Below are 115,343 nucleotides of genomic sequence, written 5' to 3'. Positions count from 1 at the left end.
CCATGCAGATGGCCATCACCGTCAGGGATCAGACTGATGTGTTCGGGGCGAATGCCAAGGTGGACCGTACCGGCAGGGACTTCTGTGCCACTGACCTGATCCGCAGGCATCACATTCATCCGGGGCGATCCGATGAATTGGGCCACGAACAGGTTTGCAGGCCGTTCATACAGCTCGCGCGGCGTGCCAACCTGCGCGATCTTGCCCGCATCCAGCACCACGATCCGGTCGGCCAATGTCATGGCCTCCACCTGATCATGGGTGACATAGATCATCGTCGATTTCAGCGCCTGATGCAGCTTGGCAATCTCATAGCGCATCTCGACCCGCAAGGCGGCGTCAAGGTTTGACAGGGGTTCATCAAACAGAAACGCCGTGGGGTCGCGCACAATAGACCGGCCAATGGCCACCCGCTGGCGTTGACCGCCAGACAGGTCCTTGGGGCGCCTGTCCATATAGGCATCAAGTTTCAGGACCCGTGCGGCCTCGTCCACTTTTTCCTTGATTTCGTCCGTAGGTAGCCCTGCCGATTTCAGCGGAAACCCGACATTGTCGCGTACCGACATATGCGGGTAAAGCGCGTAGGATTGAAACACCATGGCAAGCCCGCGCTTACTGGGTGGTTCGGCGGTAGCGTCCCGGTCCCCGATCATGATCTGGCCGCGCGATGTCTCCTCTAGCCCCGCGATCATCCGCAACAAAGTGGATTTCCCGCAGCCCGACGGGCCGACAAAGATGATGAATTCACCCTCATTGACCTCAAGGTCGACGCCCTTGATGACCTGAACAGCGCCAAACCACTTTTCAACAGCTTTCAATGCAATTGACGCCATCAAGCAGCTCCCTTCAAAGCGGTGTCAGGGTGATGCCGCGCCCACGTCAACCAGATGGCCGCGGTCCAACTGAAATCGGCCCCGCCACAGGGTGTCGCGTCGAGCGGATCAAAATATTCATAAAACCCATGCTGCCGGATCAGCGTTTCGGTCTCGCTCCGTAAGCGCTCGGCCAGATCGGTCCGGCCAGAGCCTTTGAAACCAAGGGCCAGCAGCGCGTTGACAACGGGCCATGTCGGACCGCGCCAGTACTTGCGCGGATTGAAACTGACCGATTCTGGATCAGCAGACGGAATCCCGTATGTCACGGCGTTCCAGACACGCATCAACTGGGTATCCAATGCCGGGTTTTCGGCATCTGCCAGATAGGCCAGAAACGCGCCCGACCCCAAAATACCGGCAAAGCGGTCCGTGCGCAGATCCTTAGCGTCATAGGCGCCCAGTTTGTCATTCCAAAGCGCCGGAAGTGCGGCGCGCAATGCGCCCGCCCAGCCCTCGATCTCGCTGACATCGTGGCCAAGGGCGCGGCCTATCGCGGCAAGATCGTCATGTGCGCGCAACAGGATGAACGTGATCCCCGGATCAGCCATCAGAAACGGCCCGTCGGCTACTATACGGTCCTGATCCCAATCAACGGATCGGCCATATTCCACCATAGTAATATAGCGGTCGTAATCCTCCTTGGTGGGTCGCATGTCGGGGTTCACATGGCCCGTGTCGCGGCGCGTATAGGGGCCAACACGGGTGCCATCGACGCCCGCCATTCCGATATCCCAGTCGGGGCAATTGTCGCGCCCACTTTCCCATGGGTGGATAATGGCGACTGGGCCATGGGTGCACCGCACCTCGTGCCACCACCGGTGCCATGCGACGAGTTTTGGATAAAGGACCGCGATCCGGTCCCGCCCGGCCTGCGGGTCCATGTCCCAGATCAGTCGGGCGAGCGTGGCCGCCACGGGCGGTTGCGAGATGCCGGAGGTCGCCGGCGACTGACCGGTCCCCCACACGTCGGGTCCGGGAAAATAGCCCGGGTCGGGTTGGTGAAAGATGATATGCGGAACCATCCCGGTATCCCACTGGCTGGCCATCAGTGTATCCAGTTCGTCCCAGGCGCGGGAATTGTCAAAGGTTGCAAAACCCCAAGCGGCAAAGGCGGAATCCCAGTTCCACTGATAAGGATAAAGCCCATGTGTGGGCAGCGTATAGCCACCCTTATCGTTTCCGCGCAGAATGGCGCGCGCCTGTGCGTCAAGATCAGTCATCAGCCCTTTACCGACCCGGCGGTCAGCCCTTTCGTCATAAAGCGTTCCAAGCCCAGAAACAGCGCCATGATCGGAACGGTCGCAATCACCGAACCGGCCATCAGATGCTGTCGCGGAATTTCAGATGAGTTGAGCGATGCAATGCCCCGCGTCAGCGTAAATTTGCTGGGGTCGTCCAGCAGCATGAACGCCAGCAGAAATTCGTTCCATGCGATCATGAAAACATAGAGTGATACCGACGCCATGGCAGGCAGCGACAGGGGCAAGGTGATCTTCCAGATCACCTGCAAGCGTGACAGACCATCCATCAACCCGGCTTCTTCGACCTCTGCGGGAAGACCGCGGAAGTAACCCTGCAACATATAAAGCGCGACTGGGATCGTGGTGACTGGATAGATCATGATGATCCCCGCTAGCGAATTGCGCAGGCCTGTCATGGAAAAAGCAATGTAGATCGGCAAAGCCAGCACGATCATCGGCACCATGTAAATCAACAGGATAGACCGCGAAAACGCAGCGCGCCCTTGGAATCGCAGCCGTGCGACGGCATAGGCACCGGGAACCGCAAAAAGCAGCGTGATGATCACTGTAAGCACAGAGATCAGGAAAGAGTTTGTTAGGTAAGTGCCGAAATTGAACTGCGTAAACAGCTCTTCATAGGATCGGAACAGGCCCCAGCCTTGGCCTAGATCAATCGAGAAATCGAGCGGGTTCTGTATCAACTCTGCCTGATTTTTCAGACTGGTCAGAACCATCACATAAAAGGGGATCAGCACAATCGCAGTGAAGAAGATATAGCCGACACCAGTCAGGAACTTGATCACCGCCGCCTCGAAAATGTGACGATTGATCGCGCCAATTTTCACATCATCCAGCATGATGCGCAGACCGAGTGCCGCAAATCCCGCGGTGGCAACAGCACCCAGCGCCACCGACAGGGCCGAGACGCCATCACCAATCAGGATTGGCCCGAAGCCCCAGTAGCTGGCAAGTGCAGCGAAAACCGCAGCAAGGGCCGGTCGCCAGATCGGACCAGGCAGAGAGGCAAATCCGATCACCACCCCCCAGACAAGCGATCCGAGGCCAAAGGGACGGAATGCTGATCCGGTGGCAAAGCTCATCGCGACAGCGACAGTTGTCGCGATCACAAACGTCCAGAAGATACCCAGCAATGGTGCGGTGACGTAACCGAAACGCAGCGCCTTCATAGCCCTTCCTCCCGGCTGATGAACCGAAAGAAAAAGGCAGAAAACAGCAGCAAGCAGCCAAAGATCACCACAGCGACGGCGGCACCGGCCCCGATATTCGATACCGCAAAGGCCTGTTCATAGACATTCACTGTCAGTGTGCGCGTGCCGGCGTTCCCGCCGGTAAGTAGGAAGATGTCGTCGAACTTGTTGAACGTCCAGATGAACCGCAGCAAAAACAGAACCGACAATATACCCAGCAGTTGCGGAACGCTCAGCGCCCAGAACTGCTGAAACGGTGACGCGCCATCCATATCGGCGGCCTCATACATGTCGCTGTCGATGGACTGCATGCGGGCCAGAATGAACAGAAACGACAGCGGGAAATAGCGCCATATCTCGAACACCGTGACCATGATCAGCGCCAGCGGGCGTTGACCGAAGAAATTGATGCTTTCTTCGGTTACCCCCATCTGGATCAGCAGCGCATTGGCCGAGCCCGAAAACGGATCGAACAGCAAGATCCACGCGAATGCGACGGCGATGATGGGCGAGACATAGGGAAACAGATACAATCCGCGCAGGATACCTTGACCCTTGAAAGATTTGTTCAGCAGCAGCGCCGCAAACAGACCGAACACTAGTGCGCCGATGGTGCCGAAAACGGTGTAGAACAGCGTGACCCACAGGACCGACCAGAACTCCTGCCCGTCAAAAACACGCCTGAAATTGTCCAGCGTGAAAGTATCGTTGGTTAGCACATTTGATGCCGTGCCGGTCACCGTCGCTTGGCTATCCTGCGGGCGCTGGGCGTTATCCAAATAGGCCTGACCGACGGTCACAGGAATCATCAGATTTTCACGAAATCCACCCTCCCAATCGCCCAGATCACAGCGCAATTGCCGGTCCGCCAACGTGCAGCGCGGGTCCAGGTCAGTTATTGTCAGACCCTCAGGGATCGTATCGGCGAACGTGACGCCAAGGATCGGCTGATCCTGCGATGAGTTACGCAGACGATAGCGGATATTGGCCTCATCCCCCGCGGCTTCGGCATCGCCTCGGATATCTTCGCGCAGCACTACCTCCGGCGGACGCAGATCGGCCAGCGACACGGGCTTCACACTGATCCAGAAGATCGCCAGCAGCGGCAGGATCACGACCAGTGCCACAGCAATGATCGTGGGGGCCAGCAAACCCCAGGCCAGCCGAGCCTCCAATCGGGCCAGTGGACCGGTTGTTTTCGGTGGGATAGCGTCCGACATCGGCCAATACTCCGCAGCGAAAGTTGAACGGGCGGGGCAGCGCTATGTCTGCCTCGCCGCAGCTTGCACTATTCGACGCTTGCGATGGCCGCGTTCAGCTCGGCTACCGTTGCGGATGCATCCCGCACCCCATCGATGTACTCGCGCACAAGGCGGTTGATCACCTGACTGTTGATGACCTTTGATGCGGTCGCCAACTGCCCGTCGGCTACACCCCAGCGCTGGGCCACATCCAGGCCGCCGACGATTTCATCGATCATCGCCTGGTCATACAGCTCACCAAGCGGCGCTTTGCGATCCACGCCCACATCAAGCGTGGCCCATAGTTCAGAAAATTGTGCAGGCGCGTCGGCTGTACCACGACGGACCGGGAATTTGCCTTCAGGCGCGATGGACAGGGTCTGGCCATAGCCTTCGTTCATCGAGTATTCGACAAATTCCATCGCAGCATCGGTGGACGCATCAGATGTGATTCCAAAGTAACGAATGTCGGCCCAGGCCGCACCATCCGGGTTGGACGGTCCCGAAAAGTTCGTCACGATCCCGGTCGCCGCCGCCAGATCGCGGGTTGTGGGGTCGTCGTTGATGGTGGGCGGCGCGCTGTCACGCAAGCCCGCCAATTCGTCCAGAATGAAGGGCGACCAGATGATCATTGCGGCATTGCCGGAAAAGTATAGCGACCGGGACTGATCCCAATACAGATCGCCAGGTGGCGATGCCTCTGCGATGGCCTTGTAGAATTCCAGCACCTCGACGGTTGCCGCCTCATCAAGCTCGATGATCCCGTCAGGGCCAACAGGCGACACACCATTTGCTAGGAATACATGCTCAAGCACCTGACTCATGAAGTTTTCGTCGATCTTGGTCGCCGCGACGAACCCATACATCTCAGGCGGATTGTGCAACGCCTCAACGGCGGCCAGCACATTGGCATAGGATGTGGGCGGCTCCAGCCCGGCCTCTTCGAACTTGTCGGCACGGTAGACAATCATCTGTGTCCAGCCGTCGACAGGAACCGACGCATAACCGTCCGCCGTTGCGGCCATGGCAAGTGCGCCGGACGCAAACGTGTCGGCGCCCAGGTTTTCAACAACATCCGTCGCCGCATCCGTATCCAGAATGCCGGCCTCTGCCCAAGGCAGGGCGTATTGCAGGCTGTGATAAATCACATCAGGCAGATCACCGGCGGCAAACGCCGCGGTTGCCCGCGTGCCCAGATCGTTTTCCGACACCGGAATCACCTCGACGGTATGTCCGGATGCAGCGGCGAAATCGGCCGCCATCTGTTCTTGGCGGGCCAGACGCTCTGGCTGTTCCTCTGTCGTCCAAAAGCGCAGGGTCTCCGCGCTGGCTGCCAGTGATGACAGAACCAGCACTGTGGCCGCCCCGATCATCAACGTGTATTTGCTTTGGATTTTCATGGTCTTCCTCCCTTTGAAGCACGTCACTTGGTGTGGCGGGCAATGGCCTGGGCCAATTGCCGTGAACTTTTCGCTGGCGGACCGGCAGACCCCCGGTTCAGGAACACGGGCCGAACCGTTTCGCGCAAATCTTCCGGGGCCTCGCCCCTAATCCGGCGGATCAGCAGCGTGCTCAGTCGCTTGCCGGATTCGGTGAAATCGACCGCGAACGTACTGAGCTGCGGTGTGGCATAGGCCCCTTCCGGAATGCCGTCATAGGATATCACGGACAGGTCGGTGCCGATGGCCACGCCCAGGTCGGCTGCCGCGCGATATACACCCAGCGCGGCCATATCGACCGCGCAAATGATCGCCGTGGGTGGGGTTTTGGCCATCAGAATGCGGTGCCCGGCATCTTTGCCTGCTTGAATTGTCACTGCCTCGTCGCACATATGCGAGGCATCAAAATACAAACCGGCACCTTCCATCGCCGCCAAAAACCCCTCGTGGCGCAGGCGGCTATAAGTGTACCGCGCGCCGCCGTTGATGAACCCGATGTGGCGGTGCCCCAGACCGGCCAGATGCTCGACCGCATCGCGCATCGCATCTTCACCCAGAACATCAAACCACGCGCACCCGGTCGGATCAGGACTGCGCCCAAACAGGACAAAGGGGACGCCTGCAGCGCGCAAGAACGCGACCCGTTCGTCATCGACCTGCGCCCGCGGCAATATGAAGCCGTCAACCTTGCGGTCGCCGATCATGGTCTGCATGGTTTCAATCGTATGCGCGGGGCTGTCAGAGGCGGCAATTGTCAGCGTCCAGCCTTGCGCGCTTGCACCTTGCGACAAACCGGCAAGAAACTCTGCCAGAAACGGGCGGTGTGAATCATGGTCGGCCAGTTGGATGACAAGGCCAAGCGACTTGGTCAGCCCTGTCTTAATGGCCTGCGCGTGGCTCAGCGGGCGATAACCCATGTTTTCGGCCATCCGGCGAACACGTAATCGGGTGCTGTCAGAGATGTCGGGGTAATCATTCAGGGCGCGCGACACGGTGGACTTGGTCAGGCCAAGCGCGTCCGAAACATCTGAAATTGTGATGCGTTTTCGCGTATGTGTGCCGATAGGCCGCTCGGGCTCGCCGCGCATGATGATGTCTCCCCCGGGAATCAGTCTCAGTTCCGAAACCGGTTTCGGCAAGATATAATTTCCACGGGGTCAAATGGATGACACGTGCGCAGCGGTTATCGCGCCCAAAACAGGAGATCTAAGTGATGATCGCACCGCTACGCAAAAGCGCCGTAGCAGTCGCGCTACCCGGCCCTCGGCGTCAGCGTTTGCACCGCGCCAACATCGGTCGCGGCCAGAAAGCCCAGCAGTTTTTCCTTGTCGATGGGCTTGGCCAGCAGGCGCAAGCCAAGCGCGCCGCAGTCTTGCTGCAACTCCATGCTCCGATCAGCCGAAATGATGGCCGTCGGAACTGGGCCATATGTCTCGCGGATATCATCATAAAGGGACAGCCCATGCGCCCCCGCCCCCAACTGATAATCAAGCAACAGGACGTCCGGGACCAACTGGATTTCACCCAGCAAATCCTTCGCTTCCCGCGCGCTGTGGGCCAGCAGAACCTCTGCACCGTGGTTCTCGATCATCAGCGACAGGGCATGGGCCACTTGCATGTCATTCTCGACCAGAAGAACGATCATACCGTCCAGCGCATTGCTCCAGTCACTTTGCAACTGCGGGCTGGCCTTGGTGGTTGGGCGCATTTCCGGTGCGATACGCGTATTGAGCGAAAAACAACTGCCCTGGCCCACGCTGGACCACAGGCTCAGATCGTGACCCAACCCCTTGGCCGCGCGTTCCACAATCGCAAGGCCCAGACCCAGCCCGTCACTATTCGTATGGCGATCCAGCCGGGCAAACTCCTGAAAAATCGTTTGCCGGTCGCCTTCGGCAATACCGGCGCCTGTATCCCACACCTCGATCCGGGCCGACCCGCCATTGCGGCGCGCCCCAACGATCACGCGGCCAGTGGTCGTGTACTTGACCGCATTGGCGATCAGATTTTGCAAGATGCGCCGCAGATAACCGGGATCACTGATCACGCTCAGGCTGGAATCGATGATCTGCAGGTCCAGCCCCTTGGCCAGTGCCATCGGTGTCAATTCATCGCGCAGCGGTTTCAGCACCGCGGACAGGGGGACCGACTGAATATCAAATACCGCCTTGCCCGCATCCAGGCGCGAGATATCAAGCAGCGCCTCGATAATATGTTCGACTCCCATCAGCGCGGTTTCAGCCTTGCCCAAAACACCCAAGGCCTCCGGGTCGTCCATCCGATCCGCCAAGGAGGACATGAACAGCTTGGCCGCTGACAGGGGCTGCAACAGGTCATGACTGGCGGCTGCGACGAACCGCGACTTGGAGGCATTGGCACGTTCGGCTTCTTCCAACGCCTCGCCCAATTCCTCGGTTCTCTCGATGACACGGCGTTCCAGCGTTTCATTCATCTCGAACAGGGCGCGTGCGGCCTCACGCTCTGCCGTGACATCGGTAAAGCTGATGACGAAACCTCGATCCGGCATTTCCTGCGCAAAAACGCTCAGGATCTGTACGTCCTTGCGCGTGATCTCGAACGCGATGGGCTGCCTGCGTGATCTGCGATGCGCCCATGTCTCAAGCCGGTCATGATCGAAATCGCCATGAAACTTCAGATCATTGCGCAACAGATGCAAAAGGGCGGAAAACTCCAGCCCGTGAATCGTGCTTTGCGGGGGCAGGGCAAGAATGCGATCAAATGTCTTGTTCCAGCCCACCAGCTTCTTGTCATGATCAAAGATACAGACGCCCTGATTCAGATGGTCAAGCGTCGCCTGCAATATCTTGGCCTGCTGATCCAGCATCTTGTCGCGCTGCTGGCGTTCCAGCCGCATGATGTCGGTCACATCCGTCTGCAGGATCACGGTGCCACCCCGGGGGGTGCGGTGTTCACTGATCTGCAGCCAGCGGTTCCAGGTCAGCCTGACATTAAAGACGACATGGTCGCGGTTATGGCGTGAAAGCCGCTTGGCCGCCCAATCCGCGGGTGTCTCATTGTCAGGAATGGCCAGATGTTCACTGCGCGAAACCAGATTGACATAGTCGTCAAAATGCAGCCCCTCGACCAGCCGGTCAGCGACATCCGCGATGTCACGACAAAAACGGCTGTTGAACAGGGCCAGCTTTTCATCAGGATCAAACAGGGCGAAACCTTCGTTGATGGTTTCCAGCGCCTCGGTAATGTTGGACCGGGCGGCCTCGGTCTCGACATTTGCATGCTCAAGCTGGGTGTTGGATTCCTGCAGCAGGTCTAGCGTGCGCTCCAGCTCCTTCGTGCGCTGCCTGACCTGCGTCTCCAAAAGTGCGGCACGCTCGAACTGCTGATAGGCCAGACCTGACTGATCATTCTTCTGTTCCACCCGCCGCATCAGCGACTGCGCGATCACCAGCAGCTTCTGGTTCTGCTTCTCAATCGGATCATTGGGGTTCACGATAGACATCAGTTGGCCGCGTCCTTGCGATAGAATGCAACGCCGGTCATGGTCTGGTTCACGTGAAGCGGGCCAATCTGTTCGCCATAGGTCGAAAAGCCGGTCACATTGTATTCCGACAGAACCTGCGACAACTCCCGCGTCATCTGCGTCTGTTCGGCTTCAATGCGGCGCAGAATGCAATCGCAGCCGATGATATCGGTGAACATCGTCTTTTCCGACAACATCGCCATCTTTGCGCGCAAATGGGCGGCCATGTTCTGCGGCTCTGCCACCGTCAGCACCATGCCTTCATCAATAGCGGAAAAGAACACAAGCTCGCCCGCCTCATTAACCTGTTGGATCGCGCGCACATGATGATCGCCGCCAATACGCACCACAACCGGGTGCGAGGCAAAGGTGAAACGATCCAGCTGATCGGGGTCCTTGCCGACAATGCGGGCATATTCGCGGGCCGCCGGCTCGGCATTGATCGACTTGACGATGCGGCGTTCCGGGTCCGCATCGGTCACAACCATCTGGGTCTCAGTCGGGATCAGATGGTTGAGGCTGAAAACCTCGGTTCGATGACGGCTGCGGATCATGTTCAGAACGGCACCGTTTGTCAGAATCTGACCGTTCAAAGCAACCAGCGTGTTCTGAAATGCGGCCCCGTCCCCGGCAGACGCACCAAAGAGCGGCATATCACGCAAGGCCGGGGATATGCTGGCGGTCACCGTATCCTCGCGCAAGGACAGCCCATCAATCATCAGAAAGGCAAAGCCGGCCTCCATATCGGCACTGCGTTCAAGAAGTGCGACCCGCTCCTGCGCAATTCGGTCCATCTCAAACGCGGCCTGAAACTGATCAAGGTCCCGAATAGCCAAAGAGGTTGAGGCGAAATCGGACTGCGGAAACCCGACCGCGACAATCAGCCCCTCATCATAGCCGTCCTGCCCGATCTCGCCGGCAGTGGTACATGCAACCACATCGGTGTCAGGATAAAGCCGCTCTGCCTCCTGCACGACGGCATCGAAACTGATCTGCGGTGTAACGAAAAGCGCCAGCAGCGACAGGGGTCTGTCACCCAGATCCTCGCGCAACGCCTCAACCGGGTGCGTTGTCGAACACCGCACCTGCGCCCTGCAAAGCAAACTTTCGCGACACGAAAGGTCTGCGGTCATTTGATATCTTCCCCCCGGAAGGAGAGGATAGGATGACTATTTCGAACTTGGCAAGACGTTAAAAAAGCGCGCCTCTTGCGCGACCAGAACCGCTTGGGTCCGTCTTTGCACGCCCAGCTTGCGCATAATGGCGGTCACATGGGCTTTCACAGTGCCCTCGGCGATGGACAGATCATAAGCGATCTGCTTGTTCAGCTTGCCCTCGCAGATCAGTTCCAGAATACGGCCCTGCTGATTGGTCAGCGACGACAGGCGCGACAAGGCCTGCGCCTGATCACTGGTCGCCGCAGGCTCGACAAAGCCCGCAGGCTTGTAGACACCCTTGTTGGCGATCTCGGCCAGCGCTTCCTTGAACACGGCGCGGCCCGAATGCTTGGGCACAAAGCCCGATGCGCCCGCGGCAATGGCGCCATTGATCGTGGCATTATCGGTCACAGATGAGACAATGACGACAGGACATTCCTCGGCACAACGCTTGATACGGATCAGGCCATCAAGGCCACTGACATCCGGTAGATTGAGGTCAAGCAGGATCAGCGCCGGAGCCTTCTTCTCCTCCAGAATACGCAGGCCGTCCTCCATGCAGGGGGCAGTCACGACTTCCTTGAAGTTGTCCAGCGCGCGCAGTGTCAACTCAAGCGCGTCACAAAACAGCGGATGATCATCAATAATCAGCGCCCAACCCTTGGGTGTATCGGGAGAAAGCGGCGTTTGGGTGGTCTGTTCCAGAGTGGCCATAACCCTGTATAACAAGCCTTGGCATTTCAGGCCAATCCGCCAAAGGTCTTAGGCCTTTTATGTCATAAACCAAGTTTTTGGCTACTCCTTCATTTAGGTTATTTCCTTAGTTTAATTGACATCAAATGCAAAATCCTATTACTTAGGGACATGTCTAAGTATGATTCAAACCTCGATCTGTGCTTCTCCGCCCTCGGTGATCCGACGCGTCGGATGATCCTCCAGCGGCTCGCACGGGGTGAGGCGTCAGTCAGTGAACTGGCCGAACCACACGACATGGCGCTGCCTTCGTTCATGGAACACCTGAAGAAGCTCGAAGCCGCCAACCTCATCACATCCAAGAAGGAAGGCCGCACGCGTATCTGCCAGCTCGCACCCGATGCATTTTCGCCCGCAAGGGACTGGCTGAGCGAGCAGAGCGCGATCTGGGAAGGGCGGCTCGACCGCTTTGACGATTACATCAAAAACCTCATGCAGGAGCGGAACAAATGAAACTCGACCCCAAAACCGACCTGACCTTCACCCGCACGATAAATGCACCCCGCGCCCTTCTTTGGGAGTGCTGGATCACGCCCGAGCATATCAAGCACTTCTTCGTGCCCAAACCCCACGGAATCGACGCCTGCGAGATCGACCTGCGGGTCGGCGGCAAGTTCAACACCACGATGAATGTCGAAGGCAACAAGATGGAAAACGAAGGTGTGTATCTCGAAATCGTGGACGGTGAACGCCTGGTCTTTACTGACACCTATAGCGAAGGCTGGAAACCCGCCACCGATCCCTTCATGACCGCAATCATCGAATTCGCTGACGATGGGAAGGGTGGGACAACCTACTCCGCAACAGCGCGTCATCGATCACCCGAAGCCCGCCAGACCCACGAAGATATGGGATTCTATGATGGGTGGGGCACGGTCGCCACGCAGCTTGAAGCCTACGCGAACAGCTTGCCTTAGATGCAACAAAAACGACAGGCTTGGACATGGCACAGCTGATCTCAGAATTGATAATTTCAATTGATGGATATGCTAGGGGAAGGCAATCGCCCGCATATATGGCTATGGCGGCCCCGCATTCCTGGGGTGGCTGGCAGAGAAATCTGCACAACCTCATAGACAGGCCCTGGGTCGAAAGACCTACGACATGTTGAATGCGCTGCCGGAACAACACCGCGACGACGCGTATCGGCGTATGGCGGCGACACCGGGTTGGATCTTTTCAGGCAGCATGTCGGATGTGGATTAGCCGGGTCTCACGGTCATCGCAGAGGATGCCGCGACATTTTGCGCCTGGCCAAGCAGACATCCGATGAAGAAATCAGGATCATCGGCAGTCTTTCCTTGGTGCGTGATCTCGTCAGGTCGGGGGACCTTCCCTGTTCTGATTGGCCGCCGTTTTCTCCACGGCCGCATATATGTTTGCCCAGCTATCACGACATTGGGGCAGATAATTCTCTTCGTACCATTCGGACGACCGCGCCTGCATATTTTGCAACGCGGCCGGGTCACGGCAAAGGTTGCGGGCGATTTTGGACAGCTGCCGTAGCCCAGAAGTCTTCACCAGATCACTCGGGATCAATGTGTGCAGCCCGTAACTCAATTCGGTTACGACCGGTGTTCCGGCAGCGACAGCGCCGATGATCCGCGGGATTTCAAGGTGGTTTGACCTGTAAGCGTGGATATTGATGCAGCATCGCGATTGTGCGGCGATATCCTCGTAAACGACGCCAGAATGCGGTGAGATGGTCAAACCTGAGCCCTCCAATTCCGCGATAACCTGTTGTCGGCGTGGGGTCATGGCACCGACAAAGCAGATATCATAAGGCCGGTCGGCAAGCGGAACGGCGCGGTCGATCAGTGCGGGATCGACACCAATGTCGAACCCCATAACCGGTATGTCCAATTGCCGCTGAAGCCGCCGGGTTTGCGGCGCAAAATAATCCAGCAACAGGTCGAAACCGGATTGTTTTTCGGCCAGCATGCGGCGCTTGCGGCGGATCGCGCTCCAGCCAACCTTGCTCAGTTGCAGCGGGTTTCCCATGACCGACACAATCGAAAAGTTCAGATAGACGTAAAAACATCCCGGTCGTCGCCGATGCGGTTGGAAACCTTCTCCGATCACAAAGATGACGGCGTTGTCGGGATGTGCCGCGTTGTCGATCTCATCGCAAATGATCAATCCGGTATCGGGACCAAAATGCCTGGATAACTCCGCGTGAATAAAGCGGGCCACATGGCTGATGTGATCAAAACTCACCTTCTGGATGATCAAGGCGGCGGATGTCATGAATTCTCCCAACCCTTATATATTGCAAGTCTGACAGGTGTGATCACGCCGGACTACGCAAAATCATGCCCTTTTCAACAATGCTTCAGGGGGTGGCTTGCCCCCCGCTTCTTGATTGAAAACCAAGCCCTTTTGTCAGGCATATTGCACACAAACTGCTGAAATAACCGGCTGCATCCGATGGGGTGTCCAAAACCTGCCGGTTCACCGGCAATGATTGGCCGACCGGGTGCGGACTACCGTGTGCTTGTGAAAACGCCCCCGTATTCTGAACCCACTCTGTTGATTGTGATTTTCCGTGTGCGACTTCTGTTCCCCTGAACATCCACTCTCGCTGTACGAAAGCCCCTGATGCCGCAAGAAACTGAAGCCGAAATGCCGGTCGTCTTTGATCCGCTGGTTGTCATCCCCTGCCTGAACGAGGCCGACCATATCGGTCGTATCCTGCGTCAACTGGCGCCAGCCATGCAGCGCCTTGGTGGGCGCATCGTGGTTGTCGATGGTGGCAGCACCGACGGCACCTTGGATATCGTGAACGACTTCGCGGTGAATGATGATCGCATTTCCCTGCTGCACAATTCCGACCGCATTCAAAGCGCGGGGATCAACCTTGCCGTGGCGCAGGATCATGGGCAGGCCACGAATCTGATCCGGATCGATGCCCATTGCGCTTATCCGGATGATTATTGTGACGTGCTGATGCAGCAGGCCGGATCGGTCTATGCCGACAGTATCGTCGTCAGCATGATTGCCGAAGGACAGGCATCGCTGCAGCGGATCAATGCCGCAACACAGAATGCGCATCTGGGCAATGGCGGGTCAGCCCATCGCACCCTGCCGAGCGGGAAATATGTGGATCATGGACATCACGCACTGATCAGGATGGCGGCCTTTCGGTCGGTCGGCGGATACGATCCCGGGTTTGCCCATAATGAGGATGCCGAATTTGACTATCGGTTGCGGCAGGCCGGGCATCGGATTTGGCTGACCCCTGCAACGGTTGTCACCTATTTTCCGCGCCCCACCTTGCCAGCACTGGCCCGCCAGTACTTCAACTATGGGGCGGGACGCGCGCGCAACCTGCTCAAGCACCGTGTTCTGCCCAAAATCAGACAGGCCAAGGTGATGATAGTACTGCCTGCCGTGGTGTTGGCGCTACTCGCTCCCCTGCATCTGCTTTTTGCACTGCCTGCCTTGCTTTGGTGCATCTATTGCCTGTGGACCGGCGTTCGCATGGCTATTCGTGACCGCGACCCGGCACTGGCGCTTTGCGGGGTCGCTGCCATGATCATGCATTTTTCGTGGTCACTGGGATTCTGGCAAAATGTCCTGCGCAGTGCGACGCGCTCCCTTGGAAAGGTGACGCCGTGAACCAACCGCTTGAGATATGCGTCTGCACCTATCGCCGCGCACAAGTCGTCCACACACTGGCATCCCTGCAGGCTTTGCGACAGCCGGACGGATACGCGGTATCGGTATTGGTCATCGACAATGACGACGTGCCCAGTGCACGCCGGGCGGTCGAACAGATGGCCGAAACTGTCGATCTGCCGATCCGCTATGTGCATTGCCCGCAGGGTAATATCTCCATTGCGCGCAACGGGGCGCTTGCCCATTCGGATGCGCGGTTTCTGGCGTTTATCGATGATGATGAGGTGGCATCGCCTGACTGGCTGATACATCTGGTCGGGCAGATGGAAGAGGACGGGGCGGATGTCGTTCTTGGCCCGGTCGAGGCATCTTATCCAGACGGGGCACCGGCATGGATGCGACGCACGCGGATTCATGCGACAATGCCGGTCTGGGTCGATGACAGGATCATCACTGGATACACCTGTAACGTACTGATCGACCGCAACAGCGCTGCCTTGCAGGGCCGCAGTTTTGATCTGTCGCTGGGGCAGACAGGCGGTGAAGACACCGCCTTTTTCGCCAAGATCGTGACTGATGGGGGCGTGATTTCCTTCGCGCCCGATGCGCTGGTCACCGAGGCGATCCCCAGCGACCGGGTCAGCTTTGGCTGGCTGTTGCGGCGTCGTTTTCGGATGGGGCAGACCCATGGTCAACTGGTCGCCAAGGATGGGCCCTCAGTCCGGCTTTGGGCGATTACCATGTGCAAGGTCGCCTATTGCGCGGGCGCGGCATTGCTTCAGGCGCCATTCACAGACCGCCGCAACATGGCGATTTTGCGGGGCACCTTGCATGTCGGTGCGCTCAACGGTCTTGCTGGTGGTCGGACATTGCGCCTCTACGGTCCCAATTTTCCACGCAAACAAAGGGAATGACCAAAATGGGTCCCAAGCGATGAAAAATATTGGCCTGCGCATTCACGACGCCGATTTTGAGGCGGGGCGACGCGCGACCGCTGAGGCGGCAACGCTTGGCGACCTGATCGCAGCTTTTCGGCGGCAATACATCCTGGTGCTGGTGTTTGCGGCGCTTGGTCTGCTGTTTGGCCTGGCGCATCACATAACGACGCCCAAGCAATACTATACTTCGGCCACGATCCTCGTGGATGAACGGCGCAGCGAACTGGACGAACAGATCATCGCCAGCATCCCTTTCGCCCGCAATGACACATCGCTGTTGAACGAGATGCAGGTTCTCAAATCGCTTCAGCTGGCATCCGACGTCGTGGATCGCATTGATCTGCATGAGAATGAGATTTTCCTTTACCCACCGTCCTCGCTGGCGCGTTCGGTACTGTCGGATGCCAAATCAATGGCTGCAGGTATGCTTGGCGCCGAAGAAGACGCAGCCGCGCCAACGGCGGCAGATCCTGACGCGCAACTGCAAAGACGCAAGCTGCAGACCGCGGCGCGATTGCAGCGCGACATCCGAGTGGAGCGTATCGGGCTGAGTTTTTCAATCGAGATCAGCTATATCGGCCATGATCCCGACCTCGCTGCAATGATCGTGAATAGCTATGCCGATGCCTATCTCGACGACCGGATGAACGCCAATGCAGACGCGACGGAACGAACAGCGGCCTGGATGCGTAGTAGGCTGGACGCACTTGAACAGGATGCAGCCAATGTGCTGGCAGAGGCGGCAGCCCTGCGCCAAAGCGATCCAACCCAGATCACCCGGCTGCGCGAGCTTGCGCAGCGGGCCGCCACGCTGGATGAATTGCATCAGACAATTTCGGCCCGCTATGAACAGATTTCGGTGCAGGGAAGCTTCCCCGTCAGCAACGGCCGCGTGCTGACCCGATCCATGGTGCCAAGGGAACCGGCACTGCCAAAGATGTGGCGAACGGTGTCGGTGACCATCATGCTGGGCATAATGTTTGGCTTTCTGCTCGCCGTATTGCGCGAAGCCCGGGAACGCTTCTTCAGGGTCAGCACGGACGTTCATGATCACACGGGCCTCCCGTTTCTGGGCCACTTGCCCAGGATCAACGACGCAGAGATGACAGGCCGGGCGGCACCCTCTGCGCAGGCAAAACCGGCTGAACCGGTTGCCAAGGGCAAACCACCATTCGCGTTGCCGCCACACATGGCGTTTTCCGTCGCGCGTCCGAACACCATGTTCAGCCAAACGATCCGCAATATCCATGCATCCATCGCCTTTGGCGCGCCGGAGGGTGGCAAGATCGTCGCCGTCACATCAATGCTGCCTGAAGAAGGCAAAACCACGCTTGCCGTCAACTATGCAAATCTGGTCGCGCAATCGGGGGCGCGGTGCCTGCTCATCGACATGGACTTGCAAGGTGCGGGTTTCGATTGGGCACCAGCCGGGCCCGGGATTATTGACGTCCTTTCTGGTGACATCCCCCTGTCAGAGTCCATCCACCGGCTGGACGATACCGGATTACACATCCTTCCGTCAGGTTCAGCGGCGGATCAGCCACGGTCAGGCGAAATCGGTATTCAGCGAAAGCTGAAGGCGCTGATGCCTGAGTTGCGCAAACATTATGATCATATTGTGCTGGATATGCCGCCACTCAGCAGTGGGCCGGACGCCAAGGCAATGATCGGCTTGCTGGACAAGATCGTTCTGGTTTGCGAATGGGGTGCGACGCCGCGGTCGCTTGTGACGCGATATCTCGCTCATGAGCCAGAGGTTTTCCAGAAGGTGGCGGGCATCGCGCTGAACAAGGTCGATGTCCGGAAACTCGGGAGATACGCTCGCCCGGGTTGGCCGGAAAGCTACCTAAAGCTGACCCCGCGCATGGTCTGAGCACCCGCAACAGTGGCGCCATGCCGCAAATTCCCGTATGCTCAGACCAGCATTGCGTACGGAGGACGTATTTTGCGGTTATTGGTATTTGTTGTGTTTGCTGCCGTGGCGGCCATCGCAATAGCAATCCATTCATATTTCGCGGGTGTGGGCGTCGCAGGCATCGCATTGCGTGTTTTCGCGGTTCTGGTTGTGCTGCAGATTGTCTATTTCCTGCTTTTGGTCGTAACGAGCCTGTTTTCACCGTCTAAACACCAATCCACCGGGAAAGGCGACTTGGCAGGTACGCTTCCCGAAAGGGCCAAACGTAAAACTAACCCATCCGCGCGCTAACAAACGACAAGACCGCAGGATCCCGTTTTCCCAATAGCCTGATCAGCGCACCCCTAAGGGCCAGCCTGACAACTTCTGATCTTGACAGGGATGAGCCGACACGCAGCTGTGTATGGGATTTCACCAAACCGGTTGCACGCTGCTGTGCAGAATAACGAAAATCCGGATGCGACAGGAAACGATTGCGATCGGCCCGTCCGGCCAAAGCCCACGCCTTGCGCTGAAGGATGCCAACGGACCGTTTCAGCGCCAGTTCCCGCCTGAAATACCCCGCCCTGTCGCCAAAATCGCGGGTCGTGCCCTCGCCATTTTCGGCCCAAACGGCGAGCGGTTCCATCGCGACATAGATCGGCTCATCAATGGCGAAGGTCCGCATATATTCCTGCAAGGTGGCACTGCAGTCGAAGTGGATTTCAAGATCAGTCACGGCATCGCGCGACCAGAACAATCCACCATTCGAAACGCCGATATCCGCCATCAGGCACAGGCGAAAAACATCCGGTTGGTAAAGCCCGCCCACCAGCTTGTCATTCAGAATGCCGGTCTCGGACAAAGACGCATCGTTGGTTCCGCTCGCAAATTCAACCAACTGATTTCGAAAGACAATGTTGACCTTGTGCCGCTCGCAGGCGGCGATGTTGCAACTGATGAAATCAGGCAAAACGTAATTGTCGTCCTCAAGCACGAAAAAGTAATCCGCATCGTGCGGATTGTCCCGACGAAAGCATTGGTCGATATTTTTTGATGCAAACCGCTGCGGCTGATTGTGATGATAACGGATGCGCGGGTCATCCATCGCGGCGATGACGGCCCGACCGGATGCTGCCGGGCAATCATCATATACATCGCAGACCCATCGGGCGGCCGTCTGCGCCTGCAGGCTTTCCAGACAACGCCGCAGCGCCGTGGGCCGTTGATAGGTCGGTGTCCTGACATGAACGAGAGGTCGGGCTTCGGCCATCATGATACCTTCTGCCCCAATAATCTGGCCCAGTCCTGCGGTGACCACCGGCTCGGATCACCGAAAATGGCACCGGGCTGGTCAGACGCATCGCTTTTGCGCCATGCACGCGAAAGGGCAACCCGCCCCAGCTTTTGCAGCAACCCGGGCCTGCGAATGACGTCGTGTACCGCACGGGAAAATCGTCGATTCTTGATGTGTTGCACAAGGGTTTCGAACGCCAGTAGCGCCTGAAGGGCCACCCGCCGCGCGGCGAACGCCGCCTTCAGATCATCCGGCAAATCAGGATAATGGGCCAGCAAGTCATCCTGCGCCGCAATCATCGCGCGCACATCGTCCGGATGCAGCCGGTGGGACAGCGAATGCGCATGCCTGCGATAAAGGTAGTAGGACTGTGGCAGCAAATGCATGCGCCCTCCGTTCAACAAAAAGCGCATATAGAAGTCGTGATCTTCACCAATACGAATATCGTCGCGATAGCGTAGCCCCTTGAGCGCGTCCCGCCGGATCATCGGTTTGAGATATCCCAGTTGCGGTGCGTCTGGTGCCGCTGAAACAAAGCTTGTCGCCGTCAGCCGTTGCGGCGTTTTGGGGCGGTCTGTCCCAAGCAATGTGCCCTTCGGACAAACGCCACCCTCGGTCAGATAAGTCAGATCATCGCAGACGGCATCAGTTTGTAGGTTTTCGGCTTCGTCCAGCATCAGCGCGAACCGCTCCGGGTGGATAATGTCGTCGCTGTCCACAATCGCGACCCATTCACCGGTTGCCATTTCCAACGCGCGATTGCGGGCAGCGGCGGGACCGGCATTGGTGAAAGCTTCGATAATTCTCAACCGCGGATCGCCTGATGCGGCCTGGCGGGCCACCGACAGGCTCGCATCGCGCGAGGCATCGTCGGCCAGCAGGATTTCGATCTCCGAAACGCTCTGCCCCCTCACGGAATTCAGCGCCGCGCCGATGTAATCGGCGGCATTGTAGTTTGCCATAATGACCGAAACGCGCGGACGTGCCAAAGTAGCCCCTTTTTCGAGTATTTTTGCAACTGCAGCATAGCATTTTCAGGGCGAAATCTCATGCTATCGATGGCAGTCAAACGTGTTTCGGCGGCGATGCGCCGACACGGCCGCGGCTACTTTGTGTTTAGGGCTAAATATATGATAAGAAATATATAAAACAGGCCAGAGGGTGATGACCCAATGACGTTTTCGAGCCCGAATATCCACCAACTGAAAAAGACGCTGCGCGACATCATCGTTGGCGTCGCTTGTCTGACGCCAATGCCTCTTGTCGCGCAGGATCTGCCCGCCGGATCCAGCTTTTTCGACGATTTTGATACACTGAATGAAGAGATCTGGGGTGTCTCGAGTGGCTGGGTCAATGGGGATTGGCAGAACTGTATGTGGTCTGCCGGTAATGTCGCGATCCGCCGCGGCGTTCTGACCCTGGGTTTCACGAAACAAGCTAATGCAAAGCGTGATTATACCTGTGGGGAAATCCAATCGCGGCATGTCTACGGGCACGGCACCTATGAGGCACGATTTCGCACCAGCACCGGCTCTGGTCTGAATGCAGCCTTCTTTACCTATATTGGTCCGCATCACGGCCAACCGCATGATGAGATTGATTTTGAGGTCCTGACCCGCGACACCACAGCGGTCAGCCTGAACACCTATGTGAATGGCGAACCCAAAAACGGCAAACGGGTGCCGCTGCCGCAACCCGCTGATGACGGTTTTATCACCTACTCCTTTGTCTGGGATGCGGCCGGCATTCGTTGGTATGTGAACGGAAAGATGCTGCATCAGACCCCGGCAGGTGCAGAACTGCCGGTCAACGATCAGAAAATATATGCGAGCTTCTGGGGCAGCGACAGTTTTCCCAACTGGATGGGCCGGTTTGTTGAGCCGGACGACGATCTGCTGATGGAAGTTGACTGGATAGCCTATACCGCCCTGGGTGAACCATGCCAGTTCCCGGCATCGGTCGTCTGCCAGAATGAGTAGTGTCAGCCTCCATCCACCCCGACCCCAGCTTGATGTGATCACCATCAAACCCGACGTGATCCTCGCCGTTGTAGCACTCGGTGGGTTGCTGTTCGTCCCGGTCCTACGCTCGGCCGGGGCGCTGATCTTTCTGGCCTGCGGATCTGCGCTGGTGGCGCGGCGTCTGCAATTTCATATCCAGTTGAGCCTGAAATACTGCTACATCCTCGCCCTGCCGATCTTTTGCCTGTTATCGTCGGTCTGGTCGGAATATCCCGCATTGACGTTCCGGTTCAGCCTTCAATTGATGGCAACGGTTGGAATAGCGATATCAATCGCATCGGCGGTCTCGGCACGGGTGTTCTGCCAGACACTATTTGGCCTTTACTCACTGGCGATGCTGGCCAGCCTATTATTTGGGGATGTCCGCAATGATACCGGCGCGTGGCTGGGTATTTACGGCAGCAAAAATGCACTTGCGGGGGCTGCGGCAACCTATGTCATCATCTGTGCCGCGCAGGTTCTGGATGGATCGGCATCCTCGCGATATCGGCTGCTGGCAGGCGTGGGGTTGATGGGTGGTTTAGTCCTTTTGCTTTTGGCCCAGTCGTTAAGCGCGCTGCTGATCGTGCCGCCATCCTTGCTGATCCTTTTCCTTCTTCTGGTGCTCTATCGTTTGTCGCCTCTCCAGCAGGTCACGGTGATGATCTTCGCGGCTTTGGCATCTATCTTCGTGATGTTGCTTGTCGTGATTTTTTCCGACGCCCTGTTTGCGATGATGCTGGAAACAACCGGCAAGGATGTCACCTTGACGGGTCGGACCGAACTCTGGCGGATTGCCGTTGATCTGATCGCCGAACGACCGTTTTTCGGCAGGGGCTATCAAGCCTTTTGGGTCAAGGGGCACGGCGCTGCTGAGGTGCTATGGCACACGTTCGGCATTGAAAGCCGCAGCGGGTTCAACTTTCACAATACATATTTGTCGAATGCCGTGGAAATCGGCCTGGCCGGTGTGGCACTGCAGATCATCATCCTTTACGGCGCCGCGATTGCCGCTTTCATATGGGCGTTGCGGACAAGATCGGCAGAGGCATCATTGCTCTTCGTTCTGGTCATGATGGTCGTCATGGTCAGCTTCGTCGAAGTACCGATTTTCTTTCAGTTTTCTCTCCGCAGCGTGATCGTCATCTGCGTCTTTGTCTTTGCTTTGCGCGGGCTCTCGAACGCACGCTAGGCTTAGGCAAACGCCTGCCTGCGTCCATATTTTGCAATCAATCCATCAATTGCCGTCATCGCCCGATCCGTGGCCCTTTCCATAGCGGCATCAGATGACAGGTTTGGCGTAGCGCGCGCGAGTTTTTGCAGGCTGCGGGCGGCCATATGCTGGCAGGCTGTGTTGAACGGTTGCGCCGGTCGGCTTGCGCATACGGCCATCGCACGAGGTCCCGAACCGGCGCGCCCGGTGCCCAAAGCCCAGGCTTCGCGCAGGTTCGATGGAAACAGGAAGGCCGGGTTATAGTCGATCTCAAGCGCCTTGGCCCAATCATGCCATTTGAAACGATGCACATGGTGCATGGTCCGCACCCCGATCCATGGGGTGCGCAACGCGTCGGACACGATGGCGCCATGCATGGCTTCGGCAATGATAAGGTCCGCACCACGAATCTGCGCGATAACCTCAGCCGGTGGATGTGACGGATCAATGAACGTGATCCCGGCCAGATCGCACACGACCTTCCAATTGCCCCGCTCGATGCTTTCGTAATGCGGGATGAACCCAACTTTGATATGCGGTGCCGGGTCCGGCAGCGGCGTTTCACGCAGCAAGATGGCAGCATCGGCCACCGCAAGATCGGGGTGCAACCCCAGCGCTTCGGTCGTTTGCGGACCGCGGACGAAATGAAATTCCCATGTGCCATCATGCACGTCCGGCTTACGCGTGTAGCCGCCATAACCTGACCCAACCACAATCTTTCTGGCGTCCTTGGAGTAGTTGTGCTGAATCACCGACCCGATCCCAACAAAAAGTTCGGAAGGATCATCGTCAAAGAAATCAACGGGCAGTAGGTCAGACCACATGGTCGCGTTCAGCTCATCGCCGAAATTGGGCGGATCGCCCTGAAAATATGTCAGTTTCATCAGATGGGCTTCTCTTTTCGGGGGAAATACTGGCGGATCTCAGCGATACGCTGACGCGACAAAAGCAGGATCGTTGGGACATAGATCAGGGCGGCCACCAGAAGTTGCAGCACTACCTGTGCCGTCTGGCTGGCTTCGGGTAACAGATATGGAACCGACAATACGCCGCCTGCCATAACCAGCGTCGCCGCAACCGGACGCAGAAAGCCCGCCAGATAATCCAAAGGGCCGCATCCCAGCAGTCTGGTGGTCATGATGACAGATATGGGCCAAAGCAACACACTCTTGCCGACCAACACCATCATCAGGGTCGGCAAGCCGTAGCGATAGGTCAGCATGATGACCAGAACAGACGTACCTTGCTGAACCAGTTGATAATAGAACCACCATTGCGCCTTGCCCTGGCTCTTGATCAGTGATGCCTGCACAACGCCAACCCCGGCCAGAACCCCGGCAATACAGAATAGCTGAACCGGAAATGCGGCGTGCCCCCATCTGTCATCCAGCAGAACATCCAGCAGATCCGGTATTGTAATTGCGACAATGCAAAACATCGGCATACTGACCGCAGCGGCGACAAAGCTCGCCATGCCAAAGGCTCTGACCGCCTTGTCCTGATCGCCCTGCAGGGTCGACAACAGCGATAGCGTGACCGATGACAGTGCCCCGCCGACAAGCTGGGTCAGCATGGCGTAGAACCGCTGCGCGAACATGAAAACGCCCAGCATCGCGGTGCCGCCCAAGATACCGAGCAGCAGATGATCCAGCTTGATCATCGACAACATGCGATCACCGGATGCAAACAGGCCATAGCCTGAGATATCTTTCAGCGCCGACAAGCCAACGGAACGACCGGGGCGCCAACGTGACACCCAGAATGCCATGGCGCAGGACACCAGGCTTGCCGCGACCTGGCTTGCGACAAGGGCCCAGTAACCATAGCCCGACAACAGCATCGCAACACAGATGATCACGCTGACAAGTGTCGCAACCGCCGTGCGCACGGCGATCAGCTTGAACTTCATCGACCTGATGATCATCGCGTTGGGAACCGCCGCCGCCATCTCAAGCGGGATCTTGAGCGCAAGGACAGGCAGGATCGCCGCGATATCCGCATAGCCCAACGCCCCGGCAATCACCGGGGCGGCCACAACCAAGGGGATAAAACAAAGCAGGCCGAAGCCGATAGTCAGCCAAAACACCGTATCTGCATGGTTCTGTGTCAACACCTTGCGCTGTACCAGCGCCTCACCAAAGGCCACAGGCGAAAAGGCGATGATGGAAATCACCAGACCGCTCGCCAATCCGACCAGGCCGAAATCGGCGGGTGACAGAAACAATGCGCTGACAAAGAACACGGCAGCAGCGCTGATTGTCGGGATCAGTGTCTGCAGCGACGACCACATCACGCCAAACACGGCAAGGGCGGACCGCCCCGATGTCAGATGCGGGTGATAGCCATTGAAATCTGACTTTGCGATGGCACTGAGGGAACGCATCGGCGATGCGTCAGTTTGACGGCGCGTCGGTGGCGACGTCCGCAAACATCACCTCGACCACGTCGCCGGGCATCAGGATGGTCGCAACGTCACCTGCGAATGTACTGCCACCATCGCGGGCGCGGGTTACGATATAACTGACCTCTGCCGTTGCGGGATCCATTTCTGGCATCAGGCTGGCATGGCGTCCCGCCGCAGCAGCAAGCAAGTCATACTGACTGGCAAGCTGCGCTTCGGTTTCGGCGATATTGGTGTTGACCTCTTGCAGTGTGGCAGCATTTTCCTCGTTGCGCAGGGCAAGCAATAAGCCCTCGCTGCGTTCCAGCGCCTGCATTTCCTGCCGCGCAAGCAGGATGGATCGTTCAATATCCAGCAGACGGCTTTCCAGATCGTTGACATAGCTCAACCGCTCGAACACCCGGATCGGTGTGGTCAGGCCACGTTCGACAAGGTCCTCGCTGCGCCCCAGCTCCGCCTTCCCGGCCTCAAGCTGGGCACGGTTTGTCGCCAGCTTGTCTTCCAGCACACCCATCGCTTCATTGAGCGAGGCGCGGGCTCGCGCGAGCGAGGTCAGTTCATGATCGTAGCGGGCATTGCGCGCAGTCAGAATAGCCTCCTCTGCCGCCCACGCGGCTGGATCAAGGGTGCCATCGGGGTTTTCGACCGTCTCGGCGCCCCCAAGTTCAGCTGTCAGGCGGGCGCGTTTCGCTGTCAGATACATCAACTCATTTTGCAGAACGCTGATCGTGCCGCGGGCGCTGAGAAAGTTACGCTCTTCACCGGCAACTGGTTTGATCCCCACAAGACCACCGGCCAATGCCGTGGCCTGCAAGACGGTCAGGGCCGGTTTGTAGTCATAAGCACCAGGGCTTTGCACCTGACCGGAGACATAGATCGGCGCGTAGTTTTCCACACTGACCGCGACCCGGGCGCTCTGACCGATCCCAACATAAGGCGTCATGGCGGCCTCGACCGCGCTGGCAATTTCTGCCGTCGTCAGTTCTGCAGCGGTTAAGGCACCTGCCAAAGGCAACGCGATGTTGCCATCGGCGTCCACCGGGTAACTGCCTGACATGTTCGGAACATCTGCAACAACCGTATTGATCTCATCCCAGATCGCGACCTGCACATTCAGGTGGTCATTGACGCCAACGCGGTAGCCATCGGCCACAGCAATCGTGGCCATGACCAAAGTGTAAACACCCAAAAGGCATCCAATGAAGCGTCTTAACGGCATCATGCATCCAGAACTGGGATCAATACGATCCCTTAGAGAGCAATACGGCGGGAACCGTACGGGCGATAATCAGCAGGTCCTGCGAAAACGACCAACGCTGCACATAGCTGGTGTCGAACGCGATCCGTTCGTCGTAGGTGGTATCGCTGCGGCCACTGATCTGCCAAAGGCCGGTTAGTCCGGGACGACTGCGCAGATAGTGGGGCGCCGCGCTGCCATAGATATCAAGCTCGTCCTGCACGACCGGACGCGGCCCAACAAGGCTCATATCGCCGCGTATCACGTTGATCAGTTGCGGCAACTCATCAACGCTGTAGGCGCGCAGTACCGCACCAATGCGGGTCACCCGGGGATCGTTGCGCAGTTTTCGGTTCTGCTCCCACTCCACCTTCTCATCGGGATGGTCTGCCAGATAGCGTTCAAGGACTGCGTCGCCGTTGGTCACCATGGTCCGGAACTTCCAGCACCGAAAGCTTCTGCCACCATTGCCGACCCGGATATGACCATAAAGTACGGGGCCGGTGGACGACACTTTGACCGCCAGCGCCACCAAAGCAAACAGCGGCAACAGCCCGATCAATCCACAGGTCGCCAGACACAGATCAAAGATACGTTTTGTCCAGCCACCTGTGACAGAGGCCTTTGAAATCGCAACTGTTGCAGTCCGCTTGGCCCCAAATTCCTGCAAGCGTTTTTCGTCGAGAGCGGTAAAACCCACACTTTCCAAAGTCGGCATCGGCACACTCCTGAGTTTCGCGGTTACGATGATCTTACTCAGTGTTATCGTCAAATGTGCAATTGCAGCATTTCATCTACACGTTGAAAGAAAACGGCGAGAAACCGCCATTGCATCTGCCAGCGCCATGCAGTGAATGCCTATTGTTTCTACATTGAGATCAATATGATGCATCTGTTTCCATTTTTTTGTTACATAATATCAGTATGTTATGTGGTATTGCCGGATTTCCGCGCGTTTAGTGTCAAAAATACGCCGATGGCAAAGGTGAGGCCCAGACAATCCACGCCAATTCACGCTCGAATCTGCACTGCAGCATAAACGCCCTCATGACGTGCAGTTTGATCCGCTAGACTCGTCGGCGAATCCTGCGCGAATCCCGCCAGAGACGAGACCCAGACAAGGGGCCAGACCAATGTCAGAATTCGCTCAAAACCCGGAGATTCCGGATGGCTTGTGGCAGCGCCAGTTTGATCCGGCCCATGACTTTCCCAAAACCGACCCTGCGATAAAAGTGGCCCTTTGCACGACACCGCGATGTGGCAGCCATTTTCTGGGTCATCAGTTACACGCCACCCGCGCATTCGGGTATCCGCTGGAATATCTCAACCCCGGTAACTGGGATGTCTGGACACAGCGGGCAGGCAACATGAACACGCTTGATTTCATCAAGTCGGTGCGGACGGGTCCCAATGGCGTATTCGCCATCAAACTCCATCACGAACACCTGTCCGATTTTCTCAGAGAAGAGCCGGAACCGCTGACATATAAGTTCATCCATCTTTGTCGGCGCGACCTGATCAAACAGGCGATTTCCTTTGCCCGCGCCCAACAGACCGGTGCCTGGATTTCAGATATGCCCGAAACAGCACCGGCCCGGTATGACCGGGCGCTGATCGCAGCCAAGGTCGATGCAATTTCGCGTGGCAATGCGGATTGGCAAAGCTTCCTGCGCAGCGTGGGGATCAACCCGCTGCAACTCTATTACGAGGATATCGTCGCAGACGAGCCTGCAGCCGTTGCCCAAATCGCGGATTATCTGGATGTGGATATCGGCCGAGTAGACGCCGCCACACCATCATTCTCTCCCCAAAAGCAAAAGAAGACCTATCAGGAAGACTGGGGTGCAAAGTTCGCCGCAGATAACAGGGCGGCACTGGCATCCGGGCGTGCAGTTCCTGGTGTTGTACAGGGCGGTAGGCCAGCGGCGGTGTCACCGCGTCTCAAGAAGATGGCAAAACGCCTGATGGGAAAGGCTGCGACCTAATCCCCTGCCTGCATCACCGGGGTCAACGCATCCTGAATATCTGCGGGGCGCAGCATAAAACGGGCGTCATCCATCGCCAAAAGACGTTGGGATATCTCCTCAATCCGATCCCGATCCAGATTTTCCAGTAGATCAATTAAGGCCCCCGCTGACGGCTGATCGATGGTAAAGCCAAGGCCATCCGCCGCCACCTTGCGCCCTGTTTCGGTGTCAGCGACCGCAATGGACGGGCAGCCAAACCAGCTTGCTTCATAGATCCGATTGGGCAGCAGCCAATCCGAATTTGCCCCCCGTTGCCAAAGATCTTGCGCCCAGACCAGATCACAACCGGCGTATACATCGGCCAGCCCGGTGGGATAGTCATAGGTGCCGAAATAGGTGACGTTATCACGCTTGGCGATTTCATCGTCGAAATCCGGCACGGCATGCCGATGCACATTCCCATGAATACGTAAGGTGATCCTGTCGCCAAAATGATCGGCCGCTTGCATCAACACTTTCAGGCTCGGCGCGCAGCGGATCGAACCGACCCAGCCAAGCGCAAGCACCGCGCCGGGCTCGCGTCTTTTCGGTCGGGCGACCAGGGGTCCGTCAAACCACAGCTTATTTTCGACGATGTTATGTGGTCCGCGATATTTTTGGATGGCCGCGAAGTAGTGCGTGACAAACCCGGGCGAGGATACGATCAGCAACTGGATACGCGCCAATAACCGCCTTTCGCACCAGCGCATGACCGCACCGACCGGACCAGATTTCGTGAACAACCCGTGGATATCCAGACACTCATAAACCAACGGGACATCGCGCATGCCGCACAGGCTTTTAGCCGCCCACGCGACCACCAGCAGATCAAAGTTGCGCGCGATAAGCAGGTCAACACTCTTCAGCGCATCGCGCTTCCGCACGACAATTCGGATTGCGCGCAAAATGCCGATGATCCGTTTGCCATAGCTTTCATTTGCCACAAAGCCGAGATCGATATTGGCCCAGTCAGGGGTGAATTGCGCATTCATGTTGCCGCGCCGAAACGCAGCAGAGATCACATCATGCCCCAGCATTTTCAGGCTCCGGATACGCCGGATTTGCGATGCTTCGGTCAGATCAAATGCAAAAACAAGGATACGGGCCACGCGTGATATTCCTTGCTGGCCCGCTTCCGGGCTGTCTACGCCGTGTTCGTCAGACTGCAGCGTTGACCGACCCCAACCTGATGTCAAACGCCCGCGGATGGGTGGCAATGAACCTCGGCGCAAGGCCGCCGACAACCGCATGTGGCATGGGCAACGGACAAACGATGGTTAACCCGTCCGGCGCCGGTGCCACAAATGAAGAGGCCCCCGGAGTAACATCCGGGGGCCTCCTCATTTGCAACTGGTTGATTCAGGTCATCGCTACACGGCAAATACCACCTGTCAGCTCAGTTTGCCGCCAGCTGCTGCGGCAGCCGGAATGTCCACAGCAGACCACCCTGATTGAGGTAGTTCACCTTCTGTGCAACCTCGCCACCCCAAAGCGGCACAGCACCGCCCCAGCCGGAAATGACCGTGACATATTGCTCACCATCCTGTTCCCAGGTGATCGGCTGACCGACAATGCCGGAGCCTGTCTGGAACGACCACAGCACCTCTCCGGTCTGGTCGTCAAACGCCATGAACTCACCCTCTGGTGTGCCGGTAAAGACCAGACCGCCAGCCGTTGTCATCACACCACCCCAAAGCGGGGCGGGGTTCTGGAATTCCCAGACGATATCGCCGGTGTCAGGGTCAATCGCCTTCAGGCTGCCGATATGGTCCTCGTAATTCGGCTTGATGGTAAAGCCAGACCCCAGATAGGCCGCACCCTGCTTGTAGGTGATCGGCTCGTTCCAGATATCCATGCCCCATTCGTTCGAGGGCACATAGAACAGACCGGTCACGGGCGAATGGGCCATCGGCATCCAGTTCTTGCCACCAAGGAAGGATGGCGAGGCAAAGACCACCTCACCCTTGTTGCCATCCGTGGACTCAGATGGGTCACCCGGGCGGTTATCCTCGACAAAGATCGGGCGCCCGGTCTCATCAATTCCTTCCGCCCAGCTGATATCCTTGACGAAAGGCACAGCGGAAACAAACGCACCATCCTCGCGGTTCAGCACATAAAAGAACCCGTTGCGGTCAGCGGTGGCAAAGCGGTCATTGCCGTCGCGGTCGGTATAGGCAACCACTTCGTTCACGCCGTCATAATCCCAGCCTTCGCGCGGGGTGGTCTGGAAATGCCATTTGATCTCACCATTTGACGGATCGATGCCAAGGCGGGAGGCTGCATAAAGGTTATCACCGGCATTGCCGTCAGTGGGGGTGCCAGCATTGCGCAACCAGCTGTTCCAGGGGGCCGGGTTACCGGTGCCGAACACCAGCGTATCGGTGTCAGCATCGTATGAGCCACCTAGCCATGTGGCACCGCCACCGGTCTTCCACATATCGCCGGGCCATGTGGCGTTCAACTCACCGGTCATGGTGCTTTCTTCGCCATTCAACTCACCCATATGGCCTTCGATCACGGGGCGGCGCCAGACCAGATCACCGGTTTCAGCATCGCGGGCTTCGACCGCGCCAACGATCCCGAACTCACCACCGGAATTGCCGGTAATGATCAGACCATTCACGATCAGCGGGGCGGCGGTATAGCTGTATCCGGCCTTGTAATCAGCGATCTTCTTGTTCCAGACCACATCGCCAGTGTCCTTGTTCAGGGCCACAATCCGGGCATCCAATGTGCCGAAATAGATGTTGTCGCCATAGATGGCAGCACCCCGGTTCACCACATCACAGCAGGGCAGGATGCCTTCGGGCAGACGGGCATCATACTGCCAGATCTCGCGGCCGGTTTTCACGTCAATGGCGTAAAGGCGGCTGTAGGACCCGGTGATATACATCACTCCGTCATGCACGATCGGCTGTGTTTCCTGTCCGCGCTGCTTTTCGCCGCCCAGTGAAAACGCCCAGGCAGGTACCAGATTTTCCACATTGTCGCGGTTTAGAATATCAAGTGGAGAGTGACGCTGCAGATGTCGCCCCATCCCGTTTGTCAGCACATCCCCGGTGGATGCGGTATCATTCAAGAGCATCTCTTCGGTCACTTCAGCCTGCGCCAGGCTCGCCGATATCAATGCAGCCGTTGCGGCCAATACGAAGCGTTTCATTATTGCTCCTCCCTCTCCCGTTCATAAGCGAAACAAGCCCGCCCCGCAGGACAGACTCTTGCCTGTTCAGTATTCTCCCAAAGCCCCCACCGGGATATAGAACCTTGGTCATACGACCATCCGGCGCTTGACCCCCGCCCGGGTGCAATCCGCAAGAAACGGAATGCGGTTGCGATCGCCGCCCCCTAAACTTGGCGAAAAAGGGGGACCGGGATGGAACATTTTCTTCTGATCCATGGCAGTTGGCACGGCGCATGGTGCTGGCACAAGATTGCACCGCGCCTGATCGCGGCAGGCCATAGCGTCAGCGTGCCTGATCTTCTGGGGCGCGGGGCAAACCGACGATGGTCTCACCTTGTCAGTCTGAACGCGATGGTGCGGCATATCGGCGGGACCCTGCGTCCGGCCCTGACCCGGCTGAAACTGTCAGCAGACAGATACGGGGCGGTCCCGCGCGCCTATATCCGGCTGACCGAAGACCGCGCCGTGACGCCGCAACTCCAGGACAAATGCATCGAAAAAGTCGGGGTCGACAGGGTTGAGGACATCAAGGCAAGCCATTCGGCCTACTTTTCCAGGCCCGACGTTCTGACACAGACCATTCTCTCGATCTGCCGATCGTGACCTGCATCCACCGGTCAGACCCCCTGACCTTGGTCATGCAGCGCGCCGCGCCAAACATCGTTATCCTGTCTGCGCAACACGGGGAGTTTTCATGCGCGTTATTGTTCTGGCGTTGGTGGTCAGCCTGCTTGGGTCCGTCGCAACGGCCGACACCCGCATTGTTTATGCCGAGGACGGGCAGGGCGACCGGATCGCGATTGCGACAGTCGATCTGACCGACGCCGGACCCTACACAATCAACATGAACGGCGATGTCTTCACTGATCATTTCCTGTCCATGCGCCCGTTCAAGTGCCTTGAGGGGCCGGGCAAACACTGGTGCCACGTCCCGTACCCCTACGAGATCAACCGCGATATCTCCGCCGAACTGACCGATCTGGAATATGACCTCATGTTCGTCTGGAAGGACGCAACCGATTACGGGATTAACATGTGGAACGGGGTCTATTACCAGCTGTCAGAGGATGACGGGATCCTGACCGGCGAACTGCTCGAAATGGATATGGACCTGCTTTCTGCCCCGCCACCCAAAGGTGAGTTGCGGCCACTGCGCGCGCAAGACCTGCACGAAAGCGACCCGGCCAGCCACTGGCTCCCCCGCATCGTGATCGAATAGGGCCACCCGCCTTTGGTCGTATTCCGGTCGCCCGCGATACTGCTAGTCTGATCCCAAACAGGGAGGCACCAATGACATTCATGAAATCACTTGGCACTGCAATCGCGGCCATTTGCCTGTCAACCATGGCATTGGCCGATACGCCCACGCTACGCGCGGCGGTTCTGGAATTCGGGACCGTGAACTGGGAACTGAACACGATAAAGCACCATCGGTTTGATACCGCGAACGGCTTTAACCTTGAGGTGCAAGGCATGGCTGGCGGAGCGGCGGCCAAGGTCGCCTTTCAGGGGGGTGAGGCGGATGTGATCGTCTCAGACTGGCTCTGGGTGGCGCGGCAACGGGCGGCAGGCAAGGATTTCGTCTTTATCCCCTATTCCAAGGCCGTGGGTGGGGTCATGGTGCCCGGCGACAGCCCGGCGCAGGATCTGACCGACCTTGCAGGCATGAAGATCGGCATCGCTGGCGGGCCGCTGGACAAAAGCTGGCTGATCCTGCGGGCCTATGCGGAAAAGAACCACGATATGGATCTCGTGGCCGAGACCGAACAAGTCTTTGGCGCACCGCCACTCATCTTCGGGGCCGCTACATCGGGCGAGGTTGGGGCGGCGATCAACTTCTGGCATTTCGCCGCCAAGATGGAAGCCGCAGGCATGCGCACCCTGATTGACGTCTCTGACGCCTCCGCCGATCTGGGGCTTGATCCCGAAACGCCGCTGCTGGGCTACGTGGTGCGGGGCGAAATGGTGCGCGACAACCCCGACCTGATCAATGGTCTGGCCTCCGCCTCCCGCGCGGCCAAGGACCTGCTCGCCACCGATGATGCGGAATGGGCGCGTCTGCGACCGAACATGAACGCCAAGACGGATGCGCAATTCGCAGCCCTCGTCGCCGGTTTCCGCGCAGGGATCCCTGCGCCGGGACCCATTGACGAAGCTGCTGCCGGACGGATGCTGGAACTGATGTATGAACTGGGGGGCGAGGAATTGCTGGGCCAGGCGACCGCATTGCCCGATGGCACATTCCTGTCCAACGGCAGCTAGGTGCTGGCGACGGCGATGGGCAACGCACAGACTGCAGCACCCATCGTGGTGCTGCAGCATTTGTCACTGGCCTTGGGCGGCAAGACCATCCTGACAGACATCAGTCTGACCGTCCCGCACGGCCAGACCCTCGCCTTGGTGGGACCGTCCGGCATCGGCAAATCCTCCCTTCTGCGCGTGCTGGCCGGATTGCAGCCCAGCCTTGACGGGACCTGCCAGATCAATGGCAAGGTCGCCATGGTCTTTCAGGAACCTACCCTGCTGCCATGGCGCAGCGTGCGCGATAACATCACCATCGCAACCGGCGTGTCAGCAGCACAGGCTGACGCGGCGCTTGCCGATGTCGGGCTGGCCGACCGGGCCGATGAGTATCCCAACAGGCTGTCGCTCGGCCAACAGCGGCGGCTGTCGCTGGCGCGGGCCTTTGCGGTTAAACCCGCCCTCCTGCTGCTTGATGAACCCTTCGTCTCGCTCGACCCGGAACTGGCCGACGAGATGATGAACCTCTTTGCACGGTTGCGGGACAGCCATCAGGTCACGACCGTGCTGGTAACCCACATCGCGGAAGAGGCCGAACGGCTCGCCGATCGCATCGTCACCCTCGCCGGTGATCCCGCCACAATCGCCAATGACCGGACCAACCCGTCCCGGACCTGATCCCACAAACCGTCAAATGGCCCGCTCGCTCAATTGACACAACCAACCGACCGAACAGATATGCGGGTGCCATGCACTCGGTTTTATTGCTCGACCTTAAAGAACTGCGCCGCGTCAAGTTCTGTCGGTCTTGAGATGCAGCGGTCAATGCTTTGATCGCCAAACCGCAGACGCGAGCCACCGTGATCCACCAGGACCAGATCCAAGTCAGTGCAGTCGGTCACAAGGAACGGCGGGCCAGAGATACAGTCTCTGACATTTATGGCCTCATTGAGGATCAGATCACAGTCGCCCATGCCGACAGCCGCCATCAGATCCGGCACGTCCATATAAATCGTCACTTCCGATGTTTCGTTGATCAATTCCAGGTTCAATGCACCGGGGACAACATCGGAGGCGCCAACAGGCATGTAGGGACCAGAAGAGGCATATGTGAAGATCAGCATCTGACCGTCCGCGTCGGCAAAAATCTCGGCGCGGATGTCTTGCAAGGTATCCGTGAAGACCGTTGTCTGTCGCAGATATGCGCTTGGGCCGCCACCGGGCGCTTGTGCTTCGGTCAGGCCGGTTTGCCACACACCGATCAGATCGGATTGGGCTGTGTCCGCCACCAAGGGTGATCCTGCGGCAAGACACGTCAGGGCGCAGGTGACTTTCAGCGTAACCTTCATTGATCGACTCCTCTTATCTTTGCAGTGACAAGTTATGGCATTCGAAACGATCTTGTCAATGACAAGTCTGGTGTTAAGATAGGGCATGCCGATGTCTGAACCCTCTGACAAGCGTGCTCCGTATCATCACGGTGACCTTCGCAATGCGCTGATCGCGGCTGGCCGCGAAATGCTTGAATCTGATGGTTTGCGCGGATTCTCACTGCGGGCGTTGTCAAGAAAGGCGCAGGTGTCGCACGCTGCACCGGTCCATCACTTCAAGACGCTCGGCGCTTTCTTGGCAGAGTGCAGATCGGATGCGTTTCGAGAGCTTTCGGAAGCACTTGAGGCTGCAAAGGCTGGTGCATCGCATTCGCCGACAGATGTCCTTTGCCAAATGGCCGTTGCCTATCTGAGGTTTGGCATCGCCTATCCGGTCATGTTGCGCCTGATGTTTGACAAGGATACCGCACCGCCAAAGTCAAATGATCCAACGAGTCAATCGCGCCGGGCCTATCTTCTCCTCGATGCGGCCGTCCGCGCCACCTTGCCCGACATATCGCAGCGTGACCCGAGATTCGACATTCGGATCAATGCCGTCTGGAGCCTGATCCACGGATTTGTGATACTCCATAACGAAGATCAGATTTGTACGCAGTCCGAGCCGCCAATGACGACAGAGCACATGCTTGTCGAAGCGCTGTCTGCGATGTTGAAAAGACAATAATCGGGGAGTCCGGGAACACGCCCTGCCCGCCGGTCATGGGTGGATTTGTTCATTGAGGCAGGGTTGGCTTCCGCTTTGATCAACCTGTGCGTGGTCAAATATGGGCAGGCTTGTGAAGCCATTCTCCGACCGGCTGCTAGTTTCCGCGCCACAAGGCTTCAAGAAACCTTGCACCACGCACGTCCGTGCGTCGTTCCACCCCAAAAGGTTAACCGCGCATTCACTTTTCCACCGCCCGCTACGTTAATCCGGCAAAACTGGCCCAGGGGTCCGACGTTTTGCCGACCCAAATCCGACGCGATGCCGACAGCACTATTTCCAAGATTTGCAGGCGTTAACCTACGATTCGCGTGTTACCGGCGATGCCGGGGTGTTGCGCGGCTCCTCAAAGGGCACCGAACGTTGCGCGACCCCTCAGAACAGCGGCGCGTATTTCCAGTTATCCGCGTCCGGCGTCACCTCATCCAGATCATAATTCGCCGCCTGCAACCGCTGCGCAATTGGCAATCCTTCCTCTGCGGCCTCCGCCACCAATTGACGTCCCAGCGCTTCGTTCTGGGCAACGCCATGGCCGCGCATCAGGCTGATACCAAAGTTAAACTTGCCGACCGGATCGCCGGCCTCAGCTGCCCTGCGGTCCCACTCCGCCGCCGCGTCGGGATCATATTCTCCACCTAACCCATTGTTATCCAACTGACTCATCCAGGTCATCGCACCGGTATAGCCGTCATCGGCGCAGTTCTGAAACAGGGTCCGCGCGGATACATGATCGCCCGATTTGGTCAGCGCATAGCCCATCGAGCAAATGACCATCCCGGTCTCACCCTCATCAGCCTTCTGGACGTAGGATTGCCATGACATTTCGTCAGGGTTCAGCGTGCCCAGCTCCTCGACATTTTCGGCAAAAGCTGGCGTGCACAGCAGGGCGGCAGATAAGGCAAAATGTTTCATATCCGTGACTTAGCATGTTTCGCCGCGCAAATCTGCGGGGCTATGGTCATAGAAATGGTCAGCCCTTGCGACGTATTCCCGACCCTTCCGGGCTGTACCCCCACAACGCCGCTGCAGTGAAAATCACGGCCGCCAAAACCGTCCAACCCAGCGCCGCGCCGTTGAAATCAACATAGAGCGCAAAGCGGATCAATTCGACCGCATGGGTGAACGGATTGACCGCGCAAATATCGCGCAGCAGTTCCGAGGATTCCGCCATTTTCCATAGCGGATAAAGCGCCGAAGACATGAAAAACATCGGGAAAATCACAAAATTCATGACCCCCGCAAAATTCTCCAACTGCTTGATAAAGCTGGATAAAAGCAGACCCAGCGCCCCCAGCATGATCCCGGCCACAACCAGCGCAGGCAGCACGGTCAGATAGCCCAGCAGCGGCATCGTGATGCCGAAAGCTGCCGCGATGGCGAGGAACGCGTAGACCTGCAAAACCGAAATCGCCGTGGCCCCAACCAGCTTGCACATCAACAGCCACCAGCGCGGAAAGGGGCTGGTCAGCAGCAGCTTCATCGACCCCATTTCGCGGTCATAGATCAGGCTGAGCGATGATTGCATCCCGTTGAACAGCAGGATCATCCCGCAAAGCCCCGGTACGATATAGGTCTCGTAAGTGATATAGGTCTGATAGGGCGGAATGATCGACAGCCCCAATGCCGCACGAAAGCCCGCGGCGAACACCAAAAGCCACACCAGCGGGCGCACAAGCGCGGCGACAAAGCGTTCGCGCTGATGAATAAACCGCAGCGCCTCTCGTTGAACGATGGCGGCCAGCGCTGTCAGATATCCGGTCACGCGTCAGCGCCCGTCAGGTCCAGAAAGGCCTGCTGCAAAGGCTTCAAGCCGCTGATGTCCTTTGCATATCCATCCGCCAGCACCTTTGCCTGATGCAGCACGACAAGCCGGTCATCAGGCGCCACCTCATCCGCCAGATGCGTGGCCCAAAGTACCGTCGTGCCATCACTGGCCAGCCCATGCACGTGATCGGTGATATCCCGGCGCGCCGCCGCATCCAGCCCCACCGTCGGCTCATCCAGCAGCAACACCGCCGGATCATGCAGCAAGGCGCGGGCAATCTCCGTCCGGCGCCTGTGCCCGCCATTCAGCGTCCGCGCCTTTTCCCTGACGCGGTCCGCGATAGCCAGCCGGTCAAGCACCGCGTCGATCCGGTGGTCGCGATCCCTCCCCGACAACCCGTGCAATGCCGCGAAGTAGGACAGGTTCTGCCGCACCGTCAGGTCCAGATCCAGCGTCGTTTGCTGGAACACAATCCCCAGTTTCGCCAATGCTTCCCGTGGGTTAGCCTGCAGATCATGCCCTGCAATTTCGATCCGCCCCGTCGGGGCGACGAAAAGCCGGGTCAGCAGGTTGAAAAGCGTCGATTTGCCTGCCCCGTTCGGGCCAAGCAGGGCGCAGAACGCACCGCGCGCAACCTCGAAACTCACATCATCCAATGCTGTTTTCGCGCCGTAGCTGTAGGACAGGTTTGCGACGCGAATGCCGGTCATTCGATGGTGATCTCAATCCGTTGTGTTTCGCCGGTCGTGCCGGGGATCTTCATGTAATATGCGCCGGGTTTGATCGCGATGAAACCGATTTCCATCTCGCCCGCCTCATCGAATTCGACACTATCAAGGCCAAGCGGACGGATTTCCAGCCCTTCGACGACAATCTCGTCAATCCAGATGGCACGGAAAAATTCTGGTCCCACCAGTGACAGTTCCTGACTACCGTCACCCAGAATCTCAAACTCGTAATAGGTGCCGGATTTCAGGACCCAAGGTGCCGATGAAATCGGTTCACCTGCTGACAGAATGATAGGCGGTAGGTCTTCCTTGTTCTTGCCCGAAAGCAGGCCTGCCGCGCCAAAAGACATCGCATTTTGCGCCGATGCGCCCCCGGCGATGCAAACCGTCGCCGCAATAAGGGTTGTGAGAATTTTCATATCGAACATTCCTAGTCTGTCGGGCGATACGCCGCACCCCACGGGAAGCGCCCGACCTTGATTGATTTCAAAGCAGTACGCGAGGTCACGTCGATCACGGTCACATCGCCCGACACCCCATTTGTGGTAAATAACAAGCTCTTGTCGCCATTGAAGTCCATGTGCCAGACCCGGCGGCCCACCAGGATATAGTCCTCAACCTCGAACGTATCGGCGTTCACCACGGCCACATGATTGGACGGGCCAAGTGCCACAAAGGCGGTTTTCTCATCCGCCGTGAATTCGAACCCCACCGGCTGCACACGATCCGGATGAACGCCCTGCACCTCGAAATCGATCTTTCCGATCTCGGATTGGTCGGCGACATCAAAGATCGTGATCGTGCCCCCGATCTCGGCACTGACCCAAAGCTGCGTGCCGTCCTTGACGAACTCCGCATGACGTGGGCGGCTGTCGACCAACGTATTGGCGAACAGTTCCTGCGTTTCGGTGTCGATCCAATGCGCCATATTGGTCGTCTCGGACGTGGTGATGGCGATCTTGCCATCGGGCGAAACGGCCATCCCCTCCGGCTCGACCCCCACATCAATCTGCGCGATGACGCGCCGCGTTTCGGTGTCCACCACGGTGGTGATCGCGTCATCCTCGTTGGCGATGTAAAGATGGCGGTCATTTGGGTGCAGCACGAACTGTTCGGGGTCTTCGCCCGATGGCAGATCATGCAGGATTTCACCGGTGTTGGGGTCCATCACCTGCACCGCGTCGCTGTCGGACGCGCAGATATAGACGCGGCTGAAGTCCTTGGAAAACGTGATACCGCGCGGGCGTTCGCCGGTCGGATAGGTCTGGATCACCTCAAGCGTCTCGGTCGAGATGATCGAGACCGTGTCGTCCTTTTCATTGGTCACCCAGATTTCGCCAGCCCAAACCGGGGATACTAACAAACCACAGATCAGGGTTGCAGATCGGATCATTGAAAGGCCTCACATGTGCTTTCCGGGCGGTCGAGCCCAAGCGTGTCTAATTCGTTGGTCTGGTGTAGGAATCCGTCAAGCGGGGCTTGCGCGACCAGCGCGCGGGTATGGGCGATGGCGATGGGCTGGCGCAACTGCCCGTTCCAGTCGCGATAGGTCAGAGGGCGGCCCTTGAAGCCCGCCAGCTCAAATTCGTCTGACAGGATGTAGTCGCGCAAGACGGTTGGATCACTGCTGTTGGTGCGCGTCACAGCCTCGCCCAATGTGCGCATCGCGGCCCAGGCGGCGTAATCCTGACTGGTCATGTCGCGTTGATGCGCCTCTTCAAACCGGCTTTGCAACTGTGCGGCGCCCCATTGTTCAATGACCGGGGACCATGTGACCGCAGTCAACCCTTCGGAGCCGGCAACAGGGCGCGGCCGCCACATATTATAAAGGATGTAGCGCCCGAAATCCTGTAATTCATCCGCGACGATCAGCACATCATAATCACCAAGCTCTTGTGTGAACAATGGCACCTCTTGTGCGGCGGCACGGCGCATATCGGCGTCAAAGGCCCAGGTTTTCTCGCCCGACAAATCCAGCCCGAACTTGGTCAGGCTGCGCCGCATACTGTCCGCAAAGGCCAGATCCTGCGGATGGGTGCCTGCGATCATCACCAGATCGTCCCAGCGACGCTGGACAAAGATCTGTGCCAGCGCATCGGTCCGCATCGCGTCAGACGGCAGGCTGTGCAGCAGGTTGCCGCGGCAGGCCGCATCGCGCAGCGACAGATCACCGGATGAGGTGTTGAACAGCATCGCATCTTCGGCTTCGGGCAAATCGGCAATGGCAAGCAGCTGCCCGGTTGGCGCATCAAGGATCAGATATGGCGTCTGCGCCAGCAATGCGGCAGCGGCTGGCAGCGGGTCTTCGTCTTCGCCGACAACAACCACGGTCAGTTCATAGGAATGGCCCAGAAACCGGCCCGTCGTCGCATTGTCATCGAGGCCAGTCTGCGCCCCTGCAACCCCGATATCCTCTGGTTCGGGATCAAGGTTGGACAAGGTCGGGGGCTGCGGTTCATAGATCGAAAGATAGCCGACATTCAGGGTCACCTCGGCATGCGCCATGGCCCCACACAACGTGCCGATCAGCGCGAATTGGAAAATACGCCTCCCCATGGTTTCAGAGTTAACAAACCGGTCGGGTGGCCCGTATACGACCTTGGTCTTGGTCGGGCCCAAACACAACCAAGGTCCTATATCGCCCGGCCCTGCGGCCTGCCTAAGATCAGCCAAATCGGACATGACCCGCTGGGAGGCTAAGCAGATGCACAGACCAAATTTACGCGAAATCCTTGTGGCTGCGGCAGTCGTAGCAACGGCAACATTGGTCAGCGCACATGGCGATGTGAACCCCCAGCCTGTTGATACCGCCGGGTTGCCCGAAACCGGCGACGAATGGCTGACGGAAAATCCATACCGCGTCGAAGCGGTGGGTGAAGAGGTCTGGCTGAAGGCGGTGCAGGTCGGTGCCTCCGGCTACAACCAGAACTGCGCCCGCTGTCACGGTCTTGAAGTGATTTCCGGCGGTTTGGCCCCTGACCTACGCTTCCTTGAGGCCGAGGAATATGGCGATGAATGGTATATGGAGCGGTTCCGCACGGGCTATACCCAGAATGGTGTGACCAAGATGCCGGCATTTGGTGATCTGCTGGGCCAGGATGCCGCTTGGGCCATTCGTACCTATATCGAAACGCGGCCCGATGATCATGCGATGCAGGATTTCTCGGACGAGTTGAAGGCGATGCGCGATCAACTGGTCATATATGGTGATGATACCAATGGTGCTGACCCTGATGCGCTCAAGGCGCGCCTGACCGAAATCGCTGTCGAGATTCCGACGCTATCGGGTGCGCCGGTGGCCGACAGCGTGGCGTTTCGGGCCGCCCGGCTGATAGATGGCACGCCCGAGGCCTATGAAGCCGCGGCCGAGACGCTGACGATTGGATTGTCCGCAGCGCAGTAAGGGGTGCGCCAGTTGTTGCTACGTTCATTACTGATCGCGTTTGGTCTGGTTCTTGGCAGCGCGGCCCATGCCCAGGACCCTTGCGCCGATTACACGCCGCAGGCGCGGCCTCAGAATGTGGACCGCGATATCGTGGGGCAGGAACTGGATCAGATCCAGGACCAAGGCCACATGCTGTTTGCGGTTTACGAGGACTTCCCGCCCTATTCCTGGGAGGAGGGCGGCCAGCCGCGCGGCGTCGATATCGAGATTGCCCGTCTCATCGCCGAAGATCTGGGGGTCGAGGCGCGTTTCAACTTTGTCGATGCAGGTGAAAACCTGGAGGCTGACCTGCGCAACAATATCTGGCAGGGGCCTGTGATCGGCGGGCGCGTGTCAAATGTGATGATGCGCGTACCTTACGACAGCGCGTTCAAATGCCGGGTTGAACAGGTGGTGTTCACCGGCCAATACGCCGCTGAATCCATCGCCATTGCCTATGACAAGGCCAGCTATCCCGATGAAAAACCGGTCCCCGCCTATTTCCGCTATGACACCGTTGGCGTGGAAAACGATTCTATCGCTGACTTCTACCTGACCTCTTTTGTCGGTGGCCAACTGGCGGGCAATATCCGCCACTTTCCAACCATGGCCGATGCCATGGATGCCCTGAGTAATGGTGAGGTAATGGCCTCCATGGGCCCGCTGTCGCAGTTGGAATTTGGCCTTTCGGACAGCAGTGATGTGCACCAGCCGCCGCTTGCCGGGTTCGCGGTCAGCAAATGGACCTTGGGCGTTGCCGTCAACTTTCGCTATCGCCCGCTGTCCTATGCCGTCGACGATGCGATCAACTATGCTCTGCAGGATGGGCGCATCCCTGCAATCTACGAAAGCTATGGTCTGACTTTTCAGGCCCCGGAGCGCTGATTGGTTACAGGGTCGTCAGGTCGCCATCGAAATCCACCAATGTGATCCGCCCGATCCCATCCGCCGCGCGCATGGCAACGATCTGGTCCAGTGGCGCAAGGCAAAGGGCCGTCGACACACAATCGGCCAGCGTCGCAGTTTCCGCCTCGACCGATACGGTCGACCACCGCGCCCGGTGCTGCGGATGCAGGATGTGGGCCTGCGCGCCCAACGACATTGCTGTCGGGCTTGATGTCGCGATAGCACCCTGCGCAATCGTGCGCGTCCCCAATTCTCCATGAACAGGGTCGCTGACAGCCAGCCGCCATGGCCCGCCAATTGCCCGGTATTCGCCGATATTCACCAACGTTTCGGTCATTTCCAGCCGCTGGAACTGCGCGGTGATCAGATCGGTGGCAAAGCCCTGCGCGATCCCGTTGAAGGTCAGCGCCTGACCCCGCTCCAACTGGATCGCCGCAGCATCAAAGCGCACCCGGTCCCAACCAATCGCAGTGCTGGCTGCTGCAGGATCCGATCCGTCCGCCAAGGCGCGCCATAAAGGCTGGATCGTGGGATCGAACAATCCGCCTGTCAGAAGATGCCCATGCTCCGCCGCCTGCATCAGCGCCAGAAAATCAGGATCAGGCTGTGGCAGCGTGCCTACTCGGTTCAGTTCCGACAAGGCCGAGGCAGGATCGTACAGGCTGAACAGGCCTTCGACATGGGCAATGATCTGGCGGGTGGCATCAATAGCCCCTATCGCGTCATCGCGCGGCCCCCGGATCGTCAGGCTGACATCCGCACCAAAGGCGCGGCCTTGCCAGCGCTGCGGGGTCGCCCAGGCCGGGCCAGCCGCCATGGCCGCACTGATGGTCAGAAATCTGCGGCGTGTCAGGGTCATTCGGCGGCCACCTGTTGCAAAACCCGGCCGCGCTTGGCCGCAAGGATCAGTGGAACGCATTGGTCGGCGCTGTCGTGAATCGTGACGCAATCCAGACATTGGAAGCATTCCGAATACTGGATCTCGCCTGTCTTCTTGATCGCGTTATAGTCGCATTTCACCTTGCAAAGCTGGCAGGGCGACCCGCATTCCACGCGCCGCGCGATCCAGTCGCGGCCCCTGACCAGCCCACCAATCGCCATGACTGCCCCCAGCGGGCAGATATAGCGGCAGAACCCTTTGAACAGCACCATCGACAGCAGCAACAGGCCCACAGCATAGGCGACATAGTACCATTCACGAATAAAGAATGTGGTGATGGCGGTCTTGAACGGCTCCACCTCAATTGCCTTGTCCAGACGGGCGGGCGCGGTAAAGATCAGCGCCACCAGACCGGCGAGCACGATGTATTTCACCCATTTCAGGCGGTCATCCCATGCATCGGACGGTTCGATCTGCGGCAGGCGCAGGGCACGGCCAATGTGATGGGCAAATTCCTGCAGCGCGCCAAACGGGCAAAGCCAGCCGCAAAACAAACCCCGGCCCCACAGGACGAACCCCAAGATTGTGACCGCCCAGATCAGCAGCGAAAACGGATCGTAAAGCAGAAAGGCAAAGCTGCCGCCCTCAGCCGCTGTTCTGATGACGGCCAGCGGTGTGGCAATGGACAACTGGCCCTGGCCCCACCAACCGATAAAAGCGGTCATGAAGGCCAGAATGCCAAGGCGGATGGGGGTGAAGTACCTATGCCCCGCCAATCGGTTCAGGCGCAGGCCCAGAACAGCGATCAGTGCCGTCAGGAAAACGCCAAGAACAATCAGATCGGTCGACCTGTTCGACAAGGCATCAAGCCATGCCGGGCGGGGCTTGATGACCTCTGGACGCGAGAAAAACCGTTCATCCGTCGAAAGGGTCGTATCAATCGTGACCGACCCGATTTCGGGCTGGAACACACCATGTTCGCGGATCGCCTTCACCTTCAGCGTCCATTCCGCCGTGGGATCAAAGCCCAGCCTGCGGTCGGTCCGCAGGATCAGGGCGGTGCCATCATGCAACGCTTCGGGCAGGTCAGGATGCAACTGTATAAAGATATCGGCGTCTCGGAACGCGATGGGGAACCCACCCTGTTCGGCACTGATCAGGTCGGGCGATGTGTTACGGACGAAATCATCGGTGATCAGCCCGTGACGCCCTGCCTCGATCAGCAAAACAGGTTCATCCGTGTCAGAGATCGCCATGAAATCCTGCAACTCTTCATAACTGCCGGGTGACAGAACCGCCCGCGCAATGGATTGCGGGCCGACATCGACGATCCACAGGTCCAAATAGGTGCCATCCGGGTCGGCCTGTGCTTCGGGATCGTCTTGCGCCCAAAGCGTTCCCGCGAATTCCTTGTTGATGGTGGCATTGCTGACTGTTGTCCGTGTCACCAGTCCCTGATCGACCAGATCCGTCCAGGTCAGATCCTCCACGTAGTCGGGGTTCGGATAAGCCGGGGGACCCGACGCGATGCCGCCCATCTTTTCCCGGGCGACCTTCAGGGCTGCGGCCAGAATACTCTCATGCGCGATCCGCACCGATGCGGTCGCCTTGGTCACCCCATCCAGATAGACCAGAGCGGACCCGTCGCTGCCACTGCCATAGGGGCTGCCCACAACCAGACTGTCCGAGATCGAATGCCCGCGATATTGTTCAAAGAACTTGTGAAACGGGGCCTCGCCCAGCCCGGACACGAAGATCGGTTCGTTGTGAGAGATCAGTTTGACGTCCAGAAACCGGCCATCAAGATCAAGCACCACAAGCATGTTGATGGAGGCACCGGAAAAGCCGGGCAGGGGGGCCATCGGCTCTGTCTCGAACACGTATCCCGAATGTGCGCCACCTGAATTCAACAGCTCCCACACGCCCTGATCATTCAGTTGTTCGCCCAGCGACATCGGGGGGACGATATAGGGTTCCAGCACCTCTCGACCCAAGGGTTCAGCCGCTGCTGCGACAGCGCTGGCAATGAAAAGGGCGAGTGTCCACAGACAGCTGATCAGCAGATGGGCGAGACGCATAATCGTGATCCTACGCGGGCCGCGCGGCGCGTCCTATGCGACTTAGGTATGAAGCCCGTATTTTGCCATTGGGGCCTGCCGCCATTTCGTGACAGGGTGGCGGCATGACGGCCACGAAACCACAAATGAACTTCGTTATCGCGATCCTGTCGCTGATCGGTCTCGTGTGTTTCTGGGTGGTTCTGGCATGGCTCCGGGCGGACCCGACTGTATTGCCCAATCCGTCGCAGGTCTGGAACATCATTCAGGCCGAGGCTGCATCCGGCGCATTGGTCCGCCACATGATCGCGACGATCCTGCGCGTCGCGGCAGCGTTCGGGCTGGCGATGGTGCTGGGCATGATCATTGGAATTGCGATGGGGCTGAATGACGGGCTGAACCGTTGGTTCGGGGCATGGCTGGTCGTCTTTCTGAACATCCCCGCGCTGGTGGTGATCGTCCTGTGCTACCTCTGGATCGGCCTGAACGAAGTGGCGGCAATCACGGCTGTCGCCTTGAACAAGACCGCCATGGTCGCCGTCACAATACGCGAAGGCACCCACGCCCTTGACCCCAAGCTGAGCGAGATGGCGCGATCATTCCAGATGGGCTGGGGCGCCCGGTTCCGCCACGTTGTCCTGCCCCAACTTTGGCCCTTCATCGCCTCCAGCATGCGCAACGGTCTGGCGATCATCTGGAAAATCGTTCTGGTGGTCGAGTTTCTGGGGCGCAGCGACGGGGTCGGTTTTCAGATCCACCTTTACTTCCAACTGTTCGAGATCGGCTATGTGATGGCCTATGCGCTCAGCTTTGTGGTGTTCATCCTGCTCATCGAATGGACGCTGATCAACGCGGTCGAACGGCGAGCGACGCAGTGGCGTTAGATGGCAGATTATATTTTAAACATAAAATATTGATGCTTGAAATTTTGAAGGCCCCCGCTTACCCTGCTTGAATATACCCGGCAAAAAGGGCAATCGGATGCGTATTGCATGCCTTGGTGGCGGTCCTGCGGGCCTCTACTTTGCGATCTCGACAAAGCTGCGGATGCCCGACGCGGACTTGACCGTGTTCGAGCGGAATAAGCCAGATGATACCTTTGGCTGGGGCGTCGTCCTGTCGGATGAGACGCTGGATAATCTTGCCGCCAATGACCCCGTCTGCGCCGCTGAAATCCGCACGCATTTTGCGTATTGGGATGACATCGCCTTGCATCATCAGGGGCAAAGGCTGGTGTCCAGCGGCCACGGCTTTTGCGGGATCGGGCGCAAACGCCTGCTGTTGATCCTGCAAAAACGAGCTGCAGAGCTGGGCGTTGATCTGCGGTTTGAGACAGAGGTGGGCGCCGCATCCGACTACATGAATGACTTTGAAGTCGTCGTCGCCTGCGACGGGCTGAATTCGAAAACACGAATGGAGTTTGCGGAGGCTTTTGAGCCCGATATCGATGTCCGCAAATGCCAGTTTGTCTGGCTGGGGACGCATCAGAAATTCGACGATGCGTTCACCTTCATTTTTGAGAAAACCGACAAAGGCTGGATTTGGGTCCACGCCTATCAGTTCGATGACCAGACCGCGACATTCATCGTGGAATGCGGTCAGGACACATTCGACGCCTACGGCTTTGGCGAGAAAAGCCAGCAGGAAACCATCGCGATCTGCGAGGATATCTTTCGCGATTATCTTGGCGGTCACCGGCTGATGACCAATGCCAATCACATTCGCGGCTCCGCCTGGATCAGGTTCCCCCGCGTTCTGTGCAAGACCTGGAGCCACAAGAACGTGGTGCTTCTGGGCGATGCGGCGGCGACGGCCCATTTCTCCATCGGGTCTGGCACCAAGCTGGCACTGGAAAGCGCGATTGCGCTGGCCGACAGCCTGACAACCGCGACCTCCATCCCACAGGCCTTTGCAGAGTACGAAGAAAGGCGGAGACTTGAGGTGCTGCGCCTGCAATCGGCGGCCCGCAATTCGGTCGAATGGTTCGAGGATGTGGAGTGTTACCTGGACCTTGATCCGATCCAGCTGAATTATTCCATGTTGACCCGGTCACAGCGGATCAGCCATGAAAACCTGCGGGAACGGGACCCGACATGGCTGGCTTCGGCTGAACGATGGTTCATGGAACAGGCGGGTGCCACGGTTCAGGGTCAGCCGCGTCCGCCTATGTTTGCGCCGTTGAAACTGCGCGAGATGGAATTGAAAAACCGGATCGTTGTGTCGCCCATGGCCCAATACAAGGCCGTCGATGGCTGCCCGACCGACTGGCATCTGATCCATTACGGCGAACGGGCGAAGGGCGGCGCGGGGCTCGTCTTTACCGAAATGACCTGTGTGTCGGCCACGGGGCGCATCACGCCTGGATGCCCCGGTCTGTATGATCCTGCGCATGAGGCCGCATGGGCGCGGCTAAACCAGTTCATCCACACCGAAACAGAAGCCAAAACCTGCTGCCAGATCGGCCATTCCGGGCGCAAGGGGTCCACACGTATCGGCTGGGAAGGGATGGATCAACCTTTGGCCGATGGCAACTGGCCGTTGCTCTCGGCCTCCGACATACCCTGGTCAGCAGACAATGCGGCGCCAAAGGCGATGGATCGCGCCGATATGGACGCGATCACTGCTCAGTTCGTGGCGTCCGCCCAAATGGCCGACCGGGCAGGCTTTGACATGATCGAACTGCACGCCGCACATGGCTATCTGATCTCGTCCTTCATCTCGCCGCTGTCCAACATCCGCTCGGACGAATACGGCGGAAGCCTCGAAAACCGGATGCGCTACCCGCTTGAGGTGTTTCAGGCGATGCGCGCAGTCTGGCCTGCGGCCAAGCCTATGTCAGTACGCATTTCCGCCAATGATTGGTGCGGCGATGACGGTATTACGCCCGATGATGCCGTGATGATCGCCAAGATGTTTGCCGGGGCGGGGGCCGATATCATTGACGTGTCCGCCGGACAAACCTCAACCGATGCCGAACCGGTCTATGGCCGCATGTTCCAGACCCCGTTTTCCGACCGTATCCGGAACGAAGCGGGGATCAGGACGATGGCCGTGGGCAATATCTACGAGGCGGATCACGTCAATTCGATCCTGATGGCGGGCCGGGCCGATCTGGTGTGCCTCGCACGGCCCCATCTGGCCGATCCCTACTGGACACTGCACGCAGCGACACAACTGGGCGACCGGCAGGAAAACTGGCCGCGCCCTTACGAGGCGGGGCGCGATCAGGCGTGGCGGCTGGCCGACCGTGATGCAGAAATGGCGGACAAGGTATGACCCATGCGATTGTCACAGGCGGCGGCACAGGGGTAGGAGCAGACATCGCCCAACGCTTGGCGAAGGCGGGCTACACTGTCACGGTCATGGGCCGGTCGGAAAAACCGCTGCAATCGCAAGACCTGCCGTACCAGATTTGCGATGTGACAGATCGCGATGCGGTGAAACGGGCATTTGATGCGGCAAGGGCTGATAATGGCCCAATAGACGTGATCGTCGCCAATGCCGGTGCCGCACACAGCGTACCGTTCGCCAAGATGACGCCCGACGATCTGACCGCGATGCTGGACGTGAACCTGACCGGCGTCTTCAACGTCTGGCAAGAGGCGCTTCCGGATATGAAAGCCGCAGGTGCCGGCCGGATGATCGCCATCGCCTCCACCGCCGGGCTGAAAGGATACCCCTACGTATCCGGCTATTGCGCCGCCAAGCATGCCGTTGTCGGCCTGACACGCGCCTTGGCCATCGAACTGGCGGCCACCGGGATCACAGTCAACGCGATCTGCCCGGGTTTCATCGAAACACCGATGCTGGACCGGTCCATTGCAAACATCGTCAGCAAGACCGGCATGACCGAAGAAGACGCCGCCAAATCCCTCACAAAAGGCAACCCGCAGCGCCGGTTTATCCAGACCGACGAAGTTGCCGAAACCGTGCTGTGGCTCTGTTCCGATGCAGCGCGGTCGGTCAACGGTCACGCGCTCAGCATCTCTGGCGGGGAAATCTGATGGCCGAACGCGCAGCATCCGCTGACAGCACACCATCGAAAGAACGGCTGCGGCTGTGGCTACGCCTGCTCAAAGCCAGCCGCGGGATAGAGACGACATTGCGCGAGAATTTCCGCGCGGAGTTCGGCACGACACTGCCCCGCTTCGATGTCATGGCGGCCCTGTCACGCTATGAGAACGGCCTGAAGATGAGCGAGCTTTCCAGCGTCCTGCGGGTGTCTAACGGCAATGTCACAGGCATCGTGGACCGGTTGTCGGATGATGGCCTGCTGGTCCGCATCGCCGTTCCTGGCGACCGCCGTGCATCGCTCGTGCGGTTGACCCGGCGCGGGCAGGAGGAGTTTGCAAGGCAAGCTGCAGCGCACGAGGCCTGGGTGAACGCGATGTTCAGCGATTTCACCGCGTCAGAGGCGCAGGATATCGGCCAGCGGCTGGAACATCTGCAACATGGCCTGCAAACCGGAAGGGATTGACGATGCGTACCGACGTTCAGCACTTCAAATGTGACATCGCGGACGGGATCGCGACCGTCGCCCTTGACCGGCCGGAACGCAAGAACCCCCTGACCTTCGAAAGCTATGCCGAACTGCGCGACTGGTTTCGCGATCTACATTATGCCGATGACGTGCAGGCGGTCATTTTTGCGTCGAACGGGGGCAACTTCAGCTCTGGCGGTGACGTGCATGACATCATCGGCCCACTGACGAAGATGACGATGAAGGAGCTGTTGACCTTCACTCGGATGACCGGCGATCTGGTCAAGACCATCGTGAATTGCGGCAAACCGGTGATCGCGGCCATTGACGGAGTCTGTGTCGGGGCCGGCGCGATTATCGCCATGGCATCCGACTTGCGGATTGCGACGTCGGAGGCGAAGACAGCGTTTCTGTTCACCCGTGTCGGGCTGGCAGGCTGCGACATGGGAGCCTGTGCGATCCTGCCGCGGATCATCGGACAGGGCCGTGCGGCGGAATTGCTTTATACCGGGCGATCCATGACCGCCGAAGAAGGCCGTGCATGGGGATTCTACAACAAGGTTGTGGCGGCTGATACGCTGGATCAGGAGGCCGCAGCACTTGCCGCCCGCCTTACCGCCGGACCGAACTTCGGGCATATGATGACCAAGACCATGCTGGCGCAGGAGTGGTCGATGTCCATCGAACAGGCAATCGAGGCGGAGGCGCAAGCGCAGGCGATCTGCATGCAAACGGCCGATTTCAAGCGCGCCTATGACGCATTCGTCGCCAAGGAAAAACCGATATTCGAGGGTGATTGATGGCAGACCGATCCTTTCTTGACTGGCCCTTTTTCGATGATCGGCACCGGGACCTCGCCAACCGACTGGACGTCTGGTGCGCGGACAATCTGGTCGGCATTGACCACAGCGACACCGACGCAGCCTGCCAGGCGCTGGTTGCGGCCCTGGGTGACGGCGGCTGGTTGCACCATGCCGCGAGTGACCCGGACGGGACCGGTACGCTGGATGTCCGCACCCTGTGCCTGATCCGGGAAACGCTCGCCCGGCACGATGGCCTGGCCGATTTCGCCTTTGCAATGCAGGGGCTTGGCACCGGGGCCATATCGCTGTTCGGCAGCCCGACGCAGCAGCAAGAATGGCTCCCAAAGGTCCGCGCGGGCAAGGTGATTTCCGCCTTCGCCCTGACCGAACCGCAATCGGGATCGGATGTTGCCAATTCCACCATGACCGCCACACCAGACGGCGACAGCTATGTGCTGAACGGTGAAAAGACATGGATCAGCAATGGCGGGATTGCGGATGTCTACACCGTCTTCGCACGGACAGGCGATGCACCGGGCGCGCGGGGACTGTCCGCCTTCATCGTGCCCGCCGGAGTTCCCGGCTTTGACATCGCGGCCCGGATCGACACAATCGCGCCGCACCCGCTGGCCACGTTGCGCTTCACCGATTGCCGGGTGCCGCGCGATGCCATGATCGGGGCCAGTGGTGCAGGCTTCAAGATCGCGATGTCGGTGCTGGATGTGTTTCGGCCCAGTGTAGGGGCTGCGGCCCTTGGCTTTGCACGGCGGGCATTGGACGAGGCACTGTCGCGGATCAAAACCAGACATATCGGCGGTGCACCCTTGTCCGATCTGCAGATGGTGCAGGGTCATATCGCCGACATGGCCGTCGATATCGACGCCAGTGCACTATTGATCTACCGGGCGGCCTGGGCCAAGGATAGCGGTGCGCCAAGGATCACGCGCGAGGCGGCGATGGCCAAACTCTTTGCCACCGATCAGGCGCAAAAGGTGATCGACCGGGCCGTGCAATTGCATGGCGGCGATGGGGTGCGGTCGGGCGAGACGGTGGAAAGACTCTACCGCGAAATCAGGGCGCTGCGGATTTACGAAGGCGCGTCGGATGTGCAGCGGGTGATCATCGCCCGCCAGACCATGGGGCAATGACGGAGGTGCAGCGATGTTAACAGCCAGCATCCACACAGATACCTTTACACGCGACAACCTGCCGCCCCTGGATCAATGGCCGGACTTCCTGCTGGACGGATTTGACTATCCCAAACAGCTGAATGCGGCGGTCGAACTGACGGACGCCATGGTCGCCAAAGGGTTCGGCGATCACACCGCGCTGATCGGAAACGGCCGCAGACGCACCTACAAGGAACTTGCCGACTGGACCAACCGGCTGGCCCATGTGCTGGTCGAGGATCTGGGCGTGCAGCCCGGCAACCGTGTGCTGATCCGCTCGGCCAACAACCCGGCCATGGTGGCCTGCTGGCTGGCCGCGACCAAGGCCGGGGCGGTCGTGGTGAACACCATGCCGATGCTGCGCGCTGCAGAACTGGGCCAGATCATCGACAAGGCCGAGATCAGCCATGCGCTCTGCGATACGCGGCTGATGGACGAAATGGCGGCCTGTGCGGCGGACAGCCGATACCTGCGGCACGTCACCGGCTTTGACGGGACATCCAATCACGATGCCGATCTTGACCGACTCGCACTGGAAAAACCGGTCAGGTTCGAGGCCGCAAAAACTGGGCGTGACGATGTGGCGCTTCTCGGCTTCACTTCGGGCACGACGGGGTCGCCCAAGGCGACGATGCATTTCCATCGTGATCTGATGATCATCGCTGACGGCTACGCGAAAGAGGTGTTGGGCGTTACGCCTGATGATGTTTTTGTGGGCTCGCCGCCGCTGGCCTTCACCTTCGGGCTGGGTGGTCTGGCGCTGTTCCCCCTGCGGTTCGGGGCGACGGCCACGCTTTTGGAAAACGCGTCACCGCCCAACATGATCGAGATCATCCAGAAATACAAAGCAACGATCTGCTTCACCGCGCCGACAGCCTACCGCGCCATGCTTGCCGCCATGGAAGAAGGCGCCGACCTCAGCAGTCTGCGCGCGGCGGTGTCCGCCGGTGAAACGCTGCCCGCGCCGGTCTATGCCAACTGGATCGCCAAGACAGGCAAGCCGCTGCTGGACGGGATTGGGGCGACCGAAATGCTGCATATCTTCATCTCCAACCGCTTCGATGATCACCGGCCCGCGTGTACGGGTCGCGTTGTGACCGGATACGAGGCCAAGGTCATCGATACAGACGGCGTGGAACTGCCCGTCGGGCAGGTGGGTCGCCTCGCGGTGCGCGGCCCCACCGGCTGCCGTTATCTAAAGGACCCCCGGCAGATCGATTATGTGATCGACGGCTGGAACGTGACCGGCGATGCCTTTGTCATGGACGATGACGGCTATCTGCATTTCGCCGCGCGCAATGACGACATGATCGTGTCGTCCGGCTACAACATCGCCGGGCCAGAGGTCGAGGCGGCGCTGCTGTCCCACCCTGCGGTGGCGGAATGCGCGGTGATCGGCGTGCCGGATGAAGAGCGTGGGATGGTCGTGCAGGCCCATGTGGTTCTGGCTGAAGGCGACGCCAGCGCAGACACAGCGAAGATGCTGCAGGACCATGTGAAGGCCACCATCGCGCCTTACAAATATCCGCGCGACATCCGTTTTGTCGCATCACTGCCCAAGACGGCGACAGGCAAGATCCAACGCTATCTGCTGAAACCAAAGGGGTGATCGGTTGGATTTCACATTTCCCCAGAAGATCCTGTTCAAACACTGCGACCCTGCCGGGATCGTGTTCTACCCGCGCTATTTCGAGATCATCAATGATTGTATCGAGGCGTTTTTCGACCGGGTCGGATTTCCGTTCGAACAACTGCACCCGCAGGCCGCCGTGCCCACCGCGCAGATCGAAACCCGCTTTACCGCGCCCAGCCGCCATGGCGACCACCTTGATCTGGCGCTGACCGTCACACGGATCGGTAAAACCAGTCTTGGCCTTGAATGTATCGGGCAGGCGGGCGATGAGCGGCGCTTTGTGGCGCGTTCGACCCTCGTCCATGTCGGCCCGAAGGGCCGCCCGCAAAACTGGCCTGACGACATGCGCGCGGCCTTCACCCCCTATCTTCGGAGCACGCCATGACAAACCAGATCATTCAGCCGGACGGATGGGCTCCGGCCAAGGGCTATGCCAACGGTGTCCTGGCGCCGGACGGGACGCTCTATATCGGCGGTCAGATCGGCTGGGGCGCGGATCAGGTGTTTCAGTCGCATGACTTCATCGGGCAAATGGAACAGGCGCTGCGCAATATCGTGGCCGTCGTCGAGAAAGCTGGCGGCCGGACCGAGGATATCACGCGCCTGACTTGGTTCGTCATCGACAAGACAGAATACCTGCAGCGCCAGCGCGAGGTGGGCGAGGTGTATCGCCGGGTGCTGGGCCGCCATTTCCCGGCGATGTCGATGCTGGTCGTCGCCGGACTGATCGAAGATGACGCCTTGCTTGAGATCGAGGCGACAGCCCACATCCCGCACAACCGATAAGTCCGACAGCGCCTAGTGATTGTCGCGCGGCATATGTTTGCGGGCAATATCCTTGTAGTCAGGCGCATCCTGTAGGGTCATGCCCTCGCTGAGTGGCTGGACCATGCCCCGGAAATACTGCTGCCACGGTGATTGGCTGGCAGGGATTGGATATCCGCCAGCGGCCATCAACGCCTCCTTGCGCGCCTGCAATTCGGTGTCAGAAATCAGGATATTCGCGGTGCAGGCCTTCAGGTCGATGCGCACCATGTCGCCAGTTTGCAGCACCGCCAGCCCGCCATTATCCGCAGCCTCGGGTGAGGCGTTCAGGATTGATGGCGACCCCGAGGTGCCCGATTGCCGTCCGTCGCCGATGCAGGGCAGGGCCTGAACACCCTGTTTCAACAGGTATGACGGGGCGCGCATATTCACAACCTCGGCAGCACCGGGATACCCCTTGGGTCCGGCGCCGCGCATCACCAGAATACAGTTTTCGTCGATACTCTCAGCCGGGTCATCAATGCGGTGATGATAGTCCTCTGGCCCGTCAAAAACGACAGCGCGGCCTTCAAAGGCCTCCGGATCGTCCGGGTTGGACAGATAGGTCTTGCGAAAGGCCGGGCTGATCACACTGGTTTTCATGATCGCACTGTCGAACAGATTACCCTTGAGGTTGATGAAACCGGCGGCAACTTTCAGCGGATCAGCAACGGATTTGATCACATCGTCATTTGTCGAACCGGTGGTGGCGCAGTTCTCGCCCATGCCCTTCCCATTGGCCGTGATGGCATCCGGGTGCGGCAGCAGGTCCGCCACCAGCAGCGCGTTCACCACGGCGGGAACCCCGCCTGCCCGGTGAAAATCCTCGCCCAGATATTTGCCAGCGGGTTGCAGATTGACCAAGAGCGGGATGTCATGCCCCAGCTTTTGCCAATCGTCATTGTCGAGCGGCACACCCAGATGGCGGGCAACTGCATTGAGATGGATCGGCGCATTGGTCGATCCGCCAAGGGCAGAATTGATCACAATCGCATTTTCAAACGCGGCGCGGGTCATAATGTCGGATGGGCGCAGATCCTCCCACACCATATCGACAATGCGCTTTCCGGTTTCATAGCTGATCTGCCCCCGTTCCCGGTAGGGGGCCGGAATGGCGGCAGCATACGGCAATTGCATCCCCAACCCCTCGGCCAGCGAATTCATCGTCGTGGCGGTGCCCATGGTGTTGCAATAGCCCACGGACGGGGCAGAGGCGGCAGCGATTTCCATGAACTGGGCATCGGTGATCTCGCCGGCTGCCAGTCTTTCACGGGCCTTCCAGATCACGGTGCCCGACCCGGCCCGTTCACCTTCAAACCAGCCATTCAGCATGGGACCGACTGACAGGGCGATGGCCGGGATGTTGACCGTCGCTGCCGCCATCAAAAGGGCGGGTGTCGTCTTGTCACAACCAATTGTAAGGACCACGCCGTCAACCGGATAGCCAAACAGCGTTTCAACCAGCCCCAGGTAAGCCAGATTGCGATCCAGACTTGCGGTCGGGCGCTTGCCTGTCTCCTGAATAGGATGCACTGGCATTTCCAGCGGTACACCGCCTGCAGCAATAATCCCGTCGCGCACCCGCTTGGCCAGTTCAATGTGATGACGGTTGCAGGGACTCAGATCGCTCCCGGTCTGAGCAATGGCGATGATCGGCTTGCCGGACTGCAACTCTTCCCGGGTCAGGCCGTAATTCAGATACCGCTCCAGATACAGTGCGGTCATTTCCGGATTATCGGGATTATTAAACCACTGACGAGAACGCAGGTCTTCGGGGCGAATTCTGGACAATGGCGGATCCTCTCATGCAAGCGGTGACATTGCGTTGATCATACCAAAAGGCGCGCTTTGGCAAGGGATGATCTGTCTTTCAACATAAAGATACGCCAGCGGTGCGGTATACCCAACCGCTCCGACGGGAAATATCAAGCCAACGTGTATTGCTCCGATACTGACCCTGTGATGAGATTGGCAGCACAGATGCGTCAACCGATCAGGAGCGGACCCACCAATGCGCGTTTCGCGACGGATAATCATCGGCGGCGGCTTGGCCATAGGCGCCGTGACGGTTGCAGGTATCGCAAATCCAAATCTGTTTTACAGCCTGCTGGCACAACAGGTCCAAGGTGGCACACTGTCAGCGCCAGAAGCACACGCCGCCACATTGGCAGGCGACATCACCCTGATCGATATCCGGCGGCCCGACGAATGGTCCGCAACAGGAAGCGGAGAGGGCGCGCACCGGCTTGATCTGCGCCGCGCTGATTTTGCCGACGAATTGGCAAAGCTGACAGGTGGCAACCGGGATGCGCCGATTGCCCTGATCTGCGCGCGCGGCGTGCGCTCCTCGCGGCTTGCCAATCGGCTGACCGAAGCAGGGTTCACCCAAATCATCGACGTGCCGGAAGGGATGCTTGGGTCAGCCGCCGGTCCGGGATGGCTTGCCCGGGGCTTGCCGGTTGTGACGGACAACTAAGCCCAGCCCTACTCTGCAGCAATATGGCTTGAGGCTTCCAATGCCCGCGCGGCATGGCGACGCTCAACCATGGCGCGGCGAATGATCGGGGGCGCATTCAAGCCCTCTGGCGTGCCCATATGGCGGGCCGACCAGCGGCGGGCCGACAGGTCCACACCGCTGAGCGCTGACAGGGGGATCGCCCCGGCCAAGCTCAGTGCGATGGGCAAAAGCCACAAAGTCACCAACCCTTGCGACATCCCGAAAAGCGCACCGAACCCCAGCACAGTCTCGAACCAATGAAACTTGGCCATTGTGCCCAAAGCATAATGACCGCCACGCCGGTTCTGCGGCAGCCAGCTTTGACGCTGCCCGAGGAATTTCATCACCACCGCCTTGGTCTGCTGCACCATCAAAACCGGGGCGTAAGCGATGGACAGGACGATCTCCAGCGACAGCGATGTCAGAAACTGCCAGAACCCGCCAAGGTCGCTCAACCGCAACCCGGCCTTGTGAATGACGCCAGCACCAAGCACCTTGGGGGCCAACAACATCGCATACATGAAAGCCAGGATCATCAGGCTGTTGCCGGTGGTCATCGACGGCCAGTTCACCTGCGCATCAAACCCGCTGAAATACTTGACCACATTGTCCTGTTCGCCGTTCCCGACAAGGGCCCAGATGATCAGCAGGGTGAACCAAGCGGGCGACATCAGATATCCCATGGCCCCGCTGACCAGATGAAACCGCGACATGGCGTGAAACCCGCGGGAGGACAGCAGACTCAGATGCTGCAGATTACCCTGACACCAGCGGCGATCCCGCAAGATGTAGTCAATCAGCGTGGCGGGCACCTCTTCGTAGCTGCCCTGGACACGCGGCAGAAACCGCACCGCCCAACCGGCGCGGCGCAGCAGGCCAGCCTCAACAAAATCATGGCTCAGGATCAGTTCGCCCTCGCCGCGCCTTGATCGCATCCGGGGCAGGCCAGCACAGGATGCAAAGGCGCGGGTGCGAATAATCGCATTGTGTCCCCAGTAGTTGCCTTCCTGATCGGTCCAGCGGCTCAGCCCCTCTGCCAGAGGCGCGCCATAGACCCGGTTTGAGAACTGCTGGACACGGGCAAAAACAGTGCGCGCACCGAAGATCGTGGGGAAAGACTGGATCAGACCGGCGGCGGGATCAGCTGCCAACGCATCCGTCAGGGCGACGATGGCATCGCCACTCATCAGGCTGTCGGCATCCAGCACAAGCATCGCCTGATAGCAGCCACCCCAGCGTTCCACCCAATCCGCCAGATTGCCAACCTTGCGGTCGGTATTCACAGCCCTGCGGCGATAATAGACCTGCGTGCCCGCCGGAAGGCGTGATCGTAGGTTAAAAAATGCACGTTCCTCGACCTCTGCCGCAGCGGCATTCTGGGTGTCCGACAGGATGAACAGCGCATAATCATGCGCACCGCCATTTTCGGCCAGCGCCAGCATCATGGCAGCGGCATTGCCAAATACATCCGCTGGAACCTCATTATAAACCGGCACCAACAGCGCCACCTTCTGCGATGGCAGTGGCGTTTGCACGGTCTGCCGGGCATGGCCCAGAAACAGGCTGCTGATCCCCACAAGCGTGGTCGACAGCGACAGGGCGATCCAGAAAAAGGTGACAGTGATCAGCCCGATGATGGCATATTCAAGCGGGTAAAGCCCCGCCATCGCAAACCAGTCCACGATCATCGACACGACGATGCCGGTGATCAGAACAGCCGGACCGAAGGCCAACACACGCCACCAGCGCGTGGCGCGGCGGTCCATGGCACCGGGTGCCGATAGATCGCGGTGCGGCCTGTTCAGCATCTGGATCGGGCGCGCCAGCGGAACCTCTGGCGGCATCATATGGGTGCGCGTCATGCCGTCCATCGATACAACCACACTTCTGTCAATCGCTGCCCGTCCTTGAGGATTTGTGCCCGCAGCTCGACCAGCTTCGCATCACCGGGCAGAATGCTGAAATTGACGCGTAAGCCACCCGTTCCCGGGTTGTGCTGCAGCACCGGCGGCGACACCTCGCCTGCTGAACCACGCAAGATGACGGTCAAGTCATCGAAGGGCCCCTCAAGGTCAGGATGGGGTGCAAAGTCGATGGCAAACACCGTCTTGATCTGGTCAAACCCCTTGCCCACGCGGGTGTTGATAACCCGGGCCACATCGGGCAGCCCATCAGGGTCGCTGCCCCATTCCATCTGGTAGGCGAAATCCTGACGCTCGCCTGCAATCATCGGGGTGCGGGGGCGCCAATAGGCAACGATATTGTCGTAAATCTCGCGATCAGCCGGGATCTCGATCAGCTCGACGGCGCCTTCCCCCCAGCTATCACCCGGCGTGATCCAGAGTGAGGGGCGCGCCTCGTAATGCGCCTCAAGATCGGCATAGCTTTCGGGGTCGCGGTCCCGCTGCATCAGGCCGAAACCCTGCGGATCCTTGTCAATAAATGCACTGATCTCAACGTTCTTGGGGTTCGCCAATGGGCGCCAGATACGCTCTCCGTTACCATTGACGATCAGCAGGCCTTCGCTGTCATGAACCGCCGGGCGAAAGTCGTCAAAGCGATGGCGATTGGTTTCATCAAACAGGAACATCGAGGTCAGCGCACCTAGGCCCACATGGGTCAAATCAACGCGGGGGAACAGCGTGGCGGCTACCTGCATCCGGGTCGTGTCACCATGGGTGATGATGAACTGATAGGCCCCCGTCACCGATGGGCTGTCGAGCAAGGCGTGAACCACGAATGACGTCGTACCCGGTTCCGGTGCCTCCACCCAAAAATCGGTGAAATCGGGAAACTCCTCACCCGCTGGATCAGCCGTGCGCAAGGCGAGACCACGGGCCGAGATCCCATAGGTCTGACCGTTTCCGATGGCGCGGAAATAGCTTGCCCCTTGAAAGACCACAAATTCCTCAAAAATGCCCGACTGCTTGAGTTCCGCCCGCATCCGCAGGCCCGCGTAGCCCATCGTGTCATCAACCGGCAGATCGGGAAAATCGGCCGTCGTATCAAAAAGCGAAAGATCATAGGGCAGGGCACGCGCCTCACCATCCTCGACCAGATGTATGGTAGTGGGGCGCTCAACGTATAGCCCAGCCGTGAACAGGTCCAGCTTCAGCGGACGGTCCGTACCGTTCCAGATCGCTTTTTTCTCGTTGAACCAGATATGCTGGAACAGATCATAATCCAACGTGCGCCAACCCTCCGGGATCAGGGGGCGGGCGATATAGTTTTCCTGCGATTTCTGTAGGGCATGCTGGATCAACCAATCACGCGAAAAGGCTTGCGTCTGCTGCGCGCGCGCGGGTCCCACAGGCAATGTCGCAGCGGCCATCAGGGCCAGAACTGTACGGCGATCCATCATGCTTTGGCCGCTCCTCTCCAAGGCTGGCCCTTGAACCAGGCTGCGGCATAGGCCGTTGCAAGGATGATCGCAAAGCCCGCGACATTGACCATCGCAATCGGCAGCGGGTCACGGCCCGTCTGATCAATCACGAAACCCAGAAGGCGCGACAACACGACCGTTGTCAGGAATACAGCCAGCGATTGCTGCCCAACCTTGGTGATCAAGGTCACGATCCCGCGCCACAATCTGGCCAGGATCGACGTTCCTGTCGCCACGATATTGCGGCCCTGCGGGCCGGCAATCGCCCAGCCGAAATAGGCCACCGCCAGAAAGTGAATGTAGCGCAGCACACCTTCATCGGTCTTTGAAATCCACATCCGGTTCTCGGCGCGCCACGGGTTCACCCAGTCAAAGCCCAGTTCACGCACAGCCACGGTTGAGACCATGAAACCACTAATCAGAACGGCAGCCACCAGAACAATCATCCACAGATTGATGGGCGGAGCCGGGATCCAGCCGCTCATCAGGGCGAAACCGGTAAAGAAGATAAGCTGCCAGGTGAAGGGGTTGAAAAACCACTCACGATCCGACCAGGGTTCGGCAAGTAAACTGATCTGCAGCCAGCCGATGCCAAGCCAGTCCAGCAGTGCGCCCTGACCCAGAAACCATACGACGCTCACAAACGCGGCCACCAGCCACAGATTGATTTTGGCCAAAGCCATGACAATGGGAACCATCAGCAGGATCATCATATACATGGGCAAAATATCGAAGAAGTTCGGCACATAGGTCAGCGTGAACAGACCCGCCAACTGCTCGGGTGTCTCGTTAAAGAACCGCCCCAGGTTCAGCGAACCGATATAGGATTTGTCAAAATTGCCATAGGTATCGAATGCAGCGAGCGCCATGGCGGTCAGCAGAAACGTGGCAATATGGGCCCAGTAAATCTGCCAGACGCGAAATCCGATGCGCGCTGTGCCCAAAACCCAGCCGCGTCGCTGATATGTGCGACCAAAGGCAACGGCAGATGCCATGCCCGAACAGAAAACAAAGATTTCGGCGGCATCCGACAGGCCAAACCGGGCCGGAATCCACTGGTTCCACCAATTGCCCGGCGTATGCGCCATCAGGATAATGAACATCGCCAACCCGCGATAGAAATCAAGTCGCGGATCGCGGATGGTCTGTGTGGGAAGCGCGCCAGATGCAGTCATATGTGACGTCTTTTCAACTCTACCAACTGTTGGTCGCACCTCAGGATGCGGCAACCCGCGCTGCATCACCCGCCGCACGCCGCCCATCCGCGATCAGCTTCTGCCGCGCGGCGGCATAGCCGTCAATACGTCCATTGCGCAGCTTGGTGCGCTTGGCCAGCACGGCTTCTGCTTCATCAAGGAAACCGGCGCGAATGCCGCTGTCGATGGTCAGACGTTCAAATACATCGCGCTGGGCATGGCTGCCGCCGGCCCCCTGCAGATCGGCATTGGCCCGTGCGAGATTGATAAACGCGGTTTCGAACTTGGCCTCACCAAAGGCCTCCAGCCCGATCGCGGCGGCAAGCCCCGGGACGGCCATCGCCTTTTGCATGTCCGTCCGGCTTTCCTTGGCATCGCGGTGCAGACGGCCCATCATCGTGGTGATCGCGTTGTGCCGCTGATCACCCACAAGGGCCAGAAGATAGTGCAGGTCAGCAAAGATCAAGCAGCCATCCTCGGTCCGGTTGGCAGACAGATCGGCCAGTTCTTCCCACCGGTCGCCCACATCAATACCATCCAGCTCCAGACGGCTGAGCAGGGATGTCGCGTTCGAGATGTCGCGGTAATCATCCGTCTTGTCCTTGCGAATCTGCTGATCATAGAGGTCCAGCACCACATCAACCTCACCCAGATCAAGATGCATCAGCGCCTTGTGCCACCACACATGGTAACGAAAATTGTTGCAATGCGCCCAGGCCTCTTCACGCCCGGACAACCACTTGATCCCACCGGCGGCATCGGCTGTCATGTCATGGACATGGGCCACCGCGTGCAGCCCCCAGGCATCATCAGGGGCCAGCAAAAGGCCCTCGCGCCCGGCGATCTGGGCGCGGTTGTATTCGCCGGTTTCTTCCAGTGTGAAGGCATGACAGCCCAGCAGATATCCGTATCCAGGATGGGTATTGGAATAGGCTGGCAAGACCTGTTCGACCATGCGCCGCATGCCGATATTGTCACCCAGAACAAAGCGCAACGCATGATCCAGTTTCATGGCCAGCGTATCTGTAGGGTTGTCGGCCAATGCGGCTTCAAAATGGCGCAGGGCGGCTTTTGGCTGGCCCGTCATCCAGTCGCGTAAGGCGTGCAGGAAATAGGCCTCTCGCTTGCTGGCGGGCATGGCACTATGGGCTGCCTCTGCGGCTTCAAACGCCTCTTGCGCTGTCGCCAACAGCTCCTTGCGGCCCAGCAGAATATAGAACATCGCTTTGACGGCATGACCAAGGGCAAATTGCGGCTCAGCCGTCAGCGTTTCACCAAGATGAGTCGGCGTCGTGGCACCATGTGCAAGAAACGCAAGCTGCGTCCGATTCCAGCTTTCCAGGGCCTGCGCGTTCGAAATCGTCGTATCCTGCCCGAAAATATCCTGCATCATGTGTCAATCTCTCCTGTGTCCCAATGTCGGTAGCAGCCTCTCGTGAAAGACACACCACACAGACCCGTGATTGACGAACCTGTCATAAGTGTTTCAAAGAAGATTAACGTTTCTTATCAGGGCTTTATTTTCAGCCGCTGCAAAACCTCGGCAGTATCCTGCCCAAGGCCGGGCGGTGCCCGCCGATAAGTGACCGGGGTTGCTGAAAATTTCAGCGGATTGCCGATCAAACGCACAGCCCCGGTATCGGCATCATCGCAAGCAACGGTCACGGCCATCTCCCTTGCCGCGACCTGATCAGAGGCAAAGACCTGATCAAGCGTCTGCACAGGCCCCACCGGCACGCCGCACCCTTCAAGGCCTTCAATCACATCAGCCATTTTCAATGCAGCCAATGGCGGCACCAGCGCATCAATCAACGCCTCGCGGTTGTTCAGACGGGCGCTGTTTGCTGCAAATCGTGGATCATCCGGGAGCGTATCAAGCCCCAGAAATCCACAAAAGCGGCGGAACTGGCTGTCATTGCCCACCGCCACAATGACATGGCCGTCAGCTGTGGCGAAAACCTGATAGGGCGCGATATTCGGGTGCCCGTTGCCGCGCCGGATCGGGCGCTTGCCGGTCGTCAGATGACTGGTGCCCTCGTTGATCAGCCAGGCAATCTGGCTATCGACCAGTGACAGGTCGATATGCTGTCCTTCGCCGGTCTGATCGCGGTGTCGCAACGCCGCCAGAATGCCAACGCTCGCATACATCCCGCACATCACATCGGCGATGCCGACCCCCACCTTCATCGGCTGGCCATCCGGCTCACCCGTCAGCGACATGATCCCGCCATAGCCCTGCGCCATCAGATCATAGCCGGGCTTGTGGGCATTCGGCCCGGTCTGGCCATAGCCCGAGATTGAACAATAGATCAGTGCGGGATCAGCCGCGCAGAGCGTGGCGGCATCCAGCCGGTATTTCGCCAACCCGCCCGGCTTGAAATTCTCGATCACGATATCGGATTGCGCAGCCAGTTGGCGGATGGTTTCCTGCCCCTCATCTGTCGCAATATCAACGGCCACCGATAGCTTGTTGCGGTTGGCACACAGGAAATAAGACGACAGATCAGTCGGCGCGCCATCCCTGCCGGTGACAAAGGGCGGCCCCCATGTGCGCGTGTCATCCCCGCCATTGGGGTTCTCGATCTTGATGATCTCTGCCCCCAGATCGCCCAGCAACTGGGTGCAGGTCGGCCCTGCCAGAATACGGCTCAGATCCAGTACACGAACACCATCCAGCGGTCCCATATCAAATCCGTCCGTCATAGGCTTGGCGGTCAATTTCGGCCGCAATCAGGGTGAAACTATCAGCCTGCAAGGCCTCTTCCAATGCGTTGGACAAAGCTGTGCGGTCACGGACCGTCACACCATTGCCACCAAACGCACGACCAATTGCGGCGTAGTCATGCGTGCCAAAATCGACGCCTGTATTGTCCATCTGCCTCTGGCGCTGCTTCAACTCAATCAAGGCAAGCGAGGCATCGACAAAGACAACAAAGATCGTGTTTTGACCCAGTTCGGCCGCCGTCGCTAATTCGCCTGCGACCATCAACAGCCCCGCATCACCCGAAAAACTGACGACCGGGCGGTCGGGTGCCGCGATCTTGGCCCCCATCGCCAGTGGCACGGCACATCCCATGGTGCATAGACCTGATGATTGCAGCAATGTGCGCGGGGCAGGGCAGGTCCACATCTGCGACAACAAAATACGATGCGCGCCGCTATCGACAGTCGCAATCGTTTCGGGCGGCAGGACGGTGCGGCAGGTATCAATGACAGCCCCCGGACCCCAGTCCTCATCCACCGGAAAGGCCTGCGCCAACTGGTCCTTCAACGCGGAAATTTGGCCGTCAGCCCATGTCTCGCGTGGGGCAACATCCGCACCCAATGCAACCAAGGCCGCACCGGTATCGGCGATAAAGCTCAACCCTGCCTGATGCATGTAGTGGTGGTTCGGGGCCGCATGGATATCGATTACCCGCTGCGCCGCTGGGTCCCAGGCATTCTGCCAGCCCGTGCGCATCTCAATCGGGTCATAACCTACCAACAGGATCAGGTCCGCCTGAGCCAGAAACGGCAATAGATGACGATCCGCCAGTGGCGACAGACCCGCACCACCAAGCGCGTGCGCATGATCCTCTGGCAGAACGCCCTTGGCTTTGTAGGTGGTGATGACCGGCACATGGAATGTATCGGCAAACTCGCGCAAGGCATCCTCTGCCCCGTCCTTTAGCACATCAAGACCGGCGACAATGATTGGACGCTGCGCCTCTGCCAGCCACGTGCGGGCGGTCACAAGGTCCGCACCGCTGGGGGCAACCGGGCTTGCCGTCACCCGGCCGACGTGCAGCGGGCGGGCAGGGGCGTCGGCTACGGAAATGGGGACATCAATATGCACCGGCCCGGCCCGGCCCTCGGTGGCGATACCCACGGCCTTGTCGGCGATCACGCCACAGGCCTCGGCATTCAGCGTGAATGTGGCCTTGGTGATCGGCTCAAAAACCTTGCGATGATCCAGCACCTGATGGGTATAGGTTTCTGCCTCTGCGGCATCAACACACCCGGTCAGCACGATCAGTGGCACACGATCCTGCTCGGCATTGGCGATCACATTGACGCCGTTCATGGCCCCTGGCCCGACCGTGGCGACCAGAATGGCCGGGGCACTATCGACGTGATGCACACCTTCGGCCATGAAACCGGCGGCATTTTCATGCTTGGTCAGTACAAAGCGAATGCCCGCCTTTTCCAGCGCATCAATCAGGGTCAGCACTTCACCCCCCGGCATCCCAAAGGCAAACCGGCACCCGGCCGCATATAGACGGCGCGCCAGAATATCAGCTGCGCGAAGTGTTTCCTGCATATCGTGTCCCTGTCGGTGTCGTGTCAGCGGGTGGCAGCGGTGGCGATGGCGTCAAAGACGGCATCCAATTCTTCCGCAGCTACCATCAGGTCTGCGGTGGCGTCCAGCGCATAGGGCTGAAAGACAAAACTGGGCTGTTTGTATGATAGGGTCGCCGTGCCGTCGGGTTCTTCGGTCAGGTAGAAGCGCACAGGTGCCTCAATCATTGCAGGAACCGAAGCCTCCAGAATACGAACAGCGTAAAGGTTATTGAACACACCAACGACGCGATTTTCAGGGATCGTGATACCCCGGGCCCGGGCGGCACCGGTCGGACCCGCCTGTGTGACAACGGCCAGACCGTTTTCACGCACCGCTACTTTCAAATCGTCCAGCAGATCGTCAAAGCCTTTATCGGTCGCCATGACAACCCAGCCTTCGCGCGGTGTGACGGATTGCGCGGTTGCAGGCAACGCCGCCAGAATAGCCATGATCAAAATAAGAAATCGCAAGGGTCCACACCTGTCATCTTCACTTTGCTTGGCCATAGCGCAAAACAATGTTGCAGTGTTTCAATTAGATGTGTCGAAGACAAAAAAAGAGAGGCCGGATCGGCCTCTCTCATAATTGTCGTGATCTGGCTGCCCTAGTTCGTGGCCTTGGTCGTGTAGCAATCCGATCGGACCTGCACACAGATCTGCGTCGCACGGGAATCGCTCACTGGACCAACGGCCACACTGACAAGCGACCCGCTTGCTGAAAAGCGCGGCGTCAGACCGGCCAGGGCACTTGCATTGCTTTGCGATACACTCGCCCAGTGGCGACGGGCAGCCTCTTCAGACCCGAAGGCACCCAGATAGGCAAAATGCGTGCCGCCAGCAGGGGCCGGTTGGGTCGCAACCTCCAAGGCCGCACGCACATCAGCCTGAATTCCGCCACCTGCCGCAGGCGTGGCTGCCCGGGATGAGATACCGGCCGAATTCTGCGTCTGCAGCCGGGGCACATTCACCGCGTTGCTCAGCGATGCATCGTCAAGGCGGATATTCTCCATCCGGTCACGCAGGCTGCGCGTGATGCGGCGGGTATCGACCGCGTTGTTGACGATGCGCGGCGTGATCAGGATCAGCAATTCGGTCTGGTCCCGTGTCCGCGACTGACGCCCAAACAGGGCACCAATGATCGGCTGGCGCGCCAGCCCCGGAACACCGGCGCTGCCGCTGGTGCTGCGATCCTCGAACAAACCACCCAAGGCAATCGTCTCACCACTATCCACAGCGACCGAACTTGAGATCGTACGCTGCGAAATGATCGGGTTGCCGGTCGAGGCATCGGTTTCACCGATTGTGCTGACCTCTTGCTGGATGTTCAGCACGACAGAGCCAGACGAGTTGATGCGCGGTGTGACCTCAAAGATCACTCCGGTATCGCGGAACTCAACGGTAGAGACAAAGACCTCCGGATTGTTGTTGGCATCCTGCGCCGTCTGCACCGAAATCGGCACCTGATCCCCAACCACAAGGCGGGCGGATTCGTTGTTCAGGATCATCAGATTGGGGGATGACACGACATTCACGGTCGTCACATCATCCAGCGCATCAATAATCACCGATGGGCTGGCGACGTCAAAGACCGCGCTGAAACCGGGGACCTCGGCCGCGATGCCAGTGCTGGCATTCGAACGGGTCAAACCATAGGTATCCCCGCCATCCTCAAAGAAATACTGCACGCCATAGCGCAGCTCGTCATTCAGCGACACTTCGACAATGGTTGCCTCGACCAATACCTGCCGGGGTGGCACGTCCAGCCGGTGCAACATACCCAGAACGCGCTGATATTCATCATGCGTGCCATGGATCAGCAAAGTGTTGGTTGCTTCGCTCGCCACAATCCGGGTTGCGTTGGTGTTCTGATCAAAACCGCCCCCATCAAAGCTGGCACTCACCACCTCCGCATCGGCAGACGCGCCAGTTTCGACCTCGATCCCCAGAATTTGCGACAGGGTAGGGGCGATGTCCGCCGCACGCGCATATTTCATGTCATAGGAATAGACCTGCGCGTCGTTCAGACCCTCTTGGGTCAAACGGCGGATCCAGACGGCGACATTCTCCAGCGCGCTGGGCGTCTTGGCGACGGCCAGGATGGAATTGTTTTCGGGGATCACCTCGAACACGACAATGGGTTCAAAGCTTTCATCGGTCTCAACGACCAGATCAAGACCGTTCACAATAGACTGGGCCGAACGCCCCCGGATCGGAAAGACACCAACGGACCGGTTGGCCAGCCAGTTGACGTCAAAGCTGGTGATCGTGTCCTGCCATGCGCGCTGATCGGCAGATGTGCCGGCAAGAACGATGATGTTACGCTGGGCATCAATGCCTACGATGTTGGCACCCGCAAACGGTTGCAGGATCGTGGCCATTTCCTGCGCCCCGATATGGCGCAATGGAATAACCCGCAGGGAATAGCCCATGGGCACATCACGGCCAACAGATGCACCGATGCTCAGATCACCGGACAGGGGCACGATGGCAAAGGTATCGCCACGGCGGACCAGCGCGGCATTGTTCTGCTTCAGCGCCAGTTCAAAGACCTCAATGGCCGTGGTGCGGCTGATCGGCTGGCTTGAGCGGATGTTCACTGTGCCCTGCACATTCGGATCCAGCACATAGTTTTCGCGCAGAAGCTCACCCAGAATGGCGGCTGCGGCCTCTGCGATGGTGACATCGACCAGGTTCAGCGACACGGTGCGTTCGCCGGAACTGTTCACAAAATCGCTGTCGCGGAAAAGGGGCTGGCGACCGGGATAGATCGTGCCATCGCCCGCCTGCACCAATTGGCCGTCTGTCACGCGGCCTTCACGCCGCTGACCAGCCTGGCCATCGCCGCCACCAAGGATGGTGCGGGCACGCCAACTTTCCAAGGCAGTGGGCGCATTTTCATCACGAGAGATCAGGTCATCACAACCCGTCAAAAGCGCAGCCGCAGCCACGCAAAGCATAAACTTGTTCATCATCTGCCTCAATCGTCTGCGCCCGGATGTACCCCCGGTGCGCCCTGCTTTTTGCATTATTGGCACAAGTTTGGCCCGTAAACGCCTAAAAAGGAAAGACAATAATATAGGCCACGCACATATGTGCTCCATATGCAACGCCCATTCTGCGCCTGTCAGAGCCGGATCGCAGTATTTTTCCAAGGACCTCGGCAGCCAACCCGGTGATCGCCGCAATGCCCAAAATCAGCGAAATCTGCTGTGGTCCGGTCAGCGCACCAAGTCCCGCAGCCAGCCAGATGTCGCCCGTCCCGAGGGCCTCGACACCGCGCCAGAACCGGAAAAACAGTTGCAAGCCGAGCAGAATACCACCGCCAATCGCGGCACCTGATGCGGCGTGCGCCCAGGAATCCGTGGCCCATGCCACCACGACACCCAAAGCCAATAGCAGTATCGTCCAGACAAAAGGCAACCACCGCCACGCCAGATCAAGAACAGCCAGCAGCACAAGCAGGCCCACAACAGCGGCCAACACCGCGGCATCCGGTCCGCCAAGCAGTGCTGCAAAGACCACGGTCAGCACCAGCCCGGCCTGCAGGCCATGGGTCACGGGGTATTGCCAGCCGCGCATCGCATCGGTCGGCATGACCTTACGCAGCACTGCGCGGCATGTCAGGCGCACCGGCCCATACGCGACTGCAAAGCACATGGCCAGCACAGCCGCCGCTGCTATCCATGCGCCGCCTTCCATCGCTATCGGATCTGCCGAACCGACAGGATTTCATAGCGCATCAGACCACCCCGAAATGACAGGCCGCGCTGGGCGACCTGCGCCTGCAACGTCGCGCGTGCGCCGGTTGTGAGTTCGGCTTCGGCCTCAATTGTGTAAACCGGGCCACTGCCTTCCACCAGCCAGGCAACGGCGCTGCCAAGCCGGGGCATCGGGCGACCGGTTGACCGGCGCACCAAGATTTCCTCCACATCGCTTGGGCCTAAACCGGGGATGGATTCCAGCACCGTGCGCGATGCGGTGCGCGGGTTTACCTGCGCGGAAAAGTTCAGGGTCGTCAGATACCGGCTTGCGGCAGCCGCTGTGTCACCATTGAAACCCGCGCGGATCAGGGCTGTGTAGACCGACCCGATGGTGCCATCGGGCTGCTGCGCAAAACCGGCCAGCGCCTCTGCAATGGTGACCGCATCAAATGCGTCGATCCCCTCAACCTCACCAATCCGGACAAGGGCCGGGGTCAGCACCTGCGACGGGGCCTGCAGGATGTCGATCTTGCCCGCCTCATCGATAATGCGATAGGTGACGCGCCCTTCGGCCATTTGCAGGGTGATCGGCGTGCCATCCACCGGGCTGCGCACCTGATCAGGGTCGATACGACCCAAATCTGCCATGGCGACATTTACGCCGCTGCGTGCCAGTTCCAGTGCGCGGGCGGCACCGACCTCGGCCCTGACATTCAATGCCTCCTGTCGTGCGGTCGACAAAAAGGCCGAGACGGCCAGCAACAAGGCCAGCCCGATCCACATAACCGTGATCAGCACATAACCGCGCTGCCCGTATGTTCTGCGGTTCATCTTCATCTCAGATCGCACCGGTCATCCTCCAGCCCGCCAGGTCCCAGTGCGGCCAGACAGGATGTGCTGACTGTTGCAAAAATCCGGGCCGTCAGCATACGCGCGTCGCCAACCTCAATCGCGATGGCAGCGGGAAGGCCGTCATCACCACCGCTACCGGTCTCATAGCGCCAGGTGTCGCCAACACTCGCGCCATCGCGCGGTAGCAGATATAGAATGCGGATTGGTTCGTTCGCACGCACAACTTCCGTTTCCTGTGGATCGTCCGATGCGACGCGGGCGTCGATCTGACCAAAATGGCGGGCAGCGATCAGGGCATATGTGCTGTCTGAAATCGCCTCGACGCGCAACTCACCGACAAATGCGGGCGTCCGGCCTGATCCAACCGGTTCGACCACCATGCGCGCGGTGGTGCTCGTCCCGATAAAGCGGGCATCTGTCTCCTCAACGCTGGCAGCCGTCACGCCAGAGGCCCAGCCAACCAGCGCGCGACGGGCCGCCAGCCAATCCGCAGCACTTGTTTCCACTGCGGCGGCACGGCGCTCTGACGCCAGCCGCAACCCCCAGCTTGCCCCTGTCAGCAGGGCAAGGGTCATTGCGGCAATCGCCAGCGCCACCAGCGCCTCGGCCATGACAAAGCCAGCCGTTTTCTGACGACGGCGCATCACAATGGCGACTGCGCATAACGGATGGATCGCAGGACAACCGGCGTCGTCGTCTCCGTCGGGTCGGTCACCGACACAGAGACAAAGATCAGCTCATTGGGATAGATCTCGCCCAATTGCATATCAGTCGTGGGGGTCGCCCCGATGATCAGTTCCCACTGCAACCCGTTCTGCGTGCCGGTTTCGACCGTACCAATGCGCAAGGGCAGATCAATACCAACACGATCTATCACATTGGTAGCCAGTAACACCTTTTCTGCCTGCGCGTTCGCCCGGCGGTCCAGCAAGCTGCCCGTGGACAAGGCGCCGTAGAATCCGTTGATGATCAGGGCCGCGATGGCCAGTGCGACAAGGCTTTCGATCAGAGTAAAGCCCCGCATGCGGCGACGGCGGATCATTGGACCTCCACCCGACCGGTCAGCCAATCCAACGTCACCGTCGCAGAATGATCATCCTTACTCAGCGTGACAATCAAGCCCTCCGATCCGCCCGACGGCTCCAGGATCAGCCGGGCCTCATCAGGCTCGATGGTAATGCCTTGTGCGATGACATGCGTGGCACCGCCCGCCAGCAATGTGCGGTCACTGGCCGACAAGATCACCTCAACAGGGCGACCCAGTTCCAGCGCCCGCAGTCGGGTCTGCTGTAAAAACAGCCCCATATCTGCGGCCTCGGTGCGAAGCTCGCCGCGCGCCGTGCCGCCAAAACTGACGATACCGATAGCACCCACCATCAGCACGATGGCGACAGCGACCAGCACTTCCACCGTGGCAAGGCCGCGCGCATTGCGGCGTCTAGCCGGAGATATCCGCATTGCGCCCCGTTCCACCGGGCTGGCCATCCGCCCCCAGCGATATGATCTGCACCTGACCATCCTCGAATTTATAGATAAACGGATTGCCCCAGGCATCGGTGGGCAGCGCACCATCACGGGTATAAGGGCCGTTCCATCCCGCAATGCTGCCGGTATCGCTGACAAGGGCGGTCAATCCCTCAGCCTCATTCGGGACACGGCCCGTATCAATCGAGAATATATCAACCGCGGCGCGCAGCTGATTGATCTGCGCCTCAGTCGTGTCAACACGCGACCCCTGCAGGGCACGCATCGCCGCAGGGCCAACAAGCCCCACCAACAGGCCCACGATGGCAACCGCAACCAGCATCTCGACCAGCGAAAAGCCGACAGTGTGGCGCGTTCTGCGCCTAGAACGAGATCGAATTGACAGACACAATGGCCGAGAAAAGCGCATAAAGGCTGACCCCTACAAGTAGTCCCACAATGATGATCAATGCGGGTTGGAATAGCGCGAGGAAACGCTCCAGGTCACGGTCGGCAGCCTCGCGCATTTCTTCCGCCGCCCGTTCGATCATACCGGACAGATCGCCCGTCTCTTCTCCAATCCGCACCATCTCCACGGCAGCGGACGGCATGATATTCGCCCCCGCAAAGGCCGTTGACAATGCTGCACCTGTTTCCACCTCGGATGACACCTTTTTCAAGGCACCTTTGACACGGCCGCCGGGTGCGGTTTCGGCCACAACGCGCAAGGCTTCACTCAGGATCACCTCGCGGCGCAGCAGCGCACCCAGGATGTGCAGGACAATCATGACCTGATTGCGGCCAATGACATCACGCACCAAGGGTAGGCGGGATGTCGCCGCTGACAGGATAGGCAGGGCCTTGCCACGACGATGCAGCAGCCACAGGGCAAAGCCACCAAACAGCAAAGCCGTCACGATAAGCGGCCAGATTGCTGTCAACGCGGCCGAAATGGCAAAGATCGCCCGGCCCAGCACAGGGATCATATCCATCCGATCCTCAACCAGCGGACGGAACTGGGGGATGATGGCGATCATGATCAGCCCCACCGAAATCAGGGCAACGACCAGCAACAGGCCGGGATAAAGCAACCCTGTCATGATGCGGCGGACCAGCATCAGCCGCTGTTCCAGAATACCGGCGGCAGTCGCCAGCGCTTCTGACAGATCACCCGAAATCTCGGCCCCGCGCACCAAAGCAAGGGTTGCCGCATCCTCCAAGCCCAGATGCGTGCGCAGCCCGTCCATAAACCCTCCGCCTTCGCGCATATGCATGCGCAGCGCTGCGGCAGATGCTGAAATGGCACCATCATCGCCTTCCGCCATGATCGACAAAGCACGGTCCAGATTGATCTGACTACCCGTCAGCTTGGCCAGCCGCGAAATCACCGCCACTTTCTGGCGTTGGGTCAGGCGGCCGACCTTGCCGCTCCGCTTGGCGGCAACCGGCTCCTTCGGCTTCGAAGCCGCAATCTCAATCGGATATAGCCCCTCGGCGCGCAGCTTCTGCGTCGCGTGCGCACTGTCTCGGGCCGCGATCTGACCTTTCTTGCGCAGCCCTTCGCCATCACGCGCGGTATAATCAAACAGAACGGTCGCAGCCGTATCCGGCATGGTCAGACCCAGAATTCGCCGGCGCCGAACACGCGGACCAACTCGTTCAATGTCGTCTGACCACGGGTGAACAGGCCCAGCCCTTCAAGGCCCATATTGCGATAGCGGGGCTTCTGGCCTGATGCAGCCGCCAGTGCTTCGCTTTCATTCATCATCTCAAACAATGCCATGCGGCCGGAATAACCTGTGTTGTTACAATGCTTGCAGCCCTTGGCCACATGCGGGGCCCATTTGTCGGGATGACCCAGCGCAGGATCGGCCTCAAAGAAAGTTGCGGCCAGCGATGCGTAGCTTTCGTTCACCGTCAGATCAATCGGCTCAGAACAGTGTTCGCACAAGGTGCGTACCAGCCGCTGCGCACCCACCAGCCGCAAGACGGATTTCAGCAGATAATCCGGCACGCCCATATCAGCGAGGCGCAAAACAGCCTCTGACGCGCGATTTGTATGAAGGGTCGACAATACAAGGTGGCCGGTCAGCGCCGCCCGCACAGCAAGCTCCGCCGTTTCTGCATCCCGGATTTCGCCCACCATCAGCACATCGGGGTCATGGCGCAGAACCGACCGCAGCGCGCTGGCAAAGGTCCAGCCGAGGTCCGGTTTGATATCAATCTGGATCAGGCCCGGCGTCTGGATCTCAACGGGATTTTCAATCGTGATGATCTTGCGACCCGTCTCGTTCAACTCGGCCAGTGCCGCATGCAGCGTCGTGGTCTTGCCGCTGCCGGTCGGGCCAGTCACCAGAATCAACCCATTGGGCTGATCCAGTGCCGTCATCAACCGATCTCGGGCCAGGGCAGGCAGTGCCAGACGATCAAGCCGGGCCAGATGCTGGCTGTTATCAAGCAAACGCAGCACCAGCGTCTCACCATGCACAGTGGGCGCGCTGGCCACACGAATATCAATCGACCGACCGGCGGATTTCTGGCGGATCCGGCCATCCTGCGGCAGGCGACGTTCACTGATATCCATACCGGCCAGAATCTTCAGGCGGGACACGACACCTTCATAAAGGTGGCGTTCAACAGCCGGGGACTCGACCAGAATACCGTCAACACGCAGGCGGACACGGGGGCCGCTTTCCAGATTTTCGATATGAATGTCCGTGGCCCCACTCTCCACGGCCTTGGAAAACAGAGTATCCAGATATTTGACGGTCGGCGCATTATTAGCCAGTTCCATCAGCTTGTCGGTGTCCAGATCACCGTCCGACAGCATGATGACGTCAGCACTTGGCTGCTCAGCCGTCTCTGATTCGGCGGCGGCGGCCTCGCTCCGGGCCAAGGCCGCCTCGATATCGCGATCGGTCGATACGGCAAAATCAATGTCATCGCCAAAGATCATGCGCAGGGCCTGGCGGACCTGCTGGGCCATCGGATTGGCCATGGCAATCCGGGGGCGGCCAGCGTCCGAGATCGACAGCAACGCGACGCTGTTCCGTTTCATATAGTCCAGTGACAGGCGGTCATCGCTTGGCAGGCGTTCTGGGAAATCGTCCAGCTTTATCAGGGGTAAATTGTTGGTTTCCGCAACCGTTTCAGCCCAGGCACTTTGGGACACGATACCAAGACGGTCCAGAACAACGCGCACTGGCTGGCCAGTGGACGAACTGATCTGGCGGGCCTTGATCACGTCATTAGCCGCCAATGTGCCGTCCTGCAGAAAGCGGGCGGGGATCTCAATATCGTCCAGATGAACCGTTAATACGCGTGCCATGTGCCTGCCATCCTAAGTCGCCCACCCAGATAAGCATGTGCCGGAATAAACCGATCGGCCCTGACTCGCAATTGAATGTTCGGAAATCTGTCAGAACTGTGGCGCACTGTTCCCCAAAGCGGCGGTAATGCGACGCATATCTGCTTGATTGTTCCAAGTGTTGTTTCGGGCATTGGCGGAAACAGGCTCAGAATGGCGGGCGGCATCACGGGCTTTTGACAGGTTAACGGTTGACCCATAGGCAATCTGTCAACGCAACGTTCCAACCGGGGGACAGTATGACGAATTACAAGGTAGCTTCTTGGCTAGTTTCGACTGCCGCAACAGTGGCGCTGATGTCGATGGCATCAGCCGAAACGCAGGCAAATGTTTCATCAGTGACCGTGACAGAGGTGACGAAAGTGGCGTCAAGCGCCACCGAAGCCAATAGTCTTCTGCGCAAATGGACACTCCCTGCCGCTGGCACTTTTGCCTTCCATGCGCCTGCCAATTCCGGCGTGCAAATCAAGATTGACGGTCAGGTGATTGTCGATGCCACTGGCGAACGGCTGCAGGAAGTTGGGCAACCGATCACCGGCATTATCACCCTTCAAGCCGGTGATCACGCGATCGAACTGACGGGCGTCACCGCCGACCATCCGCTTCTGGGCCAGATCACGGTCAGCCCTGTCGGTAGTGATCCGCAGTCGATCATCTCACAAACTGCCGCACTCGAGGCGACAGAGGCTGCGACCATCGCGGCATCCCGCGCGGCAGTTGATCCGACGGCGGCGCCGATCACCAACAGCACACCGGCCACAACAACGGCAACCGCGACAACCCCATTCTCAATCGGGGGCGGATCTTCCAGAGTACAGCAGGTCGCCTCGGCATCAGCCGCGGCCAAGGCACCAGCAACGGTCAGCACACAAACCGCATCCGTATTGGCGCCATCAGGCAATGGGCAGACAATGCAGCGGGGTGCATTGGCATCTTCTATCGGGCGTTTGGGGTCGATCGGATCGGTACCGATGGTCCCGGCAGCATTGGGCAGTGGCAATGGCGGTTCGTCCGGCAACCCCGGTAACCCGAACCCACCGCCGCCTCCACCGCCACCTCCCCCACCGCCACCGCCACCAATGGACAGCGTCGTGATCTCGCCGCTGACCCCACCGGCCAACGTTACGCTGACCAGCGCGGTCGAACTGACGGCGGTAGGCAATGCGGCAGGGCAGGTCGCCAATACCGGTGGGACTCTGTTCGGGGCGGTGATGGATAGCTCTGTATATGATATTGTAAATGTGGTCGTTTCGCCCTCGGATCGCACCACAACTGTGGACGTCGGGCCGGAGACTGGTCAATTTGCAGTCCGGCTTTTTGAAGAAGACTTCGCACAAGGCGCAGAAGTAACTGTTACGCTGACGGGTGGATCCAGTTCAGTAGCCGAAGTCGCTTCAGCGCCTGTCAACTACACCGTCACCGGTGTGGCACCAACGGACGGAGCGACCCAAGCGCTCTCCCGTATGGCATTCGGTCCGACGCCCGCACTTTATGCCCGCATCCGCGGTATCGGGTTTGAGGCTTACGTCGAAGAACAGCTCAGCCCTGCGACGGTAGATGACAGGGGGTTCGAATCCACGCAGCCCCAGCGTCTGCTCAAGCCGAACACCAGAAATGGCGGCGAAATGCTGCGGTCAATCATGGCCTACGAGATTTCGCGCGCCGCGTTCAGCCAAAAGCAGCTGCAAGAGGTCATGGGCCAGTTCTGGATGAACCATTTCCACGCGGTCACCAAAGATACCGACATGTTCCAGCAGAACATCGACGACCGGGAATTCTTCCGCCAGAACGCGCTTGGCAACTTTGAAGACATGCTACTTTACAGCGCGCGCAGCCCGCTGATGTCACAATATCTGGACAACGACCAGAACCGTCGTGGCCGGATCAACGAAAACTACGGGCGCGAGATCATGGAACTCTCGACCGTTGGCGTTGATGCAGGTTACGGCCCCGAGGATGTGATCGCCGTATCGCGAATCTTCACCGGCTGGGCCTACCGCCGCACCAACCCCAATGCAGAAGGTGTCGCATCAGAGTACGAGTTCGAGTTCTTCCCGGACCGGCATGATGTGGACGACAAGACCATTCCATTCCTTGGCATCACCATCGACGGACGCTCTGGTGAAGAAGGTGTCCAGGAAGGCGAAGAGTTGGTCTCGATCCTGGCCCAGCATCCGATGACACGTACCCGTATCTGTGGCAAGATCGTCCGACTGCTTGTAGCCGATAATCCGCCTGCCAACCTCACACAGGCCTGTGCAGCGGCATGGGAAAGCACCGGGGGCGAAATTGCACCCATGCTGCGTGCGATCCTGCTTGATCCGACCTACCGCCAGAACGTCGAATATCAGCGCTCAAAGGGCAAAACCCCTGTCGAATACGCGATTTCGTCGATCCGGGCCTTTGGGGCCACGCCAAGCGGCAGCACCGAACAGGTGGAACGGTTCTATCGCGGATTCAATCAGGTCTTCGAAGACGCGGGCATGGATCCGGTTCGCTTCCCTCTCCCAACTGGCCTGCCAGAGGTCGCGACGGCCTGGAACAACTCGGCCTCGATGATCGCGGCCTATCGCAAGATGACCGAAATCACCCGCGACCCTGACCGCTACGGGCTCGACCTGATGGATGGCATCAATGACGCAGGCCTCGAATCCGCCGAAGAGGTTGCCAGCTACATGCTGACTGTGGCCACCGCCGACCGGTTCTCTGAAGAAGAATTCGACGCCGTGCTTGAGGCACTCAAAGGGTCCGACGGCATCTTTGAACCCCGGACACCGGGCAATGATGAAACGCGGGCATTGCGCCGGGCCATGGGCATGATCGTGGTCACGCCAAGCTTCCAACTGCAGTAATTGCCAGTCCGACCAAAGGGTATGGAGTAAGACACTATGAAAACGCGCAGAGACTTTATCAAATCCCTCACGGCGGCTGCGGCCATGGCCGGGACGGCAGGTGCCCCCAAATTCACCTTCGCCCAAGAGGCTGGCGGCAAGACCTTCATCAAGGTCTTCATGCGGGGCGGCGCTGACGGGCTTCACCTGTTCCCGCTTTACGGCGACAACTTCTATTACAATTATCGCCCGCAACTGGCGATCGCGCCGCCCAATGGCGACAGCAGCAGCGCGATTGACCTCGGGCCGGCGGCAGGTGGTATGCGCGGCATGAACCCCAACCTGGCCTTGCTGCATTCGGAAATCTGGGAAACCGGGAATATGATGGTGGCGCCCGCGACGTCCTTTGCCGGTGCAAACCGGTCCCATTTTGACTGTCAGCGCTGGATCGGCACCGGGGCACGCAACAATCTGATTGACGGTTACCTCAACCGCTACATGCAAAATGTGCCGGGCACTGACCACCCGCTGCGTGGGATGGTGGCAGGCAAGTCCTCGATCAGCACGGAAATTCGCGGCGAGATTAAGGTCGCAGCGGTCAATCGGGGCAGCGACTACAACCTGGTCAACCGGGATTTCTGCTCTGGCACCGATTGTGCTGACAACCGGCTGACCGAGATCATGCGCGAAATCTCCTCCCATGATGTGGACCTGACCGGGACCGAGATGGAAATCCGTGAAAACCAGCTTGTCATGCTCGACACGATTGCCGAGGTGCAGGAGGCAGGCGTCGATTACGTCCCCAATGCTGATGGGCTTCAATACAGCAACAGCGACCTCGGGCGCGGGCTGCAACTTTGCGCGCAACTGCTCAAGGCAGGCGTGCCACTCGAAGTGGCCGCGCTCGACTGGAACATCGGCTGGGATACGCATTCCAACCAGATCGCTGACAATGGCGATCCGTTCACCAATCAGGACAAGGGCTATCACAGCCGGATGGTGCGGGGCGCCAATGACTTTGTGACCTTCTACCGTGACATGGGCGCAGATATGCAGAACATCGTCGTGCTGACCGGCAGTGAGTTTGGCCGGACCAAGAAACAGAATGGCAGCTTCGGCACCGACCACGGGCAGGGCGGAACATGGTTCGCCTTTGGCGGCCCGACCCAGCAGGCGGTTGCCGCGGATGTGTCGACGATCGATGACACGGTTGTTGATCGGAACTGGCTGCCCACGCTGACCAGCTACCGCAATATCGTCGGGGAAATCATGGTCCGACATATGGGAATGGACCAACAACTGATCTCGACCATCTTCCCGAATCATACGTTTGAAGACTACTCTCTGTTCCGAGGAGCGTCTGCCTGATCAGTCCGACTGATCTGCCAAAAATGGGGGCGATCATCGAGGAACGGATAGGAACAGCGTGGCGGACAAGACCAGTGGTCGCATGTTTGCCCGGGCGGGTGCGCCGCTTGGGCAAAGACTAAACAGATTTCGCAATCTCGCACTTCAAGGCGCGGCAGAACTTGCCGCGCCGCCTGCATTTGCGCAGCCCCGTTCCGAGTTCTATGTCGAAATCGGCGATGGTGTGCCGGTGTTTCGCCGCCCCGAAAAACCGGGTGAGGTCGAAATGACCACAGAGAACATCAACCATCTGGCACAAAAAACAGGGAATGCGCCGATTGATCTGGTCTTTGCCGATAACAGCTGCATCGACCTGAAATTCAAACTGCCCGACGGGCTGCTGCCCGAACTGCGGCAGATCATCGACAATGAAATCCAGTTCCGATCCCCTTTCAACGAAGGTGCTTCGCTCTGGTTCTGGGTCGCGGAAGAGCTGCCGGACCATCGCTGGCAGGCACGCGCGGCGGTTACTCTGAAAGAACCGGTGGAAAAGCTTCTGGCGCTTTTGTCCGAACATGACCTTCCAATCGGGGCCGTCCGCCGCGAGGCCAAGGACACGCATTTCGCAGCCTACCCGTCCTGGGCGGGCACAAAAGCGGCGAATACAGATCCGAAAGGACTGCTGAAAAAACTGCCCGCCACGCTAAAGCTCAGCGTGCTTGGGGCGCTGGTCTTTTGCCTTTCGGCTCTCGCGCTGACGATACAAAACGGGCTCACGCAATCACGGCTCAGCGGGCAGGTGGACGCCGCGCGCACGACCATCAGCGCGCAGGCCCAAGCGTCCGCCGGATTGCGCAGCCTTGACCGGGCCATCACCCAATCCACCTACAAAACCGCACTGACCGGCATCCTCAGCCAGCTTCTGCCTGATGGTGTCTGGCTTGATCAACTGGTGATTGAGGATGACACCGTCACCCTGATCGGTTTCGGGCCATCGGCGGCAGAGATCACAAGGCTTCTGGCGACCCTGCCCGAACTGACCGATATCCGCTTTGCCTCCCCCGTCACCCGCGACAATGCCCAGTCGCTTGAACGGTTTCGGATCGCGGCCACATTGGTTGAGGCCGGATCATGAGCGATTTTCGTTTCGCAAAACCGGCGGCGCCCCGCAGGATGGTCTATGTGGCTGGCTATGGGCTGGCAGCAATCATTGCCTTGGCGGGGGTGCTGTTCTGGTCCGGCACATCCGGCAGTCGGGCCGCGATCGACGACATGAAAACCACCATCGCACGCGCACAGGCCTTGGCCGACAGCCCTGCCAGCGGCCTGGGGGCAGAGGCGTTCTATCAGGGTGATACGCCGCAACTGGCGCAAGCCGCACTGCAAACCACCCTGCAGGAACTGGCAGAGAATTTCGGCATCCAGATTGAGGTCATCCGCACCGACGAAATCGAACAGATCGACAATCTCGTCCGGCTTAACCTCACCCTGAACGGCGTCGCGCCAGAGGCACGCTTGGGCGAATTCCTGCATGGGCTGGTCGCGCTTGAACCGATGGTGATCGTCGAACAGCTCAACCTGCGCCGGGCGCGCACCTCTCGCAGCGATCCGGAACGGCGGGTCGCGTTTCAGGCCCAGCTTTACGGGATGACGGGCAGATGAGCGGCAGAAATCCGACATCACAGCTTGGCAACTTGCCCGGTATCCTGATCTTTGCAGGCTTCTGTGGTCTTGCGGCGTGGATCTGGGTACCCAATACGCCGCAGACAGTGACCCAGACCCGCACGCCGACCGATACAGTTGGCAGCCGGGTCGCGGGCGGGGTGCAGCAACTGTCCGAACTTATCCCCGTGACAACGGAACGCCCCCTTTTTCACGCAACGCGCCGCCCGGTGCAGGTTGCCGCACCCGCCCCGGCCCCGGCAGCGCCTGAACGCACGCTGTCTCTGGTGGGGATCTTGGGCGAGGATGGAACCCAGATCGCGCTTGTCCGCATTTCCGGCAGTAGTGAACTTTACAGGGTTGATGCCGGGGGGCAGCTGGGGCCGTGGACGATATTGGCCATCGGCGACAGTTTTGTGCAGGTCAGCAAGGATGATGGTGATCCGATCCTGCTGACCATCGGCGAGTAAGGGAACAGCGACTCCCCAGCTATCCTAGTTGCAGGGTGACCTGACCGGATGTACCGCCGCTCGAACAGCAGGGGTGCGTTGGCGGATATGTTGCCAGAGGGCAACAGCAATGCGGGCCAGCGAGGCATGGAGCCGACGCCAGGACGCCTGTATTTCCACCCGATTACGCTTTGGATCGACGATTTGGCAGTTCAGGCATAACCTTGGGTCAGGTGCAGGAAATGTTAATAAAATGCAGAATCGGCCATGTTGCTATAAACGCGCCATGTGGATATCCATTGAAAAACAACTAGGAGTTCAATTGCTTCGCGGCCGGAGACAATTTGCGGTTAACCTGTTAGCCACGCCAATCGTGCCTGCGCAACATGTTCCAACGAACGTGGCAACGGCGAACATCACCTTCCGCAAGCATTGACGACACTGGAGCGACGAAACCTGATGTTGAAGAAAATTGCCACGGCACTGCTCTGTACGGCGGCCCCTGTTGCGTTGATCGCCGAACCGGTTGAGTTACGCTCGTCGGATGGGTTCATCAGCGTCGTGGGCGAAGTCGTGGGTTTCAACGGTGTCATGTTGTCCGTCGAAACTTCAGTGGGCGTGGTCAGCGTGCCCATTTCCGAAGTGGGATGCTACGGCAATGCTTGCCTCAGCCTGCTTGCCGAAAATGACTACGGGCTGACGGCCGATAACTTCACCGAAGTTGTCGTGGGCGGGGGCGCGCAAACCGCTGTGGCCACCCCTCCAGCCCAGCCGACAGTTGTCGATGAACCAGCCGCCACCCCGGTCGGACCGCGTGAAGACAACATGACCGTCAGCTTCGAAGATCCCGAATTCGAAGGACTGTTTCAGGCACTGGCGCAGGCCTATTCCTCTGCCGGGAACGTGACATCTGATCTCGATCTCGCCACGCCTGATGAATTCACGCTGTCCAACCCGGCCAGCAACGCCACCGCAACGCTCAGCACGACTTCGGGACAGGATGACGGCGATATTGAACTGGTCATCGCGCCGCTGACCGGTACAGCAAGTCGGGAACATCAAAGTCCGGCGGACTGGTCGCTGACCGGACCGATCAATTACCAGCTTCTGGGGCTCAAGGCGTTTGCTGTGGTCATCGCACCCGACGTCGGTATTCCGTCACTATCCCTTGACGATCTGGCCGGCATCTACGCATCCGAGATCACCAACTGGTCCGAGGTTGGCGGCCCCGATCAACGCATCTTGCCATTGCAGGCCCCTGTTAACACAACGATCCGCAACGAATTGATCCGCCTTGTCATGGACCCGGCAAACAAGGAAATCGCCAATAACGTTCTGACGATGGCGGATGAGGCGGCGATCACCGCATCAATCAACCAGTTCCCGGGCAGTATCAGCCTGGTGACCCTCGATGGCGCGATGGACAGCAATGTGCTGCCCGTTTCGGGCGAATGCGGGCAGGTGGTGACGCCGGAACCTTTCAACCTCATCTCGGGTGATTACCCGCTGATCCGGCCTGTCATGGCCCGGTTCGACACATCGCCCAACACGTCTCTGATGACCGAATTTTTTGATTTTGCATCGACTTCTGCGGCACAAGCGCCGATTGCCGCTGAAGGCTTCATCAACCGGCAGCCGACAACGCAAAATCCGCTGACCAACGACAATCGACTCCTGGCGATTCTCCAAAGTGAATTGACTGACGTGCAGCGGCCTGCTGCGGCGCAGATGTTCGAAGTGCTCTTCGACGCCGATCGTCTGTCACCCACCATGATCGGTGGTGCGGTCAGCGGCCCCGAGGGCGGCTGGAACCGGTCCATGTTCCGCGGGCTTGCCGAAACGCTGGCAGATGACGCCTATGCCGGTCGTGAAGTCTTCTTTGTTGGGCTGGCGGAAAGCGATAGTGGCGAACAAGCGGCCATTGATGCCTCTGCCCAGGCCGCAGCTGAAATGCAGGCCGCTTTTGGGGCATTCGCGTCAGATGTGATCTTTGCCAACGATCTGCAATTGTCCGCCTACGGGTTCGGCAACGTGGCACAGGCCACCTGCTACCGCGCACAAGTGGCCAGTGACACACGAAGCCGGGTTGAAATCTGGGTCCGATAAAAAAATAGGGCGCTGCCCGGTGACACCCTGATCCGGGTGGCAGGCGCATCAGCGACGATACGATCATACACGCATCACCGCTGCGATCCGACCTTGCATCACCGTTTGCAATATCAGTCACCTTCGCTGACGTTATCGCTAATCAGCGGGCGTGATATCGCCTAACAGGGCGATCACATGCTGTTGTGATGCGGAACCAACGGGTGCAAACAAGCGCCAACAATCATAGGTAAGGTTTATGACCAGACGTATCATCGCATTCGCCCTGACGGCTCTCCTCGCGATTTATGCAGGGACCGTATCGGCACAACAGTTGAGCCTTGCGCAGGTATCGCAATATCTAAACCAGCTGCAGACGGCCCAAGGGGGCTTTACCCAGATCAACGCGGACGGAACCCTTTCCACCGGCACGATCTATATCAAGCGGCCCGGCCGGATCAGGTTCGAATACAACCCGCCCGAAAAATCGCTTGTGATCGGGCAGGGGGGGCAGTTGGCCATCTTTGACCCACGGTCGAATACCGGGCCAGAAACATACCCGCTCAACCAGACCCCGCTGGGGATCATCCTGCAGCGCAATGTCGATCTTGGCCGGGCACGGATGGTGACAGGGCAGACCTCTGACGGAACAACAACGACGATTACGGCCCAGGACCCCGACAACCCGCAATATGGCAATATCCAGATGGTGTTTACCGCCAATCCGGTCGAGCTGCGCCAGTGGATCGTCACCGATGATTTGGGCACCCAGACCACTGTCATCCTGAACGATCTGGTGTCAGGGGCCAGCATCAGTGACCGCAAATTCAACATCATTGCGGCCACACGGGACTGGAACCCTTAAGCCCAGCCGCAGCAATCTTTTTTCAGGCGGTCCTCCGGGGCCGCCTTTTGCGTAGTAGGCGGCGCGCAGCTCATCTCCTGCCTTGGCTTGCAGACAGCACCATCCTCAACCAGAACAACGCGCAGGCCATTATCATCGGCCTGCAGCCTATCAATTAGATAGCGGCGCAGGCCCTGATTTTGCGGCGCGTATTCAACAGAAATCGGGACAGTGCCAAGACCATCAATCACCGCCACGCTGCGGCGCGCAATGGATGCGAATTTGCCAGCGCTCATATGCGTCCCGTGGCTGCCATCCAGCAGTTGCAACTGCGCTTCCTCCCAGTTGGACCGGCGGCCGCCACAATCAATGCTATTGACGCTCAGATGCTTCAACTCGGTCACATGATAGCCCGCACCGATATCGCCTGCGTCTGTTCGAAAGACCAGCGGCAGGTCGGCAGTGGTCCCTTCAAGCTCATTCACCAGTTGGTCAAGCGTCGTGACTGTTGTCGCCATTTGCATTCTCCTATTTCAACAACTATTGAAATGTTGCACATGCGGAGAAACATTTCAATAGGAATTGAAATATGAACGAACAACAGGTGATCGACGCTCTTGGCGCGCTGGCACAGGAAACGCGGCTCCGGATTCTGCGTTATCTTGTCAGCAAGGGGCAGGTCGGGGCGGCGGCGGGCGACATCAGCGCACAGGTCAGCGCCTCCGCCTCCCGTACCTCGTTCCATCTCTCGGCACTGGCCGACGCAGGGCTGGTTACAGCGACACGGGTGTCCCGCAGCATCATCTACCGCGTCGATTTCAACGCCATGGGCAGCCTGATCGGCTATCTGGTCAAGGATTGCTGCAAAAGCGACCCACGGGTGATCCGCTGCTGTTAGCGCTTACCGCAGGACCGTAGCTGCGTATCATACAGAACCGCACGTGCCTCGACCTCGCCTGCAATCCGCACCAGCCAGCTTTTGGCCCTCCAGGTGCCGCGATTATAGCCCGACCGACCATCATGATAGGCCAGATACTGATTGCGGGTGTCATAGATCGGCACACCGGTCTCCTCGACCGTCTTGGTCATGTACCAACCCATGAAATCGGTGGCGGCAAAGATATCATCGCGGCGGGCACGGCGGCCTGCAACCTCATCCTGATATTCCTCCCAGGTGCCATCAAGCGCCTGGGAATATCCAAAGGCAGATGACTGGCGGCCCACCGGGATCACACCCAGCGCATATTGATGGGGCGTGCGGTTATCGCTGATAAATTTGCTTTCCTGATAGATCATCGCCATCAGCGACGGGGTCGGCACGCCATATTTGCGTTCCACCTGCTGGAAAGCTCTCAGGTATTCGGGGCGCTGCGATACGATACTACAGGCATCATCCAGCTCGCGCGGGGCCGAGCCATAGCCCGAACCACCACCGCTGCCACAACTGCCCAGAGCCAGCATCAATATCATCGCGCGAAAGAAACTGCTCATCTGCCTCTCGCTTTTCTTTGTTTTTTTTGCACGATAACCGATCAGAACCCGCCTGTGAACGACAAAGACGGCTCCAACAGCTGACAAAGTGCTAGGATCAGCGGCAAAGCGACCACCGACAGCAGGGTCGAGGCGACAACAAGCCCAGCCACCGGCTGCGCATCGTTGCCGTATTTCTCCGCCAGCAGATAGGACGTAACGGCCACGGGCGTGGCCACCTGCACGATCAGAACAGCGGCGGCAACCGGCTCAAGATCAAAAAGGACCGCAGCACCATAGGCCGCAGCGACACAAATCGGCACCTTGACCAGCGACAGGGCCAATGCTTGACCCATCGCCTTCGTCTCCAACCGGGCCACAGCCACGCCAAGGGTGATCAACATCAGCGGAATCGCCATCTGGCCGATCAACTCCAGTGCATTTGTCAGAAAAACAGGCGTCTGCCAGTCCTGCCACAGGAACAAAGCGCCCAGTAACGTCGCGGCAACCAAAGGTTCCTGAACCACCCGTTTCAGCGACCCGCCACCGGACACCATCCAGATACCAATCGTAAATGACAGGATCGCCATCACCGCAAAAACCACGACCGCATATCCCAACCCTTCAGCCCCAAAGGCGAACAGGGCCAGCGGCAGACCCAGATTGCCGGTATTGCCGAATGCCAGCGGCGCAACAAAGGTCGGCACATCCAGGCCCAAGGCCCTGACCAGCAGGAAACTGGCAATCATCACAACAGCATAGGCCGCCAGTGAAGCAAGCGACAACGCGGCCAGCGCTTCCGGTGCAACCTCGGTGCGCATCAGTGCGACAAAGATCAGACAGGGCACCGCGAGGGTCATTGCAAGGCGCGTGACAAACTGCACCCGATACTCGAATCCCAGCTTGACCCAGACAAATCCAATCGCTGCCAGAAGGAAAACAGGGGCCGTGATGTTCAGTACTGTCAGGACGATGTTCACAGACTGTTTCCTTGATTTCTGAGCCCGAAACCTAGACTTTTCAGGGTTGGAGGGCCAATATAGAGCGGTGGGGAAATGTAATTATGTTTAAAACGCGTGCGAAATATCACTTAGGGCAGGTTGTCCGGCATCGAAAGCACCCTTTCAGAGGGGTGGTCTTTGACGTGGACGCCATGTTTTCGAACACCGATGCTTGGTACAACGCGATCCCCGAAGACAGCAGGCCCAAAAAGGACCAGCCCTTCTATCACCTGCTGGCCGAGAATGAACAAAGTTTCTACGTGGCTTACGTGTCCGAACAGAACCTTGTTGCCGACTATTCCGGCGAACCGGTCGATCATCCCGACCTAGATGACCTCTTTGGCCCTTTCGAAGACGGGCAATACCCGCTGCAGGTCCAACTGAATTAGGTTTCAACAGCACGATGGGACTGGTCATTGCCTGTCCCGATGTTAAATCTCCCTTAAGCTCGCAAGGAAGATGAAACATGCTCGTCGTCATATCCCCCGCAAAGTCGCTCGATATGGAACCGGTCAGCGTCACGCCGACGCAACCGACGTTCCAGAAAGAGGCGACGAGCCTGGCCCGAACAGCCCGCAATCTGACACTGACAGATCTGCGCAAGCTGATGGGCATCTCGGATGATCTGGCGCGCCTGAACCGGGACCGTTTCAAGGATTTCGCCGCAGAACCCAAACCCAAGGCCACGAAACCTGCCGCCCTTGCATTCAACGGCGACACCTATCAGGGGTTAGAGGCGAAAACCCTGACATCGGATGATCTGACATGGGCGCAGGACCATCTTGGCATCCTCTCAGGGCTCTACGGCCTGCTTCGTCCGCTGGACGCGATTCAGCCCTACCGCCTTGAAATGGGCAGCAGGCTCAAAACACGGCGGGGGCGGTCGCTTTACGAATACTGGGGCGACACCATCGCCAAGGCCCTGAATGCACAGGCCGAAAACCTCGGAACCGACACGCTCATCAACTGCGCCAGCCAGGAATATTTCGGGGCGGTCGACCGCAAAGCACTGAAACTGCGGGTGATCACACCTGTGTTCATGGAACTCAAAGACGACAAACCCCGCATCGTCAGCTTCTTCGCCAAACGGGCACGCGGGACCATGGCGCGACATATCATCGAAAACCGACTGTCGTCGGCCGACGACATCAAAACCTTCAGCAGCGGCGGCTATGCCTATGACGCCGATCTGTCAGAAGGCGACAAATGGGTCTTCTTGCGGGATTACCCGGAAACCGGGTAAACCGCGCTATTGCAGGCTCAGGAACAATTCTGCCACCTTCTCAACCTCATCGCCCGCGCTTACATTCTGACTGTAAAGCGCCTGCAGCAGTCGGAAATCCGGTTCCTTATTCTCGCGCACAATACCGGTGTTGTCGAAAGTGAAAACCGACGACCCATTGGAATCATTCAGCAGCCCGAGTGTCTGCATGAATTCCTCATACAGGCATTCCGCAACCGGGGTCCGGGCGTCCTGATTATCAATAAAGATAAACCCGGCGCGCAACTCGTCATTCTTGGACATCAGATGAAAGTAACATTTGGTGGCGCTGCCTTCGGCAAACTGACGGCCCAGGCTGGGGGTGCTTTGGGTCAGGGCACCAAATGTGATCCCGGCCTCCAACCCCGTCAGAAAGATAAAGATGTTACCGGTCACGATCCGGTTCTGCTCTTCCTCTTCACCCTGAAACAGGGCGCGGACAATCGACCCTTCGACACCGTTGAAATCGACCGTGGGCATCCGGAAATGGGTATTGCCAGCCAGCCGCCGATCATACTGGCTCAGATCAAAAAACTCGATGGCGCCCACACCGGGAAAATTCGGGATTTGGGAATTCACCATGTCCACAAGCGCATTGATCTGATCCCGTTGCGGGTCGCCGTCATGGATCACAGCCACCTTGGGGGCATAGGCCCATTTACGGACCGTGCCGCGCTCAGAGCCCAGTATTTCAACGACCTGATCGAAAATAGGCTTTTCCTCGGCCAGCGCGGTCTGAGGGACCGAAAAGGCGGAAATGGCGGCCAGTGCCAGCATGCGGATCGTGGTTGGAATTGATCTGTTGTTCGTCAACTGTGTTACTCCAAACATGGTTAACCCCCACCATTGTCGCTAATCGGGAAACACGTCAGAAGTTGGGCACTTTCTGGGATTCAGGCCCCAAACACATCACTGTGACCATTATGCATCGCGGTCAGAAATCGGCAGCGATCCGCATCTCGCGCAGCGGGCGGACCACGTCAATCGCCGCCTGATAAAGCGGGTGATCCTTGTATGCGGCCAGATCGGCAGCGCTGGCAAATTCCGCATAAACAACCACATCCACCTCGCCCGACAAGGCGTCATGCCGGGTGTTTTCACGCACCTCGAACAGTTCCGCATGCGGGATGCCTGCCAGCATCCGCAGCCCGGCCACAATGCGTGGGATATCGGCCTTGTCCTTGGCGCTGAAAAACACGACGTGGCGCAGGCTCGGTCTGTCGGTCACGGCTTTCCCCTTGGGTCAGTCATTCGCGGCCATCTGCCACCAATACAACCCCAAGTTCAAGCGGCCACCGATCAGATACGCTCAATCGCCAATGCAATGCCCTGACCGCCACCGATACACATGGTGATCAGCGCGCGTTTACCTTTGATGCGCTCCAACTCATACATCGCCTTGACGGTGATGATGGCACCCGTGGCACCCACCGGATGACCCAGCGCAATCGCCCCACCATTCGGGTTCACCTTCGCCGGATCGAACCCCAGTTCCTTGGACACGGCCAGCGCCTGCGCAGCAAAGGCCTCGTTCGATTCAATAACGTCGAAATCATCCACGGACATCTTGATCTTCACCAGCAGATTGGCCACCGCAGGGACGGGGCCGATACCCATCACCTCCGGGCGCACACCGGCATGGGCATAGCCCAGAACGCGGAATTTCGGGGTCAGCCCGGCCTTTTCTGCGGCCTCAGCTGTCGCCAGCACAACCGCCGCCGCCCCGTCATTCAGGCCAGAGGCATTGCCAGCCGTCACTGTCCCGTCCTTCTGGAACACCGGGCGCAAGCCCGCCAGCGCCTCTGCCGTGGTCGTCTTGGGATGTTCATCGACGATGAAATCCACCATCTCCCGCTTGCGTTTGATCTGCACCGGCACGATCTGATCCTCGAAATACCCCGCAGCAATCGCCGCCGCCGCGCGTTCCTGGCTTTCCAGCGCAAATGCGTCCTGCTCTTCGCGACTGACCTGATGTTCAGCGGCGACATTTTCAGCCGTAACACCCATATGCCCAGTGCCAAACGGACAGTTCAACGCGCCCAGCATCATGTCCTGCGACCGAATATCGCCCATCTTGGCACCCCAGCGGGCATCCGGCAGGATAAAGGGCGACCGGCTCATATTCTCGGCCCCACCAGCCAGACCAAACTCCGCATCACCCAGCATCAGCGACTGCACGACAGACACAATCGCCTGCACACCAGAGCCACACAGCCGGTTCACATTCATGGCCGGGGTCGTGTCTGGCACACCGGCATTCATCGCCGCCATGCGCGACACATACATATCCTTCGGTTCGGTGTTGATGACGTGCCCAACGGCCACATGACCAATCTGCGCGCCCTCGACGCCTGACCGTTCAAGCGCGGCCTTTGCGGCCACCGTGCCCAGTTCAATCGGGGGCGTGCCAGCCAATGCGCCACCAAATGTGCCAATCGCCGTCCGTGCGCCACCCAAAATCACGATATCTGTCATTGAAGCCTCCCCATTGCGGTTTCCCCAACATTATCGCCCCCGGCGCGATGCAACAGCAAGACGTAACGGCACGACGCATATTGAAATTCCCGGATACGCACTTACATATGGTATACAATAGTATACAAAAGAGGTGACATGACCCAGGATATTCTTGATTTCAATTTCCTTGTTGTTCTGATCGTTTTTGTGGGTGTTGTGTGGGTATTGGTACGAGGGAACGACACAACCCGGCGCAAGGGCCGGAACAACACAAGCAGCCGCCATGATAGTTGGAGCGATTGGGGCGACGGTGGTGGTGATGGCGGCGGGGGCGGCGATTGACCTTGATCAAAGCACTTGATCACATCCAACTGGCGATGCCCGCCGGGGCAGAGGACCAGATGCGCGCCTTCTATTGCGACCTTCTGGACATGCGCGAAATCCCCAAACCCGCGCCACTGCAGGGGCGCGGCGGCTTCTGGGCCAATGCCGGACCGATCGAAGTACATTTCGGCGTCGACCCCGATTTCAAACCAGCAACCAAGGCCCATCCGGCCTTTGTGATCAGCGATCTTGACGGGCTGGCCACACGGCTCTCAGACGCTCCCCATCCAGTCACATGGGATCACAGCCTGCCATCAGTAAAACGTTTCTTCTCCGCCGACCCGGTCGGCAACCGGATCGAATTCATCGCGGCTTAATCGCCGCAGGGCGTTTCCTTTGCCCATCTGCATGTTAAGTCATGGCCCAACGCACGAGGGCCCATGTTACTGACCGTCCAAGACATCCACAAAACCTACACCACCGCCGATGGCCCGTTCGAGGTTCTGCGCGGCATCGACCTTAGCCTTGACGCGGGCGAGACGCTGGCGCTGACCGGTGAATCCGGCAGTGGCAAAAGCACGCTGTTGCACCTGATCGGCGGCCTCGATACGGCGGACCACGGCCAGATCATCATCAGTGGAACCGATATCGCCACGCTTGACGACAACGGGCGCGCGGCCTTGCGGCGCGGCACCGTGGGCGTTGTGTTCCAGCAGTTCAACCTGATCCCCAGCCTGAAAGTGGCTGACAACATCGCCTTTCAGGCGCGTCTGGCGGGGCAGCATGACCCGGCATGGGCGGCGACACTGGCCGACCGCATGGGCCTCACCCCGCAACTTGGCAAATACCCCGAACAGCTGTCGGGCGGGCAGCAACAGCGCGTCGCCATCGCCCGCACGCTGGCCCCCAAGCCTCGCCTTGTGCTGGCCGACGAACCCACCGGCAACCTGGATGAGGCGACGGCCAGCATCGTGCTGGACCTGATGCTGGAACTGGTGTCGGAAACCGGCGCGGGCCTCTTGATGGTGACCCATTCCGAAGCACTTGCAGGCCGCATGTCCCGCCGCCTGCATTTGCGGACCGGGCAAGTGGCATGACCGCCGCCACCCTTCAGGCGCTGCTTTCCCATTGGTGGCGCAACCCTTTGCAGCTTTTCACGCTGCTGGCCGGGCTGGCGCTCGCCACGGCACTCTGGTCCGGGGTGCAGGCCGTCAACGCCGAAGCACGCGCCAGCTACGATGCTGCCGCCGCCACACTGGGCGAAGGGCAGTACGACAGGCTCGCCCGCCGCGACGGGCAGCCGATGGAGCAGTCCACCTATATCACGCTGCGCCGCGGGGGCTGGCTGGTCAGCCCTGTGGTTCAAGGTCGGCTGAACGGGGTGCGCATCATCGGGGTTGATCCCCTGACCGCCCCCGGCGGGATCGGCCCGGTCAATATCAGCGAAGACACCGATATCGGCAGCTTCTTCACCGGCCCCGGCCAGCTTTTCGCCAATGCAGAAACCGCCGACCAGTTGCCCGACCTGAACGTCCAGATCACCCCCGAAACCGCCCCCGGCACCGCGCTGACCGATATCGGCGTGGCCCAGCGGCTTCTGGGCAAGGAAGGGCAGATCGACAGCCTGATCATCCTCCCCCGCCAACCGTTGAACCGGCCTGACCTGACAGAGATCGCCCCGCAACTGATCCGCCAACAGGCGCAAGGCGGCTCCGACATCGGACGGCTCACCGACAGCTTCCATCTCAACCTCACCGCGTTCGGCCTGCTGTCCTTCGCTGTCGGCATCTTCATTGTGCACGGCGCCATCGGTCTCGCCTTCGAACAGCGCCGCCCGGTCGTGCGCACCCTGCGCGCGCTGGGCCTGCCCTTGCGGCGGCTGATCCTGCTGATGGGCGCGGAACTGATGCTCTTTGCGCTCATCGCCGGGGCCATCGGCGTCGCCCTTGGCTACGTCATCGCCGCCCTTCTGCTACCTGACGTCGCCGCTACCCTGCGCGGGCTTTACGGCGCAGATGTCTCGGGCACCTTGCAGTTGCGGCCTGTCTGGTGGCTCTCCGGCCTTGCCATAGCACTTGGCGGGACGGCACTGGCGGCCAGCGGCGCACTCTACAAACTTTCCCGCATGCCGCTTCTGGCCGCCGCACAGCCGCGCGCACTGGCCATGGCCGCCGGACGCCGCGCGAAACTCCAAGGCATCGCCGCCGCCTTCCTCCTCAGCCTCTCCGCCATCCTGATGTTCACCGCCAACGGGTTGATCGGTGGCTTCTCCCTGCTCGGCTCGCTCCTCATCGGTGCCGCCCTCGCGCTCCCGCTCATCCTCGACCGCATCCTTGCCGGCACCAGTGCCATGGCCAAATCGGTCACCGCGCAATGGTTCTGGGCCGATACCCGCCAACAACTCCCCGGTCTCTCACTTGCCCTCATGGCGCTCCTGCTTGCGATGGCCGCAAATGTGGGTGTGTCCACCATGGTCTCCAGCTTCCGGCTGACCTTCACCGATTTCCTCGACCAGCGGCTCGCCTCCGAACTCTACATCAGCACCGAAGACGACGCCCAAACCGCCACCTTCCTCGCGTATGCCGCTCCACGGGTTGAGGCGATCCTGCCGATCCAGTCCACCGACACCGACATCGCAGGTCAACCAACGCAGGTCTTCGGCGCCCGCGACAACCGGACCTACCGCGAAAACTGGACCTTCCTGCAGAGCACCGCCAACCCGTGGGACACGACATTCGCCGGTGACACGATCCTGATCAACGAACAGCTGTCGCGCCGCGCAGACCTGACCATCGGCGACACGATCCAACTGCAGGACCAATCCTTCACCGTCGCAGGTGTCTACGGCGACTACGGCAATCCCATCGGACAGGCGCTGATCAACGAGGCCCATTTCCAGCGCCTCTACCCCGACATTACGCCAACCCGGTTCGGCCTGCGGATGGACCCGGCCACGGTCCCGGAGTTTGTGGCAAGCCTTGAGGCCGACACCGGCATCCCCGCCAGCCAGACCATCAATCAAGCCGGGATCAAGGCGCTGTCACTGCAAATCTTCGAACGGACCTTCACGGTGACAACCGCGCTGAATATCCTGACCCTCGCCGTCGCCGGTTTCGCCATCCTGATGAGCCTGCTGACCCTCGCCACCATGCGTGTCCCACAACTGGCCCCCGCATGGGCCATGGGCATGACGCGGGCGCAACTGGGCAAGCTGGAACTCCTGCGTGCGGTGCTGCTGGCCGTGCTGACGGCAGTCATCGCGTTACCCCTCGGCCTCGCACTGGCCTGGGCGCTGCTGGCGGTGGTCAACGTCGCCGCATTCGGGTGGGAACTGCCGATGTACCTCTTCCCCTACGACTACGCGCGACTTGGCCTCTTTGCGCTGCTGGCTGCAGCCCTCGCAGCACTCTGGCCCGCCAGGCGGCTGGCACGGACACCACCCGCCGATCTGCTCAAGGTGTTTTCCAATGAACGCTAAGGTGTTGATCGTCTGCCTATTGCCCCTTCAGGCCATGGCCCAAGGCTTCGCCGGCCTCGGCACCGATGCCGAAGGCTTCGCCGTCCCCCAAACCAATCCTACATTCAACTTCCCCGCCGACCACGGCCCGCACCCGGACTACCGGATCGAATGGTGGTATCTGACCGCCAACCTGACAGCAGAGGACGGCACCCCCTACGGCCTGCAATGGACGCTCTTCCGCTCCGCCCTTGCCCCCGAACAGGGCGACGGCTGGCAGGCCCCCCAACTCTGGATGGGGCACGCCGGCGTGACCACACCCGACACGCATTATGTGACCGAACGGCTGGCGCGGGGCGGGATCGGGCAGGCCGGGGTCACCGCCGACCCGTTCGAGGCGTGGATCGACGACTGGACGCTGCAAGGCGACTGGACCACCCTGCAAATGACCGCCAGCGGACCCGACTTCGCCTATGACATGACGCTGACGGCCCAAGGGCCACTGATCTTTCACGGCGACGCAGGCTACTCCGTCAAATCCGCCGCCGGGCAGGCATCCTACTACTATTCACAACCCTTCTTTGCCATCGAAGGGACGCTGCAACTACCAAACGGAGACATCCCCGTCACAGGCCATGCATGGCTCGACCGGGAATGGTCCTCGCAACCGCTGTCGGACAACCAGACCGGTTGGGACTGGTTCTCGCTGTCCTTCGATGACGGCAACAAACTGATGGGGTTCCGGCTGCAGCAGACCGACGGTAACAACTATACCTCGGCCACATGGATCACGCCCGACGGGCAGACCACAGCCTATCCTGACGGGGCCTTCAGCGCCACGCCGCTGGACACGCACAATACCGCCGGTCGGGATGTGCCGATCCGCTGGCAGGTGCAACTGTCCGCAAAAGATGTCAATGTGACCGTCGAGGCTATCAATGCCGACGCATGGATGGCCACATCAATCCCCTATTGGGAGGGGCCAGTGACGGTCACAGGCAGTCACACTGGGCAAGGGTATTTGGAAATGACGGGTTATGAGTAACTGGTTCGAAACACTTGAAGGCATCCACACCCAAATCTGGGACACATTGGTGCAAGGGGTCGTTGATGCCAATCATCCAGCACGCCAGCCCACCTTCGCCACCGTGTCTCCTGACAATTGGCCAGAGGCGCGCACCGTTGTCCTGCGCGGATCGGATTCAGAGGCTGCAACGATCTGGGTCCATACCGACCTGCATTCCGACAAGATCCGCAGCCTGCAAACCACGCCACGGGCGGCCCTGCATATCTGGGACGCCGATCAGGCGCTGCAAATCCGGCTGCAGGCGGAGGTTGAGATCGAATCCGGCCCAACCTTGCGGCCCATCTGGGACAACATCCCTGATCACTCCAAACAAAGCTACGGCGTGACGCCGCCGCCCGGCACGCCGATCGACACAGGCCTCGACTACGTCAAGGACCCCAATCCGGACACCTTTGCCATGCTGCACTGCCAGATCACCCATATCGACGCGGTGCATCTGGGCGAACAGCACCGGCGCGCCAGCTTCTCACGTCATCGTCAGTGGACCGGACAGTGGCTTTCGCCGTAATCGCGCGATCGCTACAAGACCCCCATGAACAATTTGCCCATCACCCGTGACCTCGTCCTGATCGGCGGCGGTCATACCCACGCGCTGGTGCTGCGCAAATGGGGGATGAACCCGCTGCCCGGCGTGCGGGTGACCGTGATCAATCCCGGCCCGACCGCGCCCTATTCGGGGATGCTGCCGGGGTTCGTGGCCGGACACTACACGCGGGATGAGCTGGATATCGATTTGGTGAAGCTCGCCCGTTTCGCAGGCGCGCGTCTGATCGACGGGGCGGCCACCGCTATTGACCGAACGGCGCAGACAGTCACCGTGCCGGGCCGACCACCCGTCGCCTATGACACGCTTGCCATCGATGTGGGCATTACGTCCGCCATGCCGCAAATGCCCGGCTTCAGCACCCACGCGATCCCCGCCAAACCTCTGGGCACCTTCGCCACACGCTGGGACACCTTCCGCAACAGCACCACCGACCCGCAAATCGCCATCATCGGCGGCGGGGTCGCAGGGGCAGAGCTTGCCATGGCCATGGCCCACGCCCTGCGCGACAAATCCCCCACCGTCCGGCTGATCGAACGGGAAAGAGTGCTCACCACCCTTGGCTACAAGGCGCGGCATTTGATGCTGACCGCCCTGACCGAGGCGCAGATCGACATCATCGAAGACGCCCACGTGACCGAGGTGTTTGCCGAAGGCATCGTTCTGGGTGATGGCCGCACGATCCGCAGTGATTTCACCACCGGGGCAGCGGGCGCAAAACCGCATGACTGGATCGGGACCACCGGGCTGGATCTGAAGGACGGGTTCATCACCGTCGATGCCAACCTGCAATCCAGCGACCCGAACATCTTTGCCGTCGGCGATTGCGCACATCTCAGCGCCAACCCCCGCCCCAAGGCCGGCGTCTACGCGGTGCGCGAGGCGCCCGTGCTTTACGATAACCTGCGCGCGGTCCTGTCCGGCGGCGATCTGCGGCCCTACAAACCGCAGCGCGATTACCTCAAACTCGTATCGTTGGGGGACAAATCCGCACTGGCCGAAAAATTCGGCACTGCGCGCAAGGGGCCACTGCTCTGGCGGCTCAAGGACCATATCGACCGCAAGTTCATGAACCAGTTCGATGACTTGCCCGCGATGACCCCGCCCAAACCGCCCCGCACAGTGGCGCTCGGCGTGACCGAGGCGCTCGGCGACAAACCCATGTGCGGCGGCTGCGGGGCCAAGGTCGGGCGGGCCGCCCTGCAAACCGTCCTGACCGACACATTTGGCGACGATGCTGCCCTGATCCAGCCTGGACAGGTCATCACCACCGACCACCTGCGCGCGCTGACCCATGATCCCGCCCTGATGACCCGCATCGCCGCCATCCACGCGCTGGGCGACATCTGGGCCATGGGGGCCACACCACAGGCCGCGACCGCCAGCATCATTCTGCCGCGCATGTCTGCCGCGCTCCAGCGACGAACCCTGGCAGAGATCATGACGACAGCGACCGAGGTGATGACCGCAGATGAGGCGAAGATCGTCGGCGGGCACACATCGCTTGGCGACGAGCTGACCATCGGCTTCACCATCACTGGGCTGACGGATAATCCGATCACGCTGGCCGGGGCAAAACCCGGTGACGCCCTGATCCTGACCAAACCCATCGGCAGCGGCACGATCATGGCCGCGGAAATGGCAGAGCAGGCGCGCGGCGCCGACGTGATCGCCTGCCTTCAGCACATGACGCAAAGCCAGGCCAAAGCCTCAAAAATCCTCGCAAAAGCGCACGCCATGACCGACATCACCGGTTTCGGGCTCGCCGGTCACCTGCGCGGGATCTGCGACGCATCCGGGGTGGGGGCCACGCTGACCCTCGACGCCATCCCGATCATGAACGGGGCCAGAGCACTTTCCGACAAAGGCACCCGCTCAACCCTCTTCACCGACAACCGGGCCGGTGCCGGACCGATCATTGGCGCTATAGACGATCTGCTCTTCGACCCTCAAACCGCCGGCGGCCTGCTTGCTGCGGTTGATGGAAATCAGGCGGACGCGCTCGTTCAAAAGCTCAAAAAGGTTGGCTACCCGGCGGCCATCATCGGCACAATCACCGAAGGATCGCAAATCACGACAAGCTAGGGACGATAGTCAATCTGCCGCTCAGGCCGCGCCGCTTGAAACGCCTCCAGCGCCTGACAACGTGCATCAATCCGGCACAACACCGGGTAGGCCGAAAGATCACAGTCAAAGCGACGGGCATTCGCCATCTGCGGCACCAGCACAATATCCGCAAACGTCGGAAAGTCGGCAAAGCAGAACGAATAGGTGACAGCGCGATCCACCAGCATTTGCTCCAATGCCGCAAAAGTCGTGGCGGTCCAGTGGCCATACCAGCCATCCACCTGACCGGCCGTCAAACGCCGTCGTACACGCTTGACTGTCACTGCATGCAACTCCGCACAAATCGCCATCGCAAAGGCGCGCGACTGCGCGCGGGCAATTGGATCAGCGGGCAGAATGGATGGCTCCGGATACGCCTCCTCCAGATATTCAAGGATCGCCAGGGACTGGGTCAGCACATGCCCGTTCACCTCCATCGCTGGCATCAACCGCTGGGGATTCAGCGCACGATACGCCTCATCCGCAAGCGCGGGGATCGGCACATATTCATAAGCCACCCCTTTCAGGTTCAACGCAATCCGCACCCGCTCCCCGGCAGAGTTCCGGGCTTGCGTATGCAGCCGCAACGTCATAGGCGGCCCAACGCTGCCACAACCGCATCCGCCGCCCGTTCCTGCCCGGTCTCGTCCAGCCCGGTGGCCTCCACCACCGCCAGCACGGCGCGCTCATCGATCCGGCGGGACTTGGCATAGGCCGGATCGTAATGGTCCACCATCAGCGCCAGCGACAAATCCTCCAATGCCCCGGCCTGCGACAGCGCCACCCAGCGATCCACCACCGCATGACCGCGCACCCGGCGCAGCGGGGCCAGACGGGCGGCGACCACTTCCGGATCAGCAATCACCTCGCGGTAGGCGCGCGCCAGATACGCGGCCCGCGCCTGCAAAGGCACATCCATCACGATACGCGGGGCGGACCACATGGCCGACAACAGCGATGGGGGCAATGTGATCCGCCCGATCTTGCTGCTCTCGGCCTCGACGACCACAGGACGGCCCGGATCAAGCCCTTGCAAAGCCACGGCCAACGCGGTCTCAAAACGCTTCTGCGGGGGTTGTCCACCCGGCATTGCACCCAAAAGCGACCCCCGGTGGCAAGCCAGCCCCTCAAGATCAAGCACCTGCACATCGCGCGCCGCCAACCGGGGCAGCAGCGCCGTCTTCGCCGTGCCGGTATTGCCGTCCAGCAGCACCACCCGATGGGGCAGGGGAACTTCATACAGATGGCGATTCACCAACCGGCGAAAACTCTGATAGCCACCCTTGACGGTCTCGGCACGCCACCCGATCTCGGACAGGATCGTGCAAAACACACCCGACCGCTGACCACCCCGCCAGCAATAGATCAACGGACGCCAGGCGCCATCCTTGCCCTTCAGCGGACCATCCAAATGGGCAGCGACATTACGGATCACCATACCAGCCCCGATCTTGCGGGCATCAAACGGGCTGACCTGCTTATACATCGTGCCCACCTCAGCGCGCTGGGCATTATCAAGTGCCGGCAAGTTAACCGCCCCGGGGACATGATCCTCAGCAAACTCCGCCGGAGAGCGGACATCCATCACAGTATCAAACCCGTGGTTCAGGATCGCATCAAGACTGTCAAATTGCAGCGGCATGAAGGCCGGGATAGCCCCCGGACGGGCAATGCACAAGCGATGCAGAACGCATGCAGAAACGATGCGCATAACGATACATGCCGCGGACCTATGTCATTCGCCCTAGATGTGTGCATCTTGCTCGCGCGACACATACAGACCGCCAACCGATCGCCGCGTCATGAAACATGTGAGGATCGTCATAATCAGCGCCGGCGTTCTGATCATCTTGCAGCCTCCGCCCATCAACGGAATTGGCGTTGTGCGGACAAAACCGCCATCCGCGGTGCGCTCTCCAATGGCACCTATCCGTATCTGAGCAGTAGATAAAAACCCAAAGTTCCCTCAAATCACTCACAATTCAGCCTTCATTTAACTATACTTCGACCATCAAGAATAAGGAACGTGGGATGGCACTTCTATCATTCGAAGGTAATCTTGTAGGTCAGGTTAACTCGTTCAATGACGATGGCTCTGGCGGCACTGACATCGAAGTTGACGATTCCGCTGACCTCGATGGCAACGGAAATCCTTATTACAGCGCGACCGACTCTATCCAAATCGAAATCGATGATGCCGATATCGACGCCAATGGCGAATTCAACGAAGGTGGCGCTGACGGAAAAATCACCGTGCTCTCGATCAAGGTCAACGGCGTAGAATTGCTATCCTCTCCGGACAACATCAAGTTTGGAGGCGGCTCGATCACCGAGATGGGGGACGCCTATTTCTTTGTCGAGGGTCTCAAACTTGCATTCTTGTCCCCGGTCAATGGGGTGACATTCGAAGATGCCCTGCTGGATGGCGGCAAGCTGATCCTGAACATCCCCGAACAGACAGGCGATTACGACCTAGATGGGAGCGGAGCAGTTGATCCCGGTACCGCCGAAGAAGGCGACGGCATCTTCAACATCTTCACCACAAATGTTGTTTGCTTCGCCAAAGGCACCCTGATCATGACGCCAACAGGCGAGGTGGCAGTCGAGATGTTGAAAAAGAGCGATCTTGTCGAAACACTCGATGGCCCAGCCCAGCCGATTCAGATGATCGTTCATCGAAAACTGGACTTTGCCCATGACAACGAGGCATACAAACCGATCGAATTCAAACCGGGCAGCTTGGGTCCCGAGCTGCCAAGGCGCACGCTTTGCGTTTCGCCGCAGCATCGCATTCTGATCACCTCCGCTGCCCCCAATACCGCGCAAAGCACAGTCGGGCAGTTGGTCGCAGCCAAGGGACTTTTGCATCATCGCGGAATTCGCCAGAAAAATGGCTGCAAGGCGGTTGAGTACTTTCACCTGGTATTCGAACGACATGAGGTAATCTATTCAGAAGGGGTGGCGACGGAGTCGTTCTATCCTGGGCCGGCCGCTGTCGGGACGATGGACAAGGCAGCCAGACGCGAATTATTGTCGATCTTCCCTGAACTTTCCCAAATCAACCATGAACCAGTGGGGTCGGCCCGGCAACTTGTCGGCGCGGGCAAAGCGGAACGGCTTTTCCCAAAAACCTGTAAGCTGGAAACTGTGGGTAGGTACAAGGACATGCCATCAATTCGATTGCACTGAAAGCAAAGCCTCTGTCTGGAGTCGCTCTGTAAGCCTATAATGGGTCAGTTGTGGTATCCGAAAAACACCGAGCCGAACAAATTTAACTCTACGCCCCTACCCAAGGGTGAAGGTTGAGGTTGATCCCATCTACTTCAAAGAAGGGTCGATCTGGACATCAGCAGGGATCACAGCGGGCATCGACATGGCCCTTGCGGTTGTTCAGGAAGACCTTGGAAAGTGCCCGGCATTGCGGCTGGCCAGGTCCCTTGTGACGCCAATGATCCGGTCGGCGGGCCAGTCACAGTTCAGCGCTGATCTGGCTCGGCCAACACAGGATGCCAAAGGGGAGTTCGCTGCTTTGTACGATTGGCTGCGCGAGAATTTGGCACGTGTGACCGGCGTTTCGGACATGGCGGACCGGTGTGGAATGAGTGGGCGAAGCCTTTCTCGCCGATATACAATCAACGTTGGCCTGCCTCCAGCTAAGTCGCTGCAACGCATGCGGCTCGATGTCGCTCGGAATTTACTGATTGACAGCAAGCGCAGTATGAAGGCTGTTGCATTGGCCTGCGGCTTTCGTGATCAAGAGAGAATGCGAAGAGCGTTTCATCGTCACCTGCAAACCTCACCATACAGCTATCAAGCCTTGTTTCGCGAAAGCTGACATTCATGACAGCCGCAGCATTTGGTAATAGGGGCTCATAGCAGATCTCGGATGCACCTTTAGAAGTTTGGGTCCCTACTGATCACTTAGCTTCCATTTCCCATGAGATATTGCGCGTGTGGGGCCATTCGTCACCGCCATTGGTGCTGCCGCGGTCACAGGTGTCATCCGCCGCGACTAAACCCCATTGCGACGCCGCCCCGGCCCCCCTAGCGTACCCGCATGAATTACGATGACCTGCATTTGATCACCCAGTGGTCCCAGGTGGTGCAACTGCGGGATGATGACCTTCTGACGCCGGCAGAACTGACGCTGATCGATGTCGCCACGCGGGGCGAGACGGCGCGGATCGGCCTGACCCTCCCCAATCTCAAGACACCCAATGTGCTGATCCGGGCCGCCCTTTTGCGGTATCTGATCGGCGGCGGATGCAAGGACTTCGTCACCCAACCACAGGGCATCACCATCAACGGGGCGTGGATCGCAGGCACGCTCGACCTCAGCTTTACCGCCGCGCGCGGGCCGATCAACCTGTTCAACTGCTACATCGCCGACCGGCCCGAAATGGTGCAATTGCGCGCCGACGGGCTGACACTGGTGGGCTGTGCGCTGCCCCAGGGGCTCAACGCCGCCCGGATCCAGATCAGCGGAAACATCACACTCAACGGCAGCCGGATCGACGGCAAGGTGTCGCTATCCGGGGCCGAGGTGCAGGGGCATCTGTCCTGCGTGCGGGCGACCCTGCGCAACCCCGGTCAATCGGCATTCAAGGCGCAGGGGGCCAGCATCTCCAGCAGCCTCCTGCTGGAAGGGACAACCGCCCAGGGGCTCGTCAGCATCCTTGGGGCGCGGATCGGGGGGCAACTGGTCTGCATCGGGGTCGATTTCAACAACCCGGACGGTTACGCGCTCAACGCCCAAAGCACGCGGGTGCAGGGCGATGCGTTCCTGCGCTACGCCAGTACCGTGGGCGAGGTCAGCCTTGTCGGCTCCGAAATCGGCGGTGTGTTTGATTGTAGCCATGCGGACATGCGCAACCCGGACCGGGCGGTGCTGAATGCCCAGCGGCTGGTGGTCAAGGAAGGGTTCGTCTGGCTGAAGATCAAAGGGGTCACCGGGGCCGTCGATCTGACCTCGGCCCATGTGGGCGATCTGTGGGACGATGCGGATAGCTGGGCGAAATGCGACCAGCTGTTCCTCAGCGGGTTCCGCTATGACGTGCTGCACGGGGGGATCGACATTGATGACCGGCTGGCCTGGCTCAAGAAAGGGGCGGTCTCGCGCCGCGAATTCTATCCGCAACCCTACGAACAATTGGCCAAACTACTGCGCGACACGGGGCACCGGTCGGACGCGCGGGCGATCATGGTCGCCAAGGAAAAGGAACAGCGCAAGGCGGCCCGGATGCGCCGGGTCCGCGAACAGGGCTGGCGGCAGGACCTGATCAAGGCCACCCGGCTGACCGGCACGGCCCGGGCAGAGGCGGTCGCGGCACTCACCAAACGCCGCCCGCATGATGAAAACCTGGCCCGGCTGACCATGCTCTATCCCGCCAATGGTGACGATGATTTCACCGACCCGCTGACGCTGACATATGCAAGGCGGCAATTCCGGGGCGAGCAGTATTGGTTCAACATCCGCACATACGCTTATAATTGTGGCAGCTTCATCGCCGACCGGGTGCTGGGGCTAGTGGTGGGCTATGGGCACAAACCCGAACGCAGTTTCTACATGCTGGTGGCGCTGGTGCTGATCGGCTGGTTTCTGGCCGATCAGGCCTGGAAAGAGGGCGATTTTGCCCCCACCGCAGGCCCCGTCCTGATGTCCGAAGGCTGGCAGACGCTTGCCACCGATGACCGCATCGCCAATCCCGCCCAGCTCTGGTCCGACAAATACATGGCCGCCCCTGATGGGACAGCAGTATTCACCCCGGGCCGGGATTACGAGACCTTCAACGCCGTGGCCTATGCCGTCGATCTGGTCGTGCCCATCGTATCGCTGGGGCAAGAGGCGTCATGGGCGCCCTCCACCACACGCGGCCCCTGGGGCTGGTGGCTCTGGTGGACCCGCTGGTGGCTGATCGCCCTCGGCTGGATCGTGACAGCGATCGGGGCGGCCGCGGTGACAGGGGTCATCCGGCGGGATTGATGGGTGTGACCGGACGCCTTGGGTGTTGCGGCGGGGGAGCGGTGGGCATCTAGAGCATGGTCGATGTGGGAATGGCGAGAATGAGCCCAATCTGACGGATGCTGCGCCGAACACGGAGGGCAGCTTTAGAGATTTTTGAGCTTTCTCGCGCGAAAATGACCATCTGCGCTGTTCGCATCGACGTGTTCACGTCTCATATTTTGCCTTCAAAAAGTGGCGCAATACGTTCTATTTCTTTCGATAGATGAGCACGAAACAGGGACACACGCTTGGTGTCACGCAAATCGCGATGATAAAGGCACCACAGGCCCAGATCGTGTTTTTGCTCAGGGGCACGAAACCGGGTAAGGGTCGGATCGCTATCGCCCAAAAAACATGGCAAATATCCAACACCGAGGCCTTCTCTGAGGGCAGCGGCTGTGACCGAGGTTTCATCAACACAAAACACGTGATCCGCTGCAGGGCAGGCGTTTCTTGTCCAATTTCTGTGGTAATCACAGCAGTCCACTCCGATCCATCTTTCGGTGGCTTTACCTTGTTTGACCTCTTCGCAATATCCAACTGATCCGTAAACCGCAGAGGACACAGTAGTTAACCGCGTTCCGATCAGGGTTTCAGCGGGCGCGTTGGTTTGACGAAGGGCGATGTCTGCGTCCCTTTCAGACAAGCGCACTGAGCTGTTTGTGACGTTTACTCGTAGGTTGATCTTTGGATGGGTTTCGCTGAAGCGTGCAAAAATTGGCATGAGAAGAGAAGACGCCATATTTGCAATCGCCGAAATCGTCAGGTCGCCGGATGCTTCATCGCTTTGGCCCGCACTCACCGTTTCAAAGGCCCGCAATTCTTGCTCCATTCGCAATGCCGACGCACGTAGGTCTGTGCCGGTCTGTGTAAGGATATAACCATGCGCACTGCGTTTTACCAAAGGCACGGCAAGCTTGCTTTCCATCGCATGAATGCGTCGGGACACGGTTGAATGTTGGACGCCCAATCGTTTGGCGGCAGCACCAATTGAGCCCTCACGTGCAAACGCGAGAAATATGCGCGCATCATCCCAATTCATCGCGCATTCCTTGCCCTATGCATTTATGCAAATCGCGTTTTCGAACTTCATCAGTTTTCAAAACACTGAGTGAATGCATGATAATTCACAACAAAAAACGGTTTTCGCCGCGCAAAGTGCGCTCGAGAATCCAACTTGGGCGAAGATAGGAGATTTAAGATGACCGTTTCACTTTACGACCGGCTTGGTGGCTATGACGCGCTTGCGATGTTTGCAGCACAGGTTGTTGAAAAGGCGCAGCGCCATGATGAACTGGCGCGGTTTTGGGTCAATCGTAACGAAGATAGCAATGCCCGCGACCTGCAATCGCTAATTGATTTTCTGGTCAATGCCAGCGGCGGGCAGATGTATTACCGGGGTCGTGACATGGCACTTGCGCACAAGGGTATGGGGATCACGGCTGCTGACTGGGAAAGCTTCGTCGGTGTTATCGTCAACGTTGCTGGCGAAACGGGCGTCGGTGAAACCGAAGGCAAAGAGGTCATGAGTTTCCTCGACTCTCTGAAAGACGATATTGTTGCAGCATAGTTGCTGAAATTGGGTCTCTTTGGGGCCCCAAATTTTTTGATCGCACGGTCGAATTTGAACAGGGAACATGACATGACTGAACCAAGAGCACCGTTTGCAGGTGGCTGCGCATGTGGCCATGTACGCTACGAAATGGCCTCGGAACCGATGATCGTTCACGGTTGCCATTGCCGCTGGTGCCAACGCGAAAGTGGCGCATCTTTTGCTGTCAACGCGCTGATTGAGGCGGACCGTGTCAAAGTCACGAAAGGCGATGTCGCAGAAATCCTGACCCCGTCGCTCAGTGGTATTGGCCAAAGGTTCGCACGCTGCCCGAAATGCCAAGTGACCCTTTGGACAAACTACCTGGCCATGCGCGGCGGGTTGGGTGAGGTCGTGCGGTTCATCCGCGTGGGCACATTAGACGACCCAGACCCGTTTTCGCCGGATGTACATATCTTCACATCGACGAAACAACCTTGGGTCATTCTGCCACCAGACGTGCCTGCCTTTGAAGAATATTTCGTGATCAAAGACGTTTGGTCAACCGAAAGCCTAGCGCGAAGCGCTGTCTTGCACGAGGCCGTTGGCACCCCAGCACCTTGATGCGAAGATGCCTTTGTATCAGAACGCAAAGCGAATTTAACTTGCGCACGCAGAACGGCAGCATAGTCCGCCAACCAGTCATTCGGCCACCAGCAGCACGCCTCCGCCCTCCTTCAGCAACCAGCAGTTGTGAGCCTCAAACGCCGGCGGGATCGGCGGGGCGCTGTAACCCGTTTGGCCAGCGTAGGGTGGGTGATTTCACCCACCACCCCTCATGGTGCCAGCCATCGCCCTTCCAGCGGACCAACAAACATCAGCTTCGCGGTCAAACCCTTCCGCAATCCTTAACATCGCATTTACACTTCAACCGCACGCAGCCTTAACCCCGCCAAATCGCCAAATGGGGTCCGACGCAAATCCGACGTTTTGCCGACGCGATGCCGACCGCTGATTTCCCCGAAAACCCTCGCGTTAACTGGCTTTGGCCTGATTCGCGGCAACACGGGTGTTGCACCCCCTCGCACCACCCACCGAACGTTGCGGTCACGCCACTAGTGGCACCCGCCCATTTTCCGTCAGCAACCAGCAATCGCGGCCCTCGAACACGGCCGGGATCAGCGGGTTGCCGTAACCCGCCCCGCCATCCAGATTGACGCGGTTGCCATGGTGCCGGGGATGGTCGAGCGCGGTGTGCCCATGCACCACTAGTCGGCCGAAATCGGCATTGCTTTTGAGGAACGGATCGCGGATCCAGATCAGATCATCCTCTACCTGATCTTCCAGCGGAATGCCGGGGCGCAGGCCTGCATGCACAAAAAGCAGATCATTGGTCTGATGCCAAAGCGGTAGAGCCTCGAGAAAATCCAGATGGGCCTGCGGCACCGCCCGCAGTGCCAGTTGCTGCAGCGCATTGGTATCGATCCAGCCAGCATTGCCTTCGAAATAGTCCATATATTCCAAAGCGCTACGCGCATCTTGCCGGAAATGCATGACACCTTTCAGACCGTAAGACGCCAGCGTCACCTCACCGCCCAAACGGCGATTGAGCCAACTGATGCCCGAACTGACCCTGGCGTCATGCTCAACCCCGTAGCGCACGAAGTTGCAAAACATCCGGTCGTGATTGCCGCGCAGGAAAACCCAGTCACGACCCGCATCACGGCCCGCAATCAGCGTTTCGATCACGCCCCGGCTGTCCGGCCCGCGATCGGTGTAATCACCCAGAAAAACAATCCGCGCCTCAGCGCCCCCATCCGCCGCGATCAGCGACAGGGCGTGGTGCAGCAGCGCGTTCTGCCCATGGATATCGCCGATGGCGTAAATTGGTGTCATACCCGCCTTCATGGCACATGGGACACCGCGACGTAAGATGGGTTTAAACCCATCTTACAGTGCCACTTCTGCCACGCTCACACGGCAAAGGTAAGCGGCTTGACCTGCTTGAAGAGCCCCGTGTCCTCCAGCGCCTTGATCGCGGCGGATGGGACAGGTTCGTCCACATAAAGCAGGGCAATCGCCTCGCCTTTGGCCGTTGACCGGCCCAAGGTAAAGTTGGCGATATTCACGTCATGAGAGCCCATCGTCGTGCCCAATGCGCCGATGATCCCCGGCACATCTTCGTTCGTTGTATAAAGCATATGCGCCCCGATCTCGGCGTCAATATTGATGCCTTTGATCTGGATAAAGCGCGGTTTGCCATCGCTGAACACCGTGCCCGCAATCGACCGCTCGCGTTTTTCCGTGACCACCGTCACCTTGATATAGCCTTCAAACGCGCCGGACTGATCCTGCTTGGTCGTCGAAATCTTGATCCCGCGCTCTTTCGCGATCACCGGGGCGGATACCATGTTCACATCCGGGTTGCCGCATTTCATGATCCCCGCAACCGTCGCCGCCGTCAGCGCCTTGAGGTTCATTTCACTCGCTTCCCCGTCGAACAGGATATTGATCGCCTTGATCGGCTCGTCTGTCATCTGGCCGATGAAATTGCCCAGATGCCCGGAGAGCTTGATCCACGGCCCCATAACCTTGGCTTCTTCCGCCGTGACCGACGGCATGTTCAGCGCGTTCTGCACCGCCCCCGTCAGCAGGTAATCCGACATCTGTTCAGCCACCTGCAGCGCCACGTTCTCTTGCGCCTCGGTCGTGGCGGCCCCCAGATGCGGGGTGACCACCACATTGGGCAGGTTAAAGAGCGGGCTTTCGGTCGCCGGTTCCACGGCAAACACGTCAAAGGCCGCACCAGCGACATGGCCTGATTTCAACGCCTCGGCCAGCGCGGCCTCATCGACCAACCCGCCACGGGCACAGTTCACAATCCGCACGCCTTTTTTCAGCTTGGCGATGTTTTCGCGCGACAGGATGTTCTTCGTCTGATCAGTCAGCGGCACATGCATGGTGATGAAATCCGCCCGCGTCAGCAGCTCATCCAACTCCACCTTCTCAACGCCGATATCCACCGCCCGATCCTCTGACAGGAACGGATCATAGGCCACAACTTTCATGCGCAACCCGTGCGCCCGGTCAATCACGATGGACCCGATATTGCCCGCGCCGATCACGCCAAGTGTCTTGTTGGTCAGCTCTACCCCCATGAACCGGGACTTTTCCCATTTGCCCGCATGGGTGGATGCATTCGCCTCGGGGATTTGCCGCGCCACGGCCATCATCATCGAAATCGCGTGTTCGGCGGTCGTGATTGAATTGCCGAAGGGCGTGTTCATCACGATGATCCCCTTCTTGGATGCGGCGGGGATATCCACATTGTCCACGCCGATCCCGGCCCGCCCGATCACCTTCAGATTATCCGCAGCGGCGATGATTTTTTCGGTTGCTTTGGTCGCCGATCGGATCGCCAGACCGTCATATTGCCCGATGACTTCCAGCAGTTTGTCCTTGTCCTTGCCCAGATCAGGCTGGAAATCCACGTCAATACCGCGATCCTTGAAGATTTGCACAGCGGCGGGGGAAAGCTTGTCAGAGATGAGTACTTTGGGGGCCATGTTGCCACTCCTTTAACGTCGTCAAATTTTGGGATGTAAGGTGGGGTTTCACCCCACCGATGCGATCTCGGCCTCAAACGCCCATTCCAGCCAGGGCAGCATCGCCTCGATATCCGAGGTTTCAACCGTCGCCCCGCACCAGATACGCAAGCCCGCCGGAGCGTCGCGATAGGCGCCGATATCCAGTGCGATGCCTTCGGCTTCCAGCCGCTTGGCGACGGCCTTGGCGAAGGCAGCACCATCGGAAATCCGATCATCGGTGAATTTCAAACAGACAGAGGTATTCGACCGCGTCGCCTTATCCACCGCCAGATTGTCGATCCAGGGCTTGTCCGCACAGAAATTCCAGATCGCCCGCGCATTGGCATCCGCCCTGTGGATCAGCGCATCAAGCCCGCCAATCGACCGGCCCCATTTCAGGGCAACCAGATAATCCTCGACCGCCAGCATCGACGGTGTGTTGATCGTCTCGCCCCGGAAGATCCCTTCAATCAGCTTGCCGCCCTTGGTCAGGCGGAAAATCTTGGGCAAGGGCCAGGCCGGGGTATAGTTTTCCAGCCGCTCCACAGCGCGGGGCGACAGGATCAACATGCCATGGGCCGCTTCCCCACCCATCACCTTCTGCCAAGAGAACGTGGTCACATCCAGCTTGTCCCATGGCAGATCCTGCGCAAAAGCAGCCGACGTCGCATCACAGAGCGTCAGCCCAGCCCTATCGCCGGGGATCACATCACCCGAAGGGACGCGCACGCCGGATGTCGTGCCGTTCCAGGTAAAACAGACATCATTGTCGTAATTCAGCGCGGCCATATCGACGATCTCGCCATACTCCGCGGTATGCACGGTCGCCTCGATCTTCAACTGTTTGACCACATCCGTGACCCAGCCCGCGCCAAAGCTTTCCCAGGCCACCATCTCGGCCGGGCGTTCACCCAACAGCGACCACATCGCCATTTCAAACGCGCCGGTGTCTGACGCAGGCACGATGCCAATGCGGTAATCGGCCGGTACGCCCAGCACCTCGCGGGTCAGGTCAATCGCCTCGGCCAGCTTGGCCTTGCCCACGGCTGCCCGGTGCGACCGACCAAGGGCGGCGTCGCGCAAAGCATCCAGTTTCCAGACAGGGGGTTTGGCACAAGGGCCAGAAGAAAAACGCGGATTAGCCGGCCGCGCAGCCGGTTTGGTCTTAACCATCGGTGGTATCCTCACAGATATGCGCCCTTCGTTGGGGAAGGGTGTCCCACTGGCCGCAATAGCCGCGGCTTTCACCTTTCACAACCGGCAAAATGTCACTAGACCGGCACACGACACGATTTTTGCGACACCAGCGACGCCAATAGGAAACAGCGCATGTTTATCGTCACCCTGCTGACCACACCCACCGAAAGCACGCTGGACGCGGCCTTGGTGGACAGCCTGCGTAATGCGTGGGGCGGGGGCGACGCCACATGGCTCGCCATTGACGAGGCAGCAGAATTTGCGATTCCAGTCATGCCTGACAACAGGTGGGATGTGTGGGCCGACCTGCAGGATGCTTGTGTCGATCTGATCATCCAACCGGCTGAAAACAGACGTAAAAAAATGCTGCTTGCCGATATGGACAGCACCATCATCCGGCAGGAATGCATTGATGAACTCGCGGCCGAGGCCGGGGTAGGCCCGCGTGTGGCGGACATCACCGCACAAGCGATGAATGGTGAGTTGGATTTTGAAGCAGCGCTGAAGGAACGGGTGGGCCTGCTCAAGGGCCTTGATGAAAGCATCATTGAACACGTGCTCGACACGCGGATCACCCACATGCCGGGCGGCTATGAACTGGTCAACACAATGAAGGCGCACGGGGCCTATACCGTGCTGGTGTCCGGTGGGTTCACGGCCTTCACCTCACGTGTGGCGGCAGCACTTGGGTTCGATGAAAACCGGGCAAATACGCTGCTGGTGGAAAATGGCAAACTCACCGGCGCGCCGGGCCTGCCGATCCTCGGCAAACAAGCCAAGATCGACGCCCTGGTCGAGATCACGCAGGCGCGCGGTCTTGCCGAGGCTGATGTGATCGCCGTCGGCGACGGGGCCAATGATCTGGGCATGCTGGGCCGGGCCGGGATGGGTGTGGCATTGCACGCCAAACCGATCGTGCAAGATGAATGCGATATCCGGATCAACCACGGAGACCTCACGGCGCTCCTGTTCTTGCAAGGCTACGGACGGGATGAGTTTGTGACGTAGCGGACGGCGCTTCTTTCATCTGGCTTGCGAGACGCATTCGCTGAACGCAGCCGACGCTATCGCAGTATCGGCCGGTCACATGCCGGACCAAATCCTTAACGTCGCCTTTACACTTTCACCGCACGCCACGTTAAACTGGCCATTCCGCGGCGAACTGCCCGACGCAAGTCCGACGTTTTGCCGACGTGATGCCGACCGGCCATTTGGGCGCAAAACAACGCATTAACACGTGATTCGCACCCAACGCCGCAATCCGGTGTTGCGACCCCCACCGAACGTTGCATACCCGGCTTGATCTTGATCAAGGCCGGGTTGGTCCATTGCGCGGATACTGCTTGCAGGCTCCGGCGCGCGCAGGATGTGCGTCCGGATATCGGTCGCCCGGAAAAGGACGCGCAAAATGACAGTTGCCATCATCTTTGAGACCATCGAAGGCCACACCGGCAAGATCGCCAAATTCGTCGCCGATCATGTCCGCAAATCAGGGCAGGAGGTGACGCTGATCGACACGTCCGACAGAACAGGGCAGGCCAGTTTCGACGGGGTGGACAAGGTCATCCTGGCAGCACCGGTTCATGAACGCCGCCACCCCAAAGCCTTCGAGGTGTTCGTCAGTGCCAGCCATCAGGATCTGGCCGCGCGGCCGACCCTGATGATCTCTGTCAGCATGAGCGCGGCCTTCCCCGAAGGTCTGGACGAAGCGCAGGAATATCTGACCGAAATGGAAATGCGGACGCGGTTTTCGCCGACCTCGGAAGCGCTGGTTGCGGGTGCCGTCAAGCCCGGCGGCTACGATTACTTCCAGTCGCAGGTCGTGCGCCATGCCGTGCTAGGTGATCGGGATTATTCGCTGGACGAGGGCGAGCGCGAATTCACCGATTGGGATGCGCTCGCCAAGCAGATTGATGATTTCATGAACGCGGCCTAAACAGCCGCGTTACTGGGATGAAACGCCTCGCTCTGGCCAAGGTGGCAAGCGCAGGAATTTGCCACCGCAGGCTCAAGCCAAAACACATCCATTAGTCTTCGACAGGGCCACCCGCTTCTTTCCAGTCACCGATGCCGCCGACATTGATGACATTGGTATATCCCATTTCTTTCAGGGTCTTGCCGGCCAGCGCAGCCTGACCACCGGCACCGCAAACCAGACATAGTTCAGCGTCTTTCTGAAAGAACGGCTTGTGAAACTGGGTGTTGGGATCTGCGGCAAATTCAATAAACCCGCGTGGCACACGCATCGCGCCTGCGATTGTGCCTGACTTGGCAATGTCGGCACTGTCGCGCACGTCGATAAACGTCACACCGCCAGCGGCATGTTTGGCGACCGCGTCTTCACTGCTGATCCGGGGCACGTCTGAATTTGCGGCATCAAGGTAGTCTTTTGCGGATTTCATATCTGGGCCTTTCAAGTTGGCGCAATTGCAATAGAACATAACAAATGGGAACCATTTGCGTTCCCTTGGGATTGTAGCTTCAAATTGTTGTCTGGCCAGTGGCCGCCCTACAGGAACTGCCGATGTCCAAGCCCATCCTACAGACGATTGCCACCTTTCGCGCCAGCCTGCTGCGGATTGCCCCGGCCAAGATGCTTCTTCTGGGCTATCTCAGTTACATGCTGATCGGTTGGGCGCTGCTGTCGATGCCGTTTGCGCAAGAGGTGGCGGTCAGCGCGCTTGATACGCTGTTCATCGCCACATCTGCCGTGTCGACGACGGGACTGGTCACCGTCGATCCCGGCGGCAGTTTCACCTTCGCAGGCGAGGTGATTATCCTGCTACTGATCCAGATCGGAGGTCTGGGCTACATGACCATCGGTTCGTTCACCGTGCTTGCGGTGCAGCAGCGTATCTCGGGGCTTCGGACCCACGCGGTCAAACACGCCTTCAACCTGCCGGATGATATCAAGCCCGCAGTCTTCCTGCGCGCGGTCATCCTCTTCACCGTATTGTGCGAGGCGTTGGGCGCCACGGCGCTCTATTTTATATTTGTAAACAATGGGGTAGAGGATGCACTCTGGAGCGCGATTTTCCATGCCGTCTCTGCCTTCTGCACCGCCGGTTTCTCACTTTTCAGCACCTCGTTTGAGGCGTTTCGCGCCGACGCAGGCCTGAACATCGTCATCTCCGTGCTCAGCCTGCTGGGCGCCATGGGCTTTCTGATCGTGGTCGATAGCTGGCGGACATTGACCGGCCAGACCAGCCATCTGGGTTTCACCTCCAAGGTGATCGTGCGGGTCACATTGTGGTTCCTGCTGATCGGCACGCTGATCGTGGGGCTGGCCGACAGCACCATCGCCGCCTTGCCCGCCTCCGAACGCTGGCTCGCCGCGTTTTTCCAGACTATGACAGCCTCAACCACGGTCGGGTTCAACACCCACCCGTTCAGCAGCCTGACACCGGCGGTTCTGATGATCATCTTCTTCCTGATGATTTTCGGGGCCTCGCCTGCAGGCACAGGGGGCGGGCTGAAAACCACCGCCTTTGCAGCACTTGTGGGTCTTGTCCGGTCCACACTGAAAGGGCGCGAGCGGATCCGTTTCTTCAAACGCGAAGTACCAATCGTGAAACTGCAATCGGCCACCGCCGGCTTGGCCTTCTATTGCACGCTGTTGCTGATCGCGATGTTTATCCTGTTGCTCACCGAAACCGGCGCCGCGTTCGAGGTGGTCATGTTCGAAGTGATCTCGGCCATGGGGACAGTGGGCCTGTCAATGGGGATCACCGGCGATCTGTCAGATATCGGCAAGATCGTGATCATCGTGCTGATGACCGCCGGGCGGGTCGGTATCCTGACCTTCGGTATCGCCTTTGCCGCAGCGGATGAAACGCGCGAGGAAGAACAGGATAATGAGCTGATCCTGTGACGACGGGGACGTGCGTTTCGGGTTCACCCTGTTGCTCCCACCATGCCGTGAAATTCTGTCAGTGCGTTGGGGTTGCTTGAGATGGATGGCGGCTTGGAGCCAAAAGCCACAGCAATTACACCTAGATTCTTGTCTTGGAAAAAGGCGATATGTCAGGGTTAGATTTCCTTGAAGCCAACAGAGTTGGGAACAGAATTTGACCTTTCAGTGGACGCCAGGTGTAGGACCCTCGTCTCAGGCTCTGAGCGAGATGAGTAAGGCGACTTGCGAACCGGACGGGCTCATGGGCGAAGCGTGGTTCATGGGTGAGACGCGTAAAATGTACCCTCAGCTCAAGCACGCTCTCGAATCCACATCCACGCGTTATCTGCAGGAGGTCTTAGAGGCCATCGGGAGTGGAATCTCTGCATTTGGACTAATTGAAGAATGGGAAAATTGGTTTCAGTACTTGCTGCCAAGGCTTATCCCGCGCTGCGACGAGAAATTTGTCTATTGGTTGTTTGAAGACCTTTGCACAGCCTTCCTTCAAGTTGACCTAGCTACCGCGGATAGTACTCATGTCACTCCCGATCCACAGCTTGTACTTCAAACGCTTGGTTGCGTGATCATGAGCCCAGATCGTTGGAAAGATGGACGAATAAACGTCGGACGCGTCTTACATCCCTCAAACAACAATCCAGCTGGGATTTGGGGTTGGGCAAACGTCAGCGGCGACTTGGCAGCATCTTTGATTGTCTGTCTACGAAAGGTTTCTGATGAGGATTTGGATGCTTGGGTCGGCTCTATCTTCTCAATCGAATGCCCCTACTGGCGAGCCCAGCTGCTTACTTGGTATGTGGGGGCACAACCCCTCCTAAGCGGCAAAGCGAGATTTCCTAGTCAATTCGATGACTGGACACCAAAGATCGGGTGGAGTTGGTCTCATGTCATCGGCGGGACGCAAGGAAACATCATTGTCGCAAAGTCTCTCTTTCCAACAGGACGAGTTGAAGCATTTAGAAGCGCTTTCGAAGGAAATCTTGCCAATGCCAAACTGAAAGTCTGGAAGGACGAAATCCTAGAGATTGAGGCACTTCGGTCAGAAGTCGGCAACCTAGTCCAGAATTTTCAACTCTAGCAAAGACTGCTTTGTCCTGTGTGGATGGTCCCTGCAAAGCAAGACTTTTTTCGAAGCAGTTAGCAATTTGTCAGATACGGTCTTGTGTTCGGCCTGTTCGCGCGGTTCTTAGGTCCGCTGGCCTTGATGGTTTCCGCAGATCAAGTC

General features: G+C 59.1%; 108 protein-coding genes (1 of these 108 running past the window's edge). 51 read left to right on the top strand and 57 right to left on the bottom strand.

The genetic code is table 11. The features are described from left to right. The 9 genes from ACFWW2_RS09980 to ACFWW2_RS09940 form a co-directional block, all read right to left on the bottom strand. Positions 1-833: the 5' portion of an ABC transporter ATP-binding protein gene (locus tag ACFWW2_RS09980; RefSeq protein ID WP_393927878.1), read on the bottom strand. The gene continues 181 nt to the left of window position 1, outside the view; only the first 833 of its 1,014 coding nucleotides appear in the window; its start codon is at positions 831-833; the stop codon falls past the left edge of the window. Beyond that, complete coding sequence (locus ACFWW2_RS09975) at positions 833-2,095, bottom strand: MGH1-like glycoside hydrolase domain-containing protein (RefSeq protein ID WP_393927877.1); 1,263 nt, start codon at positions 2,093-2,095, stop codon at positions 833-835. Before ACFWW2_RS09975 ends, ACFWW2_RS09980 begins: the two co-directional genes overlap by 1 nt. Continuing rightward, positions 2,095-3,303: a carbohydrate ABC transporter permease gene (locus tag ACFWW2_RS09970; RefSeq protein WP_393927876.1), complete on the bottom strand. Its 1,209-nt coding sequence runs from the start codon at positions 3,301-3,303 to the stop codon at positions 2,095-2,097. The genes ACFWW2_RS09975 and ACFWW2_RS09970 overlap by 1 nt, the downstream gene beginning before the upstream one ends. Further along, positions 3,300-4,544: a carbohydrate ABC transporter permease gene (locus ACFWW2_RS09965; RefSeq protein ID WP_393927875.1), complete on the bottom strand. Its 1,245-nt coding sequence runs from the start codon at positions 4,542-4,544 to the stop codon at positions 3,300-3,302. Before ACFWW2_RS09965 ends, ACFWW2_RS09970 begins: the two co-directional genes overlap by 4 nt. A 68-nt stretch (positions 4,545-4,612) precedes the next feature. Continuing rightward, entirely contained in the window at positions 4,613-5,965 is a 1,353-nt protein-coding gene (locus ACFWW2_RS09960) for an ABC transporter substrate-binding protein (protein ID WP_393927874.1), read from the bottom strand. Between the two features lie 23 nt (positions 5,966-5,988). After that, positions 5,989-7,092 (bottom strand): LacI family DNA-binding transcriptional regulator, encoded by a 1,104-nt coding sequence (locus ACFWW2_RS09955; protein WP_393927873.1) that lies wholly within the window; start codon positions 7,090-7,092, stop codon positions 5,989-5,991. Positions 7,093-7,256: 164 nt separating this feature from the next. Further along, a complete protein-coding gene (locus ACFWW2_RS09950; protein WP_393927872.1) occupies positions 7,257-9,485 on the bottom strand; it encodes a PAS-domain containing protein in 2,229 nt (742 codons plus the stop codon). Beyond that, a complete protein-coding gene (locus ACFWW2_RS09945; RefSeq protein WP_393927871.1) occupies positions 9,485-10,639 on the bottom strand; it encodes an FIST N-terminal domain-containing protein in 1,155 nt (384 codons plus the stop codon). Before ACFWW2_RS09945 ends, ACFWW2_RS09950 begins: the two co-directional genes overlap by 1 nt. Before the next feature lie 36 nt (positions 10,640-10,675). Continuing rightward, complete coding sequence (locus ACFWW2_RS09940; RefSeq protein ID WP_393927870.1) at positions 10,676-11,377, bottom strand: response regulator; 702 nt, start codon at positions 11,375-11,377, stop codon at positions 10,676-10,678. 150 nt (positions 11,378-11,527) lie between these two features. On the opposite strand from ACFWW2_RS09940, the gene ACFWW2_RS09935 reads away from it, so the two are divergent. Both ACFWW2_RS09935 and ACFWW2_RS09930 read left to right on the top strand, forming a co-directional pair. Further along, on the top strand, positions 11,528-11,869 hold the full coding sequence (locus ACFWW2_RS09935) for an ArsR/SmtB family transcription factor (RefSeq protein WP_393927869.1): 342 nt from the start codon (positions 11,528-11,530) through the stop codon (positions 11,867-11,869). Further along, on the top strand, positions 11,866-12,333 hold the full coding sequence (locus ACFWW2_RS09930) for an SRPBCC family protein (protein WP_393927868.1): 468 nt from the start codon (positions 11,866-11,868) through the stop codon (positions 12,331-12,333). Before ACFWW2_RS09935 ends, ACFWW2_RS09930 begins: the two co-directional genes overlap by 4 nt. Positions 12,334-12,733: 400 nt before the next feature. On the opposite strand, the gene ACFWW2_RS09925 is transcribed toward ACFWW2_RS09930, so the two are convergent. Continuing rightward, the gene (locus ACFWW2_RS09925) at positions 12,734-13,663 is read right to left on the bottom strand and encodes a hypothetical protein (protein ID WP_393927867.1); all 930 of its coding nucleotides are present in this window, start codon (positions 13,661-13,663) and stop codon (positions 12,734-12,736) included. 351 nt (positions 13,664-14,014) lie between these two features. On the opposite strand from ACFWW2_RS09925, the gene ACFWW2_RS09920 reads away from it, so the two are divergent. The 3 genes from ACFWW2_RS09920 to ACFWW2_RS09910 are packed head-to-tail and all read left to right on the top strand — an operon-like array spanning position 14,015 to position 17,845. Beyond that, entirely contained in the window at positions 14,015-15,034 is a 1,020-nt protein-coding gene (locus ACFWW2_RS09920; RefSeq protein WP_393927866.1) for a glycosyltransferase family 2 protein, read from the top strand. After that, positions 15,031-15,948, top strand: a complete 918-nt coding sequence (locus ACFWW2_RS09915; RefSeq protein ID WP_393927865.1) for a glycosyltransferase family 2 protein — start codon at positions 15,031-15,033, stop codon at positions 15,946-15,948. The genes ACFWW2_RS09920 and ACFWW2_RS09915 overlap by 4 nt, the downstream gene beginning before the upstream one ends. 19 nt (positions 15,949-15,967) lie before the next feature. Further along, entirely contained in the window at positions 15,968-17,845 is a 1,878-nt protein-coding gene (locus ACFWW2_RS09910) for an AAA family ATPase (protein ID WP_393927864.1), read from the top strand. A 313-nt stretch (positions 17,846-18,158) separates the two neighbouring features. Here the strand turns inward: ACFWW2_RS09910 and ACFWW2_RS09905 are convergent, their stop codons facing one another. Together ACFWW2_RS09905 and ACFWW2_RS09900 are read right to left on the bottom strand one after the other, a co-directional pair. Beyond that, a complete protein-coding gene (locus ACFWW2_RS09905; RefSeq protein ID WP_393927863.1) occupies positions 18,159-19,139 on the bottom strand; it encodes a glycosyltransferase family 2 protein in 981 nt (326 codons plus the stop codon). Beyond that, positions 19,139-20,152 carry a glycosyltransferase family 2 protein gene (locus tag ACFWW2_RS09900; RefSeq protein ID WP_393927862.1) on the bottom strand — a complete coding sequence of 338 codons (1,014 nt, stop codon included), beginning with the start codon at positions 20,150-20,152 and terminating at the stop codon, positions 19,139-19,141. The genes ACFWW2_RS09905 and ACFWW2_RS09900 overlap by 1 nt, the downstream gene beginning before the upstream one ends. Positions 20,153-20,335: 183 nt before the next feature. Between ACFWW2_RS09900 and ACFWW2_RS09895 the strand changes: the two genes are divergently transcribed. Further along, positions 20,336-21,142: a family 16 glycosylhydrolase gene (locus tag ACFWW2_RS09895; RefSeq protein ID WP_393927861.1), complete on the top strand. Its 807-nt coding sequence runs from the start codon at positions 20,336-20,338 to the stop codon at positions 21,140-21,142. Next, the gene (locus ACFWW2_RS09890) at positions 21,135-22,355 is read left to right on the top strand and encodes an O-antigen ligase family protein (RefSeq protein ID WP_393927860.1); all 1,221 of its coding nucleotides are present in this window, start codon (positions 21,135-21,137) and stop codon (positions 22,353-22,355) included. Before ACFWW2_RS09895 ends, ACFWW2_RS09890 begins: the two co-directional genes overlap by 8 nt. A 2-nt stretch (positions 22,356-22,357) precedes the next feature. On the opposite strand, the gene ACFWW2_RS09885 is transcribed toward ACFWW2_RS09890, so the two are convergent. The 4 genes from ACFWW2_RS09885 to ACFWW2_RS09870 form a co-directional block, all read right to left on the bottom strand. Next, a complete protein-coding gene (locus ACFWW2_RS09885) occupies positions 22,358-23,260 on the bottom strand; it encodes a polysaccharide pyruvyl transferase family protein (RefSeq protein ID WP_393927859.1) in 903 nt (300 codons plus the stop codon). Beyond that, on the bottom strand, positions 23,260-24,759 hold the full coding sequence (locus ACFWW2_RS09880) for an oligosaccharide flippase family protein (protein ID WP_393927858.1): 1,500 nt from the start codon (positions 24,757-24,759) through the stop codon (positions 23,260-23,262). The genes ACFWW2_RS09885 and ACFWW2_RS09880 overlap by 1 nt, the downstream gene beginning before the upstream one ends. A 10-nt stretch (positions 24,760-24,769) precedes the next feature. Further along, entirely contained in the window at positions 24,770-25,945 is a 1,176-nt protein-coding gene (locus tag ACFWW2_RS09875; protein WP_393927857.1) for a polysaccharide biosynthesis/export family protein, read from the bottom strand. A gap of 70 nt (positions 25,946-26,015) precedes the next feature. Then, positions 26,016-26,732, bottom strand: coding sequence for a sugar transferase (locus ACFWW2_RS09870; RefSeq protein WP_393927856.1), 717 nt, complete (start codon positions 26,730-26,732; stop codon positions 26,016-26,018). A gap of 415 nt (positions 26,733-27,147) precedes the next feature. Here ACFWW2_RS09870 and ACFWW2_RS09865 point away from each other — a divergent pair, with 415 nt between their 5' ends. Continuing rightward, positions 27,148-27,999, top strand: a complete 852-nt coding sequence (locus ACFWW2_RS09865; RefSeq protein WP_393927855.1) for a Stf0 family sulfotransferase — start codon at positions 27,148-27,150, stop codon at positions 27,997-27,999. Here the strand turns inward: ACFWW2_RS09865 and ACFWW2_RS09860 are convergent. Both ACFWW2_RS09860 and ACFWW2_RS09855 read right to left on the bottom strand, forming a co-directional pair. Continuing rightward, positions 27,996-29,129, bottom strand: a complete 1,134-nt coding sequence (locus ACFWW2_RS09860) for a glycosyltransferase (protein ID WP_393927854.1) — start codon at positions 29,127-29,129, stop codon at positions 27,996-27,998. The two genes, ACFWW2_RS09865 and ACFWW2_RS09860, sit on opposite strands and share 4 nt — an antisense overlap. A gap of 287 nt (positions 29,130-29,416) precedes the next feature. Continuing rightward, positions 29,417-31,180, bottom strand: coding sequence for a PQQ-dependent methanol/ethanol family dehydrogenase (locus tag ACFWW2_RS09855; protein WP_393927853.1), 1,764 nt, complete (start codon positions 31,178-31,180; stop codon positions 29,417-29,419). Positions 31,181-31,393: 213 nt separating this feature from the next. Here ACFWW2_RS09855 and ACFWW2_RS09850 point away from each other — a divergent pair, with 213 nt between their 5' ends. The 4 genes from ACFWW2_RS09850 (at position 31,394) to ACFWW2_RS09835 (ending at position 34,120) form a co-directional block, all read left to right on the top strand. Next, positions 31,394-31,804, top strand: a complete 411-nt coding sequence (locus ACFWW2_RS09850) for a hypothetical protein (protein ID WP_393927852.1) — start codon at positions 31,394-31,396, stop codon at positions 31,802-31,804. Between the two features lie 91 nt (positions 31,805-31,895). Next, entirely contained in the window at positions 31,896-32,420 is a 525-nt protein-coding gene (locus tag ACFWW2_RS09845; protein WP_393927851.1) for a hypothetical protein, read from the top strand. Positions 32,421-32,491: 71 nt separating this feature from the next. Continuing rightward, complete coding sequence (locus ACFWW2_RS09840; protein WP_393927850.1) at positions 32,492-33,463, top strand: ABC transporter substrate-binding protein; 972 nt, start codon at positions 32,492-32,494, stop codon at positions 33,461-33,463. Continuing rightward, positions 33,464-34,120, top strand: coding sequence for an ABC transporter ATP-binding protein (locus ACFWW2_RS09835; RefSeq protein WP_393927849.1), 657 nt, complete (start codon positions 33,464-33,466; stop codon positions 34,118-34,120). Between the two features lie 83 nt (positions 34,121-34,203). Here the strand turns inward: ACFWW2_RS09835 and ACFWW2_RS09830 are convergent, their stop codons facing one another. Beyond that, positions 34,204-34,791 carry a hypothetical protein gene (locus tag ACFWW2_RS09830; RefSeq protein WP_393927848.1) on the bottom strand — a complete coding sequence of 196 codons (588 nt, stop codon included), beginning with the start codon at positions 34,789-34,791 and terminating at the stop codon, positions 34,204-34,206. A gap of 91 nt (positions 34,792-34,882) precedes the next feature. Here ACFWW2_RS09830 and ACFWW2_RS09825 point away from each other — a divergent pair, with 91 nt between their 5' ends. After that, on the top strand, positions 34,883-35,497 hold the full coding sequence (locus ACFWW2_RS09825) for a TetR/AcrR family transcriptional regulator (protein WP_393927847.1): 615 nt from the start codon (positions 34,883-34,885) through the stop codon (positions 35,495-35,497). 414 nt (positions 35,498-35,911) lie between these two features. Here the strand turns inward: ACFWW2_RS09825 and ACFWW2_RS09820 are convergent, their stop codons facing one another. From ACFWW2_RS09820 to ACFWW2_RS09795, 6 genes are read right to left on the bottom strand one after another with little or no spacing between them, the layout of a single operon-like run. Further along, positions 35,912-36,448 (bottom strand): tetratricopeptide repeat protein, encoded by a 537-nt coding sequence (locus tag ACFWW2_RS09820; protein WP_393927846.1) that lies wholly within the window; start codon positions 36,446-36,448, stop codon positions 35,912-35,914. Positions 36,449-36,506: 58 nt separating this feature from the next. Next, positions 36,507-37,298, bottom strand: coding sequence for an ABC transporter permease (locus ACFWW2_RS09815; protein ID WP_393927845.1), 792 nt, complete (start codon positions 37,296-37,298; stop codon positions 36,507-36,509). After that, positions 37,295-38,011, bottom strand: coding sequence for an ABC transporter ATP-binding protein (locus tag ACFWW2_RS09810; RefSeq protein WP_393927844.1), 717 nt, complete (start codon positions 38,009-38,011; stop codon positions 37,295-37,297). Before ACFWW2_RS09810 ends, ACFWW2_RS09815 begins: the two co-directional genes overlap by 4 nt. Further along, positions 38,008-38,448, bottom strand: a complete 441-nt coding sequence (locus tag ACFWW2_RS09805; RefSeq protein WP_393927843.1) for a hypothetical protein — start codon at positions 38,446-38,448, stop codon at positions 38,008-38,010. The genes ACFWW2_RS09810 and ACFWW2_RS09805 overlap by 4 nt, the downstream gene beginning before the upstream one ends. An 11-nt stretch (positions 38,449-38,459) precedes the next feature. Further along, positions 38,460-39,422 (bottom strand): YVTN family beta-propeller repeat protein, encoded by a 963-nt coding sequence (locus ACFWW2_RS09800; protein WP_393927842.1) that lies wholly within the window; start codon positions 39,420-39,422, stop codon positions 38,460-38,462. Beyond that, positions 39,419-40,585, bottom strand: a complete 1,167-nt coding sequence (locus ACFWW2_RS09795) for an ABC transporter substrate-binding protein (protein ID WP_393927841.1) — start codon at positions 40,583-40,585, stop codon at positions 39,419-39,421. Before ACFWW2_RS09795 ends, ACFWW2_RS09800 begins: the two co-directional genes overlap by 4 nt. A 148-nt stretch (positions 40,586-40,733) precedes the next feature. On the opposite strand from ACFWW2_RS09795, the gene pedF reads away from it, so the two are divergent. Together pedF and ACFWW2_RS09785 are read left to right on the top strand one after the other, a co-directional pair. Next, the gene (gene pedF / locus ACFWW2_RS09790; protein ID WP_393927840.1) at positions 40,734-41,432 is read left to right on the top strand and encodes a cytochrome c-550 PedF; all 699 of its coding nucleotides are present in this window, start codon (positions 40,734-40,736) and stop codon (positions 41,430-41,432) included. A gap of 15 nt (positions 41,433-41,447) precedes the next feature. Then, positions 41,448-42,338 (top strand): substrate-binding periplasmic protein, encoded by an 891-nt coding sequence (locus tag ACFWW2_RS09785; RefSeq protein ID WP_393927839.1) that lies wholly within the window; start codon positions 41,448-41,450, stop codon positions 42,336-42,338. A gap of 4 nt (positions 42,339-42,342) precedes the next feature. On the opposite strand, the gene ACFWW2_RS09780 is transcribed toward ACFWW2_RS09785, so the two are convergent. Further along, positions 42,343-43,218, bottom strand: a complete 876-nt coding sequence (locus tag ACFWW2_RS09780) for an FAD:protein FMN transferase (RefSeq protein WP_393927838.1) — start codon at positions 43,216-43,218, stop codon at positions 42,343-42,345. Further along, entirely contained in the window at positions 43,215-45,317 is a 2,103-nt protein-coding gene (locus tag ACFWW2_RS09775; RefSeq protein WP_393927837.1) for a 4Fe-4S binding protein, read from the bottom strand. Before ACFWW2_RS09775 ends, ACFWW2_RS09780 begins: the two co-directional genes overlap by 4 nt. A gap of 104 nt (positions 45,318-45,421) precedes the next feature. Here ACFWW2_RS09775 and ACFWW2_RS09770 point away from each other — a divergent pair, with 104 nt between their 5' ends. The 9 genes from ACFWW2_RS09770 (at position 45,422) to ACFWW2_RS09730 (ending at position 54,167) form a co-directional block, all read left to right on the top strand. Then, on the top strand, positions 45,422-46,180 hold the full coding sequence (locus tag ACFWW2_RS09770; protein WP_393927836.1) for an ABC transporter permease: 759 nt from the start codon (positions 45,422-45,424) through the stop codon (positions 46,178-46,180). Positions 46,181-46,277: 97 nt separating this feature from the next. Further along, positions 46,278-48,572, top strand: coding sequence for a bifunctional salicylyl-CoA 5-hydroxylase/oxidoreductase (locus ACFWW2_RS09765; RefSeq protein WP_393927835.1), 2,295 nt, complete (start codon positions 46,278-46,280; stop codon positions 48,570-48,572). Continuing rightward, positions 48,569-49,300: an SDR family NAD(P)-dependent oxidoreductase gene (locus ACFWW2_RS09760; protein WP_393927834.1), complete on the top strand. Its 732-nt coding sequence runs from the start codon at positions 48,569-48,571 to the stop codon at positions 49,298-49,300. The genes ACFWW2_RS09765 and ACFWW2_RS09760 overlap by 4 nt, the downstream gene beginning before the upstream one ends. After that, complete coding sequence (locus ACFWW2_RS09755; RefSeq protein ID WP_393927833.1) at positions 49,300-49,773, top strand: MarR family winged helix-turn-helix transcriptional regulator; 474 nt, start codon at positions 49,300-49,302, stop codon at positions 49,771-49,773. The genes ACFWW2_RS09760 and ACFWW2_RS09755 overlap by 1 nt, the downstream gene beginning before the upstream one ends. Positions 49,774-49,775: 2 nt before the next feature. Then, complete coding sequence (locus ACFWW2_RS09750; protein ID WP_393927832.1) at positions 49,776-50,576, top strand: enoyl-CoA hydratase family protein; 801 nt, start codon at positions 49,776-49,778, stop codon at positions 50,574-50,576. Next, positions 50,576-51,727: an acyl-CoA dehydrogenase family protein gene (locus ACFWW2_RS09745; RefSeq protein ID WP_393927831.1), complete on the top strand. Its 1,152-nt coding sequence runs from the start codon at positions 50,576-50,578 to the stop codon at positions 51,725-51,727. The genes ACFWW2_RS09750 and ACFWW2_RS09745 overlap by 1 nt, the downstream gene beginning before the upstream one ends. Before the next feature lie 13 nt (positions 51,728-51,740). After that, entirely contained in the window at positions 51,741-53,357 is a 1,617-nt protein-coding gene (locus ACFWW2_RS09740; protein ID WP_393927830.1) for an AMP-binding protein, read from the top strand. Positions 53,358-53,361: 4 nt separating this feature from the next. After that, a complete protein-coding gene (locus ACFWW2_RS09735) occupies positions 53,362-53,766 on the top strand; it encodes an acyl-CoA thioesterase (RefSeq protein WP_393927829.1) in 405 nt (134 codons plus the stop codon). Then, on the top strand, positions 53,763-54,167 hold the full coding sequence (locus ACFWW2_RS09730) for a RidA family protein (RefSeq protein ID WP_393927828.1): 405 nt from the start codon (positions 53,763-53,765) through the stop codon (positions 54,165-54,167). Before ACFWW2_RS09735 ends, ACFWW2_RS09730 begins: the two co-directional genes overlap by 4 nt. A gap of 12 nt (positions 54,168-54,179) precedes the next feature. Here ACFWW2_RS09730 and ACFWW2_RS09725 read toward each other — a convergent pair whose 3' ends face one another. Then, a complete protein-coding gene (locus tag ACFWW2_RS09725) occupies positions 54,180-55,976 on the bottom strand; it encodes an IlvD/Edd family dehydratase (protein WP_393927827.1) in 1,797 nt (598 codons plus the stop codon). A 220-nt stretch (positions 55,977-56,196) separates the two neighbouring features. On the opposite strand from ACFWW2_RS09725, the gene ACFWW2_RS09720 reads away from it, so the two are divergent. Next, entirely contained in the window at positions 56,197-56,661 is a 465-nt protein-coding gene (locus ACFWW2_RS09720) for a rhodanese-like domain-containing protein (RefSeq protein ID WP_393927826.1), read from the top strand. Between the two features lie 8 nt (positions 56,662-56,669). Here ACFWW2_RS09720 and mdoH read toward each other — a convergent pair whose 3' ends face one another. From mdoH to ACFWW2_RS09640, 16 genes are all read right to left on the bottom strand, one after another. Then, positions 56,670-58,544 (bottom strand): glucans biosynthesis glucosyltransferase MdoH, encoded by a 1,875-nt coding sequence (gene mdoH / locus ACFWW2_RS09715; protein ID WP_393927825.1) that lies wholly within the window; start codon positions 58,542-58,544, stop codon positions 56,670-56,672. Next, positions 58,541-60,043 carry a glucan biosynthesis protein gene (locus tag ACFWW2_RS09710; RefSeq protein WP_393927824.1) on the bottom strand — a complete coding sequence of 501 codons (1,503 nt, stop codon included), beginning with the start codon at positions 60,041-60,043 and terminating at the stop codon, positions 58,541-58,543. Before ACFWW2_RS09710 ends, mdoH begins: the two co-directional genes overlap by 4 nt. Next, entirely contained in the window at positions 60,040-61,239 is a 1,200-nt protein-coding gene (locus tag ACFWW2_RS09705) for an OpgC family protein (protein WP_393927823.1), read from the bottom strand. Before ACFWW2_RS09705 ends, ACFWW2_RS09710 begins: the two co-directional genes overlap by 4 nt. Before the next feature lie 40 nt (positions 61,240-61,279). Then, positions 61,280-62,653: a tetratricopeptide repeat protein gene (locus ACFWW2_RS09700; RefSeq protein ID WP_393927822.1), complete on the bottom strand. Its 1,374-nt coding sequence runs from the start codon at positions 62,651-62,653 to the stop codon at positions 61,280-61,282. Between the two features lie 116 nt (positions 62,654-62,769). Further along, entirely contained in the window at positions 62,770-63,963 is a 1,194-nt protein-coding gene (locus ACFWW2_RS09695; protein ID WP_393927821.1) for a CaiB/BaiF CoA transferase family protein, read from the bottom strand. After that, positions 63,947-65,560 (bottom strand): thiamine pyrophosphate-binding protein, encoded by a 1,614-nt coding sequence (locus tag ACFWW2_RS09690; protein WP_393927820.1) that lies wholly within the window; start codon positions 65,558-65,560, stop codon positions 63,947-63,949. The genes ACFWW2_RS09695 and ACFWW2_RS09690 overlap by 17 nt, the downstream gene beginning before the upstream one ends. Positions 65,561-65,583: 23 nt before the next feature. Next, positions 65,584-66,051 carry a DUF302 domain-containing protein gene (locus tag ACFWW2_RS09685; protein ID WP_393927819.1) on the bottom strand — a complete coding sequence of 156 codons (468 nt, stop codon included), beginning with the start codon at positions 66,049-66,051 and terminating at the stop codon, positions 65,584-65,586. A gap of 134 nt (positions 66,052-66,185) precedes the next feature. Then, a complete protein-coding gene (gene gspD, locus ACFWW2_RS09680; RefSeq protein WP_393927818.1) occupies positions 66,186-68,549 on the bottom strand; it encodes a type II secretion system secretin GspD in 2,364 nt (787 codons plus the stop codon). A gap of 85 nt (positions 68,550-68,634) precedes the next feature. Then, the gene (locus ACFWW2_RS09675; RefSeq protein ID WP_393927817.1) at positions 68,635-69,279 is read right to left on the bottom strand and encodes a prepilin peptidase; all 645 of its coding nucleotides are present in this window, start codon (positions 69,277-69,279) and stop codon (positions 68,635-68,637) included. A gap of 2 nt (positions 69,280-69,281) precedes the next feature. Then, entirely contained in the window at positions 69,282-70,112 is an 831-nt protein-coding gene (locus tag ACFWW2_RS09670) for a hypothetical protein (protein WP_393927816.1), read from the bottom strand. 2 nt (positions 70,113-70,114) lie between these two features. Then, the gene (locus ACFWW2_RS09665; RefSeq protein WP_393927815.1) at positions 70,115-70,777 is read right to left on the bottom strand and encodes a hypothetical protein; all 663 of its coding nucleotides are present in this window, start codon (positions 70,775-70,777) and stop codon (positions 70,115-70,117) included. Next, positions 70,777-71,175, bottom strand: coding sequence for a type II secretion system protein J (locus ACFWW2_RS09660; protein WP_393927814.1), 399 nt, complete (start codon positions 71,173-71,175; stop codon positions 70,777-70,779). The genes ACFWW2_RS09665 and ACFWW2_RS09660 overlap by 1 nt, the downstream gene beginning before the upstream one ends. Next, positions 71,172-71,591, bottom strand: a complete 420-nt coding sequence (locus ACFWW2_RS09655; RefSeq protein WP_393927813.1) for a Tfp pilus assembly protein FimT/FimU — start codon at positions 71,589-71,591, stop codon at positions 71,172-71,174. Before ACFWW2_RS09655 ends, ACFWW2_RS09660 begins: the two co-directional genes overlap by 4 nt. Next, on the bottom strand, positions 71,572-72,027 hold the full coding sequence (gene gspG, locus ACFWW2_RS09650; RefSeq protein WP_393927812.1) for a type II secretion system major pseudopilin GspG: 456 nt from the start codon (positions 72,025-72,027) through the stop codon (positions 71,572-71,574). Before gspG ends, ACFWW2_RS09655 begins: the two co-directional genes overlap by 20 nt. After that, entirely contained in the window at positions 71,981-73,210 is a 1,230-nt protein-coding gene (locus tag ACFWW2_RS09645; protein ID WP_393927811.1) for a type II secretion system F family protein, read from the bottom strand. The genes gspG and ACFWW2_RS09645 overlap by 47 nt, the downstream gene beginning before the upstream one ends. Before the next feature lie 2 nt (positions 73,211-73,212). After that, a complete protein-coding gene (locus ACFWW2_RS09640; RefSeq protein WP_393927810.1) occupies positions 73,213-74,925 on the bottom strand; it encodes a GspE/PulE family protein in 1,713 nt (570 codons plus the stop codon). Positions 74,926-75,260: 335 nt separating this feature from the next. Between ACFWW2_RS09640 and ACFWW2_RS09635 the strand changes: the two genes are divergently transcribed. The 7 genes from ACFWW2_RS09635 (at position 75,261) to ACFWW2_RS09605 (ending at position 84,203) form a co-directional block, all read left to right on the top strand. Then, the gene (locus ACFWW2_RS09635) at positions 75,261-77,816 is read left to right on the top strand and encodes a DUF1800 domain-containing protein (protein ID WP_393927809.1); all 2,556 of its coding nucleotides are present in this window, start codon (positions 75,261-75,263) and stop codon (positions 77,814-77,816) included. 36 nt (positions 77,817-77,852) lie between these two features. Beyond that, complete coding sequence (locus ACFWW2_RS09630; protein ID WP_393927808.1) at positions 77,853-79,163, top strand: DUF1501 domain-containing protein; 1,311 nt, start codon at positions 77,853-77,855, stop codon at positions 79,161-79,163. 58 nt (positions 79,164-79,221) lie between these two features. Further along, positions 79,222-80,277: a PilN domain-containing protein gene (locus ACFWW2_RS09625; protein WP_393927807.1), complete on the top strand. Its 1,056-nt coding sequence runs from the start codon at positions 79,222-79,224 to the stop codon at positions 80,275-80,277. Next, positions 80,274-80,804 (top strand): type II secretion system protein GspM, encoded by a 531-nt coding sequence (gene gspM / locus ACFWW2_RS09620; RefSeq protein WP_393927806.1) that lies wholly within the window; start codon positions 80,274-80,276, stop codon positions 80,802-80,804. The genes ACFWW2_RS09625 and gspM overlap by 4 nt, the downstream gene beginning before the upstream one ends. Further along, positions 80,801-81,274 carry a hypothetical protein gene (locus ACFWW2_RS09615; protein WP_393927805.1) on the top strand — a complete coding sequence of 158 codons (474 nt, stop codon included), beginning with the start codon at positions 80,801-80,803 and terminating at the stop codon, positions 81,272-81,274. The genes gspM and ACFWW2_RS09615 overlap by 4 nt, the downstream gene beginning before the upstream one ends. Positions 81,275-81,712: 438 nt before the next feature. Next, a complete protein-coding gene (locus tag ACFWW2_RS09610; protein WP_393927804.1) occupies positions 81,713-83,359 on the top strand; it encodes a PstS family phosphate ABC transporter substrate-binding protein in 1,647 nt (548 codons plus the stop codon). 238 nt (positions 83,360-83,597) lie between these two features. Further along, positions 83,598-84,203: a LolA family protein gene (locus tag ACFWW2_RS09605; protein ID WP_393927803.1), complete on the top strand. Its 606-nt coding sequence runs from the start codon at positions 83,598-83,600 to the stop codon at positions 84,201-84,203. Here the strand turns inward: ACFWW2_RS09605 and ACFWW2_RS09600 are convergent. Beyond that, positions 84,200-84,700: a DUF6428 family protein gene (locus tag ACFWW2_RS09600; RefSeq protein WP_393927802.1), complete on the bottom strand. Its 501-nt coding sequence runs from the start codon at positions 84,698-84,700 to the stop codon at positions 84,200-84,202. The two genes, ACFWW2_RS09605 and ACFWW2_RS09600, sit on opposite strands and share 4 nt — an antisense overlap. Positions 84,701-84,771: 71 nt before the next feature. Here ACFWW2_RS09600 and ACFWW2_RS09595 point away from each other — a divergent pair, with 71 nt between their 5' ends. Beyond that, positions 84,772-85,080 carry an ArsR/SmtB family transcription factor gene (locus ACFWW2_RS09595; protein ID WP_393927801.1) on the top strand — a complete coding sequence of 103 codons (309 nt, stop codon included), beginning with the start codon at positions 84,772-84,774 and terminating at the stop codon, positions 85,078-85,080. Here the strand turns inward: ACFWW2_RS09595 and ACFWW2_RS09590 are convergent. Both ACFWW2_RS09590 and ACFWW2_RS09585 read right to left on the bottom strand, forming a co-directional pair. Further along, complete coding sequence (locus ACFWW2_RS09590; protein WP_393927800.1) at positions 85,077-85,673, bottom strand: lytic transglycosylase; 597 nt, start codon at positions 85,671-85,673, stop codon at positions 85,077-85,079. The two genes, ACFWW2_RS09595 and ACFWW2_RS09590, sit on opposite strands and share 4 nt — an antisense overlap. A gap of 41 nt (positions 85,674-85,714) precedes the next feature. Then, on the bottom strand, positions 85,715-86,632 hold the full coding sequence (locus ACFWW2_RS09585; RefSeq protein ID WP_393927799.1) for an AEC family transporter: 918 nt from the start codon (positions 86,630-86,632) through the stop codon (positions 85,715-85,717). Positions 86,633-86,715: 83 nt separating this feature from the next. Here ACFWW2_RS09585 and hspQ point away from each other — a divergent pair, with 83 nt between their 5' ends. Next, on the top strand, positions 86,716-87,042 hold the full coding sequence (hspQ, locus tag ACFWW2_RS09580; protein ID WP_342078311.1) for a heat shock protein HspQ: 327 nt from the start codon (positions 86,716-86,718) through the stop codon (positions 87,040-87,042). A gap of 77 nt (positions 87,043-87,119) precedes the next feature. Then, on the top strand, positions 87,120-87,896 hold the full coding sequence (gene yaaA, locus ACFWW2_RS09575) for a peroxide stress protein YaaA (RefSeq protein WP_393927798.1): 777 nt from the start codon (positions 87,120-87,122) through the stop codon (positions 87,894-87,896). Between the two features lie 6 nt (positions 87,897-87,902). Here yaaA and ACFWW2_RS09570 read toward each other — a convergent pair whose 3' ends face one another. The 3 genes from ACFWW2_RS09570 to ACFWW2_RS09560 all read right to left on the bottom strand — a co-directional run bounded on the left by ACFWW2_RS09570 (position 87,903) and on the right by ACFWW2_RS09560 (position 90,389). After that, entirely contained in the window at positions 87,903-88,745 is an 843-nt protein-coding gene (locus ACFWW2_RS09570) for a DUF2927 domain-containing protein (protein ID WP_393927797.1), read from the bottom strand. Between the two features lie 103 nt (positions 88,746-88,848). Beyond that, positions 88,849-89,142 (bottom strand): Dabb family protein, encoded by a 294-nt coding sequence (locus ACFWW2_RS09565; protein WP_393927796.1) that lies wholly within the window; start codon positions 89,140-89,142, stop codon positions 88,849-88,851. A 71-nt stretch (positions 89,143-89,213) separates the two neighbouring features. Then, a complete protein-coding gene (locus tag ACFWW2_RS09560; RefSeq protein ID WP_393927795.1) occupies positions 89,214-90,389 on the bottom strand; it encodes an acetyl-CoA C-acyltransferase family protein in 1,176 nt (391 codons plus the stop codon). 138 nt (positions 90,390-90,527) lie between these two features. On the opposite strand from ACFWW2_RS09560, the gene ACFWW2_RS09555 reads away from it, so the two are divergent. The 7 genes from ACFWW2_RS09555 to selD all read left to right on the top strand — a co-directional run bounded on the left by ACFWW2_RS09555 (position 90,528) and on the right by selD (position 97,868). After that, positions 90,528-90,713 carry a hypothetical protein gene (locus ACFWW2_RS09555; RefSeq protein WP_393927794.1) on the top strand — a complete coding sequence of 62 codons (186 nt, stop codon included), beginning with the start codon at positions 90,528-90,530 and terminating at the stop codon, positions 90,711-90,713. Then, positions 90,710-91,072 carry a glyoxalase gene (locus tag ACFWW2_RS09550; RefSeq protein ID WP_393927793.1) on the top strand — a complete coding sequence of 121 codons (363 nt, stop codon included), beginning with the start codon at positions 90,710-90,712 and terminating at the stop codon, positions 91,070-91,072. Before ACFWW2_RS09555 ends, ACFWW2_RS09550 begins: the two co-directional genes overlap by 4 nt. Positions 91,073-91,135: 63 nt before the next feature. After that, positions 91,136-91,792, top strand: a complete 657-nt coding sequence (locus ACFWW2_RS09545; protein ID WP_393927792.1) for an ABC transporter ATP-binding protein — start codon at positions 91,136-91,138, stop codon at positions 91,790-91,792. Then, positions 91,789-94,173 carry an FtsX-like permease family protein gene (locus ACFWW2_RS09540; protein WP_393927791.1) on the top strand — a complete coding sequence of 795 codons (2,385 nt, stop codon included), beginning with the start codon at positions 91,789-91,791 and terminating at the stop codon, positions 94,171-94,173. Before ACFWW2_RS09545 ends, ACFWW2_RS09540 begins: the two co-directional genes overlap by 4 nt. Further along, on the top strand, positions 94,163-95,197 hold the full coding sequence (locus ACFWW2_RS09535; protein WP_393927790.1) for a lipocalin-like domain-containing protein: 1,035 nt from the start codon (positions 94,163-94,165) through the stop codon (positions 95,195-95,197). The genes ACFWW2_RS09540 and ACFWW2_RS09535 overlap by 11 nt, the downstream gene beginning before the upstream one ends. Then, the gene (locus ACFWW2_RS09530; RefSeq protein ID WP_393927789.1) at positions 95,190-95,747 is read left to right on the top strand and encodes a pyridoxamine 5'-phosphate oxidase family protein; all 558 of its coding nucleotides are present in this window, start codon (positions 95,190-95,192) and stop codon (positions 95,745-95,747) included. The genes ACFWW2_RS09535 and ACFWW2_RS09530 overlap by 8 nt, the downstream gene beginning before the upstream one ends. Positions 95,748-95,771: 24 nt before the next feature. After that, entirely contained in the window at positions 95,772-97,868 is a 2,097-nt protein-coding gene (gene selD, locus ACFWW2_RS09525; RefSeq protein ID WP_393927788.1) for a selenide, water dikinase SelD, read from the top strand. On the opposite strand, the gene maiA is transcribed toward selD, so the two are convergent. Continuing rightward, positions 97,865-98,482, bottom strand: coding sequence for a maleylacetoacetate isomerase (gene maiA, locus ACFWW2_RS09520; RefSeq protein ID WP_393927787.1), 618 nt, complete (start codon positions 98,480-98,482; stop codon positions 97,865-97,867). The two genes, selD and maiA, sit on opposite strands and share 4 nt — an antisense overlap. After that, positions 98,479-99,531 (bottom strand): tRNA 2-selenouridine(34) synthase MnmH, encoded by a 1,053-nt coding sequence (mnmH, locus tag ACFWW2_RS09515; RefSeq protein WP_393927786.1) that lies wholly within the window; start codon positions 99,529-99,531, stop codon positions 98,479-98,481. The genes maiA and mnmH overlap by 4 nt, the downstream gene beginning before the upstream one ends. A gap of 389 nt (positions 99,532-99,920) precedes the next feature. Between mnmH and ACFWW2_RS09510 the strand changes: the two genes are divergently transcribed. The 3 genes from ACFWW2_RS09510 (at position 99,921) to ACFWW2_RS09500 (ending at position 103,872) form a co-directional block, all read left to right on the top strand. Continuing rightward, positions 99,921-101,078 (top strand): Hint domain-containing protein, encoded by a 1,158-nt coding sequence (locus ACFWW2_RS09510; RefSeq protein WP_393927785.1) that lies wholly within the window; start codon positions 99,921-99,923, stop codon positions 101,076-101,078. Positions 101,079-101,184: 106 nt separating this feature from the next. Further along, entirely contained in the window at positions 101,185-101,724 is a 540-nt protein-coding gene (locus tag ACFWW2_RS09505; RefSeq protein WP_393927784.1) for a GlxA family transcriptional regulator, read from the top strand. Between the two features lie 222 nt (positions 101,725-101,946). Next, complete coding sequence (locus tag ACFWW2_RS09500; RefSeq protein ID WP_393927783.1) at positions 101,947-103,872, top strand: hypothetical protein; 1,926 nt, start codon at positions 101,947-101,949, stop codon at positions 103,870-103,872. A gap of 193 nt (positions 103,873-104,065) precedes the next feature. Here the strand turns inward: ACFWW2_RS09500 and ACFWW2_RS09495 are convergent, their stop codons facing one another. Next, positions 104,066-104,935 (bottom strand): LysR family transcriptional regulator, encoded by an 870-nt coding sequence (locus tag ACFWW2_RS09495; protein ID WP_393927782.1) that lies wholly within the window; start codon positions 104,933-104,935, stop codon positions 104,066-104,068. A gap of 159 nt (positions 104,936-105,094) precedes the next feature. On the opposite strand from ACFWW2_RS09495, the gene ACFWW2_RS09490 reads away from it, so the two are divergent. Both ACFWW2_RS09490 and ACFWW2_RS09485 read left to right on the top strand, forming a co-directional pair. Then, positions 105,095-105,463: a group I truncated hemoglobin gene (locus tag ACFWW2_RS09490; protein ID WP_393927781.1), complete on the top strand. Its 369-nt coding sequence runs from the start codon at positions 105,095-105,097 to the stop codon at positions 105,461-105,463. 72 nt (positions 105,464-105,535) lie between these two features. After that, the gene (locus tag ACFWW2_RS09485; RefSeq protein ID WP_393927780.1) at positions 105,536-106,048 is read left to right on the top strand and encodes a GFA family protein; all 513 of its coding nucleotides are present in this window, start codon (positions 105,536-105,538) and stop codon (positions 106,046-106,048) included. 483 nt (positions 106,049-106,531) lie between these two features. Here ACFWW2_RS09485 and ACFWW2_RS09480 read toward each other — a convergent pair whose 3' ends face one another. From ACFWW2_RS09480 to ACFWW2_RS09470, 3 genes are all read right to left on the bottom strand, one after another. Further along, positions 106,532-107,320: a metallophosphoesterase family protein gene (locus ACFWW2_RS09480; protein ID WP_393927779.1), complete on the bottom strand. Its 789-nt coding sequence runs from the start codon at positions 107,318-107,320 to the stop codon at positions 106,532-106,534. A 77-nt stretch (positions 107,321-107,397) separates the two neighbouring features. After that, positions 107,398-108,990, bottom strand: coding sequence for a phosphoglycerate dehydrogenase (serA, locus tag ACFWW2_RS09475; RefSeq protein ID WP_393927778.1), 1,593 nt, complete (start codon positions 108,988-108,990; stop codon positions 107,398-107,400). Positions 108,991-109,038: 48 nt separating this feature from the next. Then, entirely contained in the window at positions 109,039-110,184 is a 1,146-nt protein-coding gene (locus ACFWW2_RS09470) for a phosphoserine transaminase (RefSeq protein ID WP_393927777.1), read from the bottom strand. A 156-nt stretch (positions 110,185-110,340) separates the two neighbouring features. On the opposite strand from ACFWW2_RS09470, the gene serB reads away from it, so the two are divergent. Together serB and ACFWW2_RS09460 are read left to right on the top strand one after the other, a co-directional pair. Next, positions 110,341-111,216: a phosphoserine phosphatase SerB gene (serB, locus tag ACFWW2_RS09465; RefSeq protein WP_393927776.1), complete on the top strand. Its 876-nt coding sequence runs from the start codon at positions 110,341-110,343 to the stop codon at positions 111,214-111,216. 400 nt (positions 111,217-111,616) lie between these two features. Then, positions 111,617-112,144, top strand: a complete 528-nt coding sequence (locus tag ACFWW2_RS09460) for a flavodoxin domain-containing protein (protein WP_393927775.1) — start codon at positions 111,617-111,619, stop codon at positions 112,142-112,144. A 91-nt stretch (positions 112,145-112,235) separates the two neighbouring features. Here the strand turns inward: ACFWW2_RS09460 and ACFWW2_RS09455 are convergent, their stop codons facing one another. Next, complete coding sequence (locus ACFWW2_RS09455) at positions 112,236-112,610, bottom strand: rhodanese-like domain-containing protein (RefSeq protein WP_393927774.1); 375 nt, start codon at positions 112,608-112,610, stop codon at positions 112,236-112,238. 122 nt (positions 112,611-112,732) lie between these two features. On the opposite strand from ACFWW2_RS09455, the gene ACFWW2_RS09450 reads away from it, so the two are divergent. Beyond that, the gene (locus tag ACFWW2_RS09450) at positions 112,733-114,079 is read left to right on the top strand and encodes a TrkH family potassium uptake protein (protein WP_393927773.1); all 1,347 of its coding nucleotides are present in this window, start codon (positions 112,733-112,735) and stop codon (positions 114,077-114,079) included. A 250-nt stretch (positions 114,080-114,329) separates the two neighbouring features. Then, the gene (locus ACFWW2_RS09445; protein WP_393927772.1) at positions 114,330-115,196 is read left to right on the top strand and encodes a hypothetical protein; all 867 of its coding nucleotides are present in this window, start codon (positions 114,330-114,332) and stop codon (positions 115,194-115,196) included. The last annotated feature ends 147 nt before the right edge of the window (positions 115,197-115,343 follow it).

The organism is Yoonia sp. R2-816, from assembly GCF_046762905.1.
In the GTDB taxonomy this organism is placed as follows: Bacteria; Pseudomonadota; Alphaproteobacteria; order Rhodobacterales; family Rhodobacteraceae; genus Yoonia.
This window is presented reverse-complemented; position numbering and strand designations above follow the sequence as displayed.

Excerpts from the sequence above, each read along its gene's own strand:
- ACFWW2_RS09975 (WP_393927877.1), bottom strand. The coding sequence starts at position 2,095 with ATGACTGATCTTGACGCACAGGCGCGCGCCATTCTGCGCGGAAACGAT.
- ACFWW2_RS09970 (WP_393927876.1), bottom strand. The coding sequence starts at position 3,303 with ATGAAGGCGCTGCGTTTCGGTTACGTCACCGCACCATTGCTGGGTATC.
- ACFWW2_RS09965 (WP_393927875.1), bottom strand. The coding sequence starts at position 4,544 with ATGTCGGACGCTATCCCACCGAAAACAACCGGTCCACTGGCCCGATTG.
- ACFWW2_RS09960 (WP_393927874.1), bottom strand. The coding sequence starts at position 5,965 with ATGAAAATCCAAAGCAAATACACGTTGATGATCGGGGCGGCCACAGTG.
- ACFWW2_RS09955 (WP_393927873.1), bottom strand. The coding sequence starts at position 7,092 with ATGCGCGGCGAGCCCGAGCGGCCTATCGGCACACATACGCGAAAACGC.
- ACFWW2_RS09950 (WP_393927872.1), bottom strand. The coding sequence starts at position 9,485 with ATGTCTATCGTGAACCCCAATGATCCGATTGAGAAGCAGAACCAGAAG.
- ACFWW2_RS09945 (WP_393927871.1), bottom strand. The coding sequence starts at position 10,639 with ATGACCGCAGACCTTTCGTGTCGCGAAAGTTTGCTTTGCAGGGCGCAG.
- ACFWW2_RS09940 (WP_393927870.1), bottom strand. The coding sequence starts at position 11,377 with ATGGCCACTCTGGAACAGACCACCCAAACGCCGCTTTCTCCCGATACA.
- ACFWW2_RS09935 (WP_393927869.1), top strand. The coding sequence starts at position 11,528 with ATGTCTAAGTATGATTCAAACCTCGATCTGTGCTTCTCCGCCCTCGGT.
- ACFWW2_RS09930 (WP_393927868.1), top strand. The coding sequence starts at position 11,866 with ATGAAACTCGACCCCAAAACCGACCTGACCTTCACCCGCACGATAAAT.
- ACFWW2_RS09925 (WP_393927867.1), bottom strand. The coding sequence starts at position 13,663 with ATGACATCCGCCGCCTTGATCATCCAGAAGGTGAGTTTTGATCACATC.
- ACFWW2_RS09920 (WP_393927866.1), top strand. The coding sequence starts at position 14,015 with ATGCCGCAAGAAACTGAAGCCGAAATGCCGGTCGTCTTTGATCCGCTG.
- ACFWW2_RS09910 (WP_393927864.1), top strand. The coding sequence starts at position 15,968 with ATGAAAAATATTGGCCTGCGCATTCACGACGCCGATTTTGAGGCGGGG.
- ACFWW2_RS09905 (WP_393927863.1), bottom strand. The coding sequence starts at position 19,139 with ATGGCCGAAGCCCGACCTCTCGTTCATGTCAGGACACCGACCTATCAA.
- ACFWW2_RS09895 (WP_393927861.1), top strand. The coding sequence starts at position 20,336 with ATGACGTTTTCGAGCCCGAATATCCACCAACTGAAAAAGACGCTGCGC.
- ACFWW2_RS09890 (WP_393927860.1), top strand. The coding sequence starts at position 21,135 with ATGAGTAGTGTCAGCCTCCATCCACCCCGACCCCAGCTTGATGTGATC.
- ACFWW2_RS09885 (WP_393927859.1), bottom strand. The coding sequence starts at position 23,260 with ATGAAACTGACATATTTTCAGGGCGATCCGCCCAATTTCGGCGATGAG.
- ACFWW2_RS09880 (WP_393927858.1), bottom strand. The coding sequence starts at position 24,759 with ATGCGTTCCCTCAGTGCCATCGCAAAGTCAGATTTCAATGGCTATCAC.
- ACFWW2_RS09875 (WP_393927857.1), bottom strand. The coding sequence starts at position 25,945 with ATGGCCACGATTGCTGTGGCCGATGGCTACCGCGTTGGCGTCAATGAC.
- ACFWW2_RS09870 (WP_393927856.1), bottom strand. The coding sequence starts at position 26,732 with ATGCCGACTTTGGAAAGTGTGGGTTTTACCGCTCTCGACGAAAAACGC.
- ACFWW2_RS09865 (WP_393927855.1), top strand. The coding sequence starts at position 27,148 with ATGTCAGAATTCGCTCAAAACCCGGAGATTCCGGATGGCTTGTGGCAG.
- ACFWW2_RS09855 (WP_393927853.1), bottom strand. The coding sequence starts at position 31,180 with ATGAAACGCTTCGTATTGGCCGCAACGGCTGCATTGATATCGGCGAGC.
- ACFWW2_RS09850 (WP_393927852.1), top strand. The coding sequence starts at position 31,394 with ATGGAACATTTTCTTCTGATCCATGGCAGTTGGCACGGCGCATGGTGC.
- ACFWW2_RS09845 (WP_393927851.1), top strand. The coding sequence starts at position 31,896 with ATGCGCGTTATTGTTCTGGCGTTGGTGGTCAGCCTGCTTGGGTCCGTC.
- ACFWW2_RS09840 (WP_393927850.1), top strand. The coding sequence starts at position 32,492 with ATGACATTCATGAAATCACTTGGCACTGCAATCGCGGCCATTTGCCTG.
- ACFWW2_RS09830 (WP_393927848.1), bottom strand. The coding sequence starts at position 34,791 with ATGAAGGTTACGCTGAAAGTCACCTGCGCCCTGACGTGTCTTGCCGCA.
- ACFWW2_RS09825 (WP_393927847.1), top strand. The coding sequence starts at position 34,883 with ATGTCTGAACCCTCTGACAAGCGTGCTCCGTATCATCACGGTGACCTT.
- ACFWW2_RS09820 (WP_393927846.1), bottom strand. The coding sequence starts at position 36,448 with ATGAAACATTTTGCCTTATCTGCCGCCCTGCTGTGCACGCCAGCTTTT.
- ACFWW2_RS09810 (WP_393927844.1), bottom strand. The coding sequence starts at position 38,011 with ATGACCGGCATTCGCGTCGCAAACCTGTCCTACAGCTACGGCGCGAAA.
- ACFWW2_RS09805 (WP_393927843.1), bottom strand. The coding sequence starts at position 38,448 with ATGAAAATTCTCACAACCCTTATTGCGGCGACGGTTTGCATCGCCGGG.
- ACFWW2_RS09800 (WP_393927842.1), bottom strand. The coding sequence starts at position 39,422 with ATGATCCGATCTGCAACCCTGATCTGTGGTTTGTTAGTATCCCCGGTT.
- ACFWW2_RS09795 (WP_393927841.1), bottom strand. The coding sequence starts at position 40,585 with ATGGGGAGGCGTATTTTCCAATTCGCGCTGATCGGCACGTTGTGTGGG.
- pedF (WP_393927840.1), top strand. The coding sequence starts at position 40,734 with ATGCACAGACCAAATTTACGCGAAATCCTTGTGGCTGCGGCAGTCGTA.
- ACFWW2_RS09780 (WP_393927838.1), bottom strand. The coding sequence starts at position 43,218 with ATGACCCTGACACGCCGCAGATTTCTGACCATCAGTGCGGCCATGGCG.
- ACFWW2_RS09775 (WP_393927837.1), bottom strand. The coding sequence starts at position 45,317 with ATGCGTCTCGCCCATCTGCTGATCAGCTGTCTGTGGACACTCGCCCTT.
- ACFWW2_RS09770 (WP_393927836.1), top strand. The coding sequence starts at position 45,422 with ATGACGGCCACGAAACCACAAATGAACTTCGTTATCGCGATCCTGTCG.
- ACFWW2_RS09765 (WP_393927835.1), top strand. The coding sequence starts at position 46,278 with ATGCGTATTGCATGCCTTGGTGGCGGTCCTGCGGGCCTCTACTTTGCG.
- ACFWW2_RS09760 (WP_393927834.1), top strand. The coding sequence starts at position 48,569 with ATGACCCATGCGATTGTCACAGGCGGCGGCACAGGGGTAGGAGCAGAC.
- ACFWW2_RS09755 (WP_393927833.1), top strand. The coding sequence starts at position 49,300 with ATGGCCGAACGCGCAGCATCCGCTGACAGCACACCATCGAAAGAACGG.
- ACFWW2_RS09750 (WP_393927832.1), top strand. The coding sequence starts at position 49,776 with ATGCGTACCGACGTTCAGCACTTCAAATGTGACATCGCGGACGGGATC.
- ACFWW2_RS09745 (WP_393927831.1), top strand. The coding sequence starts at position 50,576 with ATGGCAGACCGATCCTTTCTTGACTGGCCCTTTTTCGATGATCGGCAC.
- ACFWW2_RS09740 (WP_393927830.1), top strand. The coding sequence starts at position 51,741 with ATGTTAACAGCCAGCATCCACACAGATACCTTTACACGCGACAACCTG.
- ACFWW2_RS09730 (WP_393927828.1), top strand. The coding sequence starts at position 53,763 with ATGACAAACCAGATCATTCAGCCGGACGGATGGGCTCCGGCCAAGGGC.
- ACFWW2_RS09720 (WP_393927826.1), top strand. The coding sequence starts at position 56,197 with ATGCGCGTTTCGCGACGGATAATCATCGGCGGCGGCTTGGCCATAGGC.
- mdoH (WP_393927825.1), bottom strand. The coding sequence starts at position 58,544 with ATGACGCGCACCCATATGATGCCGCCAGAGGTTCCGCTGGCGCGCCCG.
- ACFWW2_RS09710 (WP_393927824.1), bottom strand. The coding sequence starts at position 60,043 with ATGATGGATCGCCGTACAGTTCTGGCCCTGATGGCCGCTGCGACATTG.
- ACFWW2_RS09705 (WP_393927823.1), bottom strand. The coding sequence starts at position 61,239 with ATGACTGCATCTGGCGCGCTTCCCACACAGACCATCCGCGATCCGCGA.
- ACFWW2_RS09700 (WP_393927822.1), bottom strand. The coding sequence starts at position 62,653 with ATGATGCAGGATATTTTCGGGCAGGATACGACGATTTCGAACGCGCAG.
- ACFWW2_RS09695 (WP_393927821.1), bottom strand. The coding sequence starts at position 63,963 with ATGACGGACGGATTTGATATGGGACCGCTGGATGGTGTTCGTGTACTG.
- ACFWW2_RS09690 (WP_393927820.1), bottom strand. The coding sequence starts at position 65,560 with ATGCAGGAAACACTTCGCGCAGCTGATATTCTGGCGCGCCGTCTATAT.
- gspD (WP_393927818.1), bottom strand. The coding sequence starts at position 68,549 with ATGAACAAGTTTATGCTTTGCGTGGCTGCGGCTGCGCTTTTGACGGGT.
- ACFWW2_RS09675 (WP_393927817.1), bottom strand. The coding sequence starts at position 69,279 with ATGGAAGGCGGCGCATGGATAGCAGCGGCGGCTGTGCTGGCCATGTGC.
- ACFWW2_RS09670 (WP_393927816.1), bottom strand. The coding sequence starts at position 70,112 with ATGAACCGCAGAACATACGGGCAGCGCGGTTATGTGCTGATCACGGTT.
- ACFWW2_RS09665 (WP_393927815.1), bottom strand. The coding sequence starts at position 70,777 with ATGCGCCGTCGTCAGAAAACGGCTGGCTTTGTCATGGCCGAGGCGCTG.
- ACFWW2_RS09660 (WP_393927814.1), bottom strand. The coding sequence starts at position 71,175 with ATGATCCGCCGTCGCCGCATGCGGGGCTTTACTCTGATCGAAAGCCTT.
- ACFWW2_RS09655 (WP_393927813.1), bottom strand. The coding sequence starts at position 71,591 with ATGCGGATATCTCCGGCTAGACGCCGCAATGCGCGCGGCCTTGCCACG.
- gspG (WP_393927812.1), bottom strand. The coding sequence starts at position 72,027 with ATGCGCTTTTCTCGGCCATTGTGTCTGTCAATTCGATCTCGTTCTAGG.
- ACFWW2_RS09645 (WP_393927811.1), bottom strand. The coding sequence starts at position 73,210 with ATGCCGGATACGGCTGCGACCGTTCTGTTTGATTATACCGCGCGTGAT.
- ACFWW2_RS09640 (WP_393927810.1), bottom strand. The coding sequence starts at position 74,925 with ATGGCACGCGTATTAACGGTTCATCTGGACGATATTGAGATCCCCGCC.
- ACFWW2_RS09635 (WP_393927809.1), top strand. The coding sequence starts at position 75,261 with ATGTCGATGGCATCAGCCGAAACGCAGGCAAATGTTTCATCAGTGACC.
- ACFWW2_RS09630 (WP_393927808.1), top strand. The coding sequence starts at position 77,853 with ATGAAAACGCGCAGAGACTTTATCAAATCCCTCACGGCGGCTGCGGCC.
- gspM (WP_393927806.1), top strand. The coding sequence starts at position 80,274 with ATGAGCGATTTTCGTTTCGCAAAACCGGCGGCGCCCCGCAGGATGGTC.
- ACFWW2_RS09615 (WP_393927805.1), top strand. The coding sequence starts at position 80,801 with ATGAGCGGCAGAAATCCGACATCACAGCTTGGCAACTTGCCCGGTATC.
- ACFWW2_RS09610 (WP_393927804.1), top strand. The coding sequence starts at position 81,713 with ATGTTGAAGAAAATTGCCACGGCACTGCTCTGTACGGCGGCCCCTGTT.
- ACFWW2_RS09605 (WP_393927803.1), top strand. The coding sequence starts at position 83,598 with ATGACCAGACGTATCATCGCATTCGCCCTGACGGCTCTCCTCGCGATT.
- ACFWW2_RS09600 (WP_393927802.1), bottom strand. The coding sequence starts at position 84,700 with ATGGCGACAACAGTCACGACGCTTGACCAACTGGTGAATGAGCTTGAA.
- ACFWW2_RS09595 (WP_393927801.1), top strand. The coding sequence starts at position 84,772 with ATGAACGAACAACAGGTGATCGACGCTCTTGGCGCGCTGGCACAGGAA.
- ACFWW2_RS09590 (WP_393927800.1), bottom strand. The coding sequence starts at position 85,673 with ATGAGCAGTTTCTTTCGCGCGATGATATTGATGCTGGCTCTGGGCAGT.
- hspQ (WP_342078311.1), top strand. The coding sequence starts at position 86,716 with ATGTTTAAAACGCGTGCGAAATATCACTTAGGGCAGGTTGTCCGGCAT.
- yaaA (WP_393927798.1), top strand. The coding sequence starts at position 87,120 with ATGCTCGTCGTCATATCCCCCGCAAAGTCGCTCGATATGGAACCGGTC.
- ACFWW2_RS09570 (WP_393927797.1), bottom strand. The coding sequence starts at position 88,745 with ATGTTTGGAGTAACACAGTTGACGAACAACAGATCAATTCCAACCACG.
- ACFWW2_RS09560 (WP_393927795.1), bottom strand. The coding sequence starts at position 90,389 with ATGACAGATATCGTGATTTTGGGTGGCGCACGGACGGCGATTGGCACA.
- ACFWW2_RS09555 (WP_393927794.1), top strand. The coding sequence starts at position 90,528 with ATGACCCAGGATATTCTTGATTTCAATTTCCTTGTTGTTCTGATCGTT.
- ACFWW2_RS09545 (WP_393927792.1), top strand. The coding sequence starts at position 91,136 with ATGTTACTGACCGTCCAAGACATCCACAAAACCTACACCACCGCCGAT.
- ACFWW2_RS09540 (WP_393927791.1), top strand. The coding sequence starts at position 91,789 with ATGACCGCCGCCACCCTTCAGGCGCTGCTTTCCCATTGGTGGCGCAAC.
- ACFWW2_RS09535 (WP_393927790.1), top strand. The coding sequence starts at position 94,163 with ATGAACGCTAAGGTGTTGATCGTCTGCCTATTGCCCCTTCAGGCCATG.
- ACFWW2_RS09530 (WP_393927789.1), top strand. The coding sequence starts at position 95,190 with ATGAGTAACTGGTTCGAAACACTTGAAGGCATCCACACCCAAATCTGG.
- selD (WP_393927788.1), top strand. The coding sequence starts at position 95,772 with ATGAACAATTTGCCCATCACCCGTGACCTCGTCCTGATCGGCGGCGGT.
- maiA (WP_393927787.1), bottom strand. The coding sequence starts at position 98,482 with ATGACGTTGCGGCTGCATACGCAAGCCCGGAACTCTGCCGGGGAGCGG.
- mnmH (WP_393927786.1), bottom strand. The coding sequence starts at position 99,531 with ATGCCGCTGCAATTTGACAGTCTTGATGCGATCCTGAACCACGGGTTT.
- ACFWW2_RS09510 (WP_393927785.1), top strand. The coding sequence starts at position 99,921 with ATGGCACTTCTATCATTCGAAGGTAATCTTGTAGGTCAGGTTAACTCG.
- ACFWW2_RS09500 (WP_393927783.1), top strand. The coding sequence starts at position 101,947 with ATGAATTACGATGACCTGCATTTGATCACCCAGTGGTCCCAGGTGGTG.
- ACFWW2_RS09495 (WP_393927782.1), bottom strand. The coding sequence starts at position 104,935 with ATGAATTGGGATGATGCGCGCATATTTCTCGCGTTTGCACGTGAGGGC.
- ACFWW2_RS09490 (WP_393927781.1), top strand. The coding sequence starts at position 105,095 with ATGACCGTTTCACTTTACGACCGGCTTGGTGGCTATGACGCGCTTGCG.
- ACFWW2_RS09485 (WP_393927780.1), top strand. The coding sequence starts at position 105,536 with ATGACTGAACCAAGAGCACCGTTTGCAGGTGGCTGCGCATGTGGCCAT.
- ACFWW2_RS09480 (WP_393927779.1), bottom strand. The coding sequence starts at position 107,320 with ATGACACCAATTTACGCCATCGGCGATATCCATGGGCAGAACGCGCTG.
- serA (WP_393927778.1), bottom strand. The coding sequence starts at position 108,990 with ATGGCCCCCAAAGTACTCATCTCTGACAAGCTTTCCCCCGCCGCTGTG.
- ACFWW2_RS09470 (WP_393927777.1), bottom strand. The coding sequence starts at position 110,184 with ATGGTTAAGACCAAACCGGCTGCGCGGCCGGCTAATCCGCGTTTTTCT.
- serB (WP_393927776.1), top strand. The coding sequence starts at position 110,341 with ATGTTTATCGTCACCCTGCTGACCACACCCACCGAAAGCACGCTGGAC.
- ACFWW2_RS09460 (WP_393927775.1), top strand. The coding sequence starts at position 111,617 with ATGACAGTTGCCATCATCTTTGAGACCATCGAAGGCCACACCGGCAAG.
- ACFWW2_RS09455 (WP_393927774.1), bottom strand. The coding sequence starts at position 112,610 with ATGAAATCCGCAAAAGACTACCTTGATGCCGCAAATTCAGACGTGCCC.
- ACFWW2_RS09450 (WP_393927773.1), top strand. The coding sequence starts at position 112,733 with ATGTCCAAGCCCATCCTACAGACGATTGCCACCTTTCGCGCCAGCCTG.
- ACFWW2_RS09445 (WP_393927772.1), top strand. The coding sequence starts at position 114,330 with ATGAGTAAGGCGACTTGCGAACCGGACGGGCTCATGGGCGAAGCGTGG.